At 67.8% G+C, this 109,674-nt stretch carries 116 protein-coding genes, 1 other RNA gene and 1 pseudogene (1 of these 118 only partly in view); 60 read left to right on the top strand and 58 right to left on the bottom strand.

Annotated features, from left to right (window positions below; genetic code table 11):
• The 3 genes from fdhF to BLT59_RS22115 form a co-directional block, all read right to left on the bottom strand.
• Positions 1–2,721, bottom strand: the 5' portion of a protein-coding gene (gene fdhF, locus BLT59_RS22125; protein ID WP_091785545.1) for a formate dehydrogenase subunit alpha. 252 nt of this gene lie to the left of the window's left edge; 2,721 of the gene's 2,973 nt are visible here — the first part of the coding sequence; the start codon lies at positions 2,719–2,721; its stop codon lies off the left edge, out of view.
• Between the two features lie 55 nt (positions 2,722–2,776).
• Positions 2,777–4,495 (bottom strand): NAD(P)H-dependent oxidoreductase subunit E, encoded by a 1,719-nt coding sequence (locus BLT59_RS22120; protein ID WP_091785542.1) that lies wholly within the window; start codon positions 4,493–4,495, stop codon positions 2,777–2,779.
• Between the two features lie 62 nt (positions 4,496–4,557).
• Positions 4,558–4,872, bottom strand: coding sequence for a hypothetical protein (locus tag BLT59_RS22115; RefSeq protein WP_091785591.1), 315 nt, complete (start codon positions 4,870–4,872; stop codon positions 4,558–4,560).
• A 250-nt stretch (positions 4,873–5,122) separates the two neighbouring features.
• Here BLT59_RS22115 and mobB point away from each other — a divergent pair, with 250 nt between their 5' ends.
• The 6 genes from mobB to BLT59_RS22085 all read left to right on the top strand — a co-directional run bounded on the left by mobB (position 5,123) and on the right by BLT59_RS22085 (position 10,961).
• The gene (gene mobB / locus BLT59_RS22110) at positions 5,123–5,641 is read left to right on the top strand and encodes a molybdopterin-guanine dinucleotide biosynthesis protein B (protein WP_175544095.1); all 519 of its coding nucleotides are present in this window, start codon (positions 5,123–5,125) and stop codon (positions 5,639–5,641) included.
• Positions 5,642–5,645: 4 nt separating this feature from the next.
• Positions 5,646–6,902: a molybdopterin molybdotransferase MoeA gene (gene glp / locus BLT59_RS22105; protein WP_091785537.1), complete on the top strand. Its 1,257-nt coding sequence runs from the start codon at positions 5,646–5,648 to the stop codon at positions 6,900–6,902.
• 138 nt (positions 6,903–7,040) lie between these two features.
• Positions 7,041–7,394 (top strand): avidin/streptavidin family protein, encoded by a 354-nt coding sequence (locus BLT59_RS22100; RefSeq protein WP_091785533.1) that lies wholly within the window; start codon positions 7,041–7,043, stop codon positions 7,392–7,394.
• A 1,111-nt stretch (positions 7,395–8,505) separates the two neighbouring features.
• The gene (locus BLT59_RS22095) at positions 8,506–9,138 is read left to right on the top strand and encodes a PRC-barrel domain-containing protein (RefSeq protein ID WP_091785530.1); all 633 of its coding nucleotides are present in this window, start codon (positions 8,506–8,508) and stop codon (positions 9,136–9,138) included.
• 27 nt (positions 9,139–9,165) lie between these two features.
• A complete protein-coding gene (locus BLT59_RS22090; RefSeq protein ID WP_091785527.1) occupies positions 9,166–9,405 on the top strand; it encodes a hypothetical protein in 240 nt (79 codons plus the stop codon).
• A gap of 269 nt (positions 9,406–9,674) precedes the next feature.
• Positions 9,675–10,961 (top strand): c-type cytochrome, encoded by a 1,287-nt coding sequence (locus BLT59_RS22085; RefSeq protein ID WP_091785524.1) that lies wholly within the window; start codon positions 9,675–9,677, stop codon positions 10,959–10,961.
• 8 nt (positions 10,962–10,969) lie between these two features.
• Here BLT59_RS22085 and BLT59_RS22080 read toward each other — a convergent pair whose 3' ends face one another.
• Positions 10,970–12,955 (bottom strand): 4Fe-4S binding protein, encoded by a 1,986-nt coding sequence (locus tag BLT59_RS22080; protein ID WP_091785588.1) that lies wholly within the window; start codon positions 12,953–12,955, stop codon positions 10,970–10,972.
• Between the two features lie 194 nt (positions 12,956–13,149).
• Between BLT59_RS22080 and BLT59_RS22075 the strand changes: the two genes are divergently transcribed.
• The 14 genes from BLT59_RS22075 to BLT59_RS22000 all read left to right on the top strand — a co-directional run bounded on the left by BLT59_RS22075 (position 13,150) and on the right by BLT59_RS22000 (position 25,363).
• Entirely contained in the window at positions 13,150–13,899 is a 750-nt protein-coding gene (locus BLT59_RS22075) for a biotin/lipoate--protein ligase family protein (protein WP_091785521.1), read from the top strand.
• On the top strand, positions 13,896–14,447 hold the full coding sequence (locus BLT59_RS22070; protein ID WP_175544094.1) for a DUF6505 family protein: 552 nt from the start codon (positions 13,896–13,898) through the stop codon (positions 14,445–14,447). The genes BLT59_RS22075 and BLT59_RS22070 overlap by 4 nt, the downstream gene beginning before the upstream one ends.
• A 4-nt stretch (positions 14,448–14,451) precedes the next feature.
• Positions 14,452–15,462 carry a DUF6352 family protein gene (locus BLT59_RS22065; protein WP_091785517.1) on the top strand — a complete coding sequence of 337 codons (1,011 nt, stop codon included), beginning with the start codon at positions 14,452–14,454 and terminating at the stop codon, positions 15,460–15,462.
• 1 nt (position 15,463) lies between these two features.
• Positions 15,464–15,976: a DUF3305 domain-containing protein gene (locus tag BLT59_RS22060; RefSeq protein WP_091785514.1), complete on the top strand. Its 513-nt coding sequence runs from the start codon at positions 15,464–15,466 to the stop codon at positions 15,974–15,976.
• Positions 15,973–16,728, top strand: a complete 756-nt coding sequence (locus BLT59_RS22055; RefSeq protein WP_091785512.1) for a DUF3306 domain-containing protein — start codon at positions 15,973–15,975, stop codon at positions 16,726–16,728. The genes BLT59_RS22060 and BLT59_RS22055 overlap by 4 nt, the downstream gene beginning before the upstream one ends.
• Before the next feature lie 139 nt (positions 16,729–16,867).
• On the top strand, positions 16,868–17,440 hold the full coding sequence (locus BLT59_RS22050; protein ID WP_244514101.1) for a TorD/DmsD family molecular chaperone: 573 nt from the start codon (positions 16,868–16,870) through the stop codon (positions 17,438–17,440).
• Positions 17,441–17,528: 88 nt separating this feature from the next.
• Complete coding sequence (locus BLT59_RS22045; protein WP_091785585.1) at positions 17,529–17,771, top strand: formate dehydrogenase; 243 nt, start codon at positions 17,529–17,531, stop codon at positions 17,769–17,771.
• A 7-nt stretch (positions 17,772–17,778) separates the two neighbouring features.
• The gene (locus BLT59_RS22040; RefSeq protein WP_091785506.1) at positions 17,779–20,721 is read left to right on the top strand and encodes a formate dehydrogenase subunit alpha; all 2,943 of its coding nucleotides are present in this window, start codon (positions 17,779–17,781) and stop codon (positions 20,719–20,721) included.
• Positions 20,722–20,737: 16 nt separating this feature from the next.
• Entirely contained in the window at positions 20,738–21,334 is a 597-nt protein-coding gene (gene fdh3B / locus BLT59_RS22035; protein WP_012320149.1) for a formate dehydrogenase FDH3 subunit beta, read from the top strand.
• A gap of 89 nt (positions 21,335–21,423) precedes the next feature.
• Positions 21,424–22,461, top strand: coding sequence for a formate dehydrogenase subunit gamma (locus BLT59_RS22030; RefSeq protein WP_091785504.1), 1,038 nt, complete (start codon positions 21,424–21,426; stop codon positions 22,459–22,461).
• Positions 22,462–22,524: 63 nt separating this feature from the next.
• Entirely contained in the window at positions 22,525–22,764 is a 240-nt protein-coding gene (locus tag BLT59_RS22025) for a hypothetical protein (RefSeq protein ID WP_012320151.1), read from the top strand.
• Positions 22,765–23,718: 954 nt separating this feature from the next.
• Positions 23,719–24,036, top strand: coding sequence for a hypothetical protein (locus BLT59_RS22010; protein ID WP_139174097.1), 318 nt, complete (start codon positions 23,719–23,721; stop codon positions 24,034–24,036).
• Between the two features lie 261 nt (positions 24,037–24,297).
• On the top strand, positions 24,298–24,864 hold the full coding sequence (locus tag BLT59_RS22005) for a DUF1003 domain-containing protein (protein WP_091785491.1): 567 nt from the start codon (positions 24,298–24,300) through the stop codon (positions 24,862–24,864).
• 118 nt (positions 24,865–24,982) lie between these two features.
• Positions 24,983–25,363, top strand: coding sequence for an MmcQ/YjbR family DNA-binding protein (locus tag BLT59_RS22000; protein ID WP_175544093.1), 381 nt, complete (start codon positions 24,983–24,985; stop codon positions 25,361–25,363).
• A gap of 292 nt (positions 25,364–25,655) precedes the next feature.
• On the opposite strand, the gene BLT59_RS21995 is transcribed toward BLT59_RS22000, so the two are convergent.
• Positions 25,656–26,216: a carboxymuconolactone decarboxylase family protein gene (locus tag BLT59_RS21995; protein WP_091785486.1), complete on the bottom strand. Its 561-nt coding sequence runs from the start codon at positions 26,214–26,216 to the stop codon at positions 25,656–25,658.
• Between the two features lie 1,656 nt (positions 26,217–27,872).
• The gene (locus BLT59_RS21990) at positions 27,873–28,547 is read right to left on the bottom strand and encodes an antibiotic biosynthesis monooxygenase family protein (RefSeq protein ID WP_091785483.1); all 675 of its coding nucleotides are present in this window, start codon (positions 28,545–28,547) and stop codon (positions 27,873–27,875) included.
• 177 nt (positions 28,548–28,724) lie between these two features.
• Here BLT59_RS21990 and BLT59_RS21985 point away from each other — a divergent pair, with 177 nt between their 5' ends.
• Entirely contained in the window at positions 28,725–29,417 is a 693-nt protein-coding gene (locus BLT59_RS21985) for an ArsR/SmtB family transcription factor (RefSeq protein ID WP_091785480.1), read from the top strand.
• Positions 29,418–29,501: 84 nt separating this feature from the next.
• Here the strand turns inward: BLT59_RS21985 and BLT59_RS21980 are convergent, their stop codons facing one another.
• The 12 genes from BLT59_RS21980 to BLT59_RS21930 form a co-directional block, all read right to left on the bottom strand.
• A complete protein-coding gene (locus BLT59_RS21980) occupies positions 29,502–29,708 on the bottom strand; it encodes a DUF6582 domain-containing protein (RefSeq protein ID WP_091785476.1) in 207 nt (68 codons plus the stop codon).
• A gap of 178 nt (positions 29,709–29,886) precedes the next feature.
• Positions 29,887–30,084, bottom strand: coding sequence for a PAS domain-containing protein (locus BLT59_RS21975; protein WP_091785473.1), 198 nt, complete (start codon positions 30,082–30,084; stop codon positions 29,887–29,889).
• Positions 30,056–30,184 (bottom strand): hypothetical protein, encoded by a 129-nt coding sequence (locus BLT59_RS32185; protein ID WP_280141067.1) that lies wholly within the window; start codon positions 30,182–30,184, stop codon positions 30,056–30,058. Before BLT59_RS32185 ends, BLT59_RS21975 begins: the two co-directional genes overlap by 29 nt.
• Positions 30,185–30,640: 456 nt before the next feature.
• Positions 30,641–31,525: an NAD(P)H-hydrate dehydratase gene (locus tag BLT59_RS21970; RefSeq protein WP_091785470.1), complete on the bottom strand. Its 885-nt coding sequence runs from the start codon at positions 31,523–31,525 to the stop codon at positions 30,641–30,643.
• Positions 31,522–32,286, bottom strand: coding sequence for a histidine phosphatase family protein (locus BLT59_RS21965; protein WP_091785467.1), 765 nt, complete (start codon positions 32,284–32,286; stop codon positions 31,522–31,524). The genes BLT59_RS21970 and BLT59_RS21965 overlap by 4 nt, the downstream gene beginning before the upstream one ends.
• Before the next feature lie 78 nt (positions 32,287–32,364).
• A complete protein-coding gene (locus tag BLT59_RS21960) occupies positions 32,365–33,441 on the bottom strand; it encodes a patatin-like phospholipase family protein (RefSeq protein ID WP_091785463.1) in 1,077 nt (358 codons plus the stop codon).
• 135 nt (positions 33,442–33,576) lie between these two features.
• A complete protein-coding gene (locus BLT59_RS21955) occupies positions 33,577–33,819 on the bottom strand; it encodes a hypothetical protein (RefSeq protein ID WP_091785460.1) in 243 nt (80 codons plus the stop codon).
• 215 nt (positions 33,820–34,034) lie between these two features.
• Positions 34,035–35,201, bottom strand: a complete 1,167-nt coding sequence (locus BLT59_RS21950) for a M24 family metallopeptidase (protein ID WP_091785457.1) — start codon at positions 35,199–35,201, stop codon at positions 34,035–34,037.
• A 15-nt stretch (positions 35,202–35,216) separates the two neighbouring features.
• A complete protein-coding gene (locus BLT59_RS21945; protein WP_091785454.1) occupies positions 35,217–35,897 on the bottom strand; it encodes a GntR family transcriptional regulator in 681 nt (226 codons plus the stop codon).
• A gap of 67 nt (positions 35,898–35,964) precedes the next feature.
• Positions 35,965–36,774 (bottom strand): transporter substrate-binding domain-containing protein, encoded by an 810-nt coding sequence (locus BLT59_RS21940; protein WP_091785451.1) that lies wholly within the window; start codon positions 36,772–36,774, stop codon positions 35,965–35,967.
• Positions 36,775–36,840: 66 nt separating this feature from the next.
• A complete protein-coding gene (locus BLT59_RS21935) occupies positions 36,841–37,524 on the bottom strand; it encodes an amino acid ABC transporter permease (RefSeq protein WP_091785448.1) in 684 nt (227 codons plus the stop codon).
• 34 nt (positions 37,525–37,558) lie between these two features.
• The gene (locus BLT59_RS21930) at positions 37,559–38,365 is read right to left on the bottom strand and encodes an amino acid ABC transporter ATP-binding protein (protein ID WP_091785445.1); all 807 of its coding nucleotides are present in this window, start codon (positions 38,363–38,365) and stop codon (positions 37,559–37,561) included.
• A gap of 431 nt (positions 38,366–38,796) precedes the next feature.
• Here BLT59_RS21930 and BLT59_RS21920 point away from each other — a divergent pair, with 431 nt between their 5' ends.
• From BLT59_RS21920 to BLT59_RS21900, 5 genes are read left to right on the top strand one after another with little or no spacing between them, the layout of a single operon-like run.
• Positions 38,797–40,053: a Zn-dependent hydrolase gene (locus BLT59_RS21920; protein WP_091785438.1), complete on the top strand. Its 1,257-nt coding sequence runs from the start codon at positions 38,797–38,799 to the stop codon at positions 40,051–40,053.
• A gap of 26 nt (positions 40,054–40,079) precedes the next feature.
• Positions 40,080–40,853 (top strand): LamB/YcsF family protein, encoded by a 774-nt coding sequence (locus BLT59_RS21915; protein ID WP_091785435.1) that lies wholly within the window; start codon positions 40,080–40,082, stop codon positions 40,851–40,853.
• Positions 40,846–41,580, top strand: coding sequence for a 5-oxoprolinase subunit PxpB (pxpB, locus tag BLT59_RS21910; RefSeq protein WP_091785432.1), 735 nt, complete (start codon positions 40,846–40,848; stop codon positions 41,578–41,580). Before BLT59_RS21915 ends, pxpB begins: the two co-directional genes overlap by 8 nt.
• Positions 41,573–42,607, top strand: coding sequence for a 5-oxoprolinase subunit C family protein (locus tag BLT59_RS21905; RefSeq protein ID WP_091785429.1), 1,035 nt, complete (start codon positions 41,573–41,575; stop codon positions 42,605–42,607). Before pxpB ends, BLT59_RS21905 begins: the two co-directional genes overlap by 8 nt.
• Positions 42,608–42,647: 40 nt before the next feature.
• Positions 42,648–43,061: a VOC family protein gene (locus tag BLT59_RS21900; RefSeq protein WP_091785426.1), complete on the top strand. Its 414-nt coding sequence runs from the start codon at positions 42,648–42,650 to the stop codon at positions 43,059–43,061.
• 141 nt (positions 43,062–43,202) lie between these two features.
• On the opposite strand, the gene BLT59_RS21895 is transcribed toward BLT59_RS21900, so the two are convergent.
• Positions 43,203–43,907: a GntR family transcriptional regulator gene (locus BLT59_RS21895; protein WP_244514100.1), complete on the bottom strand. Its 705-nt coding sequence runs from the start codon at positions 43,905–43,907 to the stop codon at positions 43,203–43,205.
• A 158-nt stretch (positions 43,908–44,065) separates the two neighbouring features.
• Here BLT59_RS21895 and BLT59_RS21890 point away from each other — a divergent pair, with 158 nt between their 5' ends.
• Positions 44,066–44,995, top strand: coding sequence for a PfkB family carbohydrate kinase (locus BLT59_RS21890; protein ID WP_091785418.1), 930 nt, complete (start codon positions 44,066–44,068; stop codon positions 44,993–44,995).
• Position 44,996: 1 nt separating this feature from the next.
• Here BLT59_RS21890 and BLT59_RS21885 read toward each other — a convergent pair whose 3' ends face one another.
• Positions 44,997–46,088, bottom strand: coding sequence for a helix-turn-helix transcriptional regulator (locus tag BLT59_RS21885; protein ID WP_091785415.1), 1,092 nt, complete (start codon positions 46,086–46,088; stop codon positions 44,997–44,999).
• Between the two features lie 336 nt (positions 46,089–46,424).
• On the opposite strand from BLT59_RS21885, the gene BLT59_RS21880 reads away from it, so the two are divergent.
• The gene (locus BLT59_RS21880; protein WP_091785412.1) at positions 46,425–46,628 is read left to right on the top strand and encodes a hypothetical protein; all 204 of its coding nucleotides are present in this window, start codon (positions 46,425–46,427) and stop codon (positions 46,626–46,628) included.
• Positions 46,629–46,644: 16 nt separating this feature from the next.
• Complete coding sequence (locus BLT59_RS21875; RefSeq protein WP_091785409.1) at positions 46,645–47,331, top strand: LysE family translocator; 687 nt, start codon at positions 46,645–46,647, stop codon at positions 47,329–47,331.
• A 269-nt stretch (positions 47,332–47,600) separates the two neighbouring features.
• Here the strand turns inward: BLT59_RS21875 and BLT59_RS21870 are convergent, their stop codons facing one another.
• From BLT59_RS21870 to BLT59_RS21860, 3 genes are all read right to left on the bottom strand, one after another.
• A complete protein-coding gene (locus BLT59_RS21870) occupies positions 47,601–49,694 on the bottom strand; it encodes a TonB-dependent receptor (RefSeq protein WP_091785405.1) in 2,094 nt (697 codons plus the stop codon).
• Between the two features lie 176 nt (positions 49,695–49,870).
• Positions 49,871–50,359 carry a nickel-responsive transcriptional regulator NikR gene (gene nikR / locus BLT59_RS21865; protein WP_091785583.1) on the bottom strand — a complete coding sequence of 163 codons (489 nt, stop codon included), beginning with the start codon at positions 50,357–50,359 and terminating at the stop codon, positions 49,871–49,873.
• A gap of 405 nt (positions 50,360–50,764) precedes the next feature.
• Complete coding sequence (locus BLT59_RS21860) at positions 50,765–52,342, bottom strand: FAD-dependent monooxygenase (RefSeq protein WP_091785401.1); 1,578 nt, start codon at positions 52,340–52,342, stop codon at positions 50,765–50,767.
• A 68-nt stretch (positions 52,343–52,410) separates the two neighbouring features.
• Here BLT59_RS21860 and BLT59_RS21855 point away from each other — a divergent pair, with 68 nt between their 5' ends.
• Positions 52,411–53,193, top strand: coding sequence for a TetR/AcrR family transcriptional regulator (locus BLT59_RS21855; protein WP_244514099.1), 783 nt, complete (start codon positions 52,411–52,413; stop codon positions 53,191–53,193).
• 284 nt (positions 53,194–53,477) lie between these two features.
• Here the strand turns inward: BLT59_RS21855 and rnhA are convergent, their stop codons facing one another.
• Positions 53,478–54,140 (bottom strand): ribonuclease HI, encoded by a 663-nt coding sequence (gene rnhA, locus BLT59_RS21850; protein WP_091785394.1) that lies wholly within the window; start codon positions 54,138–54,140, stop codon positions 53,478–53,480.
• 833 nt (positions 54,141–54,973) lie between these two features.
• On the opposite strand from rnhA, the gene BLT59_RS21845 reads away from it, so the two are divergent.
• Positions 54,974–55,720 carry a Crp/Fnr family transcriptional regulator gene (locus tag BLT59_RS21845; protein WP_091785391.1) on the top strand — a complete coding sequence of 249 codons (747 nt, stop codon included), beginning with the start codon at positions 54,974–54,976 and terminating at the stop codon, positions 55,718–55,720.
• A 229-nt stretch (positions 55,721–55,949) separates the two neighbouring features.
• On the opposite strand, the gene BLT59_RS21840 is transcribed toward BLT59_RS21845, so the two are convergent.
• On the bottom strand, positions 55,950–56,366 hold the full coding sequence (locus BLT59_RS21840; RefSeq protein WP_091785388.1) for an ester cyclase: 417 nt from the start codon (positions 56,364–56,366) through the stop codon (positions 55,950–55,952).
• A 158-nt stretch (positions 56,367–56,524) separates the two neighbouring features.
• The gene (locus BLT59_RS21835) at positions 56,525–58,687 is read right to left on the bottom strand and encodes a molybdopterin-containing oxidoreductase family protein (RefSeq protein WP_091785384.1); all 2,163 of its coding nucleotides are present in this window, start codon (positions 58,685–58,687) and stop codon (positions 56,525–56,527) included.
• 229 nt (positions 58,688–58,916) lie between these two features.
• On the opposite strand from BLT59_RS21835, the gene BLT59_RS21830 reads away from it, so the two are divergent.
• Positions 58,917–60,389: a MocR-like pyridoxine biosynthesis transcription factor PdxR gene (locus BLT59_RS21830; RefSeq protein ID WP_091785381.1), complete on the top strand. Its 1,473-nt coding sequence runs from the start codon at positions 58,917–58,919 to the stop codon at positions 60,387–60,389.
• 205 nt (positions 60,390–60,594) lie between these two features.
• Here BLT59_RS21830 and BLT59_RS21825 read toward each other — a convergent pair whose 3' ends face one another.
• Together BLT59_RS21825 and BLT59_RS21815 are read right to left on the bottom strand one after the other, a co-directional pair.
• The gene (locus BLT59_RS21825) at positions 60,595–60,807 is read right to left on the bottom strand and encodes a DUF4287 domain-containing protein (RefSeq protein ID WP_091785580.1); all 213 of its coding nucleotides are present in this window, start codon (positions 60,805–60,807) and stop codon (positions 60,595–60,597) included.
• Between the two features lie 467 nt (positions 60,808–61,274).
• The gene (locus tag BLT59_RS21815) at positions 61,275–62,681 is read right to left on the bottom strand and encodes an amidase (protein ID WP_091785378.1); all 1,407 of its coding nucleotides are present in this window, start codon (positions 62,679–62,681) and stop codon (positions 61,275–61,277) included.
• Positions 62,682–62,790: 109 nt separating this feature from the next.
• Here BLT59_RS21815 and BLT59_RS21810 point away from each other — a divergent pair, with 109 nt between their 5' ends.
• Positions 62,791–63,354, top strand: coding sequence for a TetR/AcrR family transcriptional regulator (locus BLT59_RS21810; RefSeq protein ID WP_091785375.1), 564 nt, complete (start codon positions 62,791–62,793; stop codon positions 63,352–63,354).
• 73 nt (positions 63,355–63,427) lie between these two features.
• On the opposite strand, the gene BLT59_RS21805 is transcribed toward BLT59_RS21810, so the two are convergent.
• From BLT59_RS21805 to BLT59_RS21795, 3 genes are all read right to left on the bottom strand, one after another.
• Entirely contained in the window at positions 63,428–64,111 is a 684-nt protein-coding gene (locus tag BLT59_RS21805) for a type 1 glutamine amidotransferase domain-containing protein (protein ID WP_091785372.1), read from the bottom strand.
• An 86-nt stretch (positions 64,112–64,197) separates the two neighbouring features.
• On the bottom strand, positions 64,198–64,443 hold the full coding sequence (locus BLT59_RS21800) for a hypothetical protein (protein WP_091785369.1): 246 nt from the start codon (positions 64,441–64,443) through the stop codon (positions 64,198–64,200).
• Between the two features lie 95 nt (positions 64,444–64,538).
• Positions 64,539–65,132: a TetR/AcrR family transcriptional regulator gene (locus tag BLT59_RS21795; RefSeq protein WP_091785365.1), complete on the bottom strand. Its 594-nt coding sequence runs from the start codon at positions 65,130–65,132 to the stop codon at positions 64,539–64,541.
• Between the two features lie 880 nt (positions 65,133–66,012).
• Here BLT59_RS21795 and BLT59_RS21790 point away from each other — a divergent pair.
• From BLT59_RS21790 to BLT59_RS21770, 4 genes are all read left to right on the top strand, one after another.
• Positions 66,013–66,681: a TetR/AcrR family transcriptional regulator gene (locus BLT59_RS21790; protein ID WP_091785362.1), complete on the top strand. Its 669-nt coding sequence runs from the start codon at positions 66,013–66,015 to the stop codon at positions 66,679–66,681.
• A gap of 220 nt (positions 66,682–66,901) precedes the next feature.
• Entirely contained in the window at positions 66,902–68,416 is a 1,515-nt protein-coding gene (locus tag BLT59_RS21785; RefSeq protein WP_091785358.1) for an acetyl-CoA hydrolase/transferase family protein, read from the top strand.
• A gap of 267 nt (positions 68,417–68,683) precedes the next feature.
• Positions 68,684–69,379 carry a helix-turn-helix domain-containing protein gene (locus tag BLT59_RS21780; protein ID WP_091785355.1) on the top strand — a complete coding sequence of 232 codons (696 nt, stop codon included), beginning with the start codon at positions 68,684–68,686 and terminating at the stop codon, positions 69,377–69,379.
• A gap of 414 nt (positions 69,380–69,793) precedes the next feature.
• Positions 69,794–70,033, top strand: coding sequence for a hypothetical protein (locus tag BLT59_RS21770; protein WP_091785352.1), 240 nt, complete (start codon positions 69,794–69,796; stop codon positions 70,031–70,033).
• 21 nt (positions 70,034–70,054) lie between these two features.
• On the opposite strand, the gene BLT59_RS21765 is transcribed toward BLT59_RS21770, so the two are convergent.
• The 7 genes and pseudogenes from BLT59_RS21765 to BLT59_RS21735 all read right to left on the bottom strand — a co-directional run bounded on the left by BLT59_RS21765 (position 70,055) and on the right by BLT59_RS21735 (position 78,815).
• Complete coding sequence (locus BLT59_RS21765) at positions 70,055–70,435, bottom strand: response regulator transcription factor (RefSeq protein WP_091785349.1); 381 nt, start codon at positions 70,433–70,435, stop codon at positions 70,055–70,057.
• A 109-nt stretch (positions 70,436–70,544) separates the two neighbouring features.
• On the bottom strand, positions 70,545–71,156 hold the full coding sequence (gene fixJ, locus BLT59_RS21760; protein ID WP_091785347.1) for a response regulator FixJ: 612 nt from the start codon (positions 71,154–71,156) through the stop codon (positions 70,545–70,547).
• Positions 71,149–72,738 (bottom strand): PAS domain-containing sensor histidine kinase, encoded by a 1,590-nt coding sequence (locus BLT59_RS21755; RefSeq protein WP_091785344.1) that lies wholly within the window; start codon positions 72,736–72,738, stop codon positions 71,149–71,151. Before BLT59_RS21755 ends, fixJ begins: the two co-directional genes overlap by 8 nt.
• Before the next feature lie 636 nt (positions 72,739–73,374).
• Positions 73,375–73,692, bottom strand: a pseudogene (locus tag BLT59_RS21750) (ATP-dependent chaperone ClpB); the annotation flags it as partial.
• A gap of 83 nt (positions 73,693–73,775) precedes the next feature.
• A complete protein-coding gene (locus BLT59_RS21745) occupies positions 73,776–74,927 on the bottom strand; it encodes an ABC transporter permease (protein ID WP_091785341.1) in 1,152 nt (383 codons plus the stop codon).
• Position 74,928: 1 nt separating this feature from the next.
• Positions 74,929–77,694 carry a ribosome-associated ATPase/putative transporter RbbA gene (gene rbbA / locus BLT59_RS21740; RefSeq protein ID WP_139174096.1) on the bottom strand — a complete coding sequence of 922 codons (2,766 nt, stop codon included), beginning with the start codon at positions 77,692–77,694 and terminating at the stop codon, positions 74,929–74,931.
• The gene (locus BLT59_RS21735) at positions 77,691–78,815 is read right to left on the bottom strand and encodes an HlyD family secretion protein (protein WP_091785339.1); all 1,125 of its coding nucleotides are present in this window, start codon (positions 78,813–78,815) and stop codon (positions 77,691–77,693) included. Before BLT59_RS21735 ends, rbbA begins: the two co-directional genes overlap by 4 nt.
• A gap of 761 nt (positions 78,816–79,576) precedes the next feature.
• On the opposite strand from BLT59_RS21735, the gene BLT59_RS21730 reads away from it, so the two are divergent.
• The 5 genes from BLT59_RS21730 (at position 79,577) to BLT59_RS21710 (ending at position 82,299) form a co-directional block, all read left to right on the top strand.
• Positions 79,577–79,915, top strand: a complete 339-nt coding sequence (locus BLT59_RS21730; RefSeq protein ID WP_091785336.1) for a cyclic nucleotide-binding domain-containing protein — start codon at positions 79,577–79,579, stop codon at positions 79,913–79,915.
• Positions 79,916–79,994: 79 nt separating this feature from the next.
• Entirely contained in the window at positions 79,995–80,342 is a 348-nt protein-coding gene (locus tag BLT59_RS21725) for a cytochrome c (protein ID WP_091785333.1), read from the top strand.
• Between the two features lie 385 nt (positions 80,343–80,727).
• Complete coding sequence (locus tag BLT59_RS21720) at positions 80,728–81,540, top strand: universal stress protein (RefSeq protein ID WP_091785330.1); 813 nt, start codon at positions 80,728–80,730, stop codon at positions 81,538–81,540.
• Complete coding sequence (locus BLT59_RS21715; RefSeq protein WP_091785327.1) at positions 81,540–81,869, top strand: c-type cytochrome; 330 nt, start codon at positions 81,540–81,542, stop codon at positions 81,867–81,869. Before BLT59_RS21720 ends, BLT59_RS21715 begins: the two co-directional genes overlap by 1 nt.
• Positions 81,870–81,894: 25 nt before the next feature.
• Entirely contained in the window at positions 81,895–82,299 is a 405-nt protein-coding gene (locus BLT59_RS21710; RefSeq protein WP_091785324.1) for a BLUF domain-containing protein, read from the top strand.
• A gap of 155 nt (positions 82,300–82,454) precedes the next feature.
• On the opposite strand, the gene BLT59_RS21705 is transcribed toward BLT59_RS21710, so the two are convergent.
• The 8 genes from BLT59_RS21705 to BLT59_RS31940 all read right to left on the bottom strand — a co-directional run bounded on the left by BLT59_RS21705 (position 82,455) and on the right by BLT59_RS31940 (position 86,960).
• Entirely contained in the window at positions 82,455–82,676 is a 222-nt protein-coding gene (locus BLT59_RS21705; protein ID WP_244514105.1) for a hypothetical protein, read from the bottom strand.
• Between the two features lie 53 nt (positions 82,677–82,729).
• Entirely contained in the window at positions 82,730–83,539 is an 810-nt protein-coding gene (locus BLT59_RS21700; RefSeq protein ID WP_091785316.1) for a universal stress protein, read from the bottom strand.
• A 72-nt stretch (positions 83,540–83,611) separates the two neighbouring features.
• On the bottom strand, positions 83,612–84,259 hold the full coding sequence (locus tag BLT59_RS21695) for a BON domain-containing protein (protein WP_091785313.1): 648 nt from the start codon (positions 84,257–84,259) through the stop codon (positions 83,612–83,614).
• A 47-nt stretch (positions 84,260–84,306) separates the two neighbouring features.
• Entirely contained in the window at positions 84,307–84,762 is a 456-nt protein-coding gene (locus BLT59_RS21690; RefSeq protein WP_091785308.1) for a response regulator, read from the bottom strand.
• A 65-nt stretch (positions 84,763–84,827) separates the two neighbouring features.
• Positions 84,828–86,174, bottom strand: a complete 1,347-nt coding sequence (locus tag BLT59_RS21685) for an NRAMP family divalent metal transporter (RefSeq protein ID WP_091785304.1) — start codon at positions 86,172–86,174, stop codon at positions 84,828–84,830.
• Positions 86,171–86,425, bottom strand: a complete 255-nt coding sequence (locus BLT59_RS21680; RefSeq protein WP_091785301.1) for a hypothetical protein — start codon at positions 86,423–86,425, stop codon at positions 86,171–86,173. Before BLT59_RS21680 ends, BLT59_RS21685 begins: the two co-directional genes overlap by 4 nt.
• A 10-nt stretch (positions 86,426–86,435) precedes the next feature.
• The gene (locus BLT59_RS21675; RefSeq protein ID WP_091785298.1) at positions 86,436–86,651 is read right to left on the bottom strand and encodes a hypothetical protein; all 216 of its coding nucleotides are present in this window, start codon (positions 86,649–86,651) and stop codon (positions 86,436–86,438) included.
• Between the two features lie 168 nt (positions 86,652–86,819).
• Positions 86,820–86,960: a hypothetical protein gene (locus tag BLT59_RS31940; RefSeq protein ID WP_244514098.1), complete on the bottom strand. Its 141-nt coding sequence runs from the start codon at positions 86,958–86,960 to the stop codon at positions 86,820–86,822.
• Between the two features lie 131 nt (positions 86,961–87,091).
• On the opposite strand from BLT59_RS31940, the gene BLT59_RS21665 reads away from it, so the two are divergent.
• From BLT59_RS21665 to BLT59_RS21640, 6 genes are all read left to right on the top strand, one after another.
• Complete coding sequence (locus BLT59_RS21665) at positions 87,092–87,331, top strand: biotin/lipoyl-containing protein (RefSeq protein WP_091785295.1); 240 nt, start codon at positions 87,092–87,094, stop codon at positions 87,329–87,331.
• A 17-nt stretch (positions 87,332–87,348) separates the two neighbouring features.
• Positions 87,349–87,723, top strand: coding sequence for an SPW repeat protein (locus BLT59_RS21660; protein ID WP_091785293.1), 375 nt, complete (start codon positions 87,349–87,351; stop codon positions 87,721–87,723).
• Positions 87,720–88,073 carry a c-type cytochrome gene (locus tag BLT59_RS21655; protein ID WP_091785289.1) on the top strand — a complete coding sequence of 118 codons (354 nt, stop codon included), beginning with the start codon at positions 87,720–87,722 and terminating at the stop codon, positions 88,071–88,073. Before BLT59_RS21660 ends, BLT59_RS21655 begins: the two co-directional genes overlap by 4 nt.
• A gap of 90 nt (positions 88,074–88,163) precedes the next feature.
• Positions 88,164–89,153 (top strand): glucokinase, encoded by a 990-nt coding sequence (locus BLT59_RS21650; RefSeq protein WP_091785286.1) that lies wholly within the window; start codon positions 88,164–88,166, stop codon positions 89,151–89,153.
• A 71-nt stretch (positions 89,154–89,224) separates the two neighbouring features.
• A complete protein-coding gene (locus BLT59_RS21645; protein ID WP_091785283.1) occupies positions 89,225–90,043 on the top strand; it encodes a universal stress protein in 819 nt (272 codons plus the stop codon).
• Between the two features lie 1,194 nt (positions 90,044–91,237).
• Complete coding sequence (locus tag BLT59_RS21640; protein ID WP_175544091.1) at positions 91,238–92,338, top strand: acyltransferase family protein; 1,101 nt, start codon at positions 91,238–91,240, stop codon at positions 92,336–92,338.
• A gap of 171 nt (positions 92,339–92,509) precedes the next feature.
• Here BLT59_RS21640 and BLT59_RS30755 read toward each other — a convergent pair whose 3' ends face one another.
• Positions 92,510–93,988, bottom strand: a complete 1,479-nt coding sequence (locus tag BLT59_RS30755) for a hypothetical protein (protein ID WP_139174095.1) — start codon at positions 93,986–93,988, stop codon at positions 92,510–92,512.
• 525 nt (positions 93,989–94,513) lie between these two features.
• Positions 94,514–94,717: a hypothetical protein gene (locus tag BLT59_RS21635; RefSeq protein ID WP_091785277.1), complete on the bottom strand. Its 204-nt coding sequence runs from the start codon at positions 94,715–94,717 to the stop codon at positions 94,514–94,516.
• 349 nt (positions 94,718–95,066) lie between these two features.
• Here BLT59_RS21635 and BLT59_RS21630 point away from each other — a divergent pair, with 349 nt between their 5' ends.
• Positions 95,067–95,336 carry a GCG_CRPN prefix-to-repeats domain-containing protein gene (locus BLT59_RS21630; protein WP_091785274.1) on the top strand — a complete coding sequence of 90 codons (270 nt, stop codon included), beginning with the start codon at positions 95,067–95,069 and terminating at the stop codon, positions 95,334–95,336.
• Positions 95,337–95,606: 270 nt separating this feature from the next.
• Here BLT59_RS21630 and BLT59_RS21625 read toward each other — a convergent pair whose 3' ends face one another.
• A complete protein-coding gene (locus BLT59_RS21625) occupies positions 95,607–95,816 on the bottom strand; it encodes a hypothetical protein (RefSeq protein WP_091785271.1) in 210 nt (69 codons plus the stop codon).
• 210 nt (positions 95,817–96,026) lie between these two features.
• On the opposite strand from BLT59_RS21625, the gene BLT59_RS21620 reads away from it, so the two are divergent.
• A complete protein-coding gene (locus tag BLT59_RS21620; RefSeq protein ID WP_063111887.1) occupies positions 96,027–96,941 on the top strand; it encodes a manganese catalase family protein in 915 nt (304 codons plus the stop codon).
• 79 nt (positions 96,942–97,020) lie between these two features.
• Here BLT59_RS21620 and BLT59_RS21615 read toward each other — a convergent pair whose 3' ends face one another.
• Both BLT59_RS21615 and BLT59_RS21610 read right to left on the bottom strand, forming a co-directional pair.
• A complete protein-coding gene (locus BLT59_RS21615) occupies positions 97,021–97,308 on the bottom strand; it encodes a hypothetical protein (RefSeq protein WP_091785268.1) in 288 nt (95 codons plus the stop codon).
• 86 nt (positions 97,309–97,394) lie between these two features.
• Positions 97,395–97,580, bottom strand: coding sequence for a hypothetical protein (locus BLT59_RS21610; protein ID WP_091785265.1), 186 nt, complete (start codon positions 97,578–97,580; stop codon positions 97,395–97,397).
• Between the two features lie 155 nt (positions 97,581–97,735).
• On the opposite strand from BLT59_RS21610, the gene BLT59_RS21605 reads away from it, so the two are divergent.
• Positions 97,736–98,266: a DUF2059 domain-containing protein gene (locus tag BLT59_RS21605; RefSeq protein WP_091785573.1), complete on the top strand. Its 531-nt coding sequence runs from the start codon at positions 97,736–97,738 to the stop codon at positions 98,264–98,266.
• A 148-nt stretch (positions 98,267–98,414) separates the two neighbouring features.
• On the opposite strand, the gene BLT59_RS21600 is transcribed toward BLT59_RS21605, so the two are convergent.
• The gene (locus tag BLT59_RS21600; RefSeq protein ID WP_091785262.1) at positions 98,415–98,708 is read right to left on the bottom strand and encodes a hypothetical protein; all 294 of its coding nucleotides are present in this window, start codon (positions 98,706–98,708) and stop codon (positions 98,415–98,417) included.
• Positions 98,709–98,792: 84 nt separating this feature from the next.
• Positions 98,793–99,170, bottom strand: a transfer-messenger RNA (tmRNA) gene (ssrA, locus tag BLT59_RS21595).
• 301 nt (positions 99,171–99,471) lie between these two features.
• On the opposite strand from ssrA, the gene BLT59_RS21590 reads away from it, so the two are divergent.
• Positions 99,472–99,720: a DUF6894 family protein gene (locus tag BLT59_RS21590; protein WP_091785259.1), complete on the top strand. Its 249-nt coding sequence runs from the start codon at positions 99,472–99,474 to the stop codon at positions 99,718–99,720.
• Between the two features lie 370 nt (positions 99,721–100,090).
• On the opposite strand, the gene BLT59_RS21580 is transcribed toward BLT59_RS21590, so the two are convergent.
• Positions 100,091–100,381 (bottom strand): hypothetical protein, encoded by a 291-nt coding sequence (locus BLT59_RS21580; RefSeq protein WP_091785253.1) that lies wholly within the window; start codon positions 100,379–100,381, stop codon positions 100,091–100,093.
• A gap of 255 nt (positions 100,382–100,636) precedes the next feature.
• Positions 100,637–100,915 carry a hypothetical protein gene (locus tag BLT59_RS21575; RefSeq protein WP_091785249.1) on the bottom strand — a complete coding sequence of 93 codons (279 nt, stop codon included), beginning with the start codon at positions 100,913–100,915 and terminating at the stop codon, positions 100,637–100,639.
• Positions 100,916–101,129: 214 nt separating this feature from the next.
• On the opposite strand from BLT59_RS21575, the gene BLT59_RS21570 reads away from it, so the two are divergent.
• Together BLT59_RS21570 and BLT59_RS21560 are read left to right on the top strand one after the other, a co-directional pair.
• Positions 101,130–101,339 (top strand): cold-shock protein, encoded by a 210-nt coding sequence (locus BLT59_RS21570; RefSeq protein ID WP_091785246.1) that lies wholly within the window; start codon positions 101,130–101,132, stop codon positions 101,337–101,339.
• 695 nt (positions 101,340–102,034) lie between these two features.
• Complete coding sequence (locus BLT59_RS21560; protein WP_091785243.1) at positions 102,035–102,310, top strand: hypothetical protein; 276 nt, start codon at positions 102,035–102,037, stop codon at positions 102,308–102,310.
• A gap of 48 nt (positions 102,311–102,358) precedes the next feature.
• Here the strand turns inward: BLT59_RS21560 and BLT59_RS21555 are convergent, their stop codons facing one another.
• Positions 102,359–102,757, bottom strand: a complete 399-nt coding sequence (locus BLT59_RS21555) for a TIGR02300 family protein (protein WP_091785240.1) — start codon at positions 102,755–102,757, stop codon at positions 102,359–102,361.
• A gap of 286 nt (positions 102,758–103,043) precedes the next feature.
• Between BLT59_RS21555 and BLT59_RS21550 the strand changes: the two genes are divergently transcribed.
• From BLT59_RS21550 to BLT59_RS21535, 4 genes are all read left to right on the top strand, one after another.
• Positions 103,044–103,733 carry a hypothetical protein gene (locus tag BLT59_RS21550; protein ID WP_091785237.1) on the top strand — a complete coding sequence of 230 codons (690 nt, stop codon included), beginning with the start codon at positions 103,044–103,046 and terminating at the stop codon, positions 103,731–103,733.
• A gap of 119 nt (positions 103,734–103,852) precedes the next feature.
• On the top strand, positions 103,853–104,272 hold the full coding sequence (locus BLT59_RS21545; protein ID WP_091785570.1) for a CopG family transcriptional regulator: 420 nt from the start codon (positions 103,853–103,855) through the stop codon (positions 104,270–104,272).
• A 73-nt stretch (positions 104,273–104,345) separates the two neighbouring features.
• The gene (locus tag BLT59_RS21540) at positions 104,346–105,602 is read left to right on the top strand and encodes an extracellular catalytic domain type 1 short-chain-length polyhydroxyalkanoate depolymerase (RefSeq protein ID WP_091785234.1); all 1,257 of its coding nucleotides are present in this window, start codon (positions 104,346–104,348) and stop codon (positions 105,600–105,602) included.
• A gap of 263 nt (positions 105,603–105,865) precedes the next feature.
• Complete coding sequence (locus BLT59_RS21535) at positions 105,866–106,132, top strand: hypothetical protein (protein ID WP_244514097.1); 267 nt, start codon at positions 105,866–105,868, stop codon at positions 106,130–106,132.
• Positions 106,133–106,497: 365 nt separating this feature from the next.
• Here BLT59_RS21535 and BLT59_RS21525 read toward each other — a convergent pair whose 3' ends face one another.
• Both BLT59_RS21525 and rfbH read right to left on the bottom strand, forming a co-directional pair.
• Positions 106,498–106,680, bottom strand: coding sequence for a hypothetical protein (locus tag BLT59_RS21525; protein WP_244514096.1), 183 nt, complete (start codon positions 106,678–106,680; stop codon positions 106,498–106,500).
• 86 nt (positions 106,681–106,766) lie between these two features.
• Positions 106,767–108,086 carry a lipopolysaccharide biosynthesis protein RfbH gene (gene rfbH, locus BLT59_RS21520; RefSeq protein ID WP_091785227.1) on the bottom strand — a complete coding sequence of 440 codons (1,320 nt, stop codon included), beginning with the start codon at positions 108,084–108,086 and terminating at the stop codon, positions 106,767–106,769.
• A gap of 290 nt (positions 108,087–108,376) precedes the next feature.
• On the opposite strand from rfbH, the gene BLT59_RS21515 reads away from it, so the two are divergent.
• Positions 108,377–109,276, top strand: coding sequence for a CatB-related O-acetyltransferase (locus tag BLT59_RS21515; RefSeq protein ID WP_091785224.1), 900 nt, complete (start codon positions 108,377–108,379; stop codon positions 109,274–109,276).
• 159 nt (positions 109,277–109,435) lie between these two features.
• Positions 109,436–109,674, top strand: a 239-nt coding sequence (locus tag BLT59_RS21510; RefSeq protein WP_139174094.1) for a helix-turn-helix domain-containing protein, incomplete at its 3' end; no start/stop codon positions are given.

Genomic DNA, 109,674 nt, shown 5'->3' with positions numbered 1-109,674 from the left:
CTTCGGGGCCATGAAGGCGACCGCCTCGGGCTCCAGCGCGTCGAGGACGCCGGCGCGCCGGGTCATCGACCCGGTGTGCCAGTGCTCCAGCACGCGGCCGGTCGACAGGACCATCGGGTAGTCCTCGTCCGGCAGCTCGTCCGGGGGCACCACGGCGGCCGGGACGATCTTCGCGCGCCCGCTCTCCGTGGGGAAGCCGGCGTAGAAGATGATCTCGTTGCCGGGCTTGTCCGGCGCGTCGACCGGGTAGGTCACGGCGCCCTCGCGCTCCAGGCGCTCCCAGGTAATGTTGTTGAACGACGGCATCACCATGGCCATCTCGCGGAAGATGTCGGCCGGCCCGCCGTAGTTCCAGGGCAGGCCGAGGCGCTTCCCCAGTTCCTGGATGATCCACCAATCCTGCCGCGCGTCGCCCGGCGGCGACACCACCGGCTGCGAGATCTGCACGCGACGGTCGGTGTTGGTGAAGGTGCCGGCCTTCTCGGCGAAGGCGGAGGCCGGCAGCACCACGTCGGCGTGGAAGGCAGTCTCCGTCAGGAACAGGTCCTGCACGACGAGGTGGTCGAGCATCGCTAGGGCGTGCCGGGCATGGTTCAGGTCCGGGTCCGACATCGCCGGGTTCTCGCCCTCGACGAACATGCCCTTGATCTCGCCGGCGTGGATCGCGCGCATGATCTCCACGACGGTGAGGCCCCTCTCCGGGTCGAGCTTCTGACCCCAGAACTCCTCGAACATCTCCCGCACCGCGGCCTTCTCGACCGACTGGTAGTCCGGATAGACCATCGGGATCAGGCCGGCGTCGGACGCGCCCTGGACGTTGTTCTGGCCGCGCAGCGGATGCAGGCCGGTGCCGGGACGCCCGATCTGCCCGGTGACAAGGGCGAGCGCGATCAGACAGCGCGAGTTGTCCGTGCCGTGGACGTGCTGGCTGATGCCCATGCCCCAGAAGATGATCGACGACTTGGCGCGGGCGTAGAGCCGGGCGACCTCGCGCAGCGTCTCCGCGTCGATGCCGCAGACCGAGGCCATCTTCTCCGGCGTGAACTCGACGATCTTCTCCTTCAGCGCCTCGAAGTTCTCGGTGTAGCCGGCGATGTACTGCTCGTCGTAGAGCCGCTCCTCGATGATCACGTTGAGCATCGCGTTGAGCATCGCCACGTCCGAGCCGGGCTTGAACGCGAGGTGCTTGTAGGCGTGCCGCGACAGCACCTGCCGGCGCGGGTCCATGACGATCAGCTTGGCGCCGCGCTGCTTCACGGCGTTCTTGAGGAATGTCGCCGCGACCGGGTGGTTCACGGTCGGGTTGGCGCCGATCACGATGATGACCTCGGCGTCGAGCGCCGCCGAGAACGGCGCCGACACGGCGCCCGAGTTCAGGCCTTCCATGAGGGCGGCCACCGACGAGGCGTGGCACAGCCGGGTGCAGTGGTCGACGTTGTTCGAGCCGAACCCGAGCCGGACGAGCTTCTGGAAGAGGTAAGCCTCCTCGTTCGAGCCTTTGGCTGAGCCGAAGCCCGCGAGCGCCTTGCTACCGTGCGTGTCGCGGACCGTCTTGAGGCCGCCGGCGGCGCGATCGAGCGCCTCCTCCCAGGTCGCCTCGCGGAAGTGCGTCCACGGGTTGGCCGGGTCGACCTGGTCGTTGGCGTCCTTCGGGACGTTGTCCAGGCGGATCAGCGGCGCCGTCAGGCGGTGGGGGTGGTGCACGTAGTCGAAGCCGAAGCGCCCCTTCACGCAGAGCCGGTTGTGGTTGGCCGGGCCGTTCACGCCCTCGGCGTAGACGATCTTCTCGTCCTTCACCTTGTAGGAGACTTGGCAGCCGACGCCGCAATAGGGGCACAGCGAGGTCACCTCGCGGTCGGGATAGACCGTCCGGGTCTTGTGCTCGGCGTCGAGGTAGGCGGACGGCATCAGCGCGCCGGTCGGACAGGCCTGGACGCACTCGCCGCAGGCCACGCAGGTCGAGCCGCCCATCGGGTCGTCGAAGTCGAACACGACCTTGGCGCCGGCCGAGCGGTAGGCCATGCCGATGACGTCGTTGACCTGGACCTCGCGGCAGGCGCGGACGCAGAGGTTGCACTGGATGCAGGCGTCGAGATTGACGCTCATGGCCGGGTGGCTGAAGTCGCCGGTCCAGCGCTCGGCCGCGGGAAAGCGGCTCTCGGATACGTCGAGGAAGTCGGCCTGCACCCAGAAGTGCGATGTCGGGTCGTGCGAGGTCTCGCGCTCGGGCTGGTCGGCCACGAGCAGCTCGAGCACCATGGCGCGGGCCTTGGTGGCGCGCTCGGTCGCGGTCTTGACCTTCATGCCCACGGCCGGCGTGCGCTTGCACGAGGCGGCCAGCACGCGCTCGCCCTCGATCTCGACCATGCAGGCGCGGCAATTGCCGTCCGGACGGTAACCGGGCTCGGGCTTGTGGCAGAGGTGCGGGATGTGGGTGCCGAGGCGCTTGGCGACGGCCCAGATCGTCTCGCCGGGGCCGGCCTCGACCTGCTGTCCGTCGAGCTCGAACATGATGGTCGGGGGTGCGGTCGGCCGCTCCTTCAGATCGTGCAGTCCCGACGGCTCCGGTGCCGCCTGGCCGCCCGCCTTCGCTCCTTCCGAGTAGGAGCCGCCGGCCTCCGGCTTCGGACCCCGCGCGGGGCCGCCCGCATCCTGCAGCCCGTCGGCCCGGATCTCGGACTTCTCGGTCTTGTCGCCGTGCTGTTCGGGGGCGTTGCTCATGCGGCCGCTCCTGGCTCGGACATCGGGGTAGGGTTCGCCGGCGCCATCGGGTGCCTCACTCGGCAGCCGCGGCGCGCGGGGCGGGGAACAGGTCGGGGAAATACTTGATGACGCTGCTGAGCGGGTTCGAGGCGGCCTGGCCGAGGCCGCAGATCGAGGCGTCCCGCATGCACTGGGACAGCTCGCCCAGGAGCTCGGTGTCCCAGACGCCCTGCTCCATCAGGATGCGGGCTTTCTGAGTCCCCGAACGGCAGGGGGTGCATTGCCCGCAGCTCTCGTCCTCGAAGAACCGCATCAGGTTCAACGCGGCGCCGCGCACATCGTCCCGGTCCGACAGGATCACGACGGCGGCGGACCCGATGAAGCAGCCGTACTTCTCCAGCGTGCCGAAATCGAGCGGGATGTCGTTCATCGACGCCGGCAGGATGCCGCCCGACGCGCCGCCCGGCAGGTAGGCCGCGAAGGTGTGGCCGTCCGCCATGCCGCCGCAATACTCGTCGATGAGTTCCTGGATGGTGAGGCCGGCCGGGGCGAGCTTCACCCCCGGTTCCTTCACGCGCCCCGAGACCGAGTAGGAGCGCAGGCCGACGCGGTTGTTGCGGCCGTGGCTCTTCCACCAACCGCCGCCCCGCTCGATCAGGTCGCGGACCCAGAACAGCGTCTCGATGTTGTTGATCAGCGTCGGACGGTTGAACAGGCCGACCTGGAACGGGAACGGCGGCTTGTGCCGCGGCAGCCCGCGCTTCCCCTCGAGGGACTCGATCAGCGAGGATTCCTCGCCGCAGATATAGGCGCCGGCGCCGCGGCGCAGGTGGATGCGCGGGCCGCCCGCGGGGAGCTTCGCGATCTCGCGCGTCAGGATCTCGCGGGAGATGGGGTATTCGTCCCGCAGGTAGATGTAGACCTCCGGCGCCTCGACGACGTGGGCGCCGATCAGCATGCCTTCGAGGAAGCGGTGCGGGTCGGTGTTGAGGTAGAGCTGGTCCTTGAAGGTGCCGGGCTCGCCCTCGTCCCCGTTGACCGCCATCAGCCGGGGCCCGGGCTCGCCGCGCACCGAGCGCCACTTGCGCCCCGTCGGGAAGCCCGCGCCGCCGAGGCCGCGCAGGCCGCCGTCGTCGAGCACCTTCAGGATGTCGTCGACCGGAAGGTCCCCGCTGCGGAGCCGGTCGAGGGTCGCGTAGCCGCCGGCGGCCCGATAGGCGTCGTAGTCGACGTAGTCCGGGACGTGGGCGTGTGTGTCGCCAGCTTCCACCGCGGCCTTCACGGACGCGAGGTCGGCCTTGTGCAGGAAGTTGTGCCCGACCTCGACGGCGGGCGCGTGGTCGCACAGGCCCACGCAGGGCGCGCGCACGACGCGGACGGCGTCGGAGGCGAGTTCCCGCTGGAGCGTCTCCAGCAACTCCTCGGCGCCGAACATCGCGCAGGTGATGCTGTCGCAGACCCGGACGGTCAGCCTCGGGATGGAGGCCTCACCCTCCTTCACGACGTCGAAATGCGCGTAGAAGGTCGCGGTCTCGAACACCTCAGCGAAGGCCAGGGCCATCTCGTCGGCCAGCGCCGCCAAGTGCTCGGCGCTGATCTGGCCGTAGGTGTCCTGGATCAGGTGGAGGTGCTCGATGAGCAGGTCGCGCTGGCGCGAGCGGGAGCCGAGAAGCTCCTCGATCTCGACCTTCGCCCGCGGCTCGACCTGGCGCCCCTTGGGTACGCTGCGCGCCTTGTTCCGCCCCCGACCGGGATGCGAGAAGGTCCTGACTGTCCCCGGTGCCTCACTCATGCGGTATCTGATGTCCAACTGCTGGGGCGGGTGGTCGCTGCGTCCTGAGGTCCGGTCTGGGCTTACTGGCCGCCGAAGGCCCGGAGCGGCTGGCCGGCCTCGGACCGATGTTTCATCGCGACGGCTCCCGTCGCCTCGTCCAGGGACGTGATCCTGGGCCCAACGACGGAGCGGAGCTCGGTCTCGAACGCGTCGAGGGCGCCGTTCAGGCGGTCCATCAGGGTATTCTGGGCGTCTCCGGCCGGGGAAGCGACCGCTTTCGCGAGCGCGTCGCGGACACGGCCGGCGAGCTCCTGCGTGAGCGGCGGTTTCGCGTCGGCGCAGTAGGCGTCCGTCACGATGTCGGCCCAGTCCGCCGCAGGGGATGCGTGGCCCATGCTCATGCCTGCGCGATCGAGGGAAGGTTGAAGTCGTGCATGGCGTGCCCGTTCGGGTCCGTTGGCGTGGCGTTCGCTCGTGGCATACCAAATGGCAGCCGTTATAGCGCAGGTGTTATATCGTTTTTGAAGGCGTTTCAATTTGCGCGGGGCCGCAGTCACGCGTCCCGGCGGCGTGGCTGATGCTTGCCCTGAGCCGTCGAGCGGGGCAGTGGAAACGTCACGAGGGAGGCGGTCAGCGGTGTCCGGCATGCGCGTAATCGGACTTGCCGGGTGGAGCGGGGCTGGCAAGACCAGCCTGCTGGTTCGGGCCATCCCTGTGCTCGTCGCCCGCGGGGTGAAGGTGGCGACCCTCAAGCACGCCCACCACGACTTCGACACGGACTGGCCCGGGAAGGACTCCTACGAGCACCGCAAGGCGGGGGCGAGTGAAGTCCTGGTCTCGTCGGGCCGCCGGTGGGCCCAAGTTCACGAGCTGGGGGATGAGGAAGAAGCGACCCTAGCTCAGCTCCTGCGGCGGATCAGCCCCTGCGACCTCATTGTCGTGGAAGGGTACAAGCGGGAGCCGATCCCCAAGATCGAGGTCCATCGCGCCGACAACGGCCGCCCGCCCATCCATCCTCTGGACACCACCATCGTGGGCATCGTGAGCGACGTCGCATTTCCGGCATCAGGCATTCCCGTCGTAGATTTGAACGACACGGAGGCGGTGACGGGGCTGATGCTCGACGTGGCCGCTCCCTTCGAAGACGTCCTCAGGAGGCTCTAGCCGCATGGCCCAGCTCAGCGACGACTGCTTCGCGTTCGGCGGCCCCCTGATGACCATCGAGGACGCGCACGCGCTGTTCGGCGAGCGGCTCGTAGCGGTCGTCGGCACCGAGGACCTTCCCGTCTTGGACGCCGACGGACGCATCCTGGCCGAGGATTGCGTCGCGCCCATCGACGTCCCGCCGTTCCCCAACTCGGCCGTCGATGGCTACGCGGTCCGTTTCGCGGATCTGCGCGCCTCCGATGCGACGGTTCTGCCGGTCGGCGCGGTCGTCGCGGCCGGCGACTCGTCCGAAGGCGTGTCGGTGGCGGGCTCGGCCGTCCGGATCTTCACCGGAGCCCCGATGCCGGCGGAGGCCGACACCGTCTTCATGCAGGAGGACGTCCACGTCCTGCCCGACGGCCGGGTGTCCTTGCCGCTCGGGCTGAAGCGCGGCGCCAACAGCCGCGACGCCGGCGAGGATGCGGCGAAGGGCTCGTCGATCATCGCGGCCGGCCGGCGTCTCCGGCCGCAGGACTTGGCTCTGGCGACCGCGGTCGGCCTGCGCACGCTGAAGGTCCGCCGCACCCTGCGGGTCGGCGTGTTCTCGACGGGCGACGAGCTCGTCGAGCCGGGGGCGCCCTTGAGGCCAGGTGCGATCTACGACTCGAACCGCAATCTGCTGCTTGCTCTTCTCCGGCGGATGGGCGTCGCGGCGCGTGACCTCGGCGTCATCCGTGACGACCCGGCGGCACTCGCGGCGAGGCTCTCGGCGGCGGCCGCCGAGCATGACGTGATCCTGACTTCGGGCGGCGTGTCGACCGGCGACGAGGATCACGTGAAGACCGCCGTCGAGACCATCGGACGCCTCGTGTTCTGGAGGCTGGGGATCAAGCCGGGACGGCCGGTCGCGATGGGCATGATCGACGGCAAGCCGTTCCTGGGCCTGCCGGGCAACCCGGTGGCTGTCTACGTCACCTTGGTGTTCGTCGTGCGGCCGCTCCTCGCCCGGCTCGCCGGCGAGGCTTACGCGCCGCCGTGTGGGTTCACCGTCAGGGCGGCCTTCTCCTATCGGAAGCGCGCGGGCCGCAGGGAGTTCGTCAGGGCCAGCCTCGCCCGGGACGCCGACGGCACCTGGGAAGCCCGGAAGTTCCAGCGCGACGGCGCGGGCATGCTGTCATCGCTCACCGAAACCGACGGCCTGGTGGAACTGGAGGAGGACCGGATCGAGGTCGTGCCGGGCGACATCGTGCGGTTCCATCCGCACGAAGCCCTTTGGTAGCGAGGCCGCACTCCGGGCCTCATCAGACACGAACCGCGCCCGAGCATTGCCGAGCCCGCGCTTCCGTTATATCAAATCTGCTATATCGCTTGTTATTGGCCGTGCGAACGGCCGCTCGGTCGGCGGGCTTGGGCAACGATGTTCGATGGTGTCTGGCGGAGCCAAGCAGGCGCGGAACTTCGCCTCCTCCAGATGGGCGAGGCCGTCTCCGGGACCTACACCGCCGCCAATCCCGGCTTTGCGCAGACGCATCGAAGCCGCATCCTCGTCGGCACGGCCGAGGGCGACATCATCGGCTTCGTGACCAGCACGTCGTCGCCACAGGAAATCACGGCCTGGACCGGGCGTCTCGTCCGCGCCGACGAGAAAACGGCCGAAGAGATCCACGCGGTCTTCCATGCCGTCGAAGGGTGTTCGCAGCCGAAGGCGATGAACAATCACATCGCCCTCGAAACGACCATCTTCGCGAAGGTCGAGAACGCCTGTTCATGACGGCAGAGCCTCGTCCCGCCTCGATATTGTCCTGAGGAACGGGGGGCGAAATCGGATCGACGAGCGGGCGGCGCATCAATGGCCGACAAACATCGGCTTTCCGGTTCGTCCTCCATCCCGACAGCGCCGTGTCGGGTATGCGCATGGCCGATCGCAACTGGTAGCGTCCGCTTACGGGACGTCTTCAAAGCCAGCTGAATGGCCGGGATGGGCGCAAAAGCGAAGGTCCGGTTCTGTACTCGATGGCGATCCGGCGTGACGTAGGCTGGCCGAAAACGGCCTGTCTGGTTTCAGGCAAGCAATGGCTTGAAGCAGACATATCAACTGACCGAGCGTTTGCCCGCGGAAAGCCCGACACGTTTTCCCGACATCATCCGAGCTGATCTGGTCAGGCTTATTTCAGCGTGGATGGACCGTCGGAGAAGCGGTCGTTCTCGTACAGGCGTGAGGCAGTTGGAAGATCGACGCTTCCTTGTGCATTTTCGCGATATGTGTTTGCGAGTTAAGTGGCTGATCAAGGTCGACAAAGCTGCGAGCAATCAGGCATCCTGACCAACAAGCGCATCCGAAGAGTTGCGTCCGGAAGAGGGAATGCCGTCGTGGCAGCGGAACGATTACATCTCACCGTGAGCGCGCGTTATCGACTCAAGCTCCTCTCCCGGGGGCCTCGGCAGTACGGCCTTGAAGATTACCAGTGTAAAGCTCTCTCCCGCCGTGGCCTGATCGCGCCTCTTCCTGATCGGTCTGCAGATGGCACGCGCCGATGGGGCATCACTGTGGACGGCCTGACCGTGTCGCAAAGCTACATTCAACCGATCAGAAAGGTTGCCAGACAGCCGGAACGCAGCGCCCTGATCCCACAGGAGCGCCGCTCGATCGATGACACCCCGGGTTAGGCCGGCTGCCCTCGGTCATGCGTCCGGTAACGGGCTGGTGATCAGGTCCTGGGCTTCGAGCAAGCGGTAGCGGGCGTTCGTCACCGCAGGCCTTCCGAAGGCTCTGAGCGCGGTCGGCACGATCGCCGGACCGCCGGCCGCACCGTCGATGAACCCAAGGGCACAGTCCATTGTTCTCGTCGTGTCTGTTTTGGCACGAGTTCAGAGAGCCTGGGATGCGCGGTGCCCTTCTCAAAGCCAGGATGCTGGGTGTCCTCCTCGTCACCGCCGCGCTGCCTGCGGCGGCATCGCCGTCCGCGCAGTCGGATGCCCCCGCGGCTCGGTTCATCGAAGGCCCCGAGCCCGGAACCATATCGGCCTCGCAGATGATCGGGGTTCCGGTGATTGGAATGGATCACGTGGGGGTTGGAAAGATCGAGGACGTGTTGGTCGACGGTGGTGGTCAGGTTCGAGCCGTCATCATCGGGGTCGGCGGATTCCTGGGACTGGGCGAGAAATCCGTGGCGCTCCCGTTCGACCAGATCGCCTGGAACTTCAGCGATGTGTCGCTGACAAGTGGCCCGAGCTCGATCGTGACGCCCGAGACCGCGCCCGGCGCCGAGGCGGCCGCGCGGGCGGGGCCGGACACGATGCCGGGTGCGCGGACCACCCGCGATACCCTCGGTGCGGTTCAGAACCAGCATAGCGGGCGCGTGACCGAAGCGACCGGCTCCGTGGCGGCCGAGCGACCCAGCGGCACGCCGGCGACGGTCCTCGTCGGCGAGAAGCCCTGGCGCGCCGAAGTCCGCCTGACGCGGGCGCAACTGGAAGCAGCGCCGGCGTTCCGCTCCGGGAAGTCCCGCCTCTAGCGTCCACGCCTCACCCGGGAGAGAGTCATGCGAAGCGCCGTTCTCACCGGCCTGATCTGGGCTTCGAGCCTTCAGGCCGCGCTGGCACAGCAGACCCACCCGGCGCCCCCGATCTCGGAGACGGGCCCCGCGCAATCCAGCTCGGGAGCAGCCACGGCCGCGGCGATCGACTTCAACTGGGTCTGGCTGAGCCTGGTCGTGGCCGTCGTGGTCCTGGCCCTCTGGTACATCGCGCGTCGACGTCAGTCCGGCCCGCCGCCCCGCTGATCCCCGATCCGCGCGTCACGGGCGCACCGGCGACACACAGCAGGGGCGGCGCGTCCCGGAGCGGCAGCAGGGCCGCGGAGGCGGTTCGGACCATCGCCGGAGCGATGTGTCTTCCCGGGGTAATGATCAAGCCTCGAGCTGTGCGGTGCCCCGGCAACGCCGCGCGCTGTATCCACGCCCAGAAGGCGATCGACGACTGCCGGAGCCGCCGCGCGACAGGCCGGTCGGCGCTCCGCTATGGTGGGCGGCCCCTTCAGAGCCGAGCCTCGATGACCAGCTTTGCGCGGATCCTAGGCGTGATCGCCCTCCTGCTGCTCTGCGGCGCCCCGTCGCGCGCGCAGATGCGCGGCCACGGCGGCCCGGTCCGGGCGCTCGCCGTGACCGCCGACGGTCGCCTCGCAATCTCGGGCGGCTTCGACCAATCCGCCATCGTGTGGAGCATCGAGACCGGTGCCGCGCTCGGCGTGCTGCGCTACCACGACGGCGCGGTGAACGCGGTCGCCGCGCTTGCGGACGGCCGCTTCGCCACGGCCTCCGAGGACGGGCGGATCGCCCTGTGGCGCCTGGGGCGCGCGGAGCCGGAACGGGTGCTTGAGGGCCATACGGGCCCGATCGTCGCGCTCGCGGTCTCGCCGGACGGCCTGTCGCTCGCCTCCGCCTCCTGGGACGGCACGGCGCGGATCTGGCCGCTCGCCGGAGGGGACAGCCGGCTGCTCGATCCGCAGCGCGGGCCGGTGAACGCGGTGGCCTTCCTGCCGGGCGGCGCGCCGGTCACGGCCGGTGCCGACGGGACGGTGCGGATCTGGCCCCCGGAGGGCGCGCCCCGGGTTCTCGCCACCGCACCCACGGGCCTCAACGCCGTCGCGGTCGCGGCGGACGGCGAGATCGCGGCCGCCGGCGCCGATGCGATCCTCCGCTTCGTCCGGGCCGATGGCACGGTCCGGGCCGCTGCCGAGCTCGGCCCGAACCCGGTGATCGCCCTGGCCCTGTCTCCGGACGGAGCCAGGGTGGCTGCTGCGACGGCGGGCGGGACCATCGCGGTGGTCGACCGGGCGACCGGCCAAGTCCAGCTGCGGCTCGTGGGACCCGGCCTGCCGGTCTGGTCGCTCGCGTGGCGTCCGGACGGGGCCGAGCTCGTCACGGGCGGCGGCGACCGCCTCGTCCGGCGCTGGGACGCGAAGAGCGGCGCACCGATCGGCGCGCTGATCATGCGGCGCCCGGCGGATCCCCTCGCTGTCCGGCAGGGCGGCCGGGGCGCCGAGGTGTTCGGGGCGTGCGTCGCATGCCACGCCCTGACGTCCGACGAGGGCGAGCGGGCCGGGCCGACGCTGGCCGGCCTGTTCGGCCGCCGGATCGCCAGCGTGCCCGGTTACCGGTACTCGGACTCCCTGAAGCGGATGGACCTCGTCTGGACACCCGAGACCGTGTCGCGGCTCTTCGAGATCGGTCCCGCCCGCTACACGCCCGGGACGAAGATGCCCGAGCAGACGATCGGCAGCGAAGCGGACCGCGCGGCGCTGATCGAATTTCTCGAACGCGCCACCGCGCGCCACTGAGGCGCCCGTCAGCCGCTCGCGCGTTCGCGCAGGTAATCCTCGGTCGTACGGGGCTTGTCGCGTTCCGGCGCCGCGTGCGGATCGAAGCCCTGGTTCACCGCGACTTCGACCCGGCAATCCTCGCACATCGTCAGCGCTTGCAGGCGCGCCTCGCCGTCCGCCCCGCTGAACATCCAGTGCCGCTCGCGCAGCCGCTCGACGATGCGCTCGATCGTCGAGCGCGTGCCGAAGGGCTTGGCGCACTGCGTGCAGCAGAACGGCTCTTCCTCCTTGACGACCCGACGGGGCGCCGCCCAGGCCTCGAAATCCACCTGCGGGCGCAAGGCGATGACGTCCTCGGGGCAGGTCGCGGCGCAGAGGCCGCACTGCACGCAGAGGCTCTCCTCGAAACCGAGAAGCGGCTGCTCGGCACTGTCGGAGAGCGCGTGGGTCGGACAGGCGCTGACGCAGGCCAGGCACAGGGTGCAGTCCGCGACCCGGAAATCGAGGCCGCCGAAGGGGGCGCCGGCCGCGAGCGGAACCCGGCTCACGGGTGTTGGTGCGGCGCCGTGCATGTCGCGGAAGGCGTGGCGCAGCACCTCGCGCTTGTTCCCCAGGAACAGCAGACCGGCCGGCACCGCGGCCTGCCGCCCCGGCGTGGCCTGCCGGAGGGCGGCGCCCAGAAGATCCGGATCATCGGTCTCGATGGTTTCCACCACGCGCCCGCCGCCTTCCGCACCGTAGCCCAGCGCCTGCGCCAGCGTCTCCCCGAGGGTCAGGGTTCGGTACAGGGGTTCGAGGTCGTGCTTGGCACGGGCCCGGACCAGGACCCGGATTCCGGCCGCGCCGTAGGCAAACAGGGCCGCGATCACTTCGGGCCCGATCTGCGTCACCTCGTTGACCTGCACCGGCAGCACGTGTGCGGGAAGGCCGTTGCCATAGCGGCCGAGCGCGTCGACGAGGGGTTCGCCGTGGTCACCGTCGTGGAATAGGACGAGGCCGTTCTGTCCGCCCGCCGCCCGGTAGGCGCGCATCAGGCTGCGCAGCCGGCGCATCAGCGCGTCGGAGGTCGGCAGCGTGTAGGCGGCGGCCCCTGTCGGGCAGACCGCGGCACAAGAGCCGCATCCCGCGCAGACGTAGGGGTCGATGTTCACGGTGTCGCCCGCGGGCGCGATCGCGCCGGTCGGGCAGATTTCGAGGCAGCGCGTGCAGCCCGTGATGCGGGAGCGGCTGTGCGCGCACAACTCGCCGTGGAAGTCGATGAAGCGCGGCTTGTCGAACGTGCCGACCAGATGGGACGCGTCCGCCAGCACGCGCTCGACGGCGGCCGGATCGCCCGGGTCCGCGCGCAGATAACCGCTCCGCACTGCGTGTGCCGGAAACAGCGGCGCGCCGGCCGAGAGGTCGATGACGAGATCGCAGGTCGATACGGCGCCGTTTCGCGGCGCGCCGAAGACGAGGTGCGTGCGCGAGGACGGGGCCGGGAGGGCGTAATCGTCGATGCCGAGCTCGAACGCTCCGAGGTACCCTTTCGCGGTCCGGATCGTGCCCTGCAGGACCGGGAAGGCGTTGCGGTGAAGCGGCGGGATCTCGCGGGGGCGGGTCAGCAGGACGGTGATGTCCAGATGCTCGGCGAGGCGCCGGCCGGCCTCGAGGGCCACCTCGTCGCGCCCGTAGATCAGGGCCACGCCGCGGCTTTCCAGGGAGACGGTGGCGGCATCGGGTAGCGGCTCCGCCGCCGCCGCGAGCAGCGCGGCCATCTTCGGTCCGGCCGAAGCGGCGTCGGACGACCAGCCGGCGGTCTCCCGGATCTTGGCATAGGCGACCCGCTCCTCCGCGCCCGCCTCCTCGGCCACCTCGTCGAACAGCGGCGCCTGCAGCGTGCAGGACACGGTGACGGGCCGCCCGGTGGCCAGGGCCTCCCGGAAGCGGTCGAGTTCGCGGCCGCAGAGCTGGTCGGCGGTGCGAAGCTCGCCGCCGCAGGCCTGGCCCATGGCGGCGGTATCGAGGGACATCGTCCGCTCGCAGGAGCAGGCGAGTACGAGGCGGTCGGACAAGATCGGACCCGAATAAAACTGCGAATGGAAAGCCCCTTCGCGCGGCGGGGCCGGTCCCTTATACTCGAACCATTCGAAACAACGATCCGGCATGCGGGCGCAGGTCGCAACCCTGGCCCGCACTCTCATCGGCCCCTCGCCAAAGCCGCTCCATGACCGTCCTTGTCGATGCCGGCCCGTCCAGGCTGGTCCTGCCCCCCGGTTTCAGCGAGCGCGCAGCGGAGCCGCATTCCGACGCGCACGCGGAAGCCTGCCGGCTCGCCGCGTCGGGCGAGGCGGAGGCGGCGACGCTCGTCCTGAGCCGGCGCGACGACCTGATCGACCTCGCCGTGGTGCTCGCCCCGGACGAGCCGCTCGCCACCGCGCGCCGCGCGCATTTCGCCGGGATGGTCGCCCTGGCGAATGCCGTCGGCGTCTTCGGGCCGCCGGAGATCCCGGTGACGTTCGAATGGCCCGGGACGCTGCTGTTCAACGGCGCGCGCCTCGGAGGGGGGCGCCTCGGGTGGCCTGAAGCGTGCCGGGAGGACGAGGAGCCGGACTGGCTGGTCTTCTCGGGGATGCTGCTCGCCTCGAAGCTGGCGGCGGGCGACCCGGGGCACACGCCGGATTCCACTGCCCTGGAGGAGGAAGGGTTCGGCACGGACCTGGGCGCGCCCCTGGTCGAGAGCTTCGCGCGTCACCTGACCAAGACCTTCGAGATCTGGCGCGAGGACGGCTTCGGCCATGTCGCGGCGCTCTACCTCGCCCATCTGCCGCGGCAATCCGGTGTGCGAGCCGCGATCGAGCCTGAGGGCGACGGGAGGCTGACCTGGCCCGACGGGCGGGTCGAGCACCTCCCGCTGCGCGCGAGCCTGGAGGCGCCGGACTGGCGCGATCCGAAGACCGGCGGAGTCCGGTTGTGACGCTCAAGCTCCCCCGAACCCTGCGGCTCGATCCCTCCGACACCTTCGTCTTCGCGCAGGCCGCCGAACCCGGAGAATGGGCCGTCACCGGGACCTTCCTGTTCCTCGATGGGGATCCGTCGCGGCTGACCGGCAAGGCCCTGACGGCCTTCCGCTCGGGGTTCGTCGGCGTCCGCTCGCTCGGCTTCTCCACCCTGGTGGTGGTGAGCGAGGCGAGCGAAGAGGAGCGCGCGCAGGCCGAGGAGCACCTCGCCGGTCACATCCACGCGCGCTTCGGGGCGCCCGACCGGGAGTCCGCCCGTGCGGCCGCCCGCGAGGAACTCGACGTCGCCGCGTCCCTCTGCGATCTGCCGGTCGGCAGCGTCGTCGCGATGCACCGCGTCGAGACGGACGGGGCGATCCGGGAGGATTTTCGGACGCTGCACCACCGGCCCGGCATCGACCGGTCCCACGGGCGCGCGTTCCTGTTCGTCGAGGCCGACGCGGACGAGCCGGAGGAACAGGCCGACCTCGTCGGCCTTCTGCGTGATACGGCGGCGGGAGGCTGACCGGATGACCGAGTTCTGGGTCTCGAGCGGCCACCACCTCACGCAGCGCACGGCCGGCGGCGGCCTCACGGTCACGGACGAGCTGATCCTCGCGTATCTGGCGCGGCCCGAACTCGTGCCGCCGGACGACGCCTGCGCGTCCGAGGTCGCACTCCACGCCGCCCTCCTGGACGCACCCCGGCGGCCTGTGGAGCCGGCCGAGATCGCCGCCATCGCCGACGCCGACGCCCGGGAGAACTGGGCGGTGATCCTCGCCTTCCGCGACCGGCTGCTCGCGGCCCGTTCCGTCGAGGCGGGATATCTGTCGCTCGTGCGCGGCGACCTCCAGGGCGTGCCGTCCCTGTTCCTGAACCAGCTCGTCCACCTGATCCTGCGCAACGCCCTCGACGGCTGCGACGACCCCTTCGTCCTGCGCGCGGCCGAGCTGTTCTTCCGCCCCCAGCGCGTGAGCTTCCACGAGGGCGCCGTGCTCCTGGCCGACGCCGAGGTGATCGCCGCCCGCGAGGGAAGCGCGCCGCTCTCGCCCCTGCTGACGATGCTGGGCAAGGAGGCGGCGAACGAGCTGGACGTGCTGACGGCCGAGAATGCCTGGACGTACTGGAGCCGGTCGGACGCCTTCACGATGGCGCTCAATCTCGGCTCCGATCCCCGCAGCCGCGCGGGATTGGCGCGGGTGATCGAGACCTTCGTGGGCCACCTGCTGAACGTCGCGGTGCGCGTGACGCCCCTCGACCGGCTGGAGGACCCCGACTGGCGCTGGTTCGTCGGTCTCGACCAGGAGGCGACGCGCATCGGCAACGCGCTCTGGCGCGGCGACACGCTCGATGCCGGAACGCGCGAGCGGGTCCTCGCCGTGTTCAGCCTGACCTTCGACGACCCCGCGCAGGTCCTGCCGACAGTGGGGGAGCGCCCGGTCTATCTCCTGCTCGCGGCGGCGCCGGATCGAAGCGTGCAGCTGAAGCCGCACAATCTCGTCGTCGGATTGCCCCTCGCCGAAGGCCGGGAGGCCGCCTGACATGTCCACGACGCCCGAGCATCGTTTCGAGGTCGGCATCATCGTCGCGCGGCGGCGCCTGACCGGCCCCTGGGCGAGCCATGCCTGGCTCCCGGTCGGCGCCCTGCCGGCGGCGGCCGCCGCGTCGCCCTGGACGAAGCTCTCCGAGACCGAGGACGAGGCGACCTTCTATGCCGGCTCGTACGAAGTCGCGCTGCATCCGGGCGAGACCGGGCACTACCGCGACAATCTCGTCTCCGGGCGCCCCTCCCTCTGGGTCGCCCTGCGCAACAGCGGCGACGAGACCTACGAGGTCGCGAGCGTCACGGCCGACCCGTATGAGGGGGAATCCATGGCCGAAGGGGTCGGCGAGATCGTCGAGCCGGTGCCGATGCCGCCGGAGGTGCAGGCGAAGCTTCTGGCCTTCTTCGAGGCCTTCCACGTCGAGCGCAAGTTCGAGAAGCGCAAGCGCGATCGCGCCGATCCCGAGGCGCTGGCCCGCCGGGCGCACGGCGCCCGGGAGCGGCGCGAATGAGTGAGAATTTCCTCTCGCGGTGGACGCGGCGCAAGCTCGCCGTGCGCGCCGCCGCCCTGGCGGAACGCGGCACGCCGACTGCCCCCGACGCGGCGCCTCGCCCGGAGCCGGACGCGGGGGCCGCCGAGACGGATCTCATCGCGCCGCAGCCCGGACCCGTGGCGCGGCCGCCGGAACCGGAGCCGGCGGACGATCCGGTTGTGGATCTCCCGCCCCTCGAAGCCCTGACCCCGGAGACCGATCTCGCCCCGTTCCTGCGGGCCGGCGTTCCGACCGCCCTGCGCAACGCGGCCCTGCGCCGGATGTGGTCACTCGACCCCGCCATCCGCGACTTCGTCAGCGAGGCGCGGGAGTACGCCTACGACTGGAACAGCCCGGGTGGCGTCCCGGGTCTCGGTCCGCTTCTGCCCAGCGACGATGTCCAGGCCATGCTCGGGCGTCTGCTGGGCGGGGCCGCCAAAGCGGCGCCGGCGTCGGGTGAGACCCGCGACAGCCAGCCCGAGGGTTCGCCGGAGCCCGGCCGGACGCCGGAATGTCCCCTTGCGGCCGATCCCGCTCCGCCCGGGCCCGATCCGCAGGACCACGCGCCGGCCCTCCCCGCCCCCGCGGCCACGGCGTCGGTCCAGCACTCCGCTCCGGCCTCCCACGATCCGGGGCCCACGCGCGATCCCGTGCCCGCGGTCGGCGGAAAGGAGACGAGTCCGGGACCGCGCCTGCGGCGTCACGGCGGCGCGATGCCCCATACGAGCTAGGAATTTTGGATTGCGGCAGATAAGAGCCCTTCTTATTGTCGTTCCAGAGAGCGAGATCCGTTCGATCTCGGGCGAGTAGAAAACTCCAGTGGCGTCGGCGTTCGGATCTGTGGAATCGGAGGCGCTGGGCGGCGCCCGCGTGGACGACGTCGACGGGCTCCGCGCGCGGCATTACGACCTCTTGGCCGTCCTGCTCGGACGTCCGCCCGGCCAGGATCTGCTCGGCACGCTTGCCGGCCTCCCGGGCGGCGAAGGGATCCTCGGCCAACACGTCGCGGATCTGAGCCGCGCGGCGGCAGAGGCGACGGGCGCGGAGGTCGAGCGCGAGTTCTTTGCGCTGTTCATCGGCGTGGGCAGGGGCGAGCTTCTCCCCTACGCCTCCTACTATCGCACCGGCTTCCTCAACGAGCGCCCGCTCGCGCTGGTCCGAGAGGATCTCGCGGCCCTCGGCCTCTCGCGGGACGAGGCCATGAGCGAGCCGGAGGACCACCTGGCCTTCCTGCTGGATGTGATGGCGGGGCTCGCCGGCGGGCGGTTCGCGGCCGAGCCGACGGCACAGGCGCGCTTCTTCGACCGGCATCTCGCCCCCTGGGTCGAGCGCTTCTTCGGGGATCTCGAGCGGGCGAAGAACGCGCGCTTCTACCGGGCGGTGGGAGGCCTGGGCCGCACCTTCATGGAGGTGGAGGCGGAAGCCTTCGCGATGGATGCGTGACGGGGATGCAGGCCGTGGTGGTCGGAGCGTGACCGAAAGGCGTGACGTGGGTTTGCTATCAAGCGGGTGTCGCTGAGGGAGTTGGATGATGCGGCAGGATCCGAAGACGCTCGGTCGTCGCCAGTTCTTCCGGGCGCTCGGCGGAAGCACCGTGGCGGCCGCCGCCGCGGTCGCGTCGCCGATGGCTGCGACGGAGGCCCAGGCCTACGACCCGGGCGAGGACGAGACGCGCAGCCGGTACCGCCTGAGCGATCACGTGAAGGCGTTCTACCGGACCAACGGCTACGAGACGCTCCTGAAAAATCCCGATCCCGCTCCGGGAACGAAGTGAGGCTGTCATGCTGACGAAGCGGAAGAGCGGCGATGCCAGCCGCAGCAAGCATCAGGCGGTCGCTGCCGGTCTCGCGGCCGGCGTGCTCGACCGGCGTGCGTTCCTGCGCAAGTCCGGGCTCACGGCCGGAGCGCTCGCCGCCGCGGGCTCAATCCAGCTCGGCGCCGTCCGCAAGGCCGAGGCCGCCGGCTCGTCGGCGGTCGGACCGGGGACCGTCATCAAGAAGAACATCTGCACGCATTGCTCGGTCGGCTGCACGGTGACCGCCGAAGTCGTGAACGGCGTGTGGGTCGGCCAGGAGCCGTCCTGGGCGAGTCCCATCAACCGCGGCACCCACTGCGCCAAGGGTGCCGCCATTCGCGAGCTGGTCTCGTCGGACCGCCGCCTGAAATATCCGATGAAGCTCGTCGGCGGCCAGTGGCAGCGGATCTCCTGGGATCAGGCGATCGACGAGATCGGCGACAAGCTGCTGCAGATCCGCGAGAAGTGGGGTTCCGATTCCGTCTACTGGCTCGGCTCGGCCAAGTACACGAACGAGGCCGCGTACCTGTTGCGGAAATTCGGGGCGTTCTGGGGCACCAACAACGTCGACCACCAGGCGCGCATCTGCCACTCGACCACCGTGGCGGGCGTGGCGAATACCTGGGGCTACGGCGCCCAGACCAACTCGTACAACGACATCCGCAACGCCAAGACCATGATCATCATGGGCGGCAATCCCGCCGAGGCGCACCCGATCTCGATGCAGCACGTGCTGTCCGGGAAGGAGATCAACCGCGCCAACCTGATCGTCATCGACCCGCGGTTCACCCGCACGGCGGCGCACGCCACCGACTATGTGCGCATCCGCTCCGGGACCGACATCCCGGTGGCCTGGGGCATGCTCTGGCACATCTTCCAGAACGGCTGGGAGGACAAGGACTTCATCCGCCAGCGCGTCTACGCGATGGACGACGTCCGCAAGGAGGTCGCCAAGTGGACGCCCGAGGAAGTGGAGCGCGTGTCCGGCGTGCCGGGCGAGCAGCTCCGCCGCGTGGCGGAGAAGTTCGCCAAGGAGAAGCCCGCCACCATGATCTGGTGCATGGGCAACACGCAGCACACGGTCGGCACCGCCAATGTGCGCGCGCTCTGCATCCTGTGCTTGGCCACGGGCAATGTCGGCAAGCCCGGCACGGGTGCCAACATCTTCCGCGGGCACACGAACGTGCAGGGCGCGACCGATCTCGGCCTCGATGTGACGACCCTGCCGCTCTACTACGGCCTGGTCGAAGGCGGCTGGCGGCACTGGGCCCGCGTCTGGGAGGTGGACTACGCGTGGCTGCAGTCGCGCTTCGATGAGGTCCCTGCGGTCGCCGGCCGCAAGGCGCGGTCCCGCAAGGAGAACATGGAGACCCCGGGCATCACCTCGACCCGCTGGTTCGACTCCGTGAACCTCCCGCCCGAACAGATCGATCAGCGCAGCCCGACGCGGGCGATGATGATCTCGGGCCATGGCGGCAACACCGTCACGCGCCTGCCCGAGGCCCTCGAGGGCCTGAACAAGCTCGATCTGCTGGTCGTCGCGGACCCGCATCCGACCACCTTCGCGGCGCTCGATGCCCGGCAGGACAACACCTACCTGCTTCCGATCTGCACCTCGCTGGAGATGGACGGGTGCCGCACGGCCTCGAACCGGTCCCTGCAATGGGGCGAGCAGATCGTGAAGCCGGCCTTCGAGTCCAAGAACGACTACGAGTTCCTCTACCTGCTCTCGAAGAAGCTCGGCTTCGCCGACCCGATGTTCAAGAACATCAAGGTCGAGAACAACGTCCCCCTGGCGGAGGACATCCTGCGGGAGATCAACCGCGGCGGCTGGTCGACGGGCTATTGCGGGCAGTCGCCCGAGCGCCTGAAGGCGCATATGCGCAACCAGCAGAAGTTCGACCTCGTCACCCTGCGGGCGCCGAAGGACGATCCGGAGGTGGGCGGGGATTATTACGGCCTGCCCTGGCCCTGCTGGGGCAAACCGGAGATCCGCCATCCGGGCTCGGCCATCCTCTACAACACGGCTTTGCACGTGAAGGAGGGCGGCGGCACGTTCCGCGCGCGCTTCGGCACCGAACGCAACGGCCAGACATTGCTGGCCGAGGATTCCTTCTCGAACGGCTCCGACCTGACCGACGGCTATCCGGAATTCACCCTCGGCGTGTTCAAGAAGCTCGGGTGGGACAAGGATCTCACGGCGGACGAACTCGCGACGATCCTGAAGATCGGCGGCGACAAGCCCGACACGGTGAGCTGGGCGACCGACCTCTCGGGGGGCATCCAGCGCGTCTGTCTCGAGCACGGCGTCTCGCCGTTCGGCAACGGCAAGGCGCGCGCGAATGCCTGGAACCTGCCCGACCCGGTGCCGGTCCACCGCGAGCCGATCTACTCACCGCGCCCCGATCTGGTCGCCAAGTACCCGACGCGGCCCGATGAGCGGCAGTTCCGCATGCCCAATATCGGGTTCTCGGTGCAGAAATCAGCGGTCGAGCGTAACGTCGCCAAGGATTTCCCGATCATCCTCACCTCGGGCCGCCTCGTCGAGTACGAGGGCGGTGGCGAGGAGACCCGGTCCAACCCGTGGCTCGCCGAGCTGCAGCAGGACATGTTCGTCGAGATCAACACCGGTGACGCGGCCGAGCGCGGCATCAAGGATGGTCAGTGGGTCTGGGTTACGGGCGCGGAGAACAACTCCAAGACCAAGGTGAAGGCGCTCGTGACCGACCGCGTGGGGAAGGGCGTCGCGTTCATGCCCTTCCATTTCTCCGGCTGGTACCAGGGCAAGGACATGCGCGACTACTACCCGAAGGGCACCGACCCGGTCGTGCTCGGCGAGAGCGTCAACACCGTCACGACCTACGGCTTCGATCCCGTCACCGGCATGCAGGAGACGAAAGCCACCCTGTGTCAGATCCGAGCGGCCTGAGAGGAGCGACCTGATCATGGCGCGCATGAAGTTTCTCTGCGACGCGGATCGTTGCATCGAGTGCAACGCCTGCGTCACCGCCTGCAAGAACGAGCATGAGGTGCCGTGGGGCATCAACCGGCGGCGGGTGGTGACGCTCAACGACGGCAAGCCCGGCGAGCGCTCGGTGTCGATGGCCTGCATGCACTGCACCGACGCGCCCTGTGCGGCCGTGTGCCCGGTCAACTGCTTCTACACCACCGCCGACGCGGTGGTGCTGCACTCCAAGGACATCTGCATCGGCTGCGGCTACTGCTTCTATGCCTGCCCGTTCGGCGCGCCGCAGTACCCGCGCGTCGGGAACTTCGGGTCCCGAGGCAAGATGGACAAGTGCACCTACTGCTCGGGCGGTCCCGAGCCCGATCTCTCGACCGCCGAGTACGAGAAGTACGGTTCGAACCGGCTCGCGGAGGGCAAGCTGCCGCTCTGCGCCGAGATGTGCTCGACCAAGGCTCTGCTCGCGGGCGACGGCGAGATGATCGCCGAGATCTACAAGCAGCGTGTGATCAAGCGCGGGTACGGCTCGGGGGCCTGGGGCTGGAAGACGGCCTATCGCGAGACGATCGCGATCTGATGTGGGGCTGCTCCTCGGCTGAGGGGCGCGCAGGAACAGGGACCGCGGCAGCGTCCGCGGACCGCTCGACCGATCTGAAAGGAACGCCGATGCGGCGGGCATGGACGCTTCTCAGCACTCTCGTCCTGGCAACGGCGCTCTGGACGGCACCGGGTGTCTACGGGGCCGCGCAGGCGCAGAACCCGATCCAGGCCGATGGGCAGAACCCGACGGGCGCGAACCCCACGGCGGATTCGATCAATGAGGAGCTTCTGTTCCGGCAGGCCCCCAAGATCAGCGGGCGCATCAGCATCCCGGACAGCAAGGCCGCCAACCTGATCCAGCCGCAGGGCCGCGCGTACCAGATGTTCCGCGAGGGATGGCTGCCCTGGATCGGGGCGCTCGTGATCCTCGGCATGCTCGCCGCCCTGGCGCTCTTCTTCCTCTGGCGCGGTCGCATCATCACGGATCACAGTCAGGAATCCGGCAAGAAGATCCTCCGGTTCAACGCGTTCGAGCGGTTCACGCACTGGATGACGGCCGTGTGCTTCATCATCCTGTCCCTGTCCGGCCTGAACTACATCTTCGGCAAACGGCTGCTGATGCCGCTGATCGGGCCGGATGCCTTCGGTGCGCTGGCCCAGTACGCGAAGTACAGCCACGTCTATCTCGCCTGGCCCTTCATGCTGGGTGTCGCCTTCATGATCGTCGTGTGGATCCGGGACAACATCCCGAACCGAATCGACTGGGAGTGGCTCAAGGCGGGGGGCGGCTTCATCGGCAGCAAGCACCCGCATGCGGGGCGCTTCAACGCGGGCCAGAAGGGCGTGTTCTGGATGGTGGCCGGCTTCGGCGCCGCCATGGGCGCCACCGGCCTGATGATGCTTTTCCCGTTCGCGCTCGTCGACGTCAACGGGATGCAGATCATGCAGGTTATCCATTCCCTGATCGGTATCGTCTTCATCGCCGGTATCCTGGCTCACATCTACATCGGCACGCTCGGGATGAAGGGCGCCTACGACGCAATGGGCAGTGGCCAGGTCGATCTTGCCTGGGCACGTGCGCACCACGACCTTTGGGTCGAGCAGGAGCAGGCCCGCACCGCGAGCGGCCCGCAGCTCGGCTCACGCCCGGCACCGGCCGAGTGATGGGCCGAGTTGGCCTCTCGACGTGGCGCCGGACGCTTCGGGCCCCTATCAGGAACCGCTCACATGAAAGCCTTCATCGCCGCCGTCCTTGCCGCCGTTCTCCTGGGCGTTGCAGCCATGCTGGCGCTCACGAGCAACCAAAAGTTCGCCTATCAGGCATTCGCCACCTCCGGTGCGCGGGTGTCCGAGCCAGGCACCAACCTTGTCGGCCCGCGTTGGAACGGCGACCCCGCCCCCGATGAGTTCGCCGGCGAGCCGCACGGAAAGGCCGAGGGCGCCGCCTCGCAGCCCAAGCGCTCCTGAGGCTGGGCATCCAAGCGCCAGCTGCGACGAGACCAAGCTTTCTGGAGGAGCGCATCCAATGAAGCGGCGACCGACAACTTTGGCCCAGGCGACAGTCTTGGCGGGGGCCTTGCTCGTGACGGACAACGCCCTCGCGCAGGAGACCGGCGCAGCCGCTCGGACCGGACCCCCAGCCAATCTCTGCCAGGAGCTTCTGGCCTTCGTGAAGCAGCCGGACCCATCACAGGGGTCCGATGCCCCGCCCCCGCAACTGGCCACAGCAGTATCGGCCAAGAAGGATGATACTCCTTCCGCCAAGCCAGGGGACGGAGCAGGGGCGGCACAGCAAGCTTCCGGCCAGAGCGGCCAGATAACCTCTTCCGGTCCTGGTGCAGCCGGTCCGCAGGGCGATGCACAGAACAAGGCGGCTCCCGCCGGGACGACGGCGACGGCCGGAGGTCCGCCGAAGAGTTCCTCATCGGCAGTTGCCGCAGCCAGTTCCACGCCAGACTCGCACAAACCGACACCGGAGAACGTTCAGCAAGTCGAGGCCGCGGCCGCTAGCAATGACCTTCTGGGCTGCAGGGCCGCGGCTCAGAAGATGCGGCGGGGCGGCGTCGTCATGCCGGGCCCGTTGCTGGCCCTGTCAGCCCTTGATCCGAAGCTGCTGGAGCCCGCCCGGCGCTGACGACGTCTATCGCGCCCAACCCAGACGAGATTGGTGTGCCGTCGCGCAGCTAACCCGGTGGGCCTACGACTTCGCTGCAGCCAACTCTTGTATCGTGAGGTCAATCGCACGGATGAGGCGCTCGGCCGTTTCAGCTACGACAGGGTCCTGCGAGACCGCCATTGCGGCTTCCTGAAGCGTGCGAAATTCCTGATGGCGCGCAACAGGATCGCCCCCTCGGGCGATGGCGGATTGTATGAGACTGGATTCCCTGAGGAATACCTGCAGCCTGCCGGATGCCTGCTCCGATGCTGACAAAGCAATCTCGAGGAGATGGTGAGATCGGGGATCCGGCCGGAGCGGATCAGGCGCTGATGATGGGGGAAGCTGTGGCCAGCGTCTTCGAGGAGCACGGCGGCGCGTTGAGGGGCCTCAGTCGCGAGACGCTCGCCCGTGACCTCGCCGCAATCGTCCAACCGCTCTTGAGCACCTGTCCGAACGCGGAATGGATCGAGGCCATTAACGCTCGTCTCGACGTGCTGGAAGGTGACATCGACACTCCAGGACTTCGGCTTGTGCGCTTCGAGACGAATGGCGTCGCGGAGATGACAGCACCGGTGCGCTGAGATCCAACTCGGGCAGGATTGGTTCGGTCAGCCGACTAGTGGGATCGCGGAGGGCAGCCGAGCCGGCTGGGTCCATCTAATCTCCCTTACACTGGACCCGCGCGAGATGGGCTTCGTGCTGGCGCTGTAGATCCTCGGAGGTGGCGAGTCGCGCCTCAGCCTCCTCGGTCGGCAGATTGAACGCCCTAAGGTAGCTCAGAGGAAGGATCAGGTGAGGCCTCCGGAGAGTTGAGCCAGAATGCTCTGTCGAGTTGCTCCCCGATGAACATCCCAGCTGAGCAGAATGTTGGCCGTACGGCCAAGCCGACCTTCCCGCCTCCTCAGCCTGTAGGGCTGTCTCCCACGCTCGCGCGCAACATCCAGACGCTTCAGGAGCGCCGAAGCACTGAGGAGCAGCGGGCGACACTGCAGGAACGCGCCGCCGAAGCGATCACGCGCTTCACCGGCAGTATGACCTTCGTCTACCTGCACGTAGCGGTCTTCGGGTTCTGGACCCTGGTGAACACCGGCCTGCTTCGCCTGCTGCCGAAGTGGGATGAGTCTTTCGTGATCCTCGGCACCTCAGCCTCCGTCGAGGCAATCTTCCTCTCAACTTTCGTGCTGATCAGCCAGAACCGGATGGCGGAAGCCGCCGACAAGCGCGCGGATCTCGACCTGCACATCAGCCTGCTGACCGAGCACGAGGTGACGAAGCTGGTGGCGATGGTGTCGGCCGTGACCGCCCATCTCGGCGTCAAAACCGAAGCCGACCATGAGGTGGGAGAGCTCAAGCAGGACGTCGCGCCTGATGCGGTGCTCGACGAGATCGAGCGGAACGGCTCACCGTGACGGTAGCGAGCGCGCGGATCGGTTTGACCGTTGCTGGTGCCGTCCTACGCTGGCTGGAGGACTCGATCACGGAGGATGGTCGTGCTCGGCACGCGGGCCACGCATCCCTGATCGTGCCATGACGCCGATGCCACGTCAGATCCGGCGTGTGAGAAAGCCGTCGGTATGGTTCGAGCTTGCGCACCGAGCCGCAGGCTCGCTGCCCGGTGTCGAGGAGCGGATCACCGCGACAGGTCCGGAGTTTCGGATTGGCCCTAAGCTCCTCGCCTGGCTGGATGAAGATGGGGTCTCGCTGCTGGTCCATATCGGGGCTGATGAACGTGGAATGCTGACCGAAGCCGAGCCAAGGACGTTTTCCGACGCGGTGGGGCGCCGTGGCCGCACAGCCATGCGTGTTCACCTTGCCTACGTCGACGTGGGAAGTCTCAAGCGCATCCTGGAGCAGTCTTGGCGTGAACGCGCGCCAAAACGGCTGCAGCGCCTAGCTTGCGCACCATAGCTATGCGGCACACGTGCCAGCGCCGAGTGCGAGAAACGCACATTCGCCGAGTACCGCTGCTGAGTATCGAAGTCTGCTCAACGCTAGTCCAGGATGGCAATGGAGGGGGGTGGCGGCCGTAGAGGTCACGAGAGCACGAGCCTCCGTAGCTGCACAGATCTTCATCTGGCTGAGCATGGCGTCGTGAACGATGCGGCTGACGCGTCACGGCGCGAAAAAACTATATGAAACCGGACGCAATCAGCTCATGGCCGGCGCTATGCGCGTCCTTTCTGCAAGGCATTGACGCGGATCAATCTGGCACCGGGACATCAAATCCATTTAGTGTGACAGATACACAGCAGTACAAGCTTATCAAATAAATGAGCTCAGCCAGACCATCCTCACCGAACTCTGTCTTGGCCTGATCGTAGTTTGGCCTTGCAAGCAGCCGCCCAGAGACAAGCGCGGATGTCACGTCGTAAGCGATGGCCTCTTTTCGCGGTAGATCAGCGGGTCGTTGACCAGCACAGATCGTTGCGATCGTGTCGTCGGACAACCCACGCAGCTCGGCCACAAGAATATGCGCATACAACTCGTAGCCGGAATGGAAGTGCGTCCCAGTGACCAGAATGGCTACCTCACGCACGGTCTTGGGCAGCGTAGGCGACGAGGAGAGAGCTTTCACGAGCTCCCAAACGGGGCCTCCAAACTTCGGGAAGTGAAGCCATGGGTTCCATGGGCCGATCAGCGCTCCGTCGTCATCTACTGCTTTGAAGCCTTCAAAATTCGTCTCAATACCTTCGCGCATATCTTCGTACAATGAGCGCTGCTGCGAAGTTAGAGCATGCGGCATAATTCGCGGCAAGCGCACGGATAGCTCCTGCTATAGTGATATTTAACTCTTCCCGCTTGCCGAGCATTGATGCGCGGTACGCACCTGACGCCGGCGAACGGCACAGGGTACGCTCATAATCATCGTGGAGGAACCTCATCACGACGCTGCGGATTGCAAAGGCAGTACCTGCGCGTGAGCACCCGGTTGCGCACGCTGTTCCTCCGTCACCTTCCTAGGTCTGATAGTCCAAGACAGTGAGGCCGGCATGTCTATGCGTCAGGGCGCTAGAGGACTTATCGAGACACTCGCCGCCGCGGCTGTCATGGACGAAGTGGCCGCGCGGGATGTTGCCTCGGCTGCCGAGATTGTTGCGCAAGCCGGTTCGCCAGCGGCGGCTCAGACGCTGATAGCTCTCAGCGGCATCCACGAACGTAGAGCAACGGAGGCAAGAAGCCAGTTGGCTATCCTCACCGAGGGGTATGGCCATCCGCCACAACGTGACGGACTTCTTCGCTAGCAGAATTGAGGCTCTGGCATCGATCAACTGGCAACGAAAGGTCCTCGAGGTTGGCCGCTGCGCTTTGCTGGAGCCGGGCCGAAAGCGAACCTCAACATGGGCAGATGTTCGGCTCCGGGGCCGGGCTGCCCTGTCGCGGTCCTACGGCCTGAGTCGCACTCGGAAGCTGGAATGTCAGCTCTTCAGGGAGTCGAGACAGTTGCGCATCTGATCTTCGCCTGCACATTCGTGAGTTCCTCTGGCCTGCGCAAAGGGCGAGCCACAGCGCCTCCTGGACAAAGGCCCTCGGTATGGTGCTGGCGCGTTTGGCCGCTCGCGCGATCTCAAGCTCCGGTGCGAGATCGATGTGCGCTGGCTTATCGCGTCGCGCGGACTTCGCAACGGAGGGGCGGGGGCGGGGGCGGAGTAGGAAGCGGATGAGCGGACAAGCTGAGCGTCGTCCTTGGGTAGCAACAGGTCTGCACCTTGAGCGACGCTTGAGGTGGTGTCCCTGAGTTTTTCAAAGGGATCGGCGCAATCCCGACTCGCGGCTTGGGCTATTGCTAGGTCCGCTTCGGAGCATTCGCCTGAACGGGCTGCATGACCGAGATGGGCGGATTTTGTTGAAAAACTCGGAGGCAGCGCTTCAAGCGTCATCGAAGATCGCCCCGAGAGAAGATTTGCCTCTTGCGGACGGCGCAACACCATTCCCGCCGCGCGTTCCAGGCGTTCAATAGTAGGATCTTCCCCGGCCGGCGCGGTTCGCGGCGCTGCTTCGACCCGGTCCCGAGTTTTTCAACAAAATCGGCGCATTGCGGAACGTCCGGTTTCTGAGGATGCGTTGCGGCTGGTTACGTCTGCCGCCGATGGTGGCGTGCCCGGTAGCAGCCGGACCTCAATGATATAAGTGTTCGCATTTCTGTTCAGAGCGGCGCGCCAAACTTTTGCAGGAGGACAGGCTAGCTGGAACAAACGACAGCTGGTTGGAACAAAATAATAGCGGTGCCCCTGCGAGCTGCCGCGTCTAAGTCCTTCCAAATCGGGTAAAGATCGACGCCTCCGTGCGCCTGGGTGCCTGTTGAGAAGCCTTTTGGCATTGAGATAGACGCTCGGCTTTGGGCAGAGCGTCGGCATCTACACTCTGACTTGCCGCGTCGGCCGACAATGACGGTGGCAGGGCGGACGCAGGGTCGGGCTCACCGCTTCTTCCGTCGGTCGATGGGCGGGTAGAACTGCGGGCTCTCGCGGCGGTCGAACATGCCGTAGTCGCGTACCACCCGCACGGTCCGGATGCGCATGCATTCGGCCTGGGCCGGCTCGGTCGGCTTGAACGCAGAGGCCGCGTCGGGGTCGATCCACGACAACAGAAGCATGACCTTGCCCGGATTGTAGATCGAGTCGAACACGTCCGATGCCACAAGGCCGCTGGCCGTGAGAGCGAGCCCGCGCGCACCCGTCAGGTCGTCCGGCAGGGACTGGCCGGGGCGAGGCACCGTCTCGCACAACTGGCAAACCTTGGCGGCGCCAACCTCGGTCGCGTCGAGCCGCTGCTCACGCACCTCATGGCCTTGAGGCGGATGGGTGTCTGCCGTCACCTCGCCGACCCGGAGGTGGTAATCGGAGAACACCTCGAACCGGCCCTTCTCCTGGACGAGGTGGTGGCCCGCATGCGTCCGCCAGCGGATCACCGACTTCTCGTCCCGCCAAGTCGAGTGCGACAGCACCCAACCCGGTCGGGTCCGGCTCGTGAAGCGCTCGTTATCGATGAAACCGTCGATCTTCTCCAACTCGGGCTTCAGTGCCTTGCCGTGCTCAAGGTACGCGTCCTTCCGGCCCTCGCTGGGACGGACCTCGAAGATGACCGAGAACATGGCTCCTCCGTCTTTGCAGGCCTGGTGAGGCCGAGTTGATCCCGGCCAGGAAGGTGGCCGACGCTGGACCGGCGATGAGTGTGTGGCGGGAAGCTCATGATGTCAGCGGCGAACGCTTCGGTCACGACCGAAGCGTTCCGTCGTGATCGACGAACGTCTGAGGTCTATGGTCATGCGATGACGAACGCCGCCAGCCTGTCCGGAACCGCCGCCCTGATTGGGGATCCCGCACGGGCCAACATCCTCACGGCCCTGCTCGATGGCCGGGCCCTGACGGCGACGGAACTCGCCTACACGGCGGGCGTGACGGCGCAGACTGCGAGCGGCCACCTCGGGAAGCTGGTCGAAGGGCGCCTGCTGGGCGTCGCCGTCCAGGGTCGTCACCGGTACTTCCGGCTCGCCTCGCCCGAGGTCGCCCGGATGCTGGAGACCATCCTGGTGGTGGCGGCGGCGGGACCGGAGGCCGCCAGGCCGCGCGCGACGCCCCGGGTCAGTCCGGAGCTGCGTGCGGCCCGAACCTGCTACGATCACCTTGCCGGGCGTCTCGGTGTCGCCATCGCCGACGCGCTCGTGTCGCGCGGCCTGATCGTTTTGGGTGACGAGGCCGGCGAGGCGACCGAGGCCGGCCGCGCGTGGCTCGCGCAGTTCGGGGTGTCGGTCGAGCCTGCCGGTCGGAGCAAGCGTATGTTCTGCCGTCCGTGTCTGGACTGGAGCGAGCGGCGACCGCACCTCGCCGGTCGCCTTGGGGCGGCGCTGTGCCGCCGATGCGAGGAACTTGGCTGGGTTGACCGGGCCCGGGACGGGCGGGTCGTCACGGTGACCGAAGCCGGCCGGAGCGGGTTCGCGAACGCGTTCGGGTTTTACGGGTGAACGCCGGCAGCCTCGTCGGGCAGCGCCGCCGACCGGTGCGGCCCCGTCGAGACGACGCCCACGGTGGCCCGGCGTTAGCGCCGGCTAGCTCCTGTCCAAAACCTTATCGGCCTTCGCCTCGACCTTCTTCTTGTCGGCCGGCGAGAGGTTGCCGGCCTTCTCCTGCTGGGCGGCGCGGGCCTTGGCGTTCCGGGCGTGCGCCTTGTCCTCCACGGGGTATTTCCGCTCCTCCGGCAAGGCGAACTTGCTCTTGGACAGGTCCTCGCGTTCCTCGGTCTTGAGCTTCGACATGGTGGTCTCCGGGTTTTCGGAAGGGGCAACGCTGCACCGGATGCGGTGGTGCCCGACTCGAAGGCAGCGCGGGCGAGGCATCCGTTCCATGCCGTCGTCGTACGGGCGCTCCCGAGTGTGGCCGGCATTGGCTCCGGCCTAGCCCGTCAGCTGCGCGCAGGCGATCACCACTCCCCGATCAGAAGTCCTTCACCATGAAACGCGTGGCCCCGGACTCGTCCATGTCGGTGCAGGAGCCGACCCAGCGCGCAAGGGCGCCGTGATGGTGGCGCATGGGCTTGCCGCGGGTCAGGAACCAGAGGTGGGCGCCGCCCGCGCGGCGGATGCGGAACTCCGCCTCGAAGTTCTCACCCGTCGCGAGCGACAGCCGCCACACCCTGTCGGCCCCTTCCGCCGTCCGGGTAGACGATGCCGGTCCATGCGGGGCCGTCGAGGGTGCTGGGCGCCGTGCCGCTGTAGGCGTAGACCTTGCTCATTGAACCTGTCGAGCCCACCGTTCGGGCGGGCTGCCCGGACATGGCTCGGCACGGGCTGCGCGACGCTGCGGAATGGCTCCTCGCTCGCGCGACGCGCCTCCTCCCGGGTGTGCTCCGCGCTGATGTTTGAGGCCGTAGGCGAAGCGGACCTCCTCGGGCGCGCCGGCCCAGTCGCGCACCAGCCGCTGGTGCTGCACCTCGACGGCGCCATCGCCGGCGAGCAACCGGGCGAACCCGGGCCCGAGCGCGTGCCGTGCCGTGCCACGGCGAATACCTTGCGTTCCGGTCGTCCCAGGGCGCCGAGGATGCTTGCCCCTGGTTCGAGCAGCGCCACGCTCGGTTCAAGCCTGTTCTCAGGCCGCCGGACAGAGCGGCACCGCCGCACGGGGCGTGCCGGTGCAATGGCGTCCGAGGTGCCCCTGCGGACGGCGCAACCACTCTGGCAGCATTCGGGGTCTAGCCCCCCGTCTCCCGTAGCAGCCCCGGCACCTCGCCCGAGAGCTCCCGGGCGAGGAAGCCGACCGGGCCGAGGGATGCGGCTAGGCGCTTGCCGGCCTCGCCGTGCAGGAACACGGCCCACAGCGCCGCGGGCAAAGGCGCCAGACCGCGCGCAAGCAGCCCGACGGCGATGCCGGCCAGGACGTCGCCCGAACCGGACGTCGCCAAGCCGACGCCGCCTCCCTCGTAGAGCCAGCGTGCGCCTCGCGGGTCCACGATCCAGGTCTTTGCCCCCTTCATCACGACGACGGCGTGCAGCAGGTCGGCCGCCTTCAGCGCCGCGTCGAGCGGGTCGGCCTCCACGGCGTCCCGGCTCCGGTCCAGCAACTGCGCCATCTCGCCGGCATGGGGCGTGATCACCAGCCGTTCCCCGTGCCGACGGACTCCGGCGGCATGCGCGGCGAGCCCGGAGACCGCGGCCGCGTCGAGGATGAAGGAGGCGTCCGGCAGCGCCTCCAGCAGTTCCACCGCCAGCTTGGTGGTCGGGCCGTCCTCGGTCAGGCCGGGACCGATCAAGAGGGCGTCGCAGCCCTTCGTCATCTTCTGCAGGGAATCCGAGGCGCGTGCGCCGTCGACACCGCCTTCCGGCGTCTCCGGAAGGTCGATGACCATCGCCTCGGGCACCGCCAGTCCCATGCCGGCGGCCCTGCTCTCGACGGTGGCGATCTTCAGCTTGCCCGCACCGGCGCGCAGGGCGGCGATGCCGGCCAGCAGGGCGGCTCCGGGGACCGACCTGGAGCCGCCGAGCACAAGCGCGCTGCCGCGCTCGTCCTTGCTGCCCTCGTGCGGGACCGGCAGAGGAAACGCCTTGAGGCTGTCGGCGGTGAGGCTCTCGTGCGTCATCGGGCGGCCACGTTCGCGTCGGGCTCGGAGGTGACCGGCGCCCCGGCCTCGGCGACCGGCGCGACGAAGTTGTAGCGTTCCAGGACGAGCTTGCCGGTGCTGCCCTCGCGGGGTCGGAAGGCGTACTCCGTCACCGAGCAGTTCGCGACGTCGCCCGCGGCGTCGATGGCCAGGATCTCCGCCTCGGTCATGTCCTCGATCAGGTAGCGCAGGCACAGCACGACCACCTGGTGCGCAACGATGAGCACCCGCCTCTCCCCATGGTGAAGCGAGACAGTGTCCAACACGCTCCGGAGGCGCTGAATCACGTCGCACCAGCTCTCGCCGGACGGCGGGCGGTGGTAGAACTTGCCCAGGCGCCGGCGCATCTCGGCCTGCTCGGGATACAACTGCTCGACGCCGGTCCGCGTCAGCCTGTCGAGGATGCCGAGCTCCTTCTCGCGCAGCCGCTCGTCGATCAAGTGTTCGGGTGCGCCTTGCGCGAGGCCGCCGGCGGCGCGGATGTGCTCGGACGTCTGCCTGGCTCTTCGGTAGGGCGAGGTCAGAACGATCTCGGGCCTGCCCCCGGCCGGAAGGTCGGCAAACCAGCGCCCGACGGCTTCGGCCTGTCGCCCCCCAAGCGCGCTGAGGGGTACGTCGACGTCACGCTCGGCGATGTCGATCCGGGCCAGGCTGGCCCCGTGCGCGGCCTCGGCGGCGACGTTGCCGGCGCTCTCGCCGTGCCGCACGATCCATAATCGGTTCGGCCAGCGCTGCTGCATGCGGTTGCGTCCTCCCGTCGTGTTCGGCAACGCCGCCGACGCCGACCAGTTCACGCGTGGGGTGCTGCACCGTCGACGTTACGCCTCTGCGGAAGCTGCCTGAGGCCCTGCGTCATTGGGCGGATCGAGGCTGTCAGCAAGGCTGAGGTAGTCGAAGCGGCCTCTCCCGCGCCCGTCCGGCGCCAGCAGCCTCAGTCCCTGCTCCGCGTCGCGTCGGCCCGCAGCCCAGCGGTCGCGGATCGAGGAGGGCGAGAAGTCGAAGCTCTTGGCTGCGAGCTCGTCGGCGCCGGCCTGGTAGACGAGGTGGAGCAGCGTCACCGCTGGTCCCTTGGGATCGAGCCGCTGCCGCAACTCGTACTCGCGCCTGAGGCCCGCAATCGCCCGGCGCGGCGCGCTGGCGAAGATGAGGTCGTTCGCGCGCTCGATGACTGCGTCGAGGGAAGCCGGACGCGGCGCGCGCAAGGAGAACAGGTCCGAGGCGATGCACAGGAGGTCCCGCTCGGGCTCGGTCTCGAAGAGCGGGTCGAGGGGCAGGTTGTTCGTGTAGCCCGCGTCGCACAGGACCCGCCCGTCCACCTCCACCGGCGGGAAGGCCGGAAGGATGGCCGTGCTGGCGAGGATGTGCTCGGGCCGGACCTCCTCGCGGGCGGTGTCGAAGTAGACCTCCTCGCCGGTCTCGATGTCGACGCAGCCGACCGTCAGGCGCGTGCCGCCCCGGTTCAGGCGGTCGAAGTCGACGAGGCGTTCGAGCGTCCGCAGCAAGGGTGCGTTGTCGAACAGGGCCACGTCGTTCGGCACCCATGGCAGGGCCGACCAGAGGCCGGGGAGGCGATGGCGGAAGATGCTCGGCCGCCCCCAAGCGAGCGCCAGGAGGGCATGGAGCCCGTTGTAGACCTGGCGCGGCTTGAGCAGCCCGGTCGGGCTCGGTCCCGTGGCCTGGGTCGCCTCGTCCCAGAACGTCCGGAGCTTGGCGACCCTGTCCTCGGGGGCGTTGCCCGCGACGATGGCGGCGGTCACGGCACCGATGGAGGCGCCCACGACCCAGTCGGGCCGAAGCCCTCTGTCATGCAGGACCTCGTAGGTTCCGGCATGGTAGGCGCCGACGGCGTTGCCGCCGGCGAAGACCAGGGCCAGGTGGCGTGTGTTGTCCGGCATCCGTGCCTTCATCCGTTGCGGGCTGAACTTGGTTATGACCCGGTCAGTGTCGCCGAGGCCGCGGAGGTTCCCGTACCAGGTGCCTCACCAACCGCCGGCAGGGCGCCTGCTCCCGGGCCTACGTCCGGTTTGGCGTCAGCCGTGCGGCTTGAACACGACTTTGGTGCAGTCGTCGTTCAGCGGCGCCTTGGCTTGGCTCGCGTGCCGACGATGACCGCCGCCATCGAGGACGTCCTCGCGACGGCCCACCTCCGCCACTGCGTAGGCGAGATCGACGAAGCCGTCGATGGACCGCAATAGACGGTCGGCGGGAGCGTGGGTGTCGAACGAGTATTCGTAGAACGGAGCGGCCAGCTCGACTTGCCGAGGCCCCATCATCTCCGTCGATCCGCGCCTCACAACGGCAGTGAGTCAGCTTGCAAATGCCGCCGCAACAGCCGAGTTTTTCAACGAAATCGGCCGAAAGCGGCCGGTCTGGTTTAAAGCAACGGCGAAGGAGAACTGGACGCTGGCACGCGAGCAATTCCGTCGCTTTCGCTGCAGGCAGCCCGGCCCCCATGTTGCCTATGCAGATAGCGATGATGTCGGCTGCCTTACCGCAGCGACAAGGTACGGGGGAGGTCGGAAAGGGGCTCGACCCCGTTTGCGGTGACGACCACAGTCTCGGAGGCGCCGACCGTCCAGGCGCCGAACCGGCGCAGGGTCGCTGGCAGGTGGAAGACCATGCCGGGCTCGATCAGCCGATCCTGTCCGGTGAAGAGCGAGAGCAGGCTCCCCTCCCCCCAGTCCGGGGCGAAGGCGATGCCCATCGAGTAGCCGATGCGCTTGCGAAAGGCCGGGCCGTAGCCCGCCGCGTCGATGACGGCCTGCGCCGCCCCGTGGGGAGCCGAGCAGGGATGGCCGGGGCGAATCGCGTCGAGCGCCGCGTCGAGGGCGCGCAGCGCGCAATCCATCATCCGCGACGCCTCTTCCGGTGGCGGGCCGATCCAGACGCTGCGCATCAGCGCCGCGTGGTAGCGGGCGTGACTGCCGGCAAGTTCGAGGAAGACTGGGTCGCCCGGCTCCAGCCGGCGCCGCCGCCACGTCATGTGCGGCAGCCCACTGCGCGGGCCTGACGCGACCAGAGGCTCCATCGCCATGGCTTCGGACCCGGCGGCCGTCGCGGCCGCCAGCATGGCGGCGGCGACGGCGTTCTCGTCGGTGCCCGCCGCGCAGGCGTCGAGCCCGGCGGCGAGCCCGGCCTGCGCGTACCGGGCGGCGGCCCGGATCGCCGCGAGCTCGGCCGCCGACTTCACTGCCCGCAACGGGGCGAGGAGGCCGGAGCCGTCGGGCAGCGAGCCGCGGCCGAGGGCGGCGTCGATCCGCGTCGCGAGCGCCGGCGAGATGAACCAGCCGTCCCGCTCCAGGGCCAGCCTGGCAAGCCCGCGTTCGCGCACGAGGGCCGCCAGCGCCTCGACCGGGTCGGCGCCGTCCGGATAGGCCTGGATGTCGCCGAGCCAGGTATTGGCGGCCGCGCCCGGCAGTTCGAGCTGCCGGACCAAGAGGGCCGGGTCCCCCTCCACCGGCACGAGGAGGGCCTGGAAGGCGAAGTAGCCTGCCGTCTGGCGGCCGGTCAGCCAGTAGATGGTCTCCGGGCCGGTCACGACGAGGGCGTCGTGGCCGGCCGCCGCGATGGCGGCCTGGGCCGCTCCCTGCCGGGCGGCGAACTCCGCTTCCGGGAAGGCCGCCTCGCAGCCGCGCAGGGCCGGGAATTCGTGCATCGCGCCGCCCTCGTCTCAGACTTCGCTCAGGCGCCGGATGATGCCCTGCTTGAAATTCTCGAGATGGGCCGCGATGGCGTCTGCCGCTGCCGCCGCATCCTTGGCCCGCAGGGCGGCGACCACCGCGAGGTGCTCGTGATGGACCGCCTCGAACCGCTCCGGCATCCGGCTCAGGTTGAACATCTGCGTCTTGAGCCGCAGATCCTTGATCGTCTTGGCGAGGATCGCGTTGTGGCTGTGATCCGCGATCAGGTCGTGGAAGCGCCGGTCGACCTCCCAGTTGCCCGACGCGTCCGGGTCGCCCGCCGCCAGCAGCGCCTCCATCTGCCGCTGCAGGTCCGCCAGCACCGCGTCGGCGATCCGGCCGGTGGCCAGCACGACGCTCTCGCGCTCCAGGAGGCGGCGGACATGCAGGATCTCGATCAGCTCGCGCAGGGAGAATTCCTTGACCACCAGCATCCCGCCGGGCTGCCGCTCGATCAGTCCCTCGGTCTCCAGCCGCGACATCGCCTCGCGGGTCGGGGTCCGGGAGATGTCGAGCATCTCGGCCAGGCGGCGCTCGTGCAGCACGGTGCCGGCCGGAAGGTCGCGGCGGACGAGCATGTCGAGCAGCCGGTCGTAGGCCATCTGCCCGAGGCTCTGCTCACGCCGGGCACTGAGCGCCGTCGTGTACGACGCGGCGTCGAGGGTCTTCATCGTGTCCTCCCGGAGCGGCCGGCTTAGCCGCTCCCCATTCTTGTTCTCGCGCGCCCGCCGTGCCCGCTCACATGGCGGGCGTGCGGATCGGCGCCTTCGGGGCCGGATCATAGCCGATCAACGGCGTGATCAGCTTGGCGTAGGTCCCGTCGGCGACCATCTCGGCGAGCGCCTTGTTGACGGCGGCGTGCAGGTTCGGCTTGCCCTTCTTGATGGCGAAGCCCTTCTGGACCGTGCTTAGCGGGGTCTCGATCATCACCAGCGGCAGCTTGCGCGCCTTGATCGCGTAGTTGCCGGCCACCGCGTCGTTGATCACCGCGTCGATGTTGCCGCCGACGAGGTCCTGCATAGCGTCCGCGGCGGTCTTGTAGCTCTTCAGAGTGGCACCGTGCTCCTCGACGAGCTTGCCGAAGGTCGAGGCCGAGAGGGCGCCGACGTTGCGGCCCTTGAGATCCTCCGGCCCCTTGATGCCGGTATCCTTGCGGGTGACGATCCGCGCGCCGGATTCGAGCCACCCGTCCGCGAAGGCGACCTGCTTCTGACGGGTGGGGGTGATGTCCATCGACTCGCTGGTGATGTCGTACTGATCGGCCATCAGGCCCACCAGCAGGGCGTCGAACTTGATGTTGACCGGGCTGTACGCGAGCCCGAGCCGGCGGCAGACCTCGCGCATCACCCGGACCTCCAGCCCGTCGAGCTCGCCGCTCGGCGTGCGCATGCTGAAGGGCGCGAAGGTGCTATCCGTCGCCACGATCAGCTTGCCGGGCTCGATCAGCTCCAGCTTGCCCTCGGCCGCGCGGGTCGCGGGGGCGGCGAGGAGGCCGGCGCCGAGGCTGACACAGAGGGCGACGAGGGCGAGGACGTGGCGGCGGTTCATGGTGATCTCCGGTCTCGGGACGGGGCGGGAGGGATCGGCCGCGGCCCGTCCCGCGGCGGGGGAGGCTCAGGACAGGCGGGCGTAGCGCCGCTCGAAATAGGCTGAGAGCTGCGACAGGATCGACGTGAGGCCGAGGTAGATCAGCGCCGCCGCAATGTAGAAGTCGAACGGCCGGAAGGTCGTGGCGATCATGAGCTGCGCGTAGAGCGTCAGCTCCACGACCGTGATCGTCGACAGGAGCGAGGTGTTCTTGACCGCCGAGATCGCCTCGTTGGTCAGCGACGGCAGGATCATGCGGAACACCTGCGGCAGGACGATCCGCACCATCATGATCCGCGGGTTCATGCCGAGCGCGAGCGCCGACTCGACCTGACCCCGGGGAATCGCCGCGAGGCCGGCCCGGATGGTCTCGGCCACGTAGGCGCCGCTGCTGACGCCCAGCGCGATGATGCCGGCAGTGATCGGCGAGAGCTTCACCCCGATCTGCGGCATGCCGAAATACACGATGAAGACCTGGATCAGGGTCGGCGTGCCGCGGATGAACCAGACGTAGAAGCTCGCGAGCGCCCGGAAGGGCGCGAAGGACGAGCGCTTGCCCAGCGCCCCGAGCAGGCCGCAGACCCAGCTCACCAGGATGCTCGCCACCGTGACGCCGAGCACCACCAGGGTCGCCGAGAGGAAGCCGGGGCCGTAGGTGACGACCTCGTCCGAGAGGGTGAGCCACCAATCCTGCAACGCCGCGACGCTCATCGCTGTCTGATCTCCCCGGTGGTGGGTCGGCGGCTCACGCCGTCTGTCCGAGCGCGGCGGGCGCGTGCAGCACGCGCCGGAGGAACTGGCGCAGCCGCTCGCTCCGGGGGGCGCCGATGATCGCGTCCGGCGGCCCGTCCTCGGCGATCACGCCGCCGTCGAAGAACAGGGTGCGGGTGCCGACTTCCCGCGCGAAGGCCATCTCGTGGGTGACCAGCAGCATCGTCATCCCGTCCGCCGCGAGGGAGCCGATCAGCGCCAGCACCTCGCCCACCAGTTCCGGATCGAGGGCCGAGGTCACCTCGTCGAACAGCATCACCTTGGGCGCCATCGCCAGGGCGCGCACGATCGCCACGCGCTGCTGCTGCCCGCCCGAGAGCTTCGACGGGTAGGCGTGCCGCTTCTCGTAGAGGCCGATGCGCTGGAGCAGCGCCTCCGCCTCCGCGACGGCCTGCCGGCGCGGCATCCGCCGCACCCGGATCGGCGCCTCGATGACGTTCTCCAGCACGGTCATGTGCGGCCAGAGATTGTAGCTCTGGAAGACCATGCCGATCCGCGCGCGCAGCTCGCAGAGTTGCTGCGGCGTCGGCTGGCGGCGGGCGCCCTGCTCGTAGTCGAAGGCGAAGCGCTCGAAATCCATGAAGCCGGAGGTCGGCGTCTCCATGAGGTTCAGGCAGCGCAGGAACGTGCTCTTGCCCGAGCCGCTCGCGCCGATGATCGACACGACCTCGCCCTCGTGGATGTCGAGGGAGATGCCTTTCAGGACCTCGTTGGCGCCGTAGCTCTTGTGCAGCTTCCTGATCTTCAGGAGCGGGGGCGCGGCCGTCTCGATCTGAGCCATCGTCGAACCTGATGTGATGCGGTCATGTCGCGGATCTATGCTTAGATCCGCGCGATGCATACGCTTGTTTGCTGACAATTTGCTTGTCAAAGCTATCGCGTCAAAGTTTTTATTTCGTCATTGGGCCTGTTTTACGTTGCCAAGACCGCTTCGATGCCTTAGCAGAACCGGTATACCGCCGGCATTCAAGCGGTATTTTTGAGCATGGCTGCCTCCGACATGGTCATCGAGCCTCTGCGTCCCGGTATTCCCTTCGCGACCGCGCCGGACCTGTGCCTCATTGTTCAGCCGATGGACCGGCCCGGGCCGGCGCGTCGGCGGGCTGCGGCCTTGGAATCCCGGGCCGGCACCGGCCGCGGTCCCGCGAACCGTGCCGAACCGGATGCCGGGGATCGGCGACGGTCGGGGGCCGCGCGCAGCGGGCAGCCGGCATGATGGACCTCGCGATCGACCCGGATTTCTGCGCAGGCCTGTTCGCCGAGCTCCTGGCCTTCAGCCAGGACGCGCCGGGCGTGACGCGGGCGGCCTACGGCGCCGGCGAGGAGCGCGCCCACGCCCTGATGCGCTCCACCGGGCTGGCGCTGGGGCTCACCGCCGAGACCGACGCGGCCGGCAACCTGTTCCTGACGATGACGGGGCGCGACCCGGCCCTGGCGTCCTGGATGGTCGGGTCGCACGTCGACACGGTGCCCCACGGCGGCAATTTCGACGGGGCGGCGGGCGTGATCGGCGGCCTCGCGGCCGCGGATGCCCTGCGTCGGGCGGGGATCGTGCCGGCGCGTCCCGTGACGGTGGCGGTGTTCCGGGCCGAGGAGAGCGTGTGGTTCCCGGCCTCCTATGTCGGCAGCCGGGCCGCCTTTGGCCTGCTGCCGCCCGAGGTGCTCGACCTGCCCCGCGCCGATTCCGGCCGGAGCCTGCGCGACCACATGGCCGAGCTCGGCCTGCGACCGGAGGCGGTCGCGCGCGGCGAGCGGCTGCTCGACCCGGCGCGGATCCACGGTTTCGTGGAGATGCATATCGAGCAGGGGCCGGCGCTGGAGGAGGCCGGCATCCCGGTGGGCTTCGTCACGGCGATCAGCGGCAGCTTCCGCTACCGCAAGGCCGCCTGCTTCGGCCGCTACGGCCATTCCGGCGCCGTGGCGCGGAGCGAGCGCAGCGACGCCGTCTTCGCCCTCGCCGACCTGATCAGCGAGCTGGACGCCCTCTGGGGGGCGCTGGAGGCGGAGGGCTGCCCGGCCACGATCACGCTGGGCGAGGTCGCCACCGACCCGGTCCAGCACGCCTTCGCCAAGATCCCCGGCGAGGTCCGGTTCTGCCTCGACGTGCGCAGCACCGAGCCGGCCGTTCTCGACCGGATCGAGGCGGCGCTCGCCGAGCGCGTCGCCGCCATCGAGGCCGCCCGCTCGGTGCGCTTCGTCCTGGGCGAGCGCACCGGCAGCACGCCGGCGCGGATGAGCGCCGCGCTGGTCGAGGCCCTGTCCGGGCACGCGCGCCGGCTCGGGATGCCGTTCCGGACGATGGCGAGCGGGGCGGGTCACGACACCGCGACGCTGGCCGGCCAGGGCGTGCCGAGCGCGATGATCTTCGTCCGCAACCAGAACGGCAGCCACAACCCCGACGAGGCGATGCGGATCGAGGATCTCTGCGCGGCCGCCACCCTGGTGGCCCACCTCGTCGCCGAAGCCTGACCCCGCGCGCAAGAGAGGATGCACCGATGATCGTCGATCTGAACTGCGACATGGGCGAGGGCTTCGGCGTCTACCGCCTGGGCGACGATTCCGAGATGCTGACCGTGGCGACCTCGGCCAACATCGCCTGCGGCTTCCACGCCGGCGACCCGCTGGTGATGCACGAGACCCTGCGCGGCGCCGCCGCGAACGGCGTGCAGGCCGGCGCCCATCCGAGCTTCCTCGATCTCTGGGGCTTCGGCCGGCGGCCGATCCACGGCGAGCGCCCGGCGGACGTCGAGAAGGCGGTGCTCTACCAAGTCGGCGCCCTGCTGGCGCTCGCCCAGGATGCCGGCTGCCCGGTGCGCCACGTGAAGACCCACGGGGCGATGGGCAACATGGCCAACGAGGATGCCGACCTCGCCCTGGCGGTGGCGCGGGCGATCCGCACCCTCGACCGCGACCTGATCTTCGTGGTGATGCCGGGCCTGGAGACCGAGCGGGCCGGCGAGAAGCTCGGCCTGCCGATCGCGCGCGAGATCTACGCAGACCGCGCCTACGCGGATGACGGCACCCTGGTCTCGCGCAAGCTCCCCGGCGCCGTGCTGCACGATCCCGAATCCGTCTCGGAACGCGTGGCGCGGATGCTGGAGGACGGGGCGATTACATGCCTGTCCGGGCGGCGCATCCCGACGCGGATCGACACGGTCTGCGTCCACGGGGACACGCCCGGCGCCGTCGCCATGGCCCGCCGGCTGCGCGCGGAGTGTGCCGCCAAGGGGATCGCCCTGCGCCCGATGGCCGAGGTGCTCGGTGTCTGAGCCCGGCTACCGCCTCCTCGATTGCGGCGACCGGGCGCTCACGGTGGAGCTCAGCCGCGCGGTCGACCCCACGGTCAACGCGCAGGTCATCGCCCTCGACGCGGCGCTCCGCGGCGCCGGCCGCCCCGGCCTCCTGGAGACCGTGCCGACCTACCGCTCCCTCCTCGTCCTCTACGATCCGGACCTGCTGCCCCGGGACGACCTCGTCGCACTGATCGCCGCGCACTGGCCGCCACCGGACGGGGCGGCGGCGGCGCTGCGCCGCTGGCGGGTGCCGGTCCATTACGGCGACGCGCACGGCGCCGACCTCGCCGACCTCGCCGCCGGGGCCGGGCTCAGCCCGGAGGAGGTGGTCGCGCTCCATGCCGGCCGCGATTACCGCGTCTACATGATCGGGTTCGCCCCCGGCTTCGCCTATCTCGGCGGCCTCGATCCCCGGCTCCACGCGAGCCGGCGCACCGATCCGCGCCCCAAGACGCCCGCCGGCAGCGTCTCGATCGGCGGGAACCAGACCGGCGTCTCGCCGCCCCTGGAGCTGCCGAGCGGCTGGCAGCTCATCGGCCGCACGCCCGCGCGCTCCTACGATCCGGCCCGGGCCGAGCCGTTCCTGTTCGCGGCCGGCGACCTGATCCGGTTCGAGCCGATCGACCGCGCCGCATTCGACGCCCTCAGCGAGGCCGCCCGCGCCGGCGAGACCGTTGCGACCCTGGAGCAAATTGATGCCTGAGGGCCTGCGCGTCGTCGCGCCCGGCGTGTCCTCGACCCTGCAGGATGCCGGTCGGCCGGGCTACCTGCGCTACGGCATCTCGGGGTCCGGCGCGATGGATCCCGACCTGCTGGCCCTGGCCAACGGCCTCGTCGGCAACCCGCTCGACGCCGCGGTGATCGAGATGGCGATGGTCGGTCCGACGCTCGTCTGCGAGACCGAGGCCTGCCGCGTCGCCCTCGCCGGGGCGCCCTTCGCGATGAGCCTGAACGGCCGCGCCCTCGACCCGTTCACCGCCCACGACCTGCGGCGGGGCGACCGGCTCGTCCTCGGCGGCCCGCGGCAGGGCCTGCGCGCCTGCCTCGCGGTCGCCGGGGGCTTCGCCGTCGCGCCGATGCTCGGCAGCGTCGCGACGCACACCCGCACGCGCCTCGGCGGCCTCGACGGCAATCCCCTGGCCGCGGGCGACCTGCTGCCCCTCGCCGCGCCCGCGCCCCGCGACCGCCCGCTGACCCTGCCGCCGCCCCACCGGCCGACCTTCGGCGGGCCGATCCGGGTGGTTCTCGGGCCGCAGGCCGACGGCTTCACCGAGGACGGCCTGCGGACCTTCCTCTCCGAACCCTACACCCTCACGGCGCGGGCGGACCGGATGGGCTGCCACCTCGACGGGCCGCCGATCGCCCACGCGGACGGCTTCAACATCGTCTCGGACGGGATCGTGAACGGCTCGATCCAGGTGCCCGGCCACGGGCGCCCGCTGATCCTGCTGGCCGACCGCCACACCACCGGCGGCTACCCGAAGATCGCCACCGTGATCTCGGCGGATCTCGGCCGTCTCGCGCAGGTGCGGCCGGGCGAGACGATCCGGTTCGCGGCCGTCGCCGTCGCGGAGGCCCAGGCCATCGCCCGCGCGGCGCGGCTCGGCCTGGCCGCGCGGCTGGCGGCGCTGGTGCCGGCCGGCGGCGGCGATCTCGACAGCACGTTCCTGCTGTCCTGCAACCTCGTCGGCGGCGTCGTCTCGGCGCGTGCGCCCGATCCGGCGCCCTGAAAGCGCCGCACCCCCTCCCCTGCGAAGACAGAGATCATCGATGCTCACGCCGTTCCATCTCGCCTACCACGTCACCGATCTCGACGCGGCCCGCCGCTTCTATGGCGGCGTCCTCGGCTGCCAGGAGGGCCGCAGCACCGAGACCTGGGTCGATTTCGACTTCTTCGGCCATCAGCTCTCGCTGCACCTGGGCAAGCCCTTCTCCACCACCCGGAGCGGGACGGTCGGCAACCACAAAGTGATGATGCCGCATCTGGGCGTGGTGCTGCCGCTCGACGCCTGGGAGGCGCTCGCCGGCCGCATCGAGGCGGCCGGCATCGCCTTCGACATCCCACCGGTCGTCCGCTTCGCCGGTGAGCCCGGCGAGCAGCGCACGATGTTCTTCTTCGACCCGAGCGGCAACCCGATCGAGATCAAGGGCTTCCGGGATCTCGCCGGCGTGTTCGCCCATTGAAGGCCGCCCATCTTTCATGGCTGCTTCGCGAGAACGCCTCGCACGTCTCGAATGACCGACATGGGCGCCAAGCCGAAAGCGGATGGTTTCACCCGTCCGGATCGGTCCTGGCGAGTAGGTGCCAGACGTCCGTTACATTCGCTACGCGCTTAAATTTAGCCGATAGCGATATGCATCTCCCCGGAACAGGCCCTCAACATACTCGATCATAACCGAGTCCTGGTTGTAGCTGTGGCGCTTGATCAGCAGGCACGGGAGCGGCCGTTCGAAGGCGAAGATGTCGCATTCGTCCGCCGTCGGCATAGTCGCCTCCACCGTCTGCTCGCAGCGCACGAGACGGCCGCTCGGGTGCCCGCCTAGGAAGGCATAGACTGAGCCGGAGAGATCGCCGGTCTCAAGGGCAGGCACCGCGCGGATGTTGTACCAAGCGACCTCGCGTGACATCGGCACACCGTCGCCGTAGCGAACGCGCGTCAGGCGCAGGAACGGGGCCGTCGAGGGCAGGCCGAAGATCGATGCGATCGAGCGGTCCTCGGTGACCGCCCGATCGAGAATGCGCGAGGACGGGATCTTTCCGAGCTCCCGCATCTCCTCCGTGAAGCCCTTGAGCCGGTCCATGCCCGGGCGCACGGGCTCAGGGGGACAGCGCACGAGGAAGCCGGAGCGCCCGCGCGGCACAAGAAGTTCGTTGTAGCTGAGTTCGGCATAGGCGCGCTGGACAGTGACGCGGCTGACCCCGAGGCTGTCGGCGAGCTGGCGCTCTGCCGGCAGGATGACGCCCGGCGGCAGCGAACCCGACAGGATGAGCTCGCGTAGCTGGCCTTCGATCTGCCGGTACAGCGGCATCGCAGTGTCGCCGCGCAGGCGCAGGAGAGAGAGCACCGAGGGACGCTCGTCTCTCGCGACGTCCGGCTCAAACTCGCCGTTTGTCGTCCGATTTTTGGGGCGCACGTCCGATCGACCTCCGGTACATAAGCTTATAACGGACAGGCTCGGAGTGCTCCATGCGCGTCTTCGTCATTGGAAGCTTCGTGATGGCCTGCTCGGTCAAGGTCGCCCGGCTGCCGCAGGCGGGCGAGTCCCTCGAGGGCTTGGCCTTCCTGGCCGAGCCTGGTGGCAAGGGCTTCAACCTCGCGCTCGCCACGCATCAGCTCGGCGTCACGGTGGACGGACTCTTTGCAGTCGGCACGGACGTGCTCTCCCCGATGGTCCGCTCGACCTTCGCGCAAGTCGGGTTCTCCGAGGATATGCTGGTGCCGCATGTAGGCTCGACGGGCGCCGGCGTCGCCTTCGTCGATGCAGCCGGCGAGAACTGCCTAGCGGTCTGCCTCGGCGCCAACCTCGCTCTCGGTGCGGAGGACGTCCGAGCCGTGGCCGCCCGTGTCGGACAGGCGGACCTCGTGGCGGCGACCTTCGAATCGCCGGACGCCTCCATCCGCGAGGCCTTCGCCTTGGCTCGGACGCTGGGCCTTCCCACTCTGCTAAACCCGTCACCGGTGCGTCCTATCGACCCGGCGATCTTAGCCGACACTGCGATCCTCGTCGTCAATGCGGTCGAGGCCGCCGACTTCGGCCTTGGAGCTCCTGACGCGATCGCCGACGCCCAGGCCGCGACGCCGGCCATTGCCGCGCTGCTAGACGGTGGCCTTGAACTTTTGGTGGTGACCCTGGGAGAGCGCGGCGCGATGGCGTTCCGCCCTGGATTGCCGCCCCTACGCCAGGCGGCCTTCGCGGTGGCGGCAGTCGATACGGTCGGCGCGGGGGACGCCTTCACGGCCGGATTGATGGCGGGCCTGCTCGCAGACGCGCCCGTCGACGCGGCCCTGCGACAGGCCGCAGCCTGCGGTGCGCTCACCACCTGCCGGTTCGGGGCCTTTGGCGCCTTTCCAACCGCGCGGGCTTTGGCCACCTTCTTGGACGCCGCCGCAGGTTGATTTACGCCGCACCGAAGCACTTCGTCGTCTGCCCACCGAACAGCGCGAGCGAGGCGACGATGCTCAGCAACTCCGCCTGCCGCTTGGTCCCGGTCTTGTTGAAGATCGAGGTGAGCTGGGTGCGTACCGTGCTTGGTTGGACGCCGACGCTCTCCGCGTAGCTCTGCAGGCGCAAGCCCCCGGCCAGCGCCTGGAGCAGCCGCGCCTCCGCCGGGGTGAGGTCGAACAGCATGTTCAGGAGGCCGTCGTCCGGAACTGCGCGCGCGCCGACGTGCACCAGGATGAGCAGCACCGCCGAGGCACCAAAGACGTCGCCGGGGTGCCGCTCCAACCGCATGATGTGAGCGATCTGAGGGCGGCGGTCGGAATAGCTGCGCACCGGCATGGTCTGCGCCGCGTGCCGACCGCCCACGACGTTGCCGATCGCGTCCTGCAGCAGCTTACTGTTGATCAGGCTCTTGAATAACAGGCCGCCGTGCTGGCCCGGAGGCAGTATCTCCTCCCGCTCCTGCAAACGGGCATTCATGGTGAGGACCCGCCCGGAAGCCGACAGGACCGCCGCAGGGAGTCCGATCTGGTTGAGCGTCATGCTGGTGAGACGGGAGCGCTCGCAGTTGAACCGGGCGCTGAGATGGCAGGCGCGCACGAGATGGGGCCGCAAGGCGTCGAGTCTGGGCAGGATGGAGGCCTCATGGGGGCCGGTTTGGGCCCGACGTTCGGCGGTGACGATCGCGACGTCGCCTGTCGGCAGGGGAATCGTTGTCCCAACCTGCCAGAACGGCTTCTCGCCATCGCAGGGCCGGCCGTCATAGGAGCCCGGCACGAGGTCGACGTCGCGCATGAAGCCCGCATGGGCCTCGGCGCGCCATTGCGCCGTGCGCCCGCCGCCCCGCCAGGAGGTCGCGGCCGTTTCATGACTGAGGCGCGGCTCCAAAGCCGGCGAGGCAATCCAGCGGGGCCTTCCGACGGGGGGCAGCACCATGAGCACGGCGCCATCCGAGTTCGCCGTCTCGCCAACCGACTGAAGGACCTCCGGCCAGAGCTCCGGGGTGCCCGCAGCCTCGTAGATCCGGTCGATCAGCGCTTCCCGCATCGGCACGCCCCACGATGGTCTTGCTGGCTGCGGTAAGACCAATATCAGTCCAAAACCGGCACCGGCATCCTACAAACAGATGATGCCGCCGGCGAAGCTCCGTGCGCCGCGCACCGTTCCGTTGAGTCCGCCGTCCGTTCGCCACACCGGACGCGGCGGCGACACAGCCTCCGGAAATTAAGGGGCGGCCGTGCAAACACCTCAAGATACGGTGCTTTCACGCTCGGCTGGGACGTAGACAGCGAGCCTGCAGCAGCGCAGGCGGTGCCATCCGCCAGACGGAGGATGCTCAAGGTCCAGCCATCCTTAGATTGTCGGCACGCGGAAGGAACAGCCATGAAGACAATCGTCGGCACCATCATCGTCGTCTTGTCGTGCGCCGGGGCCTGGGCCGACGAATTGAACGACATGCCGGACATCGCCTGCGCCCAAGCTTCCTCGGCCGCGGAGCGTGATCACATTGGGTGCCCGAACGCCGACAGCGCGGCAGCCGAGCCCCGGGCGGCCGCTTCGCCCCTCGACCGCCTGGAAGACGACTAGGTGCATTCCTGGCGTCATGGGTGTCATCGCCGCGGCCCTGCTCGCCGGCGCAAGTCTTGGTCTGTCCATCGCTGTGCCGATCGGGCCGACGAGCTTGCTTTGCATTCAGCGAACACTGTCAGGGGGCTTGCCCACTGGCCTTGCTACCGGGCTCGGCGTCGCCACCGTGCATCTGACATACGGGACCGTGATCTTGCGCTGGGGCGCGGACCTGGTTGCGGCGTGGTCGAACGGGGCCGTGCTCTCCCTGGTTTCAGGGGCCGTGCTACTCGCCCTCGCGGTCCGGGTGCTTCGCAGCGACTCGGTGCTGCATGTGAGCAGCGAGCGCCGCGACTCCCTGGCCGCGAGCTACGGCAGTGCGGTCGTGCTGGCCCTGGCGAATCCGATCACCCCCGTGCTGTTCCTGGCCGCTATGCCGGCACTCCTCGCGCGCGGAACCGCGCCACTCCCGATGCTGGCGGCCGGCGTATTCCTGGGCTCGTTCGCCTGGTGGGTCGTGCTTAACACTGCCGTGTCGCTGTTCCGGCGCTGTGTCACCAGTCAGGTTCTGAACCAGATGAACAAGGCCGCCGGCCTCCTCCTCGCCCTTCTGGCCTTGAGCCTGCTGGTTCGGGGACTGGACGGTAGTACGGCAGGCCGTTTGGACAACGCGAGTGCGAGCGGGGCAATCGGCGCGACTGGCCAACCGCCGGGCCGGCTCTGAGACGGCACACAGCACAGCCTGCGATCTCAACATCATTGTCACCGGCCATTTCCGACCGAACGCACGCCATTCTGGAACTTGCCAACTGGCGCAGCGGACTTGGCGGGAAAGCAGCCGTTTTCCGGACACATAGCGTGACAGGATGAATGACCGCTCGGGGTGGATTTCAGCCCGTCCGCTTACGAACGGAACCGCATCGAAGCGGACGTGGCTGCCTCGCTCTCGACCCTAAGGAGGCACTCTGAACGTCCGAATGCAGGTGGATGAAATCAGAACCGTCCGGCGATCGTCAGACGCACGGCGGTGGGCTCCGCCGGGTGGAACACCCGGTCGATCAGCCCCTCGGCGGGCTCGCCCGGCAGTCGAGACACGTACGCGTAGGTGATCTGATCGGACCGGATGTTGGTCAGGTTCAGCACGTCGAGCGAGACGCTGACGCCGGTCTCGAAGTTGTAGCCGATCCGGCCATTGACCAGCGCGGTCGGGCGCGAGCGGATCGTGTTGTCCTCGATCAGCGGGCGCGGCCCGAAGTGGCGGAGGCGGAGCGACCCGAACCAGCCGAGCGGCTCGCCGAAGGTGACGCCCGCCGACGCGATGGTGGTAGGGGCCTCCGGCACCCGGTTGCCCACCGGGTCGTAGCTGGAGAAGCGGGCGTTGGTGATCGTCAGATCCCCTTCCAGCGATAGGAAGGGCGTCACGGCGTAGCGGTTCGTCCACTCGACCCCGAAGCGCCGGGTCGGGCGGCTCGGCTCCGTGGTGCCGGTATCGCCCTGGAAGATGTTCTCCGAGGTGAAGTCGAGGCGGAACAGGGCGAGGCTCGTCTCCAGCCCCGCGATCGAGCGGTTGCGCAGGCCGACCTCGTAGCCCGTGGAGGGCACCAGGAAGGGCGAGCGGATGATGTTGAACAGGGGACTCGCGGGATCCACCGTGGCGGTGACGCCGCGCGCGTCGTTCGAGTGGAAGCCGCCGCCGTAGGTCACGTAGAACTCGGTGTCGAACCACGGCCCGAGCACGAGTCCGAGCTTCGGGTTGACGATGCCGTCGGTCGCCTTGCCCGCGTTGGCCGGCGTGTCCGAGCGGACATCGGCGTAGTAGCCGTCGGCGCGCACGCCCACGCTGGTGCGCAGCCACTCGGCCCAGCGTACCCGCGTGTCGAGGTAGAGCGCGCCGCTCGACTCGAGCACCCGGTCGTCGAGGATGCCCGAGCGGAACTGGCGGAAGGTGGTGTTGAACAGGCCGACGCGGATCGAGTCCGTCCGGGTCTGCGCGCCGACCTCGACCTCCAGCGGCCGGCCGAACAGGTCGCCCTGGAAGATGTGCAGCACCTCGCCGCCACCCAGGACGCGCTGGTCGAGCTGGTGGAACTGGTCGCCGTTGACGGGATCGTTGAGGAAATAGGTGAAGTCGTTGAACAGGTTCATCTGGTAGCGGATCACGTAAGCCGAGGCCCGGGTGATGCCGGTATCGTCCGTGGCGCTGAACCGCCCGGAGAGCGAGAAGCGGCTCGTGTCGCCGCCATCCGTGGGGTTGATCGTGCCGTAGCGGCTGAGCTGCCCCGAGACGACGGCGCGCTCCGGGATCTGGTTCGTGGCGGTCCAGCGGGCCGCGTAGGCCATGCCGGTGATCGAGAACCCGTCCAGCGCCGTGCCCTGGCTGTAGCGGGCCACCCCGTTGATCTTGCGCAGGGCATCCGGGACGGTCCAGGGCCCGTCATAGACCTGCGCCTCGCCGGCCACGAGCAGGTTGCCCTCGCCCAGCGGCACGGAGGCGATCGACAGGGCGCGCTTGTAGCCGAACGACCCGATCGCGGTCAGGGCCACGTTCTTGGCGACGGTGTCGAGGTAGTCGATGCGCACCGAGCCCGCGGAGGCGAAGTCGCCGTCGCGCACGAAGTACGGGCCCTTGTGGAACTCCACGGCGCCGACGAGTTCCGGGATCAGGAAGTTGAGGTCGGCGTAGCCCTGCCCGTGGGCGTGGGTGCGCATGTTCACCGGCATGCCGTCGACGCTGATGGCGATGTCGGTGCCATGGTCGAGGTTGAAGCCGCGCAGGAAGTACTGGTTGGCCTTCCCCTCCCCGGAATGCTGGGTGACGATCAGGCCCGGCACTTCCTCCAGCACCTCGCCGGGGCGCGTCACCGGACGGGCGTTGAGCGCCGCGCCGCTGATGATGCCGGCGCTGGCCGAGTCGACGGGCAGCAGCGAGCCGCCGATCCCGGTGACGCCCCCGACGTACCCGGCACTGGCGTTCGGTGTTCCCGGCGTGAGGATGGCCGAAGGCGGCGCGGAGACCACGGAGATCTCAGACAGCGTGACAGCGGACGGCGTCGGCGCACCCGCGTCGGGCGCTGCCCATCCAGGCATGCAGGTCGCGATGATGAGGCCGCTCGTGGTGAGCAGCGGCCGGGTGACGTGGCGAACGCCAACGCCTAGCGCAGGGCGACGGGGTTGGGAGATCGGACGGGGCACCTGCAGACCGGGCGAAGCGTGACGGTTCGCTTGTTCTGGCACGGCCGGAGTATGAGAAACATACGGATAACTCACACCGCCGGATTGGCTTGGCTCTGTTGCCCGTGGGACGCGGCCCCGTCAGCGTCCTTCGCGTCATGGCCATGCTGAAGATGGGCCTCGTCACCTTCGGGGATGAGGTGCAGGTGGCCGTAGCGGACCCCACGCTGGGTGATGACGGCGTCCGCGTAACTCTGCATCTGAGAGACCGACCCGCGCAGGACCGCCACCTCCAGGCAGTCGTCGTGGTTGAGGTGGACGTGCATGCTGGCGATCGAGACGCCGTGCTGGTGACCCTCGTCGGTCAGCCGGCGGGCCAGATCGCGCGTGCCGTGACTGTAGACGTAGCTGAGCGCCCCGTAGCAGGCCGCGGATCCAGCACCGGCGGCGCGGGCAGGCGCCAGGGCGTCACGGACGATGTCGCGCACCGCCTCAGAGCGACTGCCGTAGCCGCGGCTCTCGCAGATTGCATCGACGGCCGTCAGCAGATCGTCGTCGTTGGTGATGGTGATGCGCTGCATGAACGTCTCGACGTGGCCGTCGTGGCGCAGCCGGGCGGCTACCGATCCCCTCAACGGCCGTTCATTCTTATCGTAGCAGTCTGCGAACCGCTCGCCTGCCCGATGCCATGTCCGGTCTGTGGCGGCCGAACGGCTAAAGCTTTCCACCCCGAGCCGAAGTTGCCGGAGGCTGACGAACGGCCGCCTTGGAGACGCGCCGACGGCGGTTCGGGCGGCTGGGTTGGGTCGGAAACAGGAGGGCCATTCAGGGTAGCTTTCAGCCGGTCCGCTTCTGCGCGGCGACGCCATCAGAGTAGACTGACCCGCGGGTTAGATCGCAGGGTTTACGCACATCAGGCCTCGGCAGGGCGTGTCTGAGGCATGAACCGTCGCGGGGCATACTGCTCCCCCCGGGCGTTCAGGGCCTCACTGATCCTCGTCGCAGAGGTGACGCCCATCCAGCGGATCGCCGAACCAACGGATCGCTGCTTCGGCCGCAGCATGGACATCTGGCTCGCCCACACTGGTCCAGGCCACGACGCCGTCCGGACGGACAAGCATAGCGTCGAGGCCGAGCCGGTCTACCGCGTCGCACCCGACATAGGCGACCCGACCGGGCCAGCGCCGAGCGAGCGCCTTGAGCGAAAGGCTGGACTTGAAGTCGAGAAGCAGCCCACCACCCGCCCTCAACAACTCTCCGGCCCTTCGTCCGTCGGTCAGCGTAAAATCGGGAAGGCTGCGCCCGACCAGCGGGTGGCCGCCGCCCAGTTCATAGCGCAGGCCAACGCCCCATACGCGCTCGGCGAGATAGGTGGCGCCGTCGCGGGTGGCCGCGACGTCACGCACGACGGCCCTCAGCGCCTGCGAGCTGCGGCTCGGGCGCAGGATCGCGACTTGCGCCCGCGACCAGTCGAGGATTGCGGCACCGACAGGGATCCGTTCGTTTGAATAGGTGTCGAGGAGGTCGTCCGACGCCTCGCCGCGGATCGTGGCGGCGAGCTTCCAGCCGAGGTTCATGGCGTCGCCGAGCCCGAGATTGAGGCCCTGGCCGCCCAGGGGCGAATGGATGTGGGCCGCGTCGCCGGCGAGAAGCACACGGCCACGACGGTAGGTGGTCGCTTGGTAGGCGCGGTCGGTCCAGGTGGTGGCAACCTTGAGCGCCGCAATCTCGACCTCCACGCCGGACACCCGACGAAGCACCGCCTGCACGGACTCTCTCGTAAGCGAATGGGTCCGGTGGGATCGACCGCCGTCGAACTCACCGATGATGATCGAACCGGGCTTGGTGTAGATGTACAGGCCATCGGCCGTCTCGTTGCGCCCGCCGCGGAGGCGATCGGGATCCGCGAGCTCGACCTCGACGGAATAGCCGGTGAACTCGGGTTCGGTGCCGGTGAACGCGAAGCCGCCGCGCTTGCGCACGAGGCTGCGCCCGCCATCGCACCCCACGAGCCAGCGGCCGCGGAAGGTCTGGCCTCCGGCGCTCACGGTTGCCCCGTCCGCCACGACGTCGATGTCATCGACGCGGCAACCGCGGCGGATCTCGGCGCCCCATGCCTCGACCCGTGCCTCGAGCACAGGCTCCAGCGCGTCTAGATAGACCGCCAGGCGAGGTCCGGCTGGACTGGGCAGTCGCCAGGTCCACCGCGAGACGTCTATGTCCTCTTGGAAGAACTGGATGCCGGCGAAATGGCCCGCTGGCGTGCGCTGCGGAACGGGGGTCGGCGTCATAGAATCCCCGGCGTCTCCGTCACGCCGGTAGAAGCTCTGAATGATGGGGCTGGTGACGGCCATCGCCTCGATGTCGCCGAGCAGACCACGGCGGTAAAAGGCCTCCAGGCTGTGTGCGGAGAGACCCCGCAACCCGAACGGTGGCCCCTTCAGGGAAGTCGTGGCTGTCTCGGCCTGCTCCAGGACCAGGACCGACACGCCCGCCAGCCGCAGCTCACAAGTCAGGAAGAGGCCGACGGGACCGCCGCCCACAATCACGACGTCATAGATCACGGACGCCTCCTCACAGGGGCTGCGGCAGCGGCGCCGCCTGACGATTATGGCGTCTCGCTGACGGAGTCATGGAACAGCGTTCCAATGCCATCGTCTTGGAACGGCGTTCCATTCGTGTCAAGTCACGCAGCATGACCCTCGACACCCGAACCGAACGGCGCACGGCGCCGCTCTCGAAGACCCAGATCGTCGAGGCCGCGATCAGCATCCTCGATCGAGAGGGCGAAGATGCTCTCACGTTCCGCGCGCTCGCGACGCGCCTGGTGACGGGGAGCGGCGCCCTGTACCACCATGTCGCCAGCAAGGATGATCTCCTGGCCGCGGCCACCGACGACCTCATCGCCCACGTGACGCGACAAGCCGCCAGCGAGGCGACGCCCGAGCAAGCGCTGCGCACCCTCGCGCGGGGGGTCTTCGACACGCTGCAGCGTCATCCCTGGATCGGCAGCGTGCTGTCGCGCGACCCCTGGCAGTATGCCGTGGTGAGGCTCATCGAGAGCATTGGCCAGCAGATCCAGTCGATGGGCGTCCCTGGCCCGGCCCAATTCAACGCCGCGACCGCCGTGATGAGCTTCATCCTGGGCCTCGCCAGCCAGCACGCCTCACGCGCACGGCTGTTCCCGCCTGGGGCCGATCAGACGGCGTTGCGGGACGTGGCTCTCAGATCGATCGCGGCGCGGTGGATGACGCTCGAGCCGTCCGAGCACCCCTTCGTTCGCGAAGTGGCGAAAATCCTGCCCGACCATGACGATCGCGAGCAGTTCCTGGGAGGTGTCGACATCATCGTGAGAGGACTACGAAGCCTCCGAGAGGACGCAATGGACGGCGACGGATCCGATTTCTGCAGATGACGTCGGTCTGATAATCTCTGATCCTGAGCTGACCGTTGGCGAAACGGGAAAGGTTGTCGCTTCCGAATGGCTGCTTCCGGGCCGCGCTGTAGCAATCCGGAACAGCCTCGACCTGGAGCAGCCTCGACCTGGAGCAGCCTCGACCTGGAGCAGCCCTTCAGCGAGGCCTCGCCGCTCGGCCGCTACTTGCCCAAGAGCGACCTTTTGGCGTCCGAACGGCGAACGCATGTCGCAAAGCCGGGAACGACCCGGCGACCAGGCGTCGCCGCGGTCGGCCTCGTCCACTATGCTCGGCTCGATCGCAGGCGTGCAACCTCGCTAGGCCCGATCTCAAGGTAGAAGCGGATCGCATCGTCGACGAGAGCGTCGGGCGTGACACCCGCCGCCTTCGCGGCCCGAGTGATCTGGAGGCCAAGCGCAAGATCGATGCGCAAGTCGGCACCCTGGCTCGGCGAAGCCGGTGCTGCGGTAGGGGCAGGTAGGGGCGCAGCATTGTTCCGCGACTGGAGCTTGCCAAGCTTCGCTTCGCGACGGCCGCGGTGGACGAGAGCGTCGGCGCGCTCATTGAGACGGTCGCCGGCATGCCCCCGGACCCAGGTCCATTTCACGTCGCGCGCCGCGTTCAGCTCGTCGAGGCGCTTCATGAGGTCGACGTTCTTCACCTCACCCGTCGTCGTGCGCCAGCCTTTGGCCTTCCACCCGCGCATCCACTCGGTCACCGATTTGACGACGTACTGGCTGTCGCACCGCATTTCGATCGCGGCCCCGGCCGGGAAATGCTCGAGGCCGTTGATCGCGGCCGTCAATTCCATGCGGTTGTTGGTCGTGGTGCCGGGCTCTCCGCCGCACAGCTCGACCATGCCGTCCTGGGCCGCAACGACGACTCCCCAACCACCTGGCCCGGGGTTAGGGTCGCAACCTCCATCGGCATAAACGATCGTTCGCATCGTGGCGTCAGCCCTTTCGTATGGGGTGGTCGACGGGAGGCCGCCATCGATGCCCGAAATTGGCTGACAGATGGTATCTCCGCCCCGGTCCGTTACCGCAGGAGAGCGGCAAGCGGAGCATCATATCGATCACCTATGACACGCCGCAGGCAGGTCGGGCGTGACGCTCGTCAGCGAGATTGCGGAGTTCGCCGAAGGCTGTCGGCACGGCCCTCACGGGTCGGGGCTGTGTCAAAACGCGGGGGTATTGCGCAGTCGTAGAACAAACGTCTCCGCATCAGCCGCCAGAGGTCTCCACGGCGACGGGCCGGTGGCAACACGAAGCCCCTGAGGCCGATGTCACGCTTCTTCGAGAGACCAATTTCCTACGGCCGCCGATAGCATTCGCGCTTTGACACAGCCGCGGTCGCGAACGGAAGGACCGTTCGGGGTAGTTTTCTGCCTGTCCGGCTGTGAACCGCAAACGCATCGAAGCGGACGTCGCCGTCCCGCCGTCTCCCCGCTTTCTACCGACGAACGACAGGATCTCGCTGTAGGCCCGCATCGAGCTATGAGCCGATTTTGGCTTCGAAAGGCCTTGCTCGAAGTGGTTCAAATCTGGAGCGAATCGACAATTCGCCTCGAATAAAACCGGGACCAAGCGGGGCGCAGAACGGGCGAAAGACGGTCCGGTTCCATTTCAAACATAAATTTATATTTCGCTAAAAACTGATCTACGGCAGCTTAATTCCGTGAGATTTGTTTATTTTTGCCGCCACCGTCGGCTGGTTCGTTACAGGTGCTGACGGCCGGGAGAGCCATGCGCTTCCACCTGCAGTGCAAGGGGAAGACATATGCCTTCTAGTTTCGGCCAAAGCGGCATCGATATGCTCATCCGCAAGCTCGGGAGCATCGCGAACCTCTCTGATGAGGAACGTCAGGCCATCGAGCGCCTGCCGGTGAGGATCAACCATCTCGACGCCCGGCAGGACATCGTGCGCGACGGCGACATGCCCTCACACTGCTGCCTGATCCTCGATGGCTGGGCCTGCCGATACAAGCTGCTCAGCCAGGGCAAGCGACAGATCCTGTCGTTCCATATCGCGGGCGACATCCCCGACCTTCAGAGCCTGCACGTCCACACCATGGATTACAGCCTCGCCACGATGAAGCGGGCGACCGTCGCGTTCATCCCGCGCGAGAATCTGAAAGAGCTATCCGCGCGATTTCCCAACCTCGCGGCACTCCTATGGCGTGACACCCTGGTCGACGCGGCGACTTTCCGCGCGTGGATGACGGGCATGGGCCGGCGCACAGCCTACGAGCGGATCGCACACCTATTCTGCGAGATGTACCTGAAGCTTCAGGCCGCGGGGCTGGCCGGCGACTACCGCTGCCCGATGCCGCTCACCCAGACGGATCTCGCTGATGCACTTGGCCTGACGAGTGTGCACGTCAACCGTGTGCTGCAGGAGATGCGTGGCCATGCACTGATCACGCTTCGGCGCCACACGCTGGTGATTGAGGCCTGGCATGATCTGCTGCAGGCTTCTGAGTTCGATCCGACCTATCTTCATCTGGAGAAGCGCGCGGCCGCGTGAGCTTCGCCGAGAAGGGCGCGGCGCGATCATCCGCTGATGAGACCGCTACAGGCTGGCTTCTATAGCGGGGTTGGGTCGACAGCGGAATGGCTGCTCGGAGTGGATTCGGCTGTTCCGCTTACGGAACCAGCACCAAGGAAAGCGGTCGCTCGCTGACGCCGCTTGAGCGTTGTGAGCTGACGGTCTCGTCAGGCTGCTCGGTCGAAGACGAGCTGTGCCGCTGCAAATGCTAAGTCCAGCCCAACGCCTTCACGGCCCGGGCATCGTTCCAAATCTTCGTAACACCACCGATCTTATTGCCCTCGAACTGCATGACGTAGACATAGTCGGTCGACGTAGACTTGCCCGTAGGCGGGCAGGGGCCGCCTTCGCCGGTATGGGTCCCGTGGAAGATCCCGTAGGCCGCCACGTTCCGGCGCTCCTCGTCCGTGGCGAAGGACTTCACCTCGTACCGACCGTCGGGGATGAAGGTGAGGAGCCCCTTCATCCACTCGGTGTAGTCCCGCAACGAGGTAATGCCGGCGAGGGCATCAGCTTGAGCCGAGAAGGTCGCGTTGGCGGTGCAATAGCGCTCGCAGGCCTCCCAACCTCCGCCCGTCTCGCAAGCGTCGAAGAAAGCCTTCGCAACCGTCGTGATGTCGCTCATGCCGAGATCAATCCTTCCCGTCGCTGCGCACGCCGCTCGATACGGACACCCGTCGAAGCCATCCCCATGAGCGCGTGCGTCTTGAAGGCTTCGCCGACAATATCGATAGCGTCTGCGCGGGCACTCCCGGAAGCGCGCCCGCGAAGAAGGTCGTTCGGCTAGTTCGCCCGCGAGACCTCGACGAGGTTGTCGGAGAACGAGGGGGCGTGGCCCATGTCGGTGAAGGCCGCCGACGAGATGCTGTTGACCGTCCCCTCGTTGAGCTGGCGCCAGTAGCCAAGCGTCGCCACCACGATGCCGGCCTTCACGTCGTCGGTGATTCGCGCGACGCCCTTGAAGGCCCCACGGTCGTTGGCGACCTTTACGCGGTCGCCGTCCTGGATGCCCCGGGTCCGGGCATCGTGCTGGCTGATCATCACGAACTGCTCGCCCTGGCCCTTCTGCTTGTCCTCCATGTTGGCGTAGCAGGAGTTCAGGAAGTAGTGGCTCTTGGGCGAGACGATGTTGAGCGGGTAGCGCTTGGCCAGCTCCGGGTCGTTCGCGTGCGATTCCCGCGCCCCGACATAGTCGGGCAGCGGGTCGAGCGCCTCGCCCGGCTGGAAGCCCTCGTACATCTGCCGGAACGGCGGCGCGACGAAGTTCGTGGCGCCCTCCACCTTCAGCATGCACTTGCCGGTCGGCGTCGGAAAGTTCCCCTCCCGGTGCGGCGCCCGGTCGTCCGGCGTGCCGACCTTGAGACGGGCGAAGCCGTGCTCGCGCATGTAGGCGAGGTCGATGCCCTCGCAGGCCGGGGCGTTCCAGTCGACGTAGTGCTCAAGGCACTCGCTGTCGCTCCACTTGAAGTTCTCCTCCTCGAAGCCGAGCCGCGCGGCGAGCCTGCGGAAGATCTCGTTGTTGGGGATCGCCTCGCCCGGCGCCTCGGCGCACTTGGTGTTGTAGGTCAGGTAGAGGTGGCCCCAGGAAAGGATCATGTCCTCCATCTCGGCGCCCATGGTGGCGGGCAGCAGGATGTCGGCGTAGGAGGCCGTGTCCGAGATGAAGTGCTCGGCCGAGACCATGAACAGGTCCTCGCGCATCAGCCCCTCGACGATCTTGTCGGTCTCGGGCGCCTGCGTCACGGGGTTCGAGTTCCAGCACATCATCGACATGATCGGCGGGTCGAGCTTCATCTCGCCGGTCAGCGCGCGGCCGATCTGAAGGTTCGAGACGACACGGGTGCCCTCCGGGATCAGGTCGGGCCGGCACATCACGTCGAACTTGTAGGGATGTTCCCAGACGCCGAACTGCGTGACGCCGCCGCCGACATGGCGCCACGCGCCGGTCAGCGCCGGGATGCAGGTCACCGCCCGGATGGTCTGGCCGCCGCCGTAGTGCCGCTCCAGCGCCACGCCCATGCGGATGCCGACCGGCTGCTCGGTCGCCATCTCGTAGGCGAGCTTGCGGATGTCGTCGGCGGGGATGCCGGTGATCTCCGCGGCCCATTCGGGCGTGCGGGTGCTCGCCCGCTCCTTCAGCTCCTCGAAGCCGACCGTGTGGTTGTCGACGTAGTCCTGATCGACGAGGCCCTGCGCGATGATCGCGTTGATCAGCGCCATGGCGAGCGCGCCGTCGGTGCCGGGCTTCGGGGCGATGTGCCAGTCGGCCGCCTTGGCGGTGCGGGACGCGTAGGCGTCGATGACGACGACCTTGGCGCCCTGCTTCTGGGCGTCCTTGACGATCGCCCAGTGGTGCAGGTTCGTGCTGACCGAGTTGCAGGCCCAGATCACGATGTACTTGGAGTGGATGTAGCTGTCCGGGTCGAGGCCGGCGGTCGGGCCGACCGTGAGCAGCCACGCGGTGCAGGAGCCCTCGCCGCAGAAGGTCCGCTCGGTCACGGTGGCGCCCATGCGGTTGAAGAAGGCGTCGCCGCCGTTCAGCCCGTGCACGAGGCCCTGGTTGCCGAGGTAGCTGTAGGGGGCGATGGCCTGCGGCCCGTACTGGTCGATGATCGCCTTCCAGCGGGTGACGATCGTGTCGAGCGCCTCGTCCCAGGTGATCCGCTCGAACTGCTTGGAGCCCTTCGGGCCGACGCGCTTCATCGGGTAGAGGAGCCGGTCCGGGTGGTAGTGGCGCTTCTCGTAGTCCTTCAGCTTCACGCAGAGGCCGCCCCGGGTCATCGGGTGGTCCGGGTTGCCGCGTACCCCCTGGAGCTGGCCGTCCTTGACGTCGAACAGCATCGAGCAGGTGTCGGGGCAATCGTGCGGGCAGCCTCCGAAGAACGTTTCCGTCAGGCTCTCGGCCTCGGCGACGATCAGGGAGTCCGGCTTGACGATTTCGTTCATGTTTCCTCCGCGGTCGAGCCCCCGGCCTTCTTGGCGTTCCGGATGGCGTGCCCGACCCGTTCCTAGGATGCACTAAATCACAAACAATTCCAAATTTTGGTCAGGCAAAAGGGCCAAATCAGACGCGACCCATGGTACCAACCGTTTTATCGCGCCTGACTGGACAGGTCTAACCCGGCCGGCGACGGCACCGACCGGACGTCACCGACGGGGCGCCGACGATGATGGGGTGACGGTGGAACTGACGCTCACGCTGGACGCGACCTCCGCCAAGCCCTTGCAGGTCCAAGTGTTCGACCAAGTCCGGGAGATCATCCTGGAAGGAAAGCTGAAGGCCGGCATGGCGCTGCCGCCGAGCCGCCTGCTGGCCGAGCGCCTGGGCATCTCGCGCAACACCGTGATCACGGCCTACGAGCGGCTCGCGGCCGAGGGCTACGTCAAGGCGCGCGGCACGGCCGGTCTGTTCGTGGAGCCCATCCCGCCGGACAGCCTCCTGCTGATCCAGCGTGGCGGCGAGGCCCCGACCAATGGACCGGTCCCGGACGGGGCCGGCGAACCCCTGCTCTGCTTCGCCGGCTCGCCGGGCGGCGGCGGCGACCGACCGGAACTCGACTTCTGGGTCGGACGTTCGGACCCCGCGGGGTTCCCGCTCCGCATCTGGCGGCGGATCGTGAACCGTCTCCTGTCGCGCGAGACCGCCTACCTGACCGACTACTGCGACCCGGCCGGTCTCCCGGAACTCCGCGCGGCCATCGCCACGCACCTGAGGCGTGCCCGCGCCGTCGCGGTGACGGAGGACCAAGTCGTCGTGACCGCGGGCGGGCAGGACGCCCTCAATCTGGTGTTCAACCTGCTTAGGTCCCGCACCCGGCAGCTCTGTATCGAGAACCCCTGCTACCTCGGGGCATCCCTGATCTTCAGGAGCGCCGGCATGACCATCCATCCGGTCCTGGTGGACGGCAACGGCCTGCGGACGGACCTATTGCCGAGGGACCGGGGCAGCCTGCTGTACGTCACGCCCTCGCACCAGTTCCCGACCGGCGCGACCATGCCTCTGAGCCGGCGGCTGGAACTCCTGCGCTGGGCCGAGGAGACCGACAGCTACATCGTCGAGGACGACTACGACAGCGACTTCCGATACGACGGCCCGCCGCTGACTGCCCTGGCCGGCCTCGATGGGGGGCGCCGCGTCTTCTACGCCGGCACTTTCTCCAAGTCGGTGGGGGCGGGCCTGCGCATCGGCTACGCCACAATCCCGCGCCTGTTCTGGGACGAGGCGCGGATGCTGAAGGCCCGGATGAGCAACGGTCAGGCATGGCTTGAGCAGGCTGCGCTGGCAGCCTTCATCGACGAGGGGCACTTCGACCGGCACCTGCGCCGGCTGCGCCAACTCTACAAGTCGCGACGCGACTGCCTTGTCCGGGCGCTGCGGGAGACGTTCGACGAGCCCGTCATCCTGGGTTCGGAGAGCGGCCTGCATCTGGTCTGGCGACTCCCGGAAGGCTTCCTCCCGGCCAGGACGATCCAGATCAGGGCACGCGAGCGAGGTATCGGCGTCTACGCGCTGTCCAGCGGAGCCGCTTACGACTTCGACCCTGGAGCGCGGGATGACATGCTTGTGTTCGGCTACTCGTCGCTGGCTGAGACACAGATTGAAAGCGCGGTACGCGCGCTAAAATCGATATCGGAGGATGCACGCTGAGGACAAAGCTTCGCGCAGCTTATGTCCGCTCTCGGGCGCTCGCGACAACGATCCGAGCGCCCGGCATGGTTCGCCAGGAGCTCGTCCGCTGGACCTGCGCCGAAGCGGACCAGCAGCTTTCGGCCAGCTTCGGCTGAAAGAGATCACGCATAGAGCGTCTTAGACGTCTCAACAGCGGCCGCGCCGTATCTGCGGCGCAGGTCGGTTACCTCTTAGGCTCGGACAGCACGTGAGCGACGATCGCGTTGGCGTGGCCGTGGCCCATTCCATGCTCGGCTTTCAGCATGGAGACCAATTCCATATGCTTTGCGGGGAGGTGTGCCCGGACCAGCTGCTGCCAATCGCCGATCGGGCGCCCGTACTTCTTCTCGATAGACGGAAAATACGACGCCGGTCCTTTGGCGGCCTCGGTCGGCATGCGGGCATCTTTCGCAACAGGCGGTGGGCGACAGCTTCGTCGCGCATCGCGCTGACCGCAACCCTCGCGCAAGAACCAGTACGGTGAGCCCGCCGATATCCGCTCAAAGGCATCATTGCTCGCGAGCGACGCGTCGATCCGCGTACCACCGGCGTTCCGGACCTGAAGGGCGACTCTCAGCGGCTCGACGTCCGCGTCGTCCAGTTCGAGAACGTCGTTATCGAACTCCCGCCGAATCTTGATGCCGCGCAGCCGATGAGTGGCGGCGACAGCTGGGCCGAGCCGCGCGATCACATCGTTCGGCCAGTAACCGCCGATCGGCAGGCGCCTCAGAACGACCGTGTCGGGTGGCTCTCAGCCTGTCCGGTCCTGGGAAGAGGGGTTTGGCCGCTACACACCCATCTCAACCATTCGACGTCAGTTCAGGGCCGGGAAACGCAGAGCGCTTCCCGGCGGGCTCCCTCCTGTCAGAGGCTCGGGTGCAGGCCGCGGACCGGGCTCACGCCCTCCAGCACCGAGGCGGCGTGCAGGAGCGTCGTCTCCGCCTGCCAGCTTCCCACCAACTGCACGTTGATTGGCAGGCCCTCGCGACTCGTCCCGAACCGCATCGACAGCCCGGGCAGGCCCGTCACGTTCAGAGGCACAGTCGCGCCCTGCAGGTACGTCAGGTCGATGGTCTCGCCGTTGACGACGAGTTCCTTGATGCCGTGCTTGTGCGCCGGGACCGGTAGCACGGGAGTCAGGAGCACGTCGTAGTCCCGGAAATAGGCCGCATAGCCGTCCCGGAGCCGCTCCGCCGCCTGCTGGGCCGCGACGTAGTCCTCCATCGACGTGTCCGGCAGCGACAGCATCGTCTTGGCCATCCTGTACATCTGGTCCTCGTGCCCGACCGTCGCCTCGCGGAACGCCGGCTTCATCTCCATGACGTGGAGCTTGTTGAACACGTCGAGGGCGAAGTCGCGCTCCAGAGCCGGGATGCGCACCGCCTCCACGTGGTGGCCCTCGCCCTTGAGGGCTTCGGCCGCGGCCTGGACGGTCGCCGCGACCTCGGTGTCGATGGGGCCGAAGCCCGGCCCGACCATCCAGCCGACGCGTAGCTTGCGGTCCGACGTAGCGCCGACGCCAGCGTCGAACGGGACGGTGCTGGTCGCGAAGGCGTCCTGCCCGTCGGGGCCGGCAAGCTGCGAGAAGGCGAGCGCGAGGTCGCGGATGCTGCGCGCCATCGGGCCGACGTGCCAGAAGCGACGCGGCGCCCGCGGCCAGATGCCTGTCATCGGGACGCGCCCATGGGTCGCCTTCAGCGAGACGATGCCGGTCTGGGCCGCCGGGCCGCGCACCGAGATGGCGAGGTCGGTGCCCAGGCCGAGCGGCGACATCCCCGCCGCGATGGCCGCCGACTCGCCGCCGCTTGAGCCGCCGGGCGTGCGGTCGAGGTTCCACGGGTTGTTCGAGCGGCCGGAGAGCAGGTTGTCGCTCTCGATCCAGTAGGAGAATTCGGGAAGGTTGGTCTTCGCGAGCAGGATGCCGCCGGCCTTCTTCATGCGGGCGACGCTGGTCGCGTCACCGTCGGGCGTGCGGCCCCTGAAGATGGGTGAGCCGCGCTGGGTCATCACGCCGGCGGTGTCGATCGAGTCCTTCACGGTGAAGGGTACGCCGTGGAGCGGCCCGAGGTCCTTGCCCGCCATGACTGCCGCCTCGGCTTCCTTGGCGATGACGATCGCGCCCTCCGCGATCGTGACGATGGCGTTCACCTTGGGGTCGACGGCTTCGATGCGGTCGAGGTGCGCCCGCACGACCTCGACGGGCGAGAGCTCCTTCGTCCGGATCAGCTCGGCCAGTCTGGTCGCGTCGGAGAAGATGATGTCCCGGGTCATGCCTGCTTCCCTATCTGTCGTTAGGCAGACTCGAGCTAGGACTGGATTTTCGCGTCGTCAACCCCTAACTAACGATCGTTAGTCTCTCTGTTTCGGCCAGGAGGTAAGGGTGAGTACGAGCGCCAAGGAGACGATCCTGGCCGCCGCCAGGAAAACCGTGCAGGCGCATGGCTATGGCGGTCTGAGCTATCGCGACCTCGCCGCGGAGGTCGGCATCAAGGCCGCGAGCATCTACCACCACTTTGCCAGCAAGGCGGATCTAGGCGCGGCGGTAGCTCGGCGCTACTGGGAGGATACGGCGGCCGAGCTCGACGCGATTCTGGCCGAGACCGGCGACCCGCTCCGCTGCCTGCAGCTCTACCCCAACACCTTCCGCAGGTCGCTTGAGGACGGGAACAGGCTCTGCCTGTGCAGCTTCATGTCGGCGGAATACGCCAACCTGCCCGAGGCCGTGCAGCGGGAGGCGCAGGGCTTCGCCGACGTCAACGTCGCCTGGCTCGCCAAAGTGCTGGTCTTGGCTGGGGCGGCGGAGCCCATGGGCAGCGAGGCGCGCGCGCGCGCCATTTTTGCGGCGGTGTCCGGCGCCCAACTCTACGCGCGGAGTCGCTCGGACGTCTCGCAGTTCGACGACCTGATCGAGAGCTACCGCGCCTCGGGCCTCCTGCCGACGTGACATGGGAAGCGCGTCCGGCTGTTACGCCGAGCGCACCGCGGGTCTGTCTCGATGTGTCGTGCCTCGCCGGTCCTCAGGCGCGCGCGAGCAGGTCGAGAAGGCGCTCGGCCGCGGGTCCGGACGAGGCCGGGTTCTGCCCGGTGATCAGCAACCCGTCCCCGACGACGTACGGCTCCCAGTCGCCGGCCTTGGAGAATGCGCCTCCGTTCCGCTTGAGCTCATCCTCGACGAGGAACGGAACCACCTCAGTTAGGCCGACCGCCTCCTCCTCGGTATTTGTGAAGCCGGTGACGGCCTTGCCCTCGACGAGCGGCCTGCCGTTGGGCGACTTGGCATGACGCAGCACGCCGGGGGCGTGGCAGACGAGGGTGACGGGCTTACCGGCCCGCAGGGTCGTCTCGATGAGACGCACCGAGGTGGGGTCCTCGGCGAGGTCCCATAGCGGACCGTGCCCGCCGGGATAGAAGACCGCGTCGAAGCCTTCGTGTGTGACCCCGTCGAGGCGGACCGTGTCCGACAGGACGGCGTTTGCTTCGCTGTCCGCCTCGAAGCGTCGGGTCAGGTCGGTCTGGAAGCCCGGCTCGTTGCTCTTGGGATCGAGCGGCGGCCGGCCGCCCTTGGGCGAGGCCAGGACCACTTCGGCGCCCCCGTCCTTGAACACGTAGTAAGGGGCGGCGAGCTCCTCCAGCCAGAAGCCGGTCCTACGACCGGTGTCGCCGAGCTTGTCGTGGGAGGTCAGCACCATCAGGATCTTCATCGTCGTTCTCCACGGTTGGTGTGAGTCTGTCGTCCGTATGCTCGGGACACCGGTTCGACCGGGCCGAGCTTCCGCTCCTGGGCGGGTCAGTTGTTGCGGGCCGCCCCGTCGATGGAACGCTCGGCGGCCGCCTCGCGCGCGTGCCGGGCCTCAGTTCTCCTGGGCGCCGCGTCCGCATGGCGGACCGCCTCGGGGTCGACCATGCGAACGGCGCCGATGATCTCTAGGGTGATGCGCTCCTCGGCCGATGCGGCGGAGCCGCCGAACAGTGCGGCCCCGAGTTCTGCGAGCAGAAGATAGGGGGCGACGGGATGTGCGGTTCGTAGGTTCATGGATCTCTCCTCGCATCAGTTTTTAGTAGACTGGTCGTCTATGTTTCGGGCACGCGCAGGCCGAGCGTCACGGTTGGCTCGCTCGGTCGGGCCGGTTACGGGTTCAGGATGCGTTGCGTCGCCTTCATCGCGGCGTCGAACGGCGCGTTGGTGCGCTCGATCTTCGCCATGAGGCTCGCGCCGAGCCACAGGTGGTAGAGCGTCACAGCCGCCGCACGCGGCTCGCCGTCGACCCTCAGCGACCCCTCGGCAACCCCCGCCTCGATGGCGCCGGTCACACGGTCGATAATCCCGGCCGTACCGCGTTTGAGAGCCAACCGCATGGGCTCGGAGAGGTCCGAGACTTCTGCCGCGAGCTTCACCGCGAGGCACTTGCGCTGGTAGTCAAGGCTGCCCTGTGTCGCCTGCCACTTGCGCCAGTAATTCATCAGGCGCTCGGCATGGCTGAGGCCGGACTCGGCGAGGGTGGCATCGATGTCGGCCAGGTATTCTTCGAAATAGTCAGCCAGGAGAGCCTCGCCGAAAGCCTCCTTCGAACCGAAGTAGTGGTAGAACGATCCCTTCGGCACATCGGCCGCGGCCAGGATCTCGTTGAGGCCGACTCCGGAGAATCCCTTCGCGCCCACGATGCGGTGGGCGGTGTTGAGGATGCTTTGCCGAGTGTCGGCGTTGCCGTTCACGTGTGCCATGACGCTGACATAGGATCGATTAGACCGGTCGTCTAGTGGGGCTGCGATAAAAAAACCGAGCTGCTGAAGTGCCGCCGCCCGACTGAGGGTTCCCCGGATCTCGGTCCGGCCGAAAGTGAGCGTCCGGATCTCATCCGGCGGCCTGCTGGGCGACCGCCAGGGCGGATCAAAGCGATGGGAGGACGTCAGGGGGACGTCAGTCTGAAAGGATCACCAGGTTCGCGGCAGCGGGATCGATGCCCCGCTGCATTCAGTTCGAAACGCGCCGGGATTCACTGAGCCGGTGCGCGTGTCCGCGCAGCCGCCTGGCCTGCGCGGAAGCCGGAAGTGTAGGTCGCGCGGCCGGCGTTGAGTCCTGCAGAGTTCTGATCGGATGGTGCGGCGCCGTCTGGGCTCAGGCCGCCGAACACGCCACCCGGACGTGAAGTGGGCACCTCGATGTGGGCGCCCCAAACGTTGATCGCGCGAGTGTCCTGAGCAGAGGCGGGCGAAGCCGAAGCGGCGAGGCTCAGAGCCAGCAGGCTTGCAGCGGCAGCGAGGCGGGGGGTCATGAGGCCTGTCCTTTTGAGGTCTTGCGTCGATGGGAGGCTATGCACGTCGCCCGAAAGCGGCGTGAAGCTATGCATAATGGACGCTTCAGGATCATGCCGTGGAAACATTATGCGGCAGATATGCGTGCATTGCATGATTGTCGGCCGCTCTGTCCCTTGTGCGTCAGGCTCTGGAATGGAAGGGTGTGCTCATGCGAAAACAAGCAGATAGCGACATCTGGCGAGAGGTCCGGCCTCCTGGTCGCGGCAATCGATCCTCAGAAAACGCGAACTCCGCGTCGCGTTTTGGTGTGAGCCGCTGCTACGCATGCCCGGCGAGCTGAGCTGTCATGGCGCCGAAAGATCCTAAGCTCGGATCCGCTCTGCCTGTCCCGCAGACTGGGATCGCGCCTCATCCGGCGGCGCGCAGCCCGGTTCAGGAGCGAAGCGCCGCAACTGTTGGCAAAATCAACGCCGCCGCAGCCCGTCTACTTGGGCGTGGCATCTCCCCCTACAGGCTTACAACTGCGCAGATCGCCCGGGAGGCCGGCGTATCGGTTGGTGCCCTCTACCGCTTCTTTCCCGACAAGGAGACGCTGTTCCTTGCTATGGCCGCAGAACGCTTCGAGGCGTTCGAGGCGGAGCTTCGGCAGGAGATCGAGCCCGGACTTCTTGCGGCAAACGGCCCTGCCTTGATTGCGCGCCTCGTTAATGCTGCCGCTTCCTTCTTTGCCGCTCATCCGGAGCTTCGCACCATTGTCTATGGCGGGCAGATGCTCGATCGTGAGACGCTGCCGATGAAGGGACGGCCTGCCCTCGGCGCGACAGCACTGATCCGCCGCCTCATGGTCGAGGGGCTCGGCTACAAGGTGACTCCGGACCTCGACCTTCGGCTCCGCATTGCGGCAGAAGCCGCAGATCGGTTGATCGTCTTTGCCCTCGAACAACAGGACCCACAGTATCGCGAGGCAATCCTCGATGAATCGAAGCGTCTGCTATCCACCTACCTGCTGGGATAACGCTGTGCCTCATCGCGAAGCGACCAGGAGCGCCGCCTGCGGAAAATCTGTTCGCACGGAGAGCGATCGCCAGGACCCGCCCAGCCGGTTCTATCCAGATCTGCTCGCCTATAGCCCGCGCTCAGGCAGGTGACATCGCGGTCGATCGGGCGCTGCAAGCGGGACTTCTATTGTGATGCGGCCTGGATAGCGTCGCATCTGCATCTTCGGAGACGAGATCATGGCAGACGATCGGATCGGACACACAGCGCTCCGTGCCAAGCGAACGACCGCAGAGCACGCCGCCAGCCTGATCGCGCCCGGAAGTACCATTGGCATGAGCGGGTTCACGGGGTCCGGATACCCGAAGGCGGTCCCGCTTGCCCTCGCGCGGCGCATCGAGGCTGCGCATCATGCTGGCGAGCCGTTCCGCGTTCGGGTCTGGACTGGCGCCTCGACGGGGCCGGAACTCGACGGTGCACTCGCACGCGCCGACGGAATCGAGTTCCGCCTGCCTTACAACTCCGATCCGGTCGCCCGCGAGAAGATCAACCGCGGCGAGATGGCCTATGTCGACATGCATTTGAGCCAAGTCGCTCCCATGGCTTGGCAAGGATTTCTCGGGCCGCTCGATACGGCCGTGGTCGAGATCTCGGGCATTCGGCCGGACGGATCGCTGGTTCCGTCTTCCTCGGTGGGCAACAACAAGACCTGGCTCGATCGAGCGCGTCAGGTGATCCTGGAGGTGAACCGCTGGCAGAGTGCCGCCCTGGAGGGCATGCACGACATATACTACGGCACCGCGCTCCCGCCCCATCGGCTGCCGATCCCTCTCGTCCGTCCTGACGATCGCATCGGCGAGCCGACCTTCCGCTGCGATCCCGACAAGATCGTCGCCATCGTCGAGACGGAGGCGCCCGACCGAAATCTTGCCTTCACCCCTCCGGACGCGGCTGCGCGTGGGATCGCCGGGCATCTCATGGAATTTCTGCGCCATGAAGTCGCCCGTGGCCGCTTACCGCCCTCGCTGCTCCCGATCCAGTCGGGTGTAGGCAATGTCGCGAACGCTGTTCTGTCCGGTCTGCTTCATGAGCCGTTCGAGGACATGACGGCCTACACCGAGGTCATCCAGGACGGCATGCTCGACCTCCTGGCGGCCGGCAAACTCAGGATGGCGTCAGCCACGGCCTTCTCACTCAGTCCAGAGGCTGCGGCGCGGCTCAACGCCGACATGGCGCAATTTCGTGACCGCATGATCCTGCGCCCTCAGGAGATCAGCAATCATCCCGAGCTGGTTCGACGTCTCGGCTGCATCGCGATGAACGGGCTGATTGAGGCGGATATCTATGGAAACGTAAATTCGACGCACGTCATGGGGTCGCGCATCCAGAACGGCATCGGCGGCTCAGGCGATTTTGCGCGAAACGCCTACCTGTCGATTTTCATGACGCCCTCGACCGCGAAAGGCGGCCGGATCTCGGCCATCGTCCCACAGGCGTCGCATGTCGATCACATTGCCCAGGACGTGCAGGTGCTCGTGACCGAACAGGGCTTGGCGGATCTCAGAGGACTCGCACCGACCGAGCGCGCGAAGGTCATCGTCGAGAATTGCGCGCATCCTGACTATCGGGCCGCCCTGCAAGATTACCGCAATCGGGCTCAGCGCGGCTCCTACGGCGGGCATGCGCCGACGCTGCTCGGCGAGGCACTCTCCTGGCACCAGCGGTTCGTCGAGACGGGATCGATGCTCCCGTAGATCAAGGCGGCCGAGACGAGGTGCTCGGAGCTCAGTCGATCTGACCGGCTCCTTCGGTCCTGGCCGATCCTCTCGATCCGCTCGGTCCAATGCCAGCCGGTCAGGCCACTCTTGGCTGAACGGATGGCCGGTGCATGAGCTCGACCCAGTGCTCCGCGCCTACGTAGTTGCCCTTAAGCAGGCCTGCTTACGAAGCCGACCGGAATTTCCGCGAGACCGTACTCCAGGCATTCAGGCCCTCATCCAACACGGATGAGGAGCAAACCGATGTCGAGCGTGATCTCCCTGCCCCAGCCCTCGCAGGCGGCCGCGAGCTTCAATGCGCCGGTCGGTGGCATCCACGGGAGCGGTCTCTTCGCGAGCTGCCCGGAGCTCATTGGCACTCCGTTCGCCTACGCCCGCGAGGAGGAGATCTACGGCGAAGGCGAGGACGCCGAGTTCGTCTACAAGGTCGTCGAGGGCGCGGTGCGCACCCATAAGGTCCTGAGCGACGGCCGCCGGCAGATCACCGGCTTCCACCTGCCGGGTGACCTGTTCGGCTTCGAGCAGGGCGAGACCCATCGGCACACCGCGGAGGCCTTGTCCGACGCCAAGGTGCTGATCTTCAAGCGGCGCCAGATCGAGCGTGCCGCGACCCACCGCGCCGAGGTCGCTTGCCAGCTCTGGAGCATGGCGACAAACAACCTGCGCCACGCCCAGGACCATATGCTGCTGCTCGGGCGCCGGTCGGCCACGGAGCGTGTCGCGTCCTTTCTGATGGAGGTGGACGAGCGCCTCGGCGGCACCGGCACCTTCGCCCTGCCGATGACCCGGCGCGATATCGCCGACTATCTCGGGCTGACCATCGAGACCGTGTCGCGCACCATCACCCAACTGGAGGCTGACGGGGCACTGCTCCGCAGCAGCACCAGCCGGCATGTCAGCCTCCGCCGCAACCGGATGCGTCGTGCAGTCGAGGACTGAGGCGGACACCACTGCCGAGTGTCAGGTGTGTGAGGCACGTATGTCGGCACGGCAGCGATTAGTTTGGCGGAGCATCCTCGGCGCCGCAGTCATAGTGGCGGCGGCGGATTTGACCGCCCGGCTTGCCTACTCGGATGCCGTCGTCGCGGCGCAGGTCGAGGCTGCCGTCAGACGTGCCAATGAGGACATGGCGCTCGCCAGCCGAGAGGAGCCACGGATCGTCTCCCGGCGTAGGCATCAACGGCTTGCGGCTGGTCCGTGACAGCGTGCCGTTCAGAGGCCCCGGGCCCCCATCGCCCCGCTTCCGCAGGATCCCCTCCCCGTCCTGCGCACCGACTATATCCGAGCAACTTGCGCTAGATCAACGAAGATCGCGCTCCTGGCGTTTGAATAGCCAAGCTAGAGGAGACGACCATGTTCGGGCAGACCCAGTTGTGCGACCCTTACAATGTGTTCCTGCGCAAGCACAAGCCCGGCCTATGTTGCGCCGTGCGTGAAGACATGCCTGTTCCGACCTTTCTCAACCCGGAGGACTGGTCCTACGGCTACACGGCTCGCAGGACGGCGGATCTGCCCGTCAGCTTCCAACGCAGCGCCGCCCGCGATGCGACTGGCCGGCTTGGCTTCTACCTCTTCCAAGACGTCTGTGCCTGATCGAGCCAGGGCACGCCGCGATCAGTGGTGTGGGCTGGCACGCTCTGTGGCCGGCCCTGTGCGGGCCGCCTCGATAGCACAGAGCAGCTCCGGCGAGAGCGGCTTCTCGATCAGCGGCAGGCCTGCCGCTTTCGCGCGCTTGCGGATCAGGGGGTCGGGATGCCCCGTGGTCAGCACGACAGGAGCGCCGACGTCGAGCTCGCGCAGACGGCGGAACACCTCCACTCCGTTCAGGCCGGGCATCACATAGTCGAGCACCACGCAGCTTGGCTCAGGGCCCGGGAAGGCGGAGAGCAGTTCCGTGCCACTTCGGAACGCCGAGACCGTGTAGCCTTCGCTCTCCAGCAGGAAGCGCAGCGCGTCCAGCACGGCCGGATCGTCATCGGCGATGTAAATCGGCACGGTCGTCGTCCTCGAACAGGTTCGCTGCGCACGCGGGCTCGGGGCGTGCGCGAGCGCAGTCTTCGACCGCCAATCTGGCTCCGGGCCGGGCCAGCAGCCTTGATCCCGCTCAAACCGGTCCGAGGCCGGCCAGCACCGCCCAACGCACCAGTTCCGACAGGTTGCTCGCCTGCGTTTTCGCCATGAGCTTGGCGCGATAGATCTCGACGGTGCGCGGGCTGATCTCGAGCGCGCGCCCGATCTCCTTGCTGGTGCCGCCCGCGACGAGATGATCCAGAACCTGCCGCTCGCGCTCGCTCAAGGTAGCCACCCGGCGGACGAACTCCTGAAGGACAGGATCTGCGGATCGTGAAGACCGCCCTTGTTCGAGGGCCGAATGAAGCGTCTGAAGGAGCGCCTCGTCGCCGAACGGCTTCTCGATGAAGTCGCACGCCCCGAGCTTCATCGCCTCGACCGCGAGCGGCACATCGCCGTGTCCCGTCATCAGAACCACCGGGAGCGCGTTGCCCACCGTCCGCAGTTGACGCAAGAGCTCCAGCCCGTCCATGCCAGGCATCCGCATATCCGACAGTATGCAGCCCCTCCCCAGGTTCGGCAGGGCGGCAAGCACCGCCTCCGGGCCATCGTAGAGCCTGACCTCGAACCCCGTGCTGGCCAGCAGGAATCCAACGGCGTCCCGGATTGCCTCGTCGTCGTCGACGACATGCACCAGTTCAATCATCGCTCAACTCCCGCTCGTGCACGGCCGGCAGGGTCAGGCGGAATGTCGCCCCACCAAGTCGGTTGCGCTCGACCGTGAGTTGCCCGCCATGCGCCTCCGCGATGGTCCGGCAGATCGACAATCCCACGCCCATCCCGGTCGGCTTCGTGGTGACAAAGGGCTGGAACAGCCTGTCGGCCACGGCGTCCGAAATGCCCGGTCCGGTGTCCGACACCATAATCTCGACCATCTCCTGGGTGACGGGCTTCGCCTCGACGATGAGCTCGCGCTGCCGGCTCTCCTGCATGGCCTCGCGCGCATTGCGCATCAGGTTGACCAGGATCTGCTGGATCTGCACCCGGTCCGCCAGGACGGACTGAACCCGCGGGTCGAGCCTGACGTGAGCCGATACGCCCTGCTCACGAGCTCCCACCAGCGCCAGTGCGCTGGCCTCCTCGATCAGCTTGGAGACGGGCTCGATCCGCTTCTCCGCCTCGCCGCGCGTGATGAACTCCCGCAGACGCCGGATGATCTGGCCAGCCCTGAGCGCCTGCTCGGCCACTTTATCGAGCGCCTGACTCACCTGGGGTAGCAGAGCCGGATCGGCCCGGTCCAGCAGGCGGCAGCAGCCCTTGGCGTAGGTGCTGATCGCCCCGAGCGGCTGGTTCAGCTCGTGGGCGAGGGTGGACGCCATCTCGCCCATGGCGCTCAGGCGTGAGACCTGGGCGAGCTCGGACTGGAGCTCGTGCAGCTGTGCCTGGGTCTGGTGCTGCTCTGTCAGGTCGTTGATGAAGCCGGTGAAGAAGACCTGCTCGCCCGAGCGCATCTCGCCGATGGCAAGGTCCATCGGAAAGGTCGAGCCGTCCCGCCGCTGGCCCGTGACCATCCGTCCGATGCCGATGATGCGCCGCTCCCGCGTCCGCCGGTATCGGTCGAGATAGCCGTCATGCCCGCTCCGCATCGGCTCGGGCATGAGCAGTTTGACGTTGCGGCCGATCACGTCGTCCGCCGTGTAGCCGAACAGACGCATGGCTGCGGCGCTGAACGAGTGGATGATCCCTGCCTCGTCGATGACGACCATCGCCTCGGGTACGCTGTCGAGGATGGATTGCAGGTGCGCTTCGCGGGCCCGCAGCTCCGCCTCGGTCCGCTTCTGCTCCTCCTGTGCCCGCTTCTGTTTCTCCTGTGCCCGCTTCTGGGCGTCGATGCTGAACATCACGCCCCGGTGGCGGACCGGACCACCGGCCGCATCGAGTTCCACCTGCCCGCGCGAGCGGATCCAGCCCATCTGTCCGTCGGGGCGCAGGATGCGCAGGTCGACCTCGTAGGTCCCACCCACTTCCAGCGCATCCTGGATCGCCTGCGCGCGCCTCTCCCGATCATCGGGATGGATGAGCTCCTGCAGGGCGGAAAGGCTGGTCAGCTGCTCGGGGGACACACCAAGCAGGCGAACGCATGTCGCGGACACGGTCACTCTGCCCGTGGCCGGCTCCAGCGACCATGTGCAGATCCCGGCTGCGTCGAGCGTCTCGCGCAGCTCTTCGGCCGACAGGGCCGGTGCCCAAACTGGAGGTGTGCTGGTCGGGTCAACCGTGGGCGGCATCGCAGCCAACGGGCCCATTCAGGTTCGCGCGGCGCGACATGGATCGAACAACCTGCTCCCAGACGAGAATGGGCGGGGTGATCAGGTGCACGCGATGCATCGACCACCGCTCATATCAGCCCAGAGATGTGTCAGTCTCGCAATCTACAACCGGATGGTGTGCATGGCGGCTATGTCGCTAGCGTATGCCCCCGTCGATGCCGATCGCTATCCTTGGCGGAGCCTTCCAGGTTGGGAGCTTCCCAGGCAGGCGACTCGGCGCGGCAACAGCAATCCCTGCTGCCAGGATAATGAAGCGCCGTGGTTCGACTGGAGCCTGTCGCAGCGCCACTCTGATCTGGTTGATGTCGTTGCGCGGCTGGCCGCTCTTCGAGCCTTCCATCTCGGCCTTCGAGGGGAGAAATTTTACGGCGGGGAAGAACTCGTCTGGTTCGGAGCCGGCCCGACAGAGTCGGGCTGGAATGGGCCGATCAATCGCCTGGGATGCATGGTATGTGATCTTGAAGAGACCCCGCGAGACGCGTGACTGATCTTCAATGCTGGTGATGCTGCGTGTGAGTGCAGCATGCCTGCCTCCAGGCACGGCGGATGGACCGTGCGTGTGCAGCGGTGCGCTCCCGCGTGCCCCCTGCCGCTGATCGGCCGGTTCGGATCCTGCAGCCCGGCCCGGGCGCGCCGGACCGCGGTCGAGACCGCCTCCACCGCCTCGCGCTGGCCGACGACGCGCTTGGACAGCGCCTCCTCCATGGCCAGAAGCAACTCGCGCTCGCCCTCCAGCATCTTGTCCACCGGCACCCCGGTCCAGCGGGAGACCACCCCGGCGATGTGGGCGGGCGTCACCGCCTCCTCCATCATCGTATCGCGCCCGTTCTCCGCCTTCGCCTCGATCTCGGCGAGCTGCTTCTCCAGCCCGGGGATCACCCCGCCGGCCAGCTCGCCCGCGCGCTGGTACTGGGCCGCTTATGCAGCCTCCTCTGCCAATCGGTCAGGTCCGATATCCGCCTGTCAGGTCAAGTCCGACCGCTTCTTCTTCAGCCTCAACCGGCCTGTGCGGCTGCAACTTGGCGGAAGCGCCGCAACGCCAGGACGAAGAACCCCGCGCCGATTAGGGCGACAGCGAGGAATTTCGGCCAGACGACGTCGATCCCGGCGCCGCGATAGAGAATAGCCTGAGCGAAGGACACGAAATGGGTGGATGGCGACGCGCTCATGATCACCCGCAAGGGCGACGGCATGCTCTCGATCGGCGTGTTGGCGCCGGAGAGCAGGTTCATCGGCACGGCGACGAGGAGATAGAGCAGCCCCAGTTGGGGCATGGTGCGTGCGATCGTTGCGAGGAAGATGCCGATCGCGGTGGCGAAGAAGAGATAGAGCGCCACGCCGGCCATGAACAGCGTCACCGAGCCGGCGACCGGGACACCGAGAAGCTGGCGCACCACGATCGCCAACGACAGACCGACCGCGACGGTGATGACGAGCCCGTTCGCCCACACCTTGGAGGCCGCGATCTCCAGCGGTGTGACCGGCATGACGAGAAGATGATCCATGGTGCCATGCTCGCGCTCACGAACAACCGCCGCGCCGGCCAAGATGATCGCAAGCATCGTCACCTGGTTGATGATGCCCATGATGCTGGTGAACCAGGACGTCGTGACGTTCGGGTTGAAGGCGATTCGTACCGACAGAGTGACGGGCGAGGCTGCGATCCCCTGCGACGGCAGCAGGAACGCGCCGTCATTGCGGGACAAATACTTGTGCAGCTCTGCTGAGAAGATCTGCTGAAAATAGTTGGCGCCAATGCCGGCCTGCATCATCGCGGTCGCGTCGATGGCGAGCTGGGCATCGGGGTGTCGCCCGGCCAGTACGTCGCGTTCGAAATGGGGCGGGATCGTCACGACGAAGGTGTAGCGCCCAGTGTCCATCAGATGGTTGATGTCGCGCTCGGCCACAGGCTCTGGCGGCTTGAAGTAGGGCGGCGTCAGCCCAGCGATGAACTGGCGCGATAGCGGCGACATATCCTCGTCGAGATAGCCGACCGAGGCATTGTGCAGCTCTTGCGAGCTGCTCTGGGCCTGGGCGAGCACGGCGAGGGAGAAAGCCCAGACCACGAGGCCGAGGAGCACGTAATCCTGGAAGAAGCTCCTGAGCTCCTTCGTTCCCAGCCAGAATATGTTGGCGAGCACGCGCATGTCAGCGCTCCTGCTTGCGGAGGAAGAGGAGGCTTAACATTGTAAAAATTGGTATGAACGCGAGGAGCGAAAGATGATACTTGTAAAGATCGGCCAGATCGAGTCCCTTGGTGAAGGTTCCGACCGTGATCGGCAGGAAGTAACTCATCGGAAAGGCGCGACCCATCACGGCACCGGCACCCGTCAGCGACGAGACCGGAGTCAGCATGCCTGAGAATTGCGAGGCCGGTAGCATAGTCAGGATTGCGGCCGCGAAGAGCGCCGCGATCTGCGTCTTGCAGAACGAGGAGATCAGCATACCGTAGCCAGTCGCCGTGACCGCGTAGATCAGAGCGCCGAGCGCCAGGGCGAACGCGCTCCCCTTGAGCGGCACCTGGAACACCAGCGTGGCAATCAAGGTCAGCACCAGAAAGTTCACCATCGAGGCGGCCACGTAGGGCAGCTGCTTCCCGATCAGGAACTCCACGCGGTTGACGGGCGTGACATAGAGGTTGGTGATCGACCCAAGTTCCTTCTCGCGCACGATGGCGAGCGCCATCAGAATCGCCGGGAACAGGATGAGCTGCAGCGCCATGGTACCGGGCACGATGGCGTAGATGCTGTCGAAGTCCTGATTGTACTTGAACCGGGCTTGCAGGTTGGCCGGCGCCGCCGCGCTTTGACCCGCGCGCGCGGCGAGATCTCCGAGGAACTGCTGGTGGACGCCCAGGAGATAACCGCGCATCGTCTCGGCGCGGAACGGCATGGCGCCGTCGATCCACACCCCTACTTCGGTCGCCAGGCCCTTCTTCAGATTCCTGCCGAAATCCGGAGGGATCTCGATCGCGGCCTGGATGTCGGCGGATTGTAGGCGCTGGTTCGCTTCCGCCTCGGTCGCAAGCGGCGGCTTCTCGACGAAATAGGGCGAACCCCGCAATTCCTTGAGATAGGCTCGACTCTCGACGCTATTGTCGCGGTCGAGCGCGGCGAAGGTCAGGTTGTTGACGTCCGTCGAGATGCCGGCCCCGACGACCAGCATCAGGAACGCGGTGCCGAACAAGGCGAATCCCAGCCGGATGGGGTCGCGCAGGAGCTCAAGCCCTTCCCGGATGGCATAAGCCAGGAGCCGGCGTGGGCTGAACCAAGCCAAAGGTGGCCGGCGCGTCACAGCGGTCGAGGACGCGGGCCGGAGGTCGGCCTGCGCGGCGGCGCCGGATGGGGAGGGCTGGCGCGCCGCGGCCGCCTCCTCCAGATAGCCAACGAACGCGCTTTCGAGGTCGGGCGCGTGGCGCGCGGCGACGAGCGAGGCCGGACTGCCGTTCGCAAGCACGCGGCCCGCATCCATCAGCGCTATGCGGTCACATCGCGCCGCCTCATTCATGAAATGCGTGGAGACGAAGATCGTCACGCCCTGATGGCGCGACAGGTCGAAGAGCAGCCGCCAGAACTCGTCGCGTGCCAGTGGATCGACCCCCGACGTCGGCTCGTCGAGGATCAGGAGATCTGGCTCGTGCACGACCGCGACGGCGAGCGACAGGCGCTGGCGAATGCCGAGCGGCAGGTCCCCTGATCGTTGGCGCAGGTGGTCTCTCAGACCGAAGCGCTCGACCAGGAAATCGATCCGCCGCTGCGCCTTGTCGCGCGCGATATGGAACAGCCGCGCATGCAGGTCGAGGTTCTGCGCGACCGTCAGCTCGGTGTAGAGCGAAAAGGCCTGCGACATGTATCCGACGCGCCGCCGTCCCTCCACATCGGAAGCGTCGGCTAAGCGGCCGAAAAGCAGCGCCTGGCCCGAGCTCGCCGGCAGGAGGCCGGTGAGCATTTTCATCGTCGTCGTCTTGCCGCAGCCATTCGAGCCGAGGAAGCCGAAGATCTCGCCGCGCTCGATCTCGAAATTGACGTGGTCGACGGCGGTGAAGTCGCCGAACTGGCGCGTCAGCTCGCGCGCGACGATCACCGGTTCGCCCCCGCCACCCTGGCGAGGCAGAATGGTGAACGGCTGCCGCCCCTGACGGCGCTCGTCTGGCAGAAGGGCGATGAAACTGTCCTCGAGGGTGGCGGAACCGGTGCGGGCCTTGAGCTCCGCAGGGCTCCCCGTCGCGAGGATACGGCCGCCATCCATAGCGACCAGCCAGTCGAACTGCTCTGCCTCTTCCATATAGGCGGTGGCGACGACGACGCTCATGCCGGGTCGGTCCTGGCGCATGCGTCCGATCAGCTGCCAGAACTGCCGCCGCGACAGTGGATCGACGCCGGTCGTCGGCTCGTCGAGGATCAGAAGGTCCGGGTCATGGATCAGCGCGCAGCACAGGCCGAGCTTCTGCCGCATGCCGCCCGAGAGCTTGGCGGCCGGACGTTCCGGGAACGGATCCAGCCCGGTGCTCTCGAGCAGGTCCGCGATGCGGCCGTCGCGCTCGCGGCGATTCAGGCCGAAGAGGCGGCCGAAGAACGCGATGTTCTCACGCACGCTGAGGTCAGGATAGAGGTTCTTGCCGAGCCCCTGCGGCATGTAGGCGACGCGGGGGCAAACGGCGTCGCGGTGATGGCGGCTGCCGATATCGCCGCCGAGGACCTGCACGGCCCCGACCTGAATCTTCCGCGCCCCCGAGATCAAGGCGAGGAGCGATGACTTGCCGACGCCGTCCGGTCCGATGAGCCCAACCATGCAGCCGGCCGGGATGACGCAGCTGACGTCGTTGAGCGCGAGCCGCGCGCCGTAGCGCAGAGTCACGTCCCGAAGTGCCGCCACAGGCTCCGCGCGCGCCGCAATCGCCTCCGTGAGTCTCATGGCCGGGCCGGCCCGCGCAGACGCTCAGGCCACGCCACCTTCGGGTCGAGCTTGACGTAGCCGAGCCCGGGCAGGCCGCTGCGGACCTCGGCTGCGTGGGCGGCGAGGATGTCGGGATCCACGCGAAGCTTGACCCGGAACATGAGCTTGTCTCGCTCGGTCTTCGTCTCGACCGCCTTCGGCGTGAACTGCGCCTGGGTGGCGATGAACGAGACATGGGCCGGAATCGCGATGGTCGGATAGGAGTCGAGGACGATCCGTGCCTCGGTGCCGAAGGCGGCGCGGCCAGCTTCCGCCGTCGGGAGGAACACGTCCATGTAGACGTCCGTGATGTCAAGCATCGTGAAGACCTTGCCGCCGGCCGCAAGAACCTCGCCGATATTAGAAACTCGATATTGGATTCGGCCTGGACGTGGCGCGACTAATGTATTGTCGGCGATGTTGACCTTCAGGTAATCGATGCCATGCTGTGCCGCATCGCGCGTTCGCTCGGCTTGCGACACGCGCTCCCCGGCGGCGCTCAACTGAGCTTCGGCTCCTTGGAGGGCCTGCTGGCGCTGGTCGTAGAGTTCGCGGGTGGCGAAACCGCGCTGGAGGAGCGACTTCGTGCGCTCGAACTCGGCTTGCGCCAGTGTCACTTGCGCCCGCTGCTGTTGCTGATTTGCGCGGGCCTCGGCAATGATCCGCTCGTCGGCTTCCAGTTGCGCCTGTTCCTTCCGGAGCGAGGCCTCAAGGTCGCGCGTGTCCATACGGGCAACCACCTGTCCGACCTGCACCGCATCGCCCTCTTTGACGAGGAGTTCTGCGACGCGGCCGGCGAATTTGGTGCTGATGTCTATCTCCTCGGCCTCCAGGCGGCCATTCGCCACCGCTATGCCGGGCGGAAGAGCCGGCGCCCGACCGAACCACCAGTAAGAGGCGGCGCCGATTCCGCCGATCGCGGCAACGAGTAGGAGGAGGAGCCACGTCCTGGGCCGCTTGCGCGGCGGCACAAGGGCCGGAAGCCCGGAGCCCGAAGTAGGTGTCGTCACTGGCTGGCCGGGCAGGATCAACTCACCCGAGAGCGGGGCGGGAGCCTCCGCGGGCGGAGAGGCCGACTTCTCCAAAACGGCGGTATTCATGGGCAGCACTCTCGATCCGGCGGGCGGGCCAATCCTTGCCAGTCCTCGACGAGCGTGCTGATCGCGCCTTGCGTTGGATCAAGCCGGCCTGCGCAAGAGCGCGAAAATGTTCGGTCTGAAACTGCGGGCCGTGGGCCCGGAGCCGGTCAAGATCGCGCTCTGCACGGTCAAACAGAGGTGGCTCCTCGGGTCGCCGGACAGGCTATAGCGATCCGCCGCGAGCGCTCGCCGACATCCGGGTTGGCCATCTGAGGACTGAGGCCTTCCGTAAAGCTACGAAAGCACATGGCCAGCGTCTTGCAAATGGGCTCCGCATTGGCTCCAGCCCGCTCCTTGATGCACCTCAATGTTGCGGCTGCCGAGCCGGATTTAAGAAGGCTCGGCTTACCTCTGTCAGCACCAAGCGTGTCCGACGATGTGCTTGCCGTCCCCGCGCCAGAAGAGTGCCCATCGCGAACTGTCCTGGAATGCCGAGGCCGCGATGCCGCGTGTCCTCATCGCAAAGCTGCAACGATTCACGCGGCTGTCCGACGCCGAGCATGTGGCGCTGCACGAGCTCACGGCGCGACGCGGACAGGTCGGGACGCACGCGGACATCGTCCGCGAGGGCGAGCCGCCCGGCCCGGTCCGGGTGATCCTCGACGGTTGGGCCCGCCGGTACCAACCGTTCAAGGACGGCCGCCGCCTCCGTCCAGCGCGAGTGGACGGTCAACATCGCCCGGCACGAGGGGTTCGAGCGGCTCGGCCACCGGTTCTGCGAGGTGTTCCATCGGCTGCGCGCCGTCGGGCTGACGCGGGCCTGCGGGTACCTGATGCCGCCGCGCCAGTCCGACCAGGCCGACGCGTCGGGCCCGACGGACGGGCACGTCAACCGCCCGCTGCAGGCGATGCGCACCCAGGACGTGGTCACGTTGAGGAGCCGCTGGCTGACCATCCTCGACCCGCCCGCGCTGCAGCGTGCCGCGCAGTTCAGCCCGAACGACCTCCACCGCGCCTATCGGGATCCGGTCCGCACGGCCGGGACCGCCCCTTCCTTGCTGGAGACCGGATGTCATGAAGCGAGCCACCGTCGCTCTTCTCGGGAGCGTACTCCTCTGTAACGGCGCTGCGAGCCAACCCTCGCCGTTCGCGCAGCCTTCCGCATCGTCGCCGACCTGGTCCCAGTTGAGCCTCGGGAACATGATGCTGCTGATACAAGCGCGGCATGCCAAGATCTGGTACGCGGGACGGGCGGAAGATTGGGCGTTGGTCGACTACGAACTGGGGCACATCTCGGATGACCTGACCGCCGCGGCCATGCTGTACAGCGATATCCCGGTCGCGTTCGTGACGAGCGCCGACCGCGCCCTCGTCCGCATGAGGGAGGCGGCCAAGCAGAAAGATCCGGCTGGTCTTCAGTCCGCGTTCTCCGAGCTGACGACGGCCTGTAATACCTGCCACACGGCCGGCGGCGTCTCCTTCATCCGTATCCAGACGCCAACCACCTTGCCGTTCACGAACCAGCACTTCCAGCCCAGCACAAGATAAGCGCTCCGGCACGGTGTCGCCTGACGATTGGCTCTCGTGCGGTGGCGCGTGGGCGCTGGATACCCGCGCTCCTTGAGGTCGCCCAGAATGAGGCGTTCTTCGCCCCCTCGGCTTCCACGCTCCGGGTCTATCGCACGCTCGACGAGACCCGGCCCGGCCCCGGACGCGATCCGCATTTCCGTGGGACCGACCTGGCATCGGAGGTCGGCGGCGCCATGCGCGCGCTCGGCGGCCCCATGACGATAGCGAGCCGACGGGACGGGGAGCCTCCCGGAACCCGTGGAGCCGACGGGCCGCAGCCGTCGCGGGACTTGCGATGGATCAAGGTGGCCCGTTCTCACCAGGACCAAGCTTCCTTCGGCATCGACGCACGGCGGAGGCCGCCATGGACTACGCGAACATCCTCGTCTCCGCCGACCTCGGCGAGGCCGCCCCGGATCGGATACGGCTCGCCGCCGACCTGACCCGACGCTTCGAAGCGACCCTGACGGGCGTGGCCGCCCACACTGTGCCGGCCCCCATCCTGGTGCGGGACGTCTACGATGCCATCGATCAGGAGGGACGCAACAAAGCGCAGATACAAGCCATCGTGGAGCAGGCGCGCGCGTCGTTCGAACGCTTCGCCGGGGATGGCATCCGCACCGACTGGCGCTGGTGCTTCGCTGACGCCACCGCCCATCTCATCGAGCAGGCGCGCGCCGCGGACCTCGTGGTCGTGAGCCGTCGCGGACCCGGCGACGAGGATCCTGGTCCGCTCGGCGTGCCGCCTGATCCCGTGCTGATGGAGGGCGGCAGGCCGGTCCTGGTCGTGCCGCCGAGGACCGTGAGCCTGAAGGCGTCGCGGATCGTGGTCGCCTGGAAGGACAGCCCCGAGACACGACGGGCGGTATCGGGCGCACTGCCCCTCCTGCGGGAGGCCGACACGGTCTTCGTGGCGACCGTCGGCTCGGGCGCCCGGCACGATGGTGCCGAGGACGTAGCCAGCCACCTCGCGCGGCACGGCGCCTCTGCCACCGTCCATCACCTGCAAACGGTGGACGACGACGGCTCCGAGATCCTGCGCTTCGCCCTGCTGCGGGACACCGACCTGATCGTCGCGGGCGCCTATGGCCACTCCCGGCTGCGGGAGTGGGTGTTCGGCGGCGTCACGCGCGACCTCCTGGACCGCTCCCCGCTCTGCTGCCTGATGAGCCATTGATGCGCGGACATGGCCTTGTCGTTTCGGCCGCGGTTACCGCGGTCCTGACCGCTGCCTCGCCGGCCGCGGCCGGGGCTGCCTCGGCGGCGCACGGACGGACATTCGCGCGCGAGAACTGCGCGCGGTGCCACGCGGTCGGATCAGGCGGCGCGAGCCCGATGCGCGAGGCTCCGCCCTTTCGCACGCTCGCTGAGCGGTTTCCCGTCGACGACCTCGCCGACGTCCTGATCGAGGGCGTCGAACGGCGCCATCCCGCGATGCCTGATTTCCGGCTCGATCCGAACGACGCCGCCGACCTCACGGCCTATCTGAAGGCGCTCGCGCCATGACGCGTGGCAGCACAGAGGCAATGCCATGGACGGTTCGCTTCTCTACGTCAGCCGGCGGACGTCCTCCGATGCCGAGGTGCGAAACATCGTCGAGACGTCGCTGGCCAGGAATGCCCGGCTCCGGGTCACGGGGGCGCTCGTCGTGTCGCGAGGACGCTTCGCGCAGATCCTTGAGGGGCCGCGCACCGGCGTGGACACGCTGATGGCGAGCATCCGCCGCGACCCGCGCCATGCGGGCGTGGAGGTGCTGCTCTACGACGACATTGAGCGGCGACGGTTCGCGGAGTGGACCCTGGCCTATTCAGGCGCCTCCGTTTACGTCGACGGGCTGATCGGGGCCCTGACCGAGCGCACGACGCCTCTGCCGCATCCAGGCGACGTGCACCGCCTGATTCATGCCATCGAGGAACTCGCACGCGCTCGGCTTTGACGGCCCGGCAAGCGCGGGCCGCGCGGTGCGGCGCGAACGCGGCCCCCGTGGACGGCACGACCATCGAGGCCATCGAGCTGGGCGTCCGCGTGGCGGCGGCCGGCGGCAAGGGGCATGCGAGGCGGCGCATGGCGGCCGGACCGCCGTCCTGCCCCTCACCGCCGCGGGTCGTGGCAGTGCATGCGCGGGGGCGTCGAGCCGCAATCCAAGCTACAGGTCTGGTGTGGCTTGCAGAACCACTGCAGGGACCCGCTTTTCAGGCAGGATCCCGAGCAGTGACGATGCGGCGCGTCGGCCGGCTCGACGAAGGTCCCTTCCGCGTCGGGCGAGCCGGCTCCGGGATTCGCGCGGGTGGCCGACGCGCTCGCCGCGACCATGGCGAGCGCCAGGAGGGCCGTGCGGACCATGCTTGCCTGCTCGATGAGGCGCATCAGTGGCTCATCAGGCAGCAGACGGGCGCTCCGGCCAGCAGGTCCCGGGTGACGCCGCCGAAGACCCATTCGCGAAGCCTGCCGTGACTGTAGGCGCCGGTCACGATCAGGTCGGCCCCGTGCTCGGCGGCCGTCTCGACCAGCGCTCCGGAAACCGATCTGCCCTGGGCATCGCGTCGGACGTGGATGGCAGAGACGTCGTGGGCCTGGAGGAGGCGGAGCGTATCCTGCCCGCCGGATGCGGCTTCTTCGTCGACGGAGACGACGAGCACCTCCGACGCCCGCTTCAGGAACGGCAGCGCGTCCAGAATGGCACGGCGCGCCTCCCGGGTGTTCTTCCAGCCGACCACGACGCGCTTGGCATCGAGATGATCGACCCCCGGCGGCGCCAGCAGGACCGGGCGCCCGAGATGCATGACCGCGTCGGCCGGGTCGACCGCGAACAGCGCGGGGACCGGCTCCATCCTGCGGCCGACCACCACGAGGTCGGCCGCTGCCGCCTGCGCGAGAAGGAACGGCAACGGGACGCCGAGATTCGAGCGCCACGCCACACGCTCGGACCCGCCGGCCGCCTCCGCGAAGGCTTCATGGGCGCGGCGAAGGTCATTCAGGATCGTCTCGTCGCCCGCGGCCAGCGCGTAGGCGCTGCCCGGTGTCGGGCCCACCGGAGGGACCGCGTAGGCCGCCTGCTCCGCCGCGACGCCGATCAGGCGCGCGTGACAATCGTCGGCGAGGTGCTTGGCAAGGCGCACGCGGCTTCGCGCCTCATCCGTCAGGTCTACGGTGACCATGATGCTCGCGTAGGGCATGGAATTGCTCCGGGTCGAAGGGTGGGCGTAAGAGCGACGGGGGCCTGACGGCCGCGCCCGTCCATGCGAGCCTCAGCCCAGCGTCAGGCGGTCCTCCACGGCGCGTACGCCCGGAGCCGACCAGGCGGCGTTCTCGGCGAGGCGGCGCTCGTACCAAGCGTTCACCGTGCCCTCCAGGACGACCTTGGCGTCCTTCACGGTCACCGTGATCGCGTCCGCCTCAAGCTCGGCGTTGCGCTTGAGCGCGGCCAGGATCTTCGACCGGATTTCGGGCACGCTGGCCTTGGGGCTCACCTCGATCCTGTTGATGATGCCGACCACTCCGGCGAGGCGCCGGATCGACCGGTAGGCTTCCTCCTTCTGGTACTGCCAATCGACCTTGCCGGTCAGCGTCACCCAGCCACCCTGCACCTGGACCTGGACGGCATTCCGCGGCACGGTCGCCGACCAGTCGAGCATCTGCACGGCCCGCTGCGCGAGATCCTCGTCGCGGGGCGGCGTCCCGCCGGCGAAACGCACCTCGATCTCCTCGACGATGCCCCGCACGCCGCGCACCTTCCGCACCGCCTTCTCGGCGGCGACCCGCTGCGCGTAGGTCCCGACATGCCCCGTGAGGGTGACGATGCCCTTGTCGACCGCGACGCCGATATGGGCCGCCTCCACGCTCGGCTCGAAGTCGAGTTCGTCGATGACGTTCTGGCGGATCAGCTTGTCGCCCATCGTGGCTCTCCCCGAAGGAACCAGGTTTTGCCTGGCCGAAGCCGACGCTAGGCCCGGCAGGCGGGCGGACATTGATCCAGCGCAAGCTCTTCACCGGCCGCGATCCGGTGCAGCATCGGGCAGGCACGGGCGCAGCCCCGGACGGCGCAGCCGGCGGTCACGGCGGAGATCATATCCCGCGCATCGAACAGCCGCTCGAACAGCGGCACGTCCGCGAAGGCCTTCGGGACCTGGGCGTTCCCCGCGATCAGGGTGAAGGGGATGCCGCGCCGCCGCAGGGCGCAGACGAGCGGGAAGCCGGGCCCCCGGTTGAGGTCGACGCTGACCACCGCGAAGTCCGGGGGGCGCCCGTCCAGGCTCCCGGCGGCATCCTCGCAGGTGCCGTAGGGACCGCTGACGGCGCAGCCGGCGCCGGTGAGCACGTCCTCCAGCCACATCCCCGGCAGCGCCTGCGGCTCGGCCACGAGGACCACGGGTTGCCTATCGTCGCCACTTGCCCGCATCGCGCGATGCCCGTTCTCGGTTGCGATGAGCAGACGATGTAGGCGTCGCGGCTGGCCGCCTTGCGCTAGATCAAGGGAAGCGCGGCCGTCGCCAGCATGGCGAGGACCGCCAGCAGCATGCAGGCCGTGGCGACCCAGCCGAGGAGCCTGAGCGGCCCGCGCACTGCGAAGGCGCCCATGATGTCGGTTCGCGCCGCGGCCAGCATCATCACTGCCATGACCGGCACCGCGACGACGCCGTTGACCACGGCGCTCCAATACAGCGCCCGGATCGGGTCGACCGCGCCCAGGCTGATGATCATGCCGACGAGCGTGGCGAGGGCGACGGTGCCGTAGAAGGCCCGCGCCTCCAGGATCCGGCGGCCGAAGCCCACCGGCCAGCGCCGCGCCTCGCCCGCCGCGTAGGCCGCCGACCCCGCGAGCACCGGCACCGCCAGCAGCCCGGTGCCGATGATGCCGAGCGCGAAGACGGTTGCGGAGAACGGGCCGGCGAGCGGACGCAATGCTTCCGCGGCCTGGGCGGAGGTCTCGATGTCGGTCACGCCGTTCGGGTGGAGGACGGCCGCCGTCGTGACCATGATGGCGAGGGCCACGAGATTGGAGAAGCTCATGCCCACGAGGGTATCGATCTCGATGCGGTGCAGCGCCCGGATCCCCTGCTCGGGTGCGCGCAGCAGAGCCCGCCGCCGGGGGAAGGCATGCAGGTCCTCGGCCTCCTCCGCGGCCTGCCAGAAGAACAGGTACGGGCTGATGGTCGTCCCGAACAGCGCCACCAGCGTGGTCAGGCCGGCGCCGCTGAGGTCCACGTGCGGCACGGCCAGGGCCGCGCCGAGGTCTCGCCACGACACATGCGCGAAGATCACCACCCCGAGATAGGCGAACAGGCTGAGCGTCAGCCATTTCAGCACGGCGACGTAGCGCGCGTATTGCAGGACGACCTGCATGAACACGCAGGTGCCGGCGAACAGGACGACGTAGAGCCAGCGCGGGCCCGGCAGCAGCAGGTTCAGGGCGTCGGCCATGGCGCCGAGATCGGCGCCGAGATTCAGGATGTTGGCGACGAGCAGCAGCAATACGACGACCTGGAGCAGGCCGTTCGAATAATGCTCGCGCAGCACGCCGGCGATGCCTTGGCCGGTTGTGCGCCCGATGCGCGCGGAGACCATCTGCACCGATGCCATCAGGGGCAGGGTGTAGAGCATGGTCCAGCACAGGCCGTAACCGAGCTGCGCGCCGGCTTGGCTGTAGGTGGCGATGCCGCTCGGGTCGTCGTCGGAGGCGCCGGTGATCAGGCCGGGGCCGAGGACCCTCAGCAGGCGCGGCTTCGACGGGCCGACGGCGGGGCTGGAGGCCTCGGGGTCGTCGACCGCATCGTCGACCGCCTCGGCCGCGGGGACGGCTGGCGTGCTCAAGCCGCTGACTTCGACGCGTCGCGCGCGTCGGCCTGGATCGACCGCGCGACCTTCAGGGCCGCGGCCAGGTCGTCGCCGTCGGTGCCGTAGCGCCGGCAAAGGGCGTCCAGCCACTCCGGCCGCTCGGCCTTCGCATCCGGGATCTCCGAGAACGGCACGTGGTACATTCCGTCGAGCGCCTCGATGCCGTAGCCGGTCACGGCCCATTGCCGTCCCTGCCAGTGAACGGGTTCGGTGAGTTCGTCACTCATTCCGTCCTCCTCATGCCGCATGCTTGGCGAGCTCGACAATCTCGCACGTGTCGGCCCGCATCTGCCAGTCGACGACGCCGCAGGCCTTGCAGAGCATCGCCCTGGCCGCGCGGGCGGCGTCGACGTCCGAGCGGGCGCCGACGATCGCCTGTCGCTGCATGACGCGATGGTCGTGGCCGGTATCGTCCGGGACGGTCTTGTGGAAGGTGACGAGGTATTTGCGCATGGCGCACCTCCGATTGGGATGTTGCGGCAACCGTGGGCACCTCCGGGACCGGCCGCCTTGATCCAGCGCAAGACCGGTGGCGTTCGGGCACCCGGTGCGGGTGCGCCTTGCCGTGCAGCGGCCGGTCCCGCTCCATCGCCCGGTCGGTGAGCGAGGCGGACCAGCCGATCAGGAGGAGTCGAAGGCGCCGACGCCGAGACGGAGCACGGGCAGCCGGTAGGCGCCGGCGCAGATCCGGACCGCGACGGTGTGGCCGACGAGCGTCATGAGCACGACGGCCAGGATGCGGAAGCGCGGCGGGACCGGCATGGCGCGGATGTCCCATTGACCTGGCTCGAGACGCCGACCGCATGGAGTGATCCAGATCAAAGCGGCCTTTCACCGGCTGGCTTCTCCTCCGGTGGCGCACCAGGGCGATTGCCCCGACACGGGAGGCGACCATGGCCGACATCCACGTAGCCGAAAACCTCTGGTCCACGGGCATGCTGCCCGAGGGCATTCTGGAGCGGTGGTTCGTGGCGGACGGGGTGCGTGTGCAGGCCGGCGAGGCCGTGGCCGCCGTGCGCATCGGCGAGGCCTTGCACGACATCGCCTCGCCCGCCGCGGGCCGCCTGTTGGTCCTCGCGTCCGTCAACGAGGTGGTCGACCCCGGCTGCATCATCGCAGAGGTCCACGCCTGACATCCGGGAGGCAGGTCATGTCCCGCGCTGACACCACCACACACGCGCCGCCGACTTGGCGGACGGACGAGATCGTGCTCGGCATCCTGCAGCACGCATCCGGCGTCGCACTGGTGCTGACGGCTTGGGTGCTGGTCTTCACCGACCATACCCGAGCGGCCGCGTCGGCGCTCCTGCCGGGGCTGCTGATCGTGATGCTCTACGGCGCGAACCAGCTCCGCTTCCGGGTCGTGCTCGAACGGGGGGTGCTGCTCGTCGGCGCCTGGACCCTCGTGGCGCCATGGGCGCTGGGGTTCGCCGCCAACGACGGCGCGACTTGGGCGCACGTCGTGCTCGGTGGCGTAGCCATCGCGTCCGCTGTGACCTGGCTCAGGATCGCGAGGCGGTCATGACGTTCCCGTCACGGGCATTCCGCTCTGCTGTCCTCGGCGCCCTGCTGGCGGTCGGCACCGACGCTTCGGCTGCCGGTCCCGCCGAGGACCACCGCATCCGGGGGTGGGCCATCGCCACGCAGCTCTGCAGCCAGTGTCACGTCATCGGCCGCGCATCGCAGCCAGGCGCGTTCGTCGGCCCGGCCTTCGTCCGGGTCGCGGAGATGCCCTCGACGACGGGGCCGGCGCTCGCCGTCTTCCTGCAGAGCCACCACGCGCGGATGCCGAGCCTTCGGCTGGACCGGGACGAGATGGACGCGGTCATCGACTACATCCTCAGCCTCAAGAGGGCCGGGGCGGGGCTGCCTTGAGGTCGTGACCGACCGAGAACCCACGGGTGGGTGCCATCTGCCGAGGAGCCTCGCACCGAGGCCATTGCGCGCCGCGGAGTCCCTTCGGCCATGCTGCCCTTTCCCGTCCTCCTCGCCGACATCGGCGGCACCTACGCCCGCCTCGCGGTCCTCCCGGAGGCGGCTGCCTGTCCGGGCCCGATCTGGAAGGTGCCGACAGGGGACTTTCCCGGCCCGGCCGCCGCCATCCGGGCCTTTCTCGGCCGTCAAGACGGGCCCCGTCCGCGCTCGGCCTTCCTCGCCGTCGCGGGGCGCGTCGACGGCGGGATCACGCGCCTGACCAACGCGCCGTGGCGTTTCGGCCTGAGCGAGATCGGCGTCACGTCGGGCCTGGAAGCCGTGCGGCTGGTCAACGACTACGTGCCGCTCGCCGCTGCTCTCACCGTCCTCGGCGTGGACGACCCGGCGGACGTGGCGCGGATCGGGCCGGCGGCCAATGCGACAGGGCCGCGGCTCGTCCTCGGGCCGGGCACGGGCCTGGGCGCGGCCGCCCTGATCCCGGCGGGCGACCGCCTCCTGATCCAGACGACGGAGGCCGGCCACGTCGGGTTCGGTCCAAGCGAGCGCGACGCCCTGCCGTGGCAGGCGCTGATGCAGGCCGAGGGCAGGATCACCGCCGAGACGCTGCTGTCCGGCCCTGGGCTCCTCAGGCTCGCACGTGCCATCGCGGCGGCGCGAGGCGTGCCCACCGGCTGGCGCTCGCCGCCCGACGTCCTCGACGGCGCGCGGACCGACCCGCTCGCGCGAGAGGTGGTACGCCAGTTCGCGCGCCTGCTGGGACGATTCACGGGCGACCTCGCCCTGGTGTTCTCCGCGACTGGCGGCGTCTTCCTGGCCGGCGGGATCGCACCGCGCATCGTCGAGACCCTGCAGGATGGGGCGTTCGGGGACGCCTTCGAGGACAAGCCGCCGTTCCGGGAGACGATGCAGGCCATCCCGCGCTTCGTGATCACCCGTCCGGAACCGGCCATCCACGGCCTGGCGGCCCTCCTCCGTGCGGGCGACCGCTTCCTGTTCCCCGGCCAGGACTGGCGGGCTTGAGCCAGATCAACGCCGCCCCTTCGGGATGCCCTCAACGTCACGGTCACGAAGCTCGATCCGCGGAGGCCGCCATGTCCTATGTCAGCATCCTGGTCGCGGTCGATGACGGGCGGCACGCGCCGGCGCGGGTGCGCCTCGCCGCCGAACTGGCGCACCGGCTCGGCGCGCGGCTCCTCGGCGCCGCGGCCTGCGTGCCGGACTACCCGCGGGGCTACGGCGAGACCGTCGTGCCCATGGACATGGTCATCGAGGAGATCCGGCAGGCAGCCCTGGACCGGCTCGCGGGCGTCGAGCAGATCTTCCGCCACGCCTCCTGCCTGAACGACCGCACGGAATGGCGCACGGACCTCGCCGCCCCGGTGTCGTTCCTTGAGGGGCAGTCGCGGGCCGCGGACCTCGTCGTCGTCGGCCGTTACGCGGATGACGAGGGGGTGAACTCCGGCATGGCCGTCGACGTCGGCGATGCGCTGATGGGCGTAGGCCGCCCCGTCCTCGTGGTTCCGGCCGGCGTGGAGCACGTGGCGGCGAAACGCATCGTCGTCGGCTGGAAGAACACGCCTCAGACACGCCGGGCTGTGTTGGACGCCCTGCCCCTCTTACGGCGCGCCGAGGCGGTGCAGGTCCTCCGCGTGTCGGACGGCGAGGACCGGGCCGAGGTCGAGGACGTGACCCGCTACCTGGCGCTGCACCACGTCAACGCGACGGCGCAGCTGGCCAAGCCCTCGGGCTGGACCGTCGCCGACGACGTCCGGAAGGCGGCGGGTGACTTCGGCGCCGACCTGATCGTGACGGGCGCTTACGGTTACAGCCGGCTGCGCGAGTGGTTCTTCGGCGGGGTCACCCGCGACCTGCTGGCCGACGCACCCGTCTGCTGCCTCCTGTCCCACTGAGAGGGCGTGCGGCCAAGTCCAGCCGGGCGATCCCGGCCGACCGGATCCGTCCTCCCCGCCTCCGGTCTCCTGCGTTCCCGGTCTCCTGCGTCCCCGCCCTGTGCGCCGAACGACGTGCCGCCGGCGAATGAGCCGCTCGGCTTCCCAGCCGGGATGCTGCCCGAGGTCGCGCCCTGAGGGCTCGCGCTCACTGAGCGTTGGACGGAATCCTTTGGTTCGTGAACGGCAAGCTGGTCGGCGGCCCAGGACAGCACCGGGGCCGCCCCGCAAGCGACCGCGCGCAACGCCTTCGGTGCCCGCCATCCAGGAAGCTCGGCGGCGATCGGCCCGGCACTCGCACCTCGAGGTCCCGATGGAAGGACCGCGGGTTCACGTGACACGCCCGCTCCCGGACGGTGCGCGTCGCGCGGCGGGCGCTCCACCTCTCAAGTCCGGTACCGCCACTCACAGAGGCCGCCCCGACGTCGGCACGCTGGGGGTGAGGACGACGCACACGTTTTACGCGTACGGGTCGACAGGGACCGCCGTGCTCCGTGGCGGATGCGCGAGGGACGTCTGAGGTGGACGGCTCACCTTGCGGCCGGATCCCGCCCGTCGCCACGATGCCTCCGGCAACACCGACATAACTCCTCGCGGGCGTCGAAAACACGGCTGCCTGGGCTTACTGACTGTCAAGAATTCCGCATCGCGTAGGTATTTGACCGTTCAGAAATCACGGGGTCAGAGGCCGCACGCTCTTCAGATTTTTGGTGATGCTACGGTGGTCCATTCTCTCCGGCACAAGACCTTCGATCCGTTTAGGGTCGCGGGTCAATGTTTGACTTTTACCGACGGTTCTCGCTTTCGCCCTGGCCGCACGTCCGAACCCGCGCTCGCAGCGAGACGAATTTTCGAACTCAGCAAACTCCAAGCCTCGGTCGGTGCTCTAGGCGGCTGTAGCCGGCATCTATGAGCCCCGATTATTGAAAAAATAGACTTGCTCATAGAGTTTAATTGCAGTAAATGCGCGCCCATGGATTCTTCAACAAGGACTTAAGTAGAATTCCGGCAGCCGATAGGGCTGGGTGAACAATGAGGGCTGCCTCCTTGTTCATGGCAGATGTAAAAATCTGCTTTCAAAAAATATTTCCCGTAAATCGGATATTTCAGCCGACAGGTCTCTGTGACGTCGGTCGCAGTTCAGAAGGAAGTCGAATGAAAAATGAAAATGGAAATGGCGGCCTCGCGGTCTCGGCCGCATCCGAGCATTACCACAGTATGGATTTCATGCGCGGAGTCGCCGCTTTTTCTGTCGTCTTGACACATGTCTCGCATCGTCTCGATATCGCTTGGTTTGCAAACCGCGCTTATCTAGCGGTCGATTTCTTTTTTGTTCTCAGCGGCTTCGTTATGTGTTCCGCTTATAAAGCAAGCCTGCAGAGCGGCGCCATGCCGTATAGAAAGTACTACGTCACAAGGCTTATACGGGTTTTTCCTCTCATATTTTTGGGAACGGTCATCGCGGCACTCATTGAAGTGGCTCGACCGGGCGTTGCGAATAGATCCGCCCATATGGTCGATATAAGCATTGCGTTCTTGTTTGGAGCGGCTGCCCTACCCGTCAAACTGAACGGAGACCTTGAACAAACGGCATTTCCTCTGAATCTTCCAGTGTGGTCGCTCTTTTTTGAGATAATTGCCAATCTCCTCTTTCCGATCTGGGTGAATGCGAAGTACAAAAAGACGATTTTGTGCGCGTGCGCGTTGATCGGCGGCGCAGTCATGACAGCGGGAACATATCTGTATGGGGATGCGAACCGGGGCTATTATCCCGTCGACCTCTGGTTTGGCCTTGCTAGAGTGATGTATTCGTTTCCGGTAGGAATAATTTTATATGAGATCCGGGAGAGGTCACGGCCTGTAAATTTCTTTGTGCCGAGCTTTTTTCTGTTGCTGGTCGTATTCACCTACTATAAGGGGCCCGGCTCTTTCCTCGTGGACGTTGCGGCAATTTTATTTGTGATGCCAATGATCGTTTTTATCTCGATCAAGGCCAGCTATAATGCTTTTGAAAGGTGGGCGTCCGACTGGAGCGGCAATTTATCATTTCCAATTTATGCGCTTCATTATCCCTTTACAAGATTGATTTCCATCATGAACAAACAAGTAAGCTTCTCGCTTACTGAAAAATTTGTTATAGAAGGTGTCTTTCTACTGATCATGTCCGCGTTGTCCTATTGTGCGTATAGGCTGTACGACGCGCCGCTGAGACGAAGGCTGACGCAGATCTATCGAAAATATTCGGGGCGGGTGTGAGTTTTTTCGGTCATTTGGACCGCGCCAAATGCACGGAACGGTGTCGGTGTCTGGTGGGAAATGATTGCTGCTCAACCCGCGCCCATGATGCCAGATCGGCTCACTGCAAAGAGCCGGCACGTCTCAGAATTTGACAGGAGCACCGGCTTCGGCGGCTGTCGTGGTCGGGCGTTAGAGTGACAAATGAGATTGCGAGGGTTGCACGGCAGGGCCGTGCCTGCGGTCCAGCCGCTGTGCCATTGCGTCAAAGCTTGTCCGTGTCCCACTCGGCATGGTGGCGTAAGAAGACGATTGACCTTCGGGGTTTGATGAAGCAAGTCCGGCAAAGATGTAGAATAGAAGACCAAGGTCAACAGTCCCTCCAGCTATGATTCCGCCAACCAGGAGTGACATCGCTCCCACGGTCGCGGCCATGCGGAGATCGCTATAATAACTGCGACGTATCCCCCTCCGAACTGCGAAGGCTGAAAGCAGGAACATTGTAACGAAGGCTGCGCCGGGAACGCCGACGTTTGACAGGACGGCAAGAACATAACTCGATGTCCGATTTGTTCCCAGGCCGACCCCGAGTCCCGACGTTTCCTTGAAATTCTCCCAAGCCAACGCGTTCCAAGCAGATCTCTGTACGCCGGAGGGGCTCGAAGATTTTTCGAACAGCAAGACATTTGCGTATTCCGCGACTCGGCTTGAGGCGCTGTCGTTGAGCGCCACTGACAACGCGATGAGGCAGAACATCAAGGGACAGAGCAGGACGAACGCTGAGCTCACGCGGTAACGTGGGTGCGATCCGCATCGAAAGAGGGCGACGAGATACAAGGCTGCGAGAACAAACCCCGATCCTACCAATCCAGATGATGATGTTGAGAGCAGTACGAATGCCAGCGAAAGGATCGCTAGAATGCCGTTGATCGTCGTGTGCCGTTGATAGAGCCACAGCGTGCCTGTAAATCCGCACGCGCCCAATGTCATCGCGGCAAAGGCCGAGGCCTCCGGCCAGGAACCAATGATCCTCCGCAGGCTTCCGATGCTTTCTTCGTCGTGGAAAGTGTACTGAGCATTCCGAATAAAACCAAGGGCGCCTTGGGTTCCCGTCGCCGCAGTCAGCAAGTCAACGAAACCAAAGATCACATTGATGCCTGAATAGGCAATCAAGCCGTATGCGACCGACTTGAATCCTTGTACCGTTGACGCCAGGGCGAGGACGATCGCGAAACATGCGACGTCGCCGATCAGGTACATCGATTGTGTCAAGTTGCTGGAGACGGGTCCGAGCGGTACGACGCCGCTACTTGTTATAGGCGTGTCGGTTGAGCCCAGAGGGACAATGTAAGTGGCCCCGTTGAACAGCCGAGGCATAAGATAGCTACTCAGAACGCCATACATGGCAAAGCATAACAGCCAGAATCCAGGCTTCGGAGCCGCGAAGCCTTCCAGCGCGTTTTGTAGTATTTTCTTCCAGCTTAGGGCGGAGAATGCGATAAAAATCAAAAATAGATGCGCCGGTTGGATGTTTGCGCCGCCAAGTAATATTGCCGCTGCCGATCCGAGTGTGCAGAAACATATAAAGACGATGGATGTGGCGCGCGTTCCCATCGCGATGCAGAATAATCCTATAACCAGGGTTATTAAGCCAATGGGTTCCAGGCTCATAGTTTGCTGTTTCCCGTTCCTTAAAAATCAAGTCGCTCGTATAATTCTGGCTCAAGCGCGAGCGATGCCGGCAATGCGGTTGCCGCAAGGAAATTCTGGTTTGATCGGTTGAATAAGATTTGCGCAATCATCGATTTTGTCCAAATTGCAGATCTCATGCGAATCCATAATCTGACCTGCTCGGCGGTTTCAAGGCCGAAAGGGGGAGCTTACGACCGCTTCGGCCAGCCTCAAGGCACGGTCCATGGGATGCGGGCTGTCACAACCCTGTCACTGCGAGCGGCCGGATCGCGGTTCCCGAACGGCTGGAATCGCAGGGCCGGAAACGACAACGGCGCAGCAACCGTCGAGGTCACTGCGCCGCTGGATCGGGCCGCCGAGGGGGGAAAGGCGGCCGCGGGAAATACGGTATGCCAATATGACCGTCCGCGCGGTGCGCCATGGCACATCCAACGGCATGTCGCGCGCAAGGCGATGGCGGCCCATGGCGGCGCCACCTCCGCGGGTTGAGGCGGCGGCCGGCCTTCAGCGGGTGAAGGGGCTGGAAGTGGCACCCCCATGCGCGCCGACATAGCGGTTGGCGGGAGCGGGTCGATGATAGGTCACCGAGATTTCAGGCAGCATGACCTCGGCGGCTTCCGGGACGGTATGCCGGGTGGCGGGCCCCTGTGCGAAGGCGGGCGTGACGAGCGCCGCGGCGAGGGCGGCGGCGATCATGTGGACGTTCATGACGAACCTCGAGGACTTCGGTGCGAAGTCATCCGGTCAACGGTGTCGAATGAGGAAGATCGTCGTTCTGGCGGTCTTGATCGTTCCGGCGTTGCTGGGCCGAATGTCAGCTTTCAACGGGAATATTAGACTGGTGGCTGCCGCGAGGCCGTGTGCCGCCGCACGCCCGCACTGAACGAGCCCGGCACGGCGTCGCCCGACGCGGCGGACGGCAGGTGGGACCGCTCTTAAGGAAAGGCTCCTCCATCCCGCGCAATCGAAGCGATAGCGGACACCGCGCCTTCAGCGGGGCTCGGTATTCAGGCCCTGCCGACGGTGTTCGGCTCGGCCAAAACTTGGAGAGCGGTTGATGCTCAAGTCTCTTGCTGCCGCGGCGCTGCTCGCCGTCGGGATGGCGGCGCCGGCCTCGGCGCTGCCCGTCGCTGGCTCGCCTCTCCCCGCCCCGCAGGACGGGTTGATCCAGCAGGTCTATGGCGGCTGCGGGCCCTACGGCCATCGCGGCCCCTATGGCGGGTGCCGCTCGGGTGGTCAGTGGGGCGGGTATGTCGGGCGAGCCTGTCCCCGCGGCTTCCATCTCGGACGCGGCGGGCGACGCTGCTGGCCGAACCGGTATTGGTAGGCGCGTCGACCGGAAGAGGTACGGTCCCCGGCCTGGCACCTGTGGCCCGGCCGTGACACTGGCCGAAGACCACCTGTGGATGGCGCGAAGCGCCCTCGATCCGTCAAGGTTCAGGGGCGCATGAGGAACCGTCCCGTCGAGTCCGGCTTGCCATGTTCGCCAATCCTCACGCCTTCGTTCGCCATCATCGCGAGCGCCTCGCCGTGCTCCTCTCCTCGGCCCTGTTCCTGGCCGGCGCGCTGCCGCTGTTCTGGGCCATCGCCTGACCCGTCAGGCGCGCCGACCGTTCCGCGCCTCCAGGCGCTCCGCCTCGGCCCGCCAAGCGTCGCGCTCCATCCGGAGATCCTCGACCCGCGCGTGGAGCTGCCCGGCGTCGACGGCACTCTCCATGAGCATGTCCTGCGCCGCGATCAGTTGCGCGCGCAGCTCGGCATTCTCGACCGTCAGGGTCAGCAGGACCACGGCCACGTCATCACCCATGCCAGCACCCGCTTTGCCGCCTCAGGGACGTGGCTGGTAGGGCCCGTCGGGTTACGACGTCGGAAAGGATGGCGGCGCAGGGGGCCTGCCGGCGCCGCTATCCACAGCGGGATCGCAGCGCCCGCCCGGACGGTGCCGCGCCGCGGCAGGAACAATCATCCTCCCGAACAGATGCCGTGTTGCGCACCCCGCGCGAACGGAGCTGCCCGCATGTTCATGAAGCTCGACCGCCTTCAGGCCGAACTGCCACAGCCGAAAAAGCCCGATCCGAACGCGGCGGCCGCGCTGCAGGAGCTTCTCGGCGGCAAGTACGGTGAGATGTCCACCCTCGGAAACTACATGTTTCAGAGCTTCAATTTCCGCAACAAATCGAAGCTGCGGCCCTTCTACAGCCTGGTCTCGAGCATCTTCGCGGAGGAACTCGGGCATGTGGAGCTGGTCTCGACCGGGATCGCCATGCTCAACAACGGCCCCGGTGACGACACCGAGGAGGTCGATGTCTCGAAGGCGCCGTTCCACGACATGCAGGACATCCGGCTCGCCGGCAGCTTCCTGAGCAACGGCGGCGGCGCCACGCCCATCAATTCCAACGCGCAGTCCTGGAACGTCGACATGGTCACGACGACGGGCAACATCATCATCGACCTGCTCCACAACTTCCACCTGGAATGCGGCGCGCGCCTGCACAAGCTGCGCGTCTACGAGACCCTGAAGGATCCGACCGGGCGCGAGGTCTGCGGCTATCTCCTGGTCCGCGGCTCGGTCCACGCCCATGCCTACGCGCTGGCGCTCAAGAAGCTGACCGGTGTCGAGATCGAGAAGATGTTGCCCACCCCGAACATCGTCCTCGACAAGATCCCGGAATGCCAGAAGTACCTGCAGGAGGGCTCGCACCGGCGGCTCTACCGCTTCAGCCCCGACGACTACAAGGAAGCGGCGGGCGTCTGGTCGAACGACGAGGTCGCCCTGCCCGGCGATCCGCCCGGCAACCTGGAGGTGGTCGACGGACTGCCCGAAGGCGGCAAGATCCCGGAACTCGACGGCAATTACGGCGCCTTCGCGCCGAACTACGCGCCGGAGGAGATCTTCGAGATCGCCAGCAAGCTCTACAAGAAGAGCCGCTGAGCGGGCGGCGACGGGCCTGGCAGCGCCCCGCGATCTCGGATCCGCGGGGCGCGAGAAGCTTCGAAGAGGCGTGAAGAGGCTACCGGCCGCTCGGGGCCGCGCCGCTGCCGGTGGCGCCGTTGCCCGTCCCGCTCCCGGCAGGCGCTCCCGGCGTGCTGACGGGCGGGCCGCCGCTCGTCCCGGGACTGGTGCCCGTGCTGATCGCACCGCTCCCGGCCCCCATCGATGTCTCGGAATTGCTCTTCACGGAGCCGGGATTGTTCATGTTGCCCTCGGCGCTTCCGCGTCCGGCGGCCGTCTGGCCAATCGCCGCACCCGAGATGGCAAGCGTGATGGCGGCAGCCATGGTCAGTGTCTTCATCGACATGGACGTTCCTCCAGACAGATCGATTTGATCAGTCACGAGGCAAACTTCACCGGACCCGACATCGTTCATCGAGGTCCTCCTGTTGATCATTGAAGATCCCGCTGGTGTCCCAGTCGGATCGCCAGGATCAGCGCGCCGGGCCAGAAGATGAGGCTGAGCAGGAGGATGGGGCCGACACGCCGCCCCTTCCACCAGACGATGAGGACAGGCAGGAGCAGGACCGGAAGCGCCACGGCGAGGAAGGCCCAGAATCCGAGGTCGACCGCGTCCATCTCTCGTCCTCACCGCTTCGCCTCGGCCGGCGGCCCAAGGCCGCCATGTGGGGCCGCCATGCAGGACCGCCACCGTCACCGATCCTGCGCGCGACTGTGCTAGCAACGCGCTGGCCGCGCCCGTGCGGGGCACGGTGGTCGTGACTGAGGTCATCATGCGTCTCTCCGTTCTTCTCGTCGGCTTGTGTCTCGGCGTCGTCCTGCCTGAATCAGGGCTCGCGCAATCGGCTCAGCAGCCCGCAACCGCGCCGGATCCGGCTCTGCTGAAGGTTGCCCGGGAGACGGTCGCGCAGATGCAGGGTGACCGGACCGCAACCCTCAGCTCCATGTCCGCACCCCTGGTCGGCATGATGCAGCAGATCGGCATCAAGGAGCCCGAGAAGGCGCAGGTCCTCGTCCAGGAGGTCGTGATGCCGACCCTGACCGCGCATTACGACGACCTGCTCGATATCCAGGCCCGCGGTTTCGCGACGGTGCTGGGCAAGGACGACCTGCAGGCGATCGCTGCGTTCTATGCCACGCCGGCCGGCAAGCATCTCGCCGCAGCCCAGCCGCAACTCGCCCAGATCCAGCTCGCGGGCATGCAGCAATGGATGCAGTCGGTGATGCCCGAGATACAGGGCAAGCTCACCAAGGCGATCCAGGCTCACGGCTGGGCGCCGGGCGGTCAGGCAAAGCCGCGCTGAGCCGCGCACCGGGCACACCGGGGCGGCCGGCCCCGGTGTGCCCGGTGGCCCCCGCGCTCTGAGGGGTCGGCCCGGACGTGTCGCGCGAACGGGCGGTCCCGCTCAATCCGACGCGGGGTCCGATTCCGCGGTACTCCGGTGAGCGCTCCTAGTCCCGTCGCGCCTCGGTGCTCGCGCGCTCGACCACGGCGCGTAACGCCCCGCTGCCTTCCATCGCAAACCACGCGCGCAGCATCTTGGAGGTTTCGGGTGTGTCGTCCGGCCGCTCGCGGAACAGGCCGGCGTAGCGGGCCAGCTCACGCTCCACGAACATGTCGAGATAGGCCGCACCGCGGGTCCGTGCGAGATCGGCGAGGGCGTCTTCGAGAACGCGCTGCATCATCTCGCCGACCATGGCCGAGACGTAGACGGCCTCAGCGCTTCCCTGCTCGGGCTCGTTCAAGCAACTCTCCAGCCTGCCCAGCTGCAACCCTGATCCATAACGGGCAGGATAAATTAAGATGGGCCCCGAGGCCGAAGCCTCGGGTTCTGTTGCTAGGCGTGCCCACGCCCCGGAAGATTACGCCGCGAGGCGCATCTCCATGCCGACGTTGTCGTTGGCATTTAGAGTTTTGGTCAGGTGCTCGGAACGGGGGTTGCCCGCGCCGAACCGGTCGAGTCCTTACCGAAAGCCGCATCTTATCCTGCCGAGGCAGGACAGAACTCGCGATCCCTTTACCGCCCAGTCGAACCTGTTTCGCCCCCATCAGAAGCACCCTGGCAGCGCGCAATCCGCAACGCCGGACGCGCGCCCTCGTCCCCGTGCGGTATCCGGGGCAGGATGCTTCTGGTGGAGGCGCCGGGTACCGCCCCCGGGTCCTGAAGCGTTATTATGAACCGGTCATCAACCTCGCGGACATTCTACGCTGAAAGCGATGCGCGGGTCCACTGGTCAGGCGGCGAGTCCCGCCGGTTTCGGCGGGCGCGGCATTCTCGTGCCTGCGGGTGCGCGACGCGACCAGCGTCAGCGTCCGCACGGCCACCCTGCACGGCGCAGGGCCGTGGATCGGGGCCGACAGGCCGCCGCGGGAACAGCCGCACGACAAAGATCGCCCGGATCGGCGGGCGAGGCCGTCTGTGATCCGAACCGTCCGCGGGCGAACAGAGCCGGCGTTTCTGATCCGGATGAGCGCCACAGGGGGGCGGGCTGGATCACGGAGGCGTGGGTGCCACGCCGCTTCTTCGACATTCACGACGGCCGGTCGCCGCGCGAGGGAAGCGGAACGGCGTGCACCGATCTCGAAGCCGCATGCAGGGAAGCGATGATCGCGCGCCCCGACGTCGCGCGCAGGGAGATCCCGAGTGACGGCGACAGGCAAACCGACACGGTGATCGTCCGCGATGAGGCCCGTGTCCCCGTCTACACCGCGACGCTGACATTCACCGGGCTGCGTTCGGGTGAAGCCGCCCGGTAGGGTCAGCCCGCGCCGCGTCTCCGGTCCGCGGACGTCGACCCTTGCAGGCTTCGACTGCCGCGCATGTGCGGCTGGACGATCGGCACGCGCCCGCCCGGGATGGCGCCGAGCCCGATGTCCCCGTCTTCATCCTCCCCTCCGCCCCCATTGCCGTCGGGGACGATGGAAGGGGCCTGACCGAGCTCCTGCGCGATGAGGGGGGCCGCGCCCGGGTGAGCGCGTTCAAGCGCCAGCCCGATCTGGCGAGGCCGGCGCACGCGTGCCGCGCGAGCCGGCCTGTCAGCCGAACGTCCGATTGATCTCGGGTGAGATCGGACCCTGCCCCGCCCCGCGAACAGATCGGAGCGGGGCCGAGATGCGAGCGCCTGGCTCAGTACCAATCATCGTCATCGGCCGGCGATCCGGGCGGGAGCGGGCCATCGCCCATCACGCCAGGATCACCGTAGTTGAAGGGAGGTCCGTCGAAGCCGACGACGCCGTCGGGGTTGTCCGGCGTCACGTTGGGGTCGACTTGCAGCGCGGGATCGTCGCGCCCGAGGCGCTGGTCGAGGCGATCCATGCGCTTGAGATCCCGTTGGATCGGGATGTCCTGCTGCGCCTGCGCGATGGTCGCGTGGCTCATCAAGCCGAACAACAAAGTAGCCAGGATCCAGCGCGGCATTTCGATAGTCCTTCCCCTTCAGGTGCTCTCCTGAAGCTGGTGCATACTGTGGGCGCAACACGCCGCCTAGCATTGTAGCCGGTCATCGCTAACCGTATCTCTACGTCCGCCAGCGCCGCGCCGCCTCCGACCGGTCGTCCGGCGTCGCCGCCGGGTGCGACCAGATCAGGAGCCTCGCCGTACCGGTCTCCCGTCCCGACGCATCCTCGGTGACGCGGACGAACGCGCTGGCCTGCGACCCTCTCGGCCCCGCCTTCACGGCTCGATCGTCGGCTCATCCTCGAGCAGCTTGATCTTGGTGGCGACCGGCCCGTCCCGGGGATCGACATGCGCGACGAAGCGCGCCCGCGCCCACAATTCGACCCGGGCTCCGTCGCTCAGGTGATAAGCCCGTTCCAGGGCCTCCGCATCGTCGGCGGCCGTGATCGGTATGGTCGAGCTGACGCTGCCATCCGGTGCGAAACGGTAGGCGCGATAGGGCGAGATCGTGCAGGTTGCGCGCCGGTCGGCTGGAAAGCTCACGACGTCTGCCATTGCCCCGCCTGTCCGTTCCAGGCGACGACGCGGGCCCCGAGCCGCCAGAGCCCGAGGCAGTCGCTCCGCCGAGACCGGTATCCTGCGCCTCCAGGGGCCGCAAAGATAGCCCGGATGATCAGCAACCTGCACATCGCACGGAACGGTCGGCCGTCACAGCCGGTTCGACCGTCAGGCCCGCCGCGTTGGCGAGCCGACGACCAGGGTTATTGCAATGGCTACCGGTACCGTGAAGTGGTTCAACGAGACCAAGGGCTACGGCTTCATCCAGCCGGATGACGGCGGCAAGGACGTGTTCGTCCACATTTCGGCCGTCGAGCGCTCCGGGATGCGCAATCTTATCGAGGGGCAGAAGATCTCCTACGACGTCGAGAACGACCGTCGCAGCGGCAAAGAGAGCGCTGCCAACCTGAAGAGCGCCTGAGGCTCCTGGTCCGGGCGGACGGTGAGCCCGCGTCTTCGCGCTGCGGCCGACCGGATCCGCCTCTCGTCAGCTCCGCGAGCCACGTTGCGTATCGGCTCGCGCCTGTGAACCGGACGCATTCCGCGGCGGCTTCCGCCGCGGACCTCCGCGCGCCGGGGTCTCCGGGCCCCGGCTCATCGCGACCGCGTCCCGGTCGGAGGCCTTCCACACCGGCAGCGATCCCTCCCGCACGAACATGGCGAAGGCCTCGACCACCTCCCACCGATCGAAAGCCTGCGCCCCGTTCACGGCGCGACCCACGATGCAGGCCTGGTCGGGAGCCTCTGCGACGGGCGGTCGGCTCTCCAGCGAGAACATGACGCCCGACCGGTCCGGCCTGAGCGCATCCGGCAGGGCGCCGATCTTGCGCCACAGGCAGTCCCAGCGCGCGCAGGTCTCGGGACGCAGGCTGTAGATCCCGCACCCGGTTCCGGTGTTGTGGCCGCACAGGAGGCCCGCAGGCTTGTCGAGCGCCTTGATCTCCAGAATCCGGCAGCAGACCGTACACGGACCGCAGGATCGGTCCGGGGCGCGCTCGGCATCGAAACGTGGCGGCGTCGGACGGGATTCGTCCCGCTCACGGAAATCCTTGCTGATGGGACGGCCTTCGATGTTACAATGTTGCGCGTCGGGGCGCGGGGTGTAGAACGTCGCGGATGTCGGATGATGCCACGCTCTGGGACCTCGTGACCGCCGAGCGGATCGCGATCGAGGATGTCGGGACAGCGATCGACGCCTATCTCGCCGACCCGGCCACGCGGGCGCACCCGATCGGGCCGGATCACGTCTTCGATCTGGCCGCAGCCGTCGCGGCGCATGCCCTCGCACCCGCCACGATGGTCAACGTCGACGCCAACGAGCCGTCGCGCCGCATGGCGATCCGCGCCGCCCTGCTCATGGCCAGACCCATGACCCGGTTGGGCCCTCACTGACCGCGTTTCCGGGACCGCGCCGCCCCGGGGCGGCGCGATCAGGGACCCCTACTCGTCGTCGTCGTCGTTGACCTCCACGAGATCCGTGGTGTCATCGTCGTCGTCCTCATCGACCACGAGGGTGTCGTCCTCGACCGAATCGTCCTCGTCATCGATATCGAGAGCGTCATCGCCCTCGGTCTCCGTGTCGGTATCCTTGTCGGCTTCCTCGGCCTCGACCTCGTCGAGGGACACGAGTTCCGGACCCTCCGTCTCATCCTCTTCGTCCGCCGGCGCTTCCTTGCGCGCGACCACGGGGGCCGCCGCCCTGGTGGAGTAGGAGGTTGCCACCGCGGTCGGGACGACCTCGCCCGAATACGGCGAGATCACCGGGTTCTTGTTCAGATCGTAGAATTTCTTGCCCGTGGTCGGGCAGATCCGCTTCGTGCCGAGGTCGGGACGCGCCACTGCAGCTCTCCATGGGTGCGTTCAGCGCGGGATCGCCAATGCACTTTGACAGGCGTCTACCACAGGCGGCGGCGTTTGCCCCCTGCTTTGCATCCGTGCCGCTCACGTCACGAGCGCGGCCACGCACGGGGACGACCGGAACGACCCGATAGCGCGGTCTCGGCTACCGCCCGGCAGCCGAGACCGGCATGCCGAGGGCCCTGCGCCTGTCGGCGGGCACAGCCTGCGAGACCCTGCGGCGGGCGCCGGTTGCGGGCGCTGTGAGATCGCCGTATCGGCGGCGGCGATGCCCGGCCGAACCCTCAGCACCGTCTGGTCCGACAGCCTCTTTGCCGATGTCAGCGCCCAGCTCCCGCTCTTCGAGGACCTGCCGCCCGACACGATCGACCGGCTCTCCGCCTCCGGATTCGGCCGCGGCTTGCTGACAGCCTCCTTGCGGGCCCGTCTGCGCAAGGCCGGGTATCGGGATCTCGGTCATCTCGCCCAGTCTGCGCCGGAGGCGATCGCCAGGATCCGGAAATTCGGCCCGATCCGGGTCGACCGCGTCCAGACCTTCATCCTTGACGAGATCGCGCGCTGGCTGCCGGAAGGCCGCGCGCGGCACGGCACCGAGGCCACCGACGCGCGCAGGCTCGGCCGGCTGCGCGCGATCCCGGTCGAGCGCCTGCCTCTGGATGCCGATCAGATCGCCGCCCTCCGCCTCGGCGGCGAATCCTGTGCCGCTTTGGCCATCCGGTCGCGCCGCGAGCTCCTCGGCAGCGGGTTCGTGACGTCCAGCGATCTGGACCGGGTCGTCGCGACGCTCGCCACCATCCTGCGCCCGCCCGCCCCGCCATCCGCCGAGGTCGCCCGGGACGCGCCGGAATCCGACGGCGAGACGCTTGCGGCTCGCCGTGCCGCCCGCCTCGCCGAGCAGGACCGCGAATGGGACGAGGCGGCGCCGGCCGGAGGCCGGGATCGGGCCGGCACGGTCTGAATCCCGCGCCCGTACGGAGCCGCGCCCGAGCGGAGGGCCTTCCCAGACGTGGCCCTTGCAATGCCCCTTCCGCAGACCATCTGTATACCATCCCGTTGGATGGTCAGGAGATGGATCGCGTGGCCAACACCGTGCCGGAGCTGCGGCCCAAACTGCCCGACAGCGAGAAGATCACGCTCAATCTCGGCTACGTCGATCTCGGCCATATCGACCTGATGGTCCGGGACGGCTTCTACGCCAACCGCGCGGACTTCATCCGCACCGCCGTGCGCAACCAGATCGAGCGCCAGGGCGAGGCTGTCCGGCAATCCGTTGCCCGCAAGCAGCTCAGCCTCGGCCTGTCGCACTACACGAAGCAGGCCCTCGAGGCGGCGCGCGATGCCGGGGCGCCGCTGCATATCCAGGTGCTGGGGCTCGCCAGCATCGCCCTCGACGTGACGCCCGAACTCGCGCGCGCCGCCATCGCCTCGGTCGAGGTGCTCGGCGCCTTCCAGGCCAGCCCCGCGGTCAAGGCGGCGCTCGCCGACCGCACGCTCTGACGCCCACCGACTCTCCCATGCCGACGCAGCGGGCATCCCGCCGCGGTCGATCCTCGCTCTCAGGACCCGCCCCATGAACCGCTTCTCGAAGACGGCCTTCTCGCCCTTCGCCTTCCCGAAGGCCGACCCGGCCCGCGCCGCCCGCGTGATGGACACGATGGCCCAGCTCCGGACACAGCAGGCGGCGGCCTTTGCCTCCTGGACAGAGGCGAGCCGGAATGCCGCGGGGGTGCGCTCCGGGGACGAGGCCGGAATCCTCGATCTCGCCGCCCCCTCCACGCCGGGAGGGGCGTGGGCAGCGCCGGAGGCCGGAGCGGACAGCCAGGCGGACGTTCACCCCGCCCCCGGGCCGGACGGCAACGTGGCGGAGTCCATCCTGCGCACGATCCAGGAGACGCTCGCGCGGGCGGGCGCCGGAACGGGGCTCGGCGGCGGGCGCGGCGCCGCGCCCCCTGCCCCGGCCTCGCTCCCGGAGGGGGCACGCTTCGAGACACGCACCTTCAACAGCGCGTCCGGGAGCCGGAACTACAAGGTCTACGTCCCGAGCGGCTATGCCGGCCAGGCGCTCCCGGTCGTGGTGATGCTGCACGGCTGCACGCAGAACCCGGACGACTTCGCCGCGGGCACGCGGATGAACGCGGTCGCCGAGGAGCAAACCGTCCTGGTGGTGTATCCGGAGCAGCCGCGCTCGGCCAACATGCAGCGGTGCTGGAACTGGTACGAGCCCGGCGACCAGCGGCGCGAGGGCGGCGAGCCCGCCCTGATCGCCGGCATCGCGCGTCAGGTCGTCGCGGAATTCTCGGCCGATCCGGGCCGGGTCTACGCCGCAGGATTGTCGGCCGGCGGCGCCGCCGCCGCGATCCTGGCCTCGACCTACCCCGACCTGTTCGCCGCGGTGGGCGTGCATTCAGGGCTGGCCTGCGGTTCGGCGCGGGACATGCCGTCGGCCTTCGCCGCCATGAAGGGGGACGGCGCGAATCCGGAGTCGCGACGGCATGCCGTGCCGCTCATCGTGTTCCACGGTGACGGTGATCGGACCGTGAACGCCTCGAACGGCGATCACGTGGTCGCGCAGGGCCCATCCGGCCCGGAACTCCGCACCGCCGTGACCGAGGGCCGGACGCGGGACGGCGTCGCCTATACCCGCACCGTCCGGACGGACGCGTCCGGTCGCGCGGTGGTGGAGCAGTGGGTCCTCCACGGGGCCGGCCACGCGTGGTCGGGCGGCAGCGCGGCCGGCTCGTTCACCGACCCGCGCGGCCCCGATGCCAGCCGGGAGATGGTCCGGTTCTTCCTGGCCCATGCGCAAACGGCCGGTGCCCGACAGTGAAGGCGGCGGATGTCGCGGCCTCCCCTCGAGCGAGGCTGCTTCCGGATCTCCCCGCGACGCCGAGCGTTCGGTCATCGTTCGCGGGGCTTGGAAGCCCGCACCGTCTGCGGCAACGGAGTTGTACCGCCAACGCATGGCTTGCTCGCCAGGGTTGCTTGTGAAACCGTGAGCGTCCGAGACCCGGGAAGGCGACGGATGCTCCGCACCGAGCTTTCGAAGACGAAGCGCGATCTGAGATGACGGCTGGCGATCCGCCCAACAAGATGGCTGAAGTTGCCGGACTGGCGGCCGCGATCGCCGATCACATTCTCAGCCAGCATCAGGCGGGGACCACGATCCCGCCGGAGCAGTTCAGGATGCTGGTGAGCGCCGCCCGGATGCTCCTGGACAACGGCGTGGCGTGGCCGCCGTCGGTGACATACCTCGTGATGGAAGTCGCTCGGCGGGTCGAGGAGGCCGAGCCGCCGCCCAGGGGCGACGAGGTCGTGGCGCAGCTGACCCAGGCGCTCGACGCGGCGCGGCCCTCCTGAGGCGGACCGTCACGCGGCGGGGCGCCGATTTTCCGCGGGATCGGCGCCATATATGGGTCCTATGCCCACACTCGGCCTCAAGCTCCCGCTCCGGATCTGCGTCCTCGAGAATGCCGCTTGCGTCGAAGATGCCAGCGGCCGGCGCACCGGCTACGTCTACTGGGACGAGGGCCGGCCGGGGGGGCGGCGACAGGCCCTTCACCCGCGCCGAGGCCATCGAGCAGGTCCGGATTATCGCGGGCGCCTGGGCCGGTGCTCTGGTCCACAGCGGCACCCTCGACACAGGCCCGGCACCCGAGCCGGGTGCCGCCGCCGCCGAGCCGTCTCCAGAGGGCTGACCGCTCCTGGCGCCGCGGGCATCTCCGCTACGGGCCGGCGCCGCTCGCGCACGAGACCGGCGCGCCCGGACCCGAGCTCGTCGCGGAGGCCGCGACGGTGGCGGCGATCCAGTCGCCGTCGCTGGTCCCGGAAACCCGGCACTCCCGCGCCATGGCCCGCACCTGGCGGCGCCAGAGCCGGAGGCGGAGGGCGTGGATGAGGTCGTACATGGTCGGCCCCGCGCTGTCGCTCTCGCCGATGTGGTGCGGGCGCGCGGTCCGCTCAAGCGCAGGCCCCGCCACGCCGCCGTAGGCCGTCAGTCGGCGCCGAGTTCCCGCGTCACCGCCGCCAGCGTGTCGGCCATGTAGTCGAGCATCGGATCCGTCAGGCCGGGCCAGACGCCGATCCAGAAGCTGTCGCGCATGATCTTGTCGGTGTGGGTCAGCGCGGCGTGAACCCTGTAGGTCACGTCCCGGAAGGCGGGCTGCCGGGTCAGGTTGCCGGCGAACAGCAGCCGTGTCCCCACGCGCCTCTCTTCCAGACGCGCGACGAGGGCGTTCCGATCGATGCCGGCCTCGTCCCGCACCGTCAGGAGATAGCCGAACCAGCTGGGCTCCGAGCCCGGGGTCGCCCGCGGCAGATGGAAGAGCCGGTCGAGCCCGCGCTCCCGCAGGCGCCGCTCCAGGCCGGCGAAGTTCTCGCGGCGGCGCGCCACGAAATGGTCGAGCTTGGTCAGCTGGCTCACCCCCAGGGCGGCCTGCATGTCGCTGACCTTCAGATTATAGCCGATGTGAGAGTACGTGTACTTGTGATCGTAGCCGCGGGGCAGGTCACCGAGTTTCCAGCCGAAGCGGTTGCCGCAGGTGTTGTCGGTGCCGGGCTTGCAGTAGCAGTCCCGCCCCCAGTCCCGGAACGACTCGACGATCTTGGCGAGCGGGCCCTTGTCCATCAGCACCGCGCCGCCCTCGCCAGTGGTGATGTGGTGGGCCGGATAGAAGCTCAGGGTGGCGACGTCGCCGAAGGTCCCGACCCCCTGCCCGCCGATGGTGGCGCCGAACGCGTCGCAGCAATCCTCCACCAGCCAGAGGCCGTGGCGGCGGCAGATCTCGGCCACCCGGACCACGTCGAAGGGGTTCCCGAGCGAGTGCGCGATCATCACCGCGCGGGTCTTCGGCGTCACCGCCGCCTCGAGCAGGTCGACATCGACGTTGTGCGTCTCGACGTCGACGTCGACGAAGACCGGCACGCAGCCGTGCTGCACGATCGGCGCAACGGTGGTCGGGAAGCCCGCCGCGACGGTGATCACCTCGTCGCCCGGCCGCAGGCGGCGCGCGCCGTGCTTCGGCGAGGTCAGCGCCGCGAAGGCCAGGAGGTTGGCGGCCGAGCCCGAGACAGTCAGCCGCGCATGCTTCCGTCCGAACGCCGCCGCGAGCTCCCGCTCGAACCGGTCGGCGTAGCGCCCCGCCGTCAGCCACATGTCGAGGGAGGCGTCGATCAAGTGGGCGCAATCCTCCGCGTCCATGACCTTGCCGGAGGGCGGGATGTAGGTCTCGCCCGGCACAAAGGCCGGCTTCCCCCGGGCCTCGAAATGCGCCCGGGCGAGGCTTAGAATCTCGGTGCGCAGGGCGTCGATCATCAGATTAGAAACCACGCTTCCGTGAAATTTCTTGATTTCTTGGGTTGTGTCTGTGTCCGATGCTGTTCAATATCCGTCCTCAACGGCTGAAACGTTGCCATTTTTCGGTGTTGACTAAATTTCTCGCCCTGCCCTTTACTGACCCAGGAGCGTTCTGTTTTGCAGGTCCGGGGACCATTTGCAACACAGGCTTTCCCTCCAGATTGACAGCATCGGTGTCGCGCAGGACAATGACTTTCCGGGCAGGGGCGCCGTACGCTCGGCTGCGCCGCGAAGCGAAAGTTAAGTGATTGACCGCGCCCTACTCGCCCTTCAAAGACCTGACGCAGGCGGAAAAAGAGATCGCCGTGTCGGACGCGCAGAAAAAGATTGACGCGCGCGATTTTGCCGGGGCCGTGAATTTGCTCCAGGCTATCAACTGGAAAAATCCGCTCGACAACCAGCTTCATCAACCTCTCTGTATCGTTTACGACATCTATTGTCAGCATCTTGAGGCCAACGACCTGCTCGACGAGCATGAGGACGTGATCCGAGCCGCGCTAGCCGCACCGACGGTCACTTTGAAGACGGTCGAGATCGCCAGAAATTATTTCTCCAAGAAGAGAAACATCGCGTTCCAAGAGCACGTCATTCACCCGAGAATGTTCGTCGGACAATACACCTACGGCACGCCCAACGTGCGCAGCTGGGGCGCGGCCGCCTGTATCTTCATCGATAGATTCTCGTCCATTGCGAGCGATGTCTTCCTACTCACGGACGGCAACCATAGCATGGACACCGTCACGACCTACCCGTTCTTCAGCCCGCCCTGGACGAAGTCGCCGGTATCGGCCGAGCGCGCGGACTCTCTACCGAGTTCCAAGGGCGACATCGTCATAGGGCCCGACGTGTGGATCGGCTTCGGCGCGACGATCATGTCGGGCGTCACGGTCGGTGTCGGCTCGGTCATCGCGGCGAAATCCGTCGTGACAAAGAGCGTGCCGCCCTACAGCGTTGTCGCCGGCAATCCGGCGCGGGTGACGAAGACGCGATTCGCGGCCGACCTCGTCGAGGAGCTCGTCGAGACGCGCTGGTGGACGTGGTCGGACGAGGTCGTGAACGAGCATCTTCCGCTGATCATGTCCAAAGAGACGGGGGCCTTCGTCGAGGCTGCGCGCCGCGTGAATGCCCTGCGGCCCCAGGCCGACTGAACGACCGACCGCCAGCCTGCGGGGATCGCGGGCTCGCAGCGGTGGGCTTCTGCGCCCGTCCCGGAGCAGGGACCCGTGATTCCTCTTCCGCGTCGAGGGGCTAGTGCAGTGACGCGGACGGAGGATTCACGCAGGCGGTGAGGCGTGCGAGTCTGGGCCATGGCTCAGACGGTATGCGTTCTTCTCGATGCGAGCGACGCGGCACGGCTGGCTGCGATCGCCAGCGACCGCTCTCGCCCGCTCAAACATATCCAGCGCGCCCGCATCGTCTTGCTCTCGGCCGAGCGCCTGAGTGTCCAGGACGTCGCCCGGCGAGCGGGCGTCAGCCGTCCGGCCGTGTGGCGCTGGCAGCGGCGCTACGCCGAGGCGGGCGTCGAGGGTCTGCTGCGCGACAAGAC

The organism is Methylobacterium sp. UNC378MF, assembly GCF_900103195.1.
In the GTDB taxonomy this organism is placed as follows: Bacteria; Pseudomonadota; Alphaproteobacteria; order Rhizobiales; family Beijerinckiaceae; genus Methylobacterium.
Note: the sequence above shows the minus strand (reverse complement) of the source record. Positions and strands in the feature narration are given on the sequence as shown.

Coding starts and splice junctions, on each gene's coding strand:
- BLT59_RS21615 (WP_091785268.1), bottom strand. CDS start 97,308: ATGTCGATGAAGACACTGACCATGGCTGCCGCCATCACGCTTGCCATC.
- BLT59_RS21605 (WP_091785573.1), top strand. CDS start 97,736: ATGCGTCTCTCCGTTCTTCTCGTCGGCTTGTGTCTCGGCGTCGTCCTG.
- BLT59_RS21715 (WP_091785327.1), top strand. CDS start 81,540: ATGCGCGGACATGGCCTTGTCGTTTCGGCCGCGGTTACCGCGGTCCTG.
- BLT59_RS21805 (WP_091785372.1), bottom strand. CDS start 64,111: ATGAAGATCCTGATGGTGCTGACCTCCCACGACAAGCTCGGCGACACC.
- BLT59_RS21560 (WP_091785243.1), top strand. CDS start 102,035: ATGTCGGATGATGCCACGCTCTGGGACCTCGTGACCGCCGAGCGGATC.
- BLT59_RS21935 (WP_091785448.1), bottom strand. CDS start 37,524: ATGAGCGTCGCGGCGTTGCAGGATTGGTGGCTCACCCTCTCGGACGAG.
- BLT59_RS22100 (WP_091785533.1), top strand. CDS start 7,041: ATGTTCGATGGTGTCTGGCGGAGCCAAGCAGGCGCGGAACTTCGCCTC.
- BLT59_RS22010 (WP_139174097.1), top strand. CDS start 23,719: ATGCTGACAAAGCAATCTCGAGGAGATGGTGAGATCGGGGATCCGGCC.
- BLT59_RS22075 (WP_091785521.1), top strand. CDS start 13,150: ATGACCGTCCTTGTCGATGCCGGCCCGTCCAGGCTGGTCCTGCCCCCC.
- BLT59_RS30755 (WP_139174095.1), bottom strand. CDS start 93,988: ATGAGCCTGGAACCCATTGGCTTAATAACCCTGGTTATAGGATTATTC.
- BLT59_RS22080 (WP_091785588.1), bottom strand. CDS start 12,955: ATGTCCCTCGATACCGCCGCCATGGGCCAGGCCTGCGGCGGCGAGCTT.
- BLT59_RS21980 (WP_091785476.1), bottom strand. CDS start 29,708: ATGTCGAAGCTCAAGACCGAGGAACGCGAGGACCTGTCCAAGAGCAAG.
- BLT59_RS21660 (WP_091785293.1), top strand. CDS start 87,349: ATGTCCCGCGCTGACACCACCACACACGCGCCGCCGACTTGGCGGACG.
- BLT59_RS21895 (WP_244514100.1), bottom strand. CDS start 43,907: ATGCCGCTGTACCGGCAGATCGAAGGCCAGCTACGCGAGCTCATCCTG.
- BLT59_RS21525 (WP_244514096.1), bottom strand. CDS start 106,680: ATGTACGACCTCATCCACGCCCTCCGCCTCCGGCTCTGGCGCCGCCAG.
- BLT59_RS21540 (WP_091785234.1), top strand. CDS start 104,346: ATGAACCGCTTCTCGAAGACGGCCTTCTCGCCCTTCGCCTTCCCGAAG.
- BLT59_RS21825 (WP_091785580.1), bottom strand. CDS start 60,807: ATGCCGACCGAGGCCGCCAAAGGACCGGCGTCGTATTTTCCGTCTATC.
- BLT59_RS22025 (WP_012320151.1), top strand. CDS start 22,525: ATGAAAGCCTTCATCGCCGCCGTCCTTGCCGCCGTTCTCCTGGGCGTT.
- BLT59_RS22120 (WP_091785542.1), bottom strand. CDS start 4,495: ATGAGTGAGGCACCGGGGACAGTCAGGACCTTCTCGCATCCCGGTCGG.
- fixJ (WP_091785347.1), bottom strand. CDS start 71,156: ATGATTGAACTGGTGCATGTCGTCGACGACGACGAGGCAATCCGGGAC.
- BLT59_RS21940 (WP_091785451.1), bottom strand. CDS start 36,774: ATGAACCGCCGCCACGTCCTCGCCCTCGTCGCCCTCTGTGTCAGCCTC.
- BLT59_RS22115 (WP_091785591.1), bottom strand. CDS start 4,872: ATGGGCCACGCATCCCCTGCGGCGGACTGGGCCGACATCGTGACGGAC.
- BLT59_RS21575 (WP_091785249.1), bottom strand. CDS start 100,915: ATGGCAGACGTCGTGAGCTTTCCAGCCGACCGGCGCGCAACCTGCACG.
- BLT59_RS21690 (WP_091785308.1), bottom strand. CDS start 84,762: ATGCGGGCAAGTGGCGACGATAGGCAACCCGTGGTCCTCGTGGCCGAG.
- BLT59_RS22095 (WP_091785530.1), top strand. CDS start 8,506: ATGCGCGGTGCCCTTCTCAAAGCCAGGATGCTGGGTGTCCTCCTCGTC.
- BLT59_RS21745 (WP_091785341.1), bottom strand. CDS start 74,927: ATGCGCGTGCTCGCCAACATATTCTGGCTGGGAACGAAGGAGCTCAGG.
- BLT59_RS21960 (WP_091785463.1), bottom strand. CDS start 33,441: ATGCCGGACAACACACGCCACCTGGCCCTGGTCTTCGCCGGCGGCAAC.
- BLT59_RS21695 (WP_091785313.1), bottom strand. CDS start 84,259: ATGGGCGACAAGCTGATCCGCCAGAACGTCATCGACGAACTCGACTTC.
- BLT59_RS22085 (WP_091785524.1), top strand. CDS start 9,675: ATGACCAGCTTTGCGCGGATCCTAGGCGTGATCGCCCTCCTGCTGCTC.
- BLT59_RS22065 (WP_091785517.1), top strand. CDS start 14,452: ATGACCGAGTTCTGGGTCTCGAGCGGCCACCACCTCACGCAGCGCACG.
- BLT59_RS21905 (WP_091785429.1), top strand. CDS start 41,573: ATGCCTGAGGGCCTGCGCGTCGTCGCGCCCGGCGTGTCCTCGACCCTG.
- rfbH (WP_091785227.1), bottom strand. CDS start 108,086: ATGATCGACGCCCTGCGCACCGAGATTCTAAGCCTCGCCCGGGCGCAT.
- BLT59_RS21675 (WP_091785298.1), bottom strand. CDS start 86,651: ATGCGCAAATACCTCGTCACCTTCCACAAGACCGTCCCGGACGATACC.
- BLT59_RS21780 (WP_091785355.1), top strand. CDS start 68,684: ATGTCGAGCGTGATCTCCCTGCCCCAGCCCTCGCAGGCGGCCGCGAGC.
- BLT59_RS21815 (WP_091785378.1), bottom strand. CDS start 62,681: ATGACCCGGGACATCATCTTCTCCGACGCGACCAGACTGGCCGAGCTG.
- BLT59_RS22090 (WP_091785527.1), top strand. CDS start 9,166: ATGCGAAGCGCCGTTCTCACCGGCCTGATCTGGGCTTCGAGCCTTCAG.
- BLT59_RS22045 (WP_091785585.1), top strand. CDS start 17,529: ATGCGGCAGGATCCGAAGACGCTCGGTCGTCGCCAGTTCTTCCGGGCG.
- BLT59_RS21770 (WP_091785352.1), top strand. CDS start 69,794: ATGTTCGGGCAGACCCAGTTGTGCGACCCTTACAATGTGTTCCTGCGC.
- BLT59_RS22040 (WP_091785506.1), top strand. CDS start 17,779: ATGCTGACGAAGCGGAAGAGCGGCGATGCCAGCCGCAGCAAGCATCAG.
- BLT59_RS21655 (WP_091785289.1), top strand. CDS start 87,720: ATGACGTTCCCGTCACGGGCATTCCGCTCTGCTGTCCTCGGCGCCCTG.
- rnhA (WP_091785394.1), bottom strand. CDS start 54,140: ATGCGAACGATCGTTTATGCCGATGGAGGTTGCGACCCTAACCCCGGG.
- BLT59_RS21840 (WP_091785388.1), bottom strand. CDS start 56,366: ATGAGCGACATCACGACGGTTGCGAAGGCTTTCTTCGACGCTTGCGAG.
- BLT59_RS21610 (WP_091785265.1), bottom strand. CDS start 97,580: ATGGACGCGGTCGACCTCGGATTCTGGGCCTTCCTCGCCGTGGCGCTT.
- BLT59_RS21705 (WP_244514105.1), bottom strand. CDS start 82,676: ATGGTCGCGGCGAGCGCGTCGGCCACCCGCGCGAATCCCGGAGCCGGC.
- BLT59_RS21985 (WP_091785480.1), top strand. CDS start 28,725: ATGACGAACGCCGCCAGCCTGTCCGGAACCGCCGCCCTGATTGGGGAT.
- BLT59_RS21955 (WP_091785460.1), bottom strand. CDS start 33,819: ATGATGGGGCCTCGGCAAGTCGAGCTGGCCGCTCCGTTCTACGAATAC.
- BLT59_RS21945 (WP_091785454.1), bottom strand. CDS start 35,897: ATGAAGACCCTCGACGCCGCGTCGTACACGACGGCGCTCAGTGCCCGG.
- BLT59_RS21635 (WP_091785277.1), bottom strand. CDS start 94,717: ATGAACGTCCACATGATCGCCGCCGCCCTCGCCGCGGCGCTCGTCACG.
- BLT59_RS21710 (WP_091785324.1), top strand. CDS start 81,895: ATGGACGGTTCGCTTCTCTACGTCAGCCGGCGGACGTCCTCCGATGCC.
- BLT59_RS21665 (WP_091785295.1), top strand. CDS start 87,092: ATGGCCGACATCCACGTAGCCGAAAACCTCTGGTCCACGGGCATGCTG.
- glp (WP_091785537.1), top strand. CDS start 5,646: ATGGCCCAGCTCAGCGACGACTGCTTCGCGTTCGGCGGCCCCCTGATG.
- BLT59_RS21795 (WP_091785365.1), bottom strand. CDS start 65,132: ATGGCACACGTGAACGGCAACGCCGACACTCGGCAAAGCATCCTCAAC.
- BLT59_RS21550 (WP_091785237.1), top strand. CDS start 103,044: ATGCCCGGCCGAACCCTCAGCACCGTCTGGTCCGACAGCCTCTTTGCC.
- BLT59_RS21800 (WP_091785369.1), bottom strand. CDS start 64,443: ATGAACCTACGAACCGCACATCCCGTCGCCCCCTATCTTCTGCTCGCA.
- BLT59_RS21920 (WP_091785438.1), top strand. CDS start 38,797: ATGATGGACCTCGCGATCGACCCGGATTTCTGCGCAGGCCTGTTCGCC.
- BLT59_RS21900 (WP_091785426.1), top strand. CDS start 42,648: ATGCTCACGCCGTTCCATCTCGCCTACCACGTCACCGATCTCGACGCG.
- BLT59_RS21990 (WP_091785483.1), bottom strand. CDS start 28,547: ATGTTCTCGGTCATCTTCGAGGTCCGTCCCAGCGAGGGCCGGAAGGAC.
- BLT59_RS21970 (WP_091785470.1), bottom strand. CDS start 31,525: ATGACGCACGAGAGCCTCACCGCCGACAGCCTCAAGGCGTTTCCTCTG.
- BLT59_RS21870 (WP_091785405.1), bottom strand. CDS start 49,694: ATGCCTGGATGGGCAGCGCCCGACGCGGGTGCGCCGACGCCGTCCGCT.
- BLT59_RS21880 (WP_091785412.1), top strand. CDS start 46,425: ATGAAGACAATCGTCGGCACCATCATCGTCGTCTTGTCGTGCGCCGGG.
- BLT59_RS22060 (WP_091785514.1), top strand. CDS start 15,464: ATGTCCACGACGCCCGAGCATCGTTTCGAGGTCGGCATCATCGTCGCG.
- BLT59_RS21875 (WP_091785409.1), top strand. CDS start 46,645: ATGGGTGTCATCGCCGCGGCCCTGCTCGCCGGCGCAAGTCTTGGTCTG.
- BLT59_RS21645 (WP_091785283.1), top strand. CDS start 89,225: ATGTCCTATGTCAGCATCCTGGTCGCGGTCGATGACGGGCGGCACGCG.
- BLT59_RS21885 (WP_091785415.1), bottom strand. CDS start 46,088: ATGCGGGAAGCGCTGATCGACCGGATCTACGAGGCTGCGGGCACCCCG.
- BLT59_RS21950 (WP_091785457.1), bottom strand. CDS start 35,201: ATGCACGAATTCCCGGCCCTGCGCGGCTGCGAGGCGGCCTTCCCGGAA.
- BLT59_RS21640 (WP_175544091.1), top strand. CDS start 91,238: ATGAAAAATGAAAATGGAAATGGCGGCCTCGCGGTCTCGGCCGCATCC.
- BLT59_RS21890 (WP_091785418.1), top strand. CDS start 44,066: ATGCGCGTCTTCGTCATTGGAAGCTTCGTGATGGCCTGCTCGGTCAAG.
- BLT59_RS21965 (WP_091785467.1), bottom strand. CDS start 32,286: ATGCAGCAGCGCTGGCCGAACCGATTATGGATCGTGCGGCACGGCGAG.
- BLT59_RS21930 (WP_091785445.1), bottom strand. CDS start 38,365: ATGGCTCAGATCGAGACGGCCGCGCCCCCGCTCCTGAAGATCAGGAAG.
- BLT59_RS22055 (WP_091785512.1), top strand. CDS start 15,973: ATGAGTGAGAATTTCCTCTCGCGGTGGACGCGGCGCAAGCTCGCCGTG.
- BLT59_RS21755 (WP_091785344.1), bottom strand. CDS start 72,738: ATGCCGCCCACGGTTGACCCGACCAGCACACCTCCAGTTTGGGCACCG.
- BLT59_RS21680 (WP_091785301.1), bottom strand. CDS start 86,425: ATGAGTGACGAACTCACCGAACCCGTTCACTGGCAGGGACGGCAATGG.
- BLT59_RS21535 (WP_244514097.1), top strand. CDS start 105,866: ATGGCTGAAGTTGCCGGACTGGCGGCCGCGATCGCCGATCACATTCTC.
- BLT59_RS21700 (WP_091785316.1), bottom strand. CDS start 83,539: ATGCCCTACGCGAGCATCATGGTCACCGTAGACCTGACGGATGAGGCG.
- BLT59_RS22000 (WP_175544093.1), top strand. CDS start 24,983: ATGACGCCGATGCCACGTCAGATCCGGCGTGTGAGAAAGCCGTCGGTA.
- BLT59_RS21845 (WP_091785391.1), top strand. CDS start 54,974: ATGCCTTCTAGTTTCGGCCAAAGCGGCATCGATATGCTCATCCGCAAG.
- BLT59_RS32185 (WP_280141067.1), bottom strand. CDS start 30,184: ATGAGCAAGGTCTACGCCTACAGCGGCACGGCGCCCAGCACCCTCGAC.
- BLT59_RS31940 (WP_244514098.1), bottom strand. CDS start 86,960: ATGCCGGTCCCGCCGCGCTTCCGCATCCTGGCCGTCGTGCTCATGACG.
- BLT59_RS21720 (WP_091785330.1), top strand. CDS start 80,728: ATGGACTACGCGAACATCCTCGTCTCCGCCGACCTCGGCGAGGCCGCC.
- fdh3B (WP_012320149.1), top strand. CDS start 20,738: ATGGCGCGCATGAAGTTTCTCTGCGACGCGGATCGTTGCATCGAGTGC.
- BLT59_RS21725 (WP_091785333.1), top strand. CDS start 79,995: ATGATGCTGCTGATACAAGCGCGGCATGCCAAGATCTGGTACGCGGGA.
- BLT59_RS21855 (WP_244514099.1), top strand. CDS start 52,411: ATGGAACAGCGTTCCAATGCCATCGTCTTGGAACGGCGTTCCATTCGT.
- BLT59_RS21790 (WP_091785362.1), top strand. CDS start 66,013: ATGGCGCCGAAAGATCCTAAGCTCGGATCCGCTCTGCCTGTCCCGCAG.
- BLT59_RS21785 (WP_091785358.1), top strand. CDS start 66,902: ATGGCAGACGATCGGATCGGACACACAGCGCTCCGTGCCAAGCGAACG.
- BLT59_RS22030 (WP_091785504.1), top strand. CDS start 21,424: ATGCGGCGGGCATGGACGCTTCTCAGCACTCTCGTCCTGGCAACGGCG.
- BLT59_RS21625 (WP_091785271.1), bottom strand. CDS start 95,816: ATGGGTGATGACGTGGCCGTGGTCCTGCTGACCCTGACGGTCGAGAAT.
- BLT59_RS21580 (WP_091785253.1), bottom strand. CDS start 100,381: ATGCCGCGCTGGATCCTGGCTACTTTGTTGTTCGGCTTGATGAGCCAC.
- BLT59_RS21915 (WP_091785435.1), top strand. CDS start 40,080: ATGATCGTCGATCTGAACTGCGACATGGGCGAGGGCTTCGGCGTCTAC.
- mobB (WP_175544095.1), top strand. CDS start 5,123: ATGCGCGTAATCGGACTTGCCGGGTGGAGCGGGGCTGGCAAGACCAGC.
- BLT59_RS21835 (WP_091785384.1), bottom strand. CDS start 58,687: ATGAACGAAATCGTCAAGCCGGACTCCCTGATCGTCGCCGAGGCCGAG.
- nikR (WP_091785583.1), bottom strand. CDS start 50,359: ATGCAGCGCATCACCATCACCAACGACGACGATCTGCTGACGGCCGTC.
- BLT59_RS21735 (WP_091785339.1), bottom strand. CDS start 78,815: ATGAATACCGCCGTTTTGGAGAAGTCGGCCTCTCCGCCCGCGGAGGCT.
- BLT59_RS21630 (WP_091785274.1), top strand. CDS start 95,067: ATGCTCAAGTCTCTTGCTGCCGCGGCGCTGCTCGCCGTCGGGATGGCG.
- BLT59_RS21570 (WP_091785246.1), top strand. CDS start 101,130: ATGGCTACCGGTACCGTGAAGTGGTTCAACGAGACCAAGGGCTACGGC.
- BLT59_RS21650 (WP_091785286.1), top strand. CDS start 88,164: ATGCTGCCCTTTCCCGTCCTCCTCGCCGACATCGGCGGCACCTACGCC.
- BLT59_RS22005 (WP_091785491.1), top strand. CDS start 24,298: ATGAACATCCCAGCTGAGCAGAATGTTGGCCGTACGGCCAAGCCGACC.
- BLT59_RS21620 (WP_063111887.1), top strand. CDS start 96,027: ATGTTCATGAAGCTCGACCGCCTTCAGGCCGAACTGCCACAGCCGAAA.
- rbbA (WP_139174096.1), bottom strand. CDS start 77,694: ATGAGACTCACGGAGGCGATTGCGGCGCGCGCGGAGCCTGTGGCGGCA.